This is a genomic window from Methylobacterium sp. Leaf91 (assembly GCF_001422815.1).
Classification (GTDB): domain Bacteria; phylum Pseudomonadota; class Alphaproteobacteria; order Rhizobiales; family Beijerinckiaceae; genus Methylobacterium.
The window spans coordinates 285,859-368,106 of the sequence record NZ_LMMP01000012.1 but is presented as its reverse complement, the minus strand read 5'-3'; the positions used below and the strand labels follow the sequence as shown (position 1 = coordinate 368,106).

The 82,248-nt window shown below is 66.4% G+C and carries 72 protein-coding genes, 3 pseudogenes and 1 riboswitch (1 of these 76 only partly in view); of the genes and pseudogenes, 42 read left to right on the top strand and 33 right to left on the bottom strand.

Features of this window, described 5'->3' with window-relative positions; genetic code table 11:
* Positions 1–34 precede the first annotated feature (34 nt).
* Both ASF32_RS26965 and ASF32_RS26485 read left to right on the top strand, forming a co-directional pair.
* Positions 35–673, top strand: a pseudogene (locus ASF32_RS26965) (AMP-binding protein); the annotation flags it as partial.
* A 1-nt stretch (position 674) separates the two neighbouring features.
* Positions 675–1,910: alpha/beta fold hydrolase (locus ASF32_RS26485; protein ID WP_244483636.1), on the top strand; the 1,236-nt coding region annotated here is incomplete at its 5' end.
* A 20-nt stretch (positions 1,911–1,930) separates the two neighbouring features.
* Here ASF32_RS26485 and ASF32_RS12520 read toward each other — a convergent pair.
* Positions 1,931–2,713 carry a GNAT family N-acetyltransferase gene (locus ASF32_RS12520; protein ID WP_056428581.1) on the bottom strand — a complete coding sequence of 261 codons (783 nt, stop codon included), beginning with the start codon at positions 2,711–2,713 and terminating at the stop codon, positions 1,931–1,933.
* Between the two features lie 535 nt (positions 2,714–3,248).
* Here ASF32_RS12520 and ASF32_RS12515 point away from each other — a divergent pair.
* From ASF32_RS12515 to ASF32_RS12485, 7 genes are all read left to right on the top strand, one after another.
* A complete protein-coding gene (locus ASF32_RS12515) occupies positions 3,249–4,316 on the top strand; it encodes a siderophore-interacting protein (protein WP_056428579.1) in 1,068 nt (355 codons plus the stop codon).
* Between the two features lie 41 nt (positions 4,317–4,357).
* Complete coding sequence (locus ASF32_RS12510; RefSeq protein WP_056428576.1) at positions 4,358–5,647, top strand: MFS transporter; 1,290 nt, start codon at positions 4,358–4,360, stop codon at positions 5,645–5,647.
* 70 nt (positions 5,648–5,717) lie between these two features.
* Positions 5,718–6,533 (top strand): ABC transporter substrate-binding protein, encoded by an 816-nt coding sequence (locus tag ASF32_RS12505; RefSeq protein ID WP_244483635.1) that lies wholly within the window; start codon positions 5,718–5,720, stop codon positions 6,531–6,533.
* A 67-nt stretch (positions 6,534–6,600) separates the two neighbouring features.
* Positions 6,601–8,589, top strand: a complete 1,989-nt coding sequence (gene fhuB / locus ASF32_RS12500; RefSeq protein ID WP_244483634.1) for a Fe(3+)-hydroxamate ABC transporter permease FhuB — start codon at positions 6,601–6,603, stop codon at positions 8,587–8,589.
* Positions 8,590–8,897: 308 nt separating this feature from the next.
* Positions 8,898–11,237 carry a TonB-dependent siderophore receptor gene (locus tag ASF32_RS12495; RefSeq protein ID WP_244483633.1) on the top strand — a complete coding sequence of 780 codons (2,340 nt, stop codon included), beginning with the start codon at positions 8,898–8,900 and terminating at the stop codon, positions 11,235–11,237.
* Positions 11,238–11,334: 97 nt separating this feature from the next.
* Positions 11,335–11,474, top strand: a riboswitch (cobalamin riboswitch).
* A gap of 297 nt (positions 11,475–11,771) precedes the next feature.
* Positions 11,772–13,973: a TonB-dependent siderophore receptor gene (locus ASF32_RS12490; protein ID WP_156467785.1), complete on the top strand. Its 2,202-nt coding sequence runs from the start codon at positions 11,772–11,774 to the stop codon at positions 13,971–13,973.
* Positions 13,967–15,472 carry a PepSY domain-containing protein gene (locus ASF32_RS12485; protein WP_056428559.1) on the top strand — a complete coding sequence of 502 codons (1,506 nt, stop codon included), beginning with the start codon at positions 13,967–13,969 and terminating at the stop codon, positions 15,470–15,472. The genes ASF32_RS12490 and ASF32_RS12485 overlap by 7 nt, the downstream gene beginning before the upstream one ends.
* A gap of 649 nt (positions 15,473–16,121) precedes the next feature.
* On the opposite strand, the gene ASF32_RS12480 is transcribed toward ASF32_RS12485, so the two are convergent.
* From ASF32_RS12480 to ASF32_RS12470, 4 genes and pseudogenes are all read right to left on the bottom strand, one after another.
* Entirely contained in the window at positions 16,122–16,568 is a 447-nt protein-coding gene (locus tag ASF32_RS12480; protein WP_056428555.1) for a cupin domain-containing protein, read from the bottom strand.
* Positions 16,569–16,676: 108 nt separating this feature from the next.
* Positions 16,677–17,729: pseudogene (locus tag ASF32_RS24535) on the bottom strand (HAMP domain-containing methyl-accepting chemotaxis protein); the annotation flags it as partial.
* Positions 17,730–17,872: 143 nt separating this feature from the next.
* Complete coding sequence (locus tag ASF32_RS24530; protein WP_162239904.1) at positions 17,873–18,709, bottom strand: nitrate- and nitrite sensing domain-containing protein; 837 nt, start codon at positions 18,707–18,709, stop codon at positions 17,873–17,875.
* Positions 18,710–18,952: 243 nt separating this feature from the next.
* A complete protein-coding gene (locus ASF32_RS12470) occupies positions 18,953–20,506 on the bottom strand; it encodes a PLP-dependent aminotransferase family protein (RefSeq protein ID WP_156467784.1) in 1,554 nt (517 codons plus the stop codon).
* Between the two features lie 54 nt (positions 20,507–20,560).
* Here ASF32_RS12470 and ASF32_RS12465 point away from each other — a divergent pair, with 54 nt between their 5' ends.
* From ASF32_RS12465 to ASF32_RS12435, 7 genes are all read left to right on the top strand, one after another.
* Entirely contained in the window at positions 20,561–21,199 is a 639-nt protein-coding gene (locus tag ASF32_RS12465) for an FMN-binding negative transcriptional regulator (protein WP_056428549.1), read from the top strand.
* Positions 21,196–21,894 (top strand): GNAT family protein, encoded by a 699-nt coding sequence (locus tag ASF32_RS12460; RefSeq protein ID WP_056428546.1) that lies wholly within the window; start codon positions 21,196–21,198, stop codon positions 21,892–21,894. The genes ASF32_RS12465 and ASF32_RS12460 overlap by 4 nt, the downstream gene beginning before the upstream one ends.
* A 571-nt stretch (positions 21,895–22,465) precedes the next feature.
* A complete protein-coding gene (locus ASF32_RS12455; RefSeq protein WP_056428543.1) occupies positions 22,466–23,638 on the top strand; it encodes a zinc-dependent alcohol dehydrogenase in 1,173 nt (390 codons plus the stop codon).
* A 66-nt stretch (positions 23,639–23,704) separates the two neighbouring features.
* A complete protein-coding gene (locus ASF32_RS12450; RefSeq protein ID WP_056428540.1) occupies positions 23,705–24,298 on the top strand; it encodes a hypothetical protein in 594 nt (197 codons plus the stop codon).
* Between the two features lie 281 nt (positions 24,299–24,579).
* Positions 24,580–24,786 (top strand): hypothetical protein, encoded by a 207-nt coding sequence (locus ASF32_RS12445; RefSeq protein WP_156467783.1) that lies wholly within the window; start codon positions 24,580–24,582, stop codon positions 24,784–24,786.
* 31 nt (positions 24,787–24,817) lie between these two features.
* Positions 24,818–25,210, top strand: a complete 393-nt coding sequence (locus ASF32_RS12440; protein WP_056428534.1) for a hypothetical protein — start codon at positions 24,818–24,820, stop codon at positions 25,208–25,210.
* Positions 25,211–25,291: 81 nt separating this feature from the next.
* Entirely contained in the window at positions 25,292–26,371 is a 1,080-nt protein-coding gene (locus tag ASF32_RS12435; RefSeq protein WP_200919108.1) for a UV damage endonuclease UvsE, read from the top strand.
* Positions 26,372–26,524: 153 nt separating this feature from the next.
* Here ASF32_RS12435 and ASF32_RS12430 read toward each other — a convergent pair whose 3' ends face one another.
* On the bottom strand, positions 26,525–26,815 hold the full coding sequence (locus ASF32_RS12430; protein ID WP_056428532.1) for a hypothetical protein: 291 nt from the start codon (positions 26,813–26,815) through the stop codon (positions 26,525–26,527).
* 392 nt (positions 26,816–27,207) lie between these two features.
* Here ASF32_RS12430 and ASF32_RS12425 point away from each other — a divergent pair, with 392 nt between their 5' ends.
* From ASF32_RS12425 to ASF32_RS12410, 4 genes are all read left to right on the top strand, one after another.
* Positions 27,208–28,230, top strand: coding sequence for a helix-turn-helix domain-containing protein (locus ASF32_RS12425; protein WP_244483632.1), 1,023 nt, complete (start codon positions 27,208–27,210; stop codon positions 28,228–28,230).
* Positions 28,231–28,448: 218 nt separating this feature from the next.
* Positions 28,449–28,913 (top strand): Rrf2 family transcriptional regulator, encoded by a 465-nt coding sequence (locus tag ASF32_RS12420; protein ID WP_056428528.1) that lies wholly within the window; start codon positions 28,449–28,451, stop codon positions 28,911–28,913.
* Positions 28,903–29,808 (top strand): NAD(P)/FAD-dependent oxidoreductase, encoded by a 906-nt coding sequence (locus tag ASF32_RS12415; protein WP_056428525.1) that lies wholly within the window; start codon positions 28,903–28,905, stop codon positions 29,806–29,808. The genes ASF32_RS12420 and ASF32_RS12415 overlap by 11 nt, the downstream gene beginning before the upstream one ends.
* A gap of 508 nt (positions 29,809–30,316) precedes the next feature.
* Positions 30,317–31,855 (top strand): DUF4105 domain-containing protein, encoded by a 1,539-nt coding sequence (locus tag ASF32_RS12410; RefSeq protein WP_244483631.1) that lies wholly within the window; start codon positions 30,317–30,319, stop codon positions 31,853–31,855.
* Between the two features lie 497 nt (positions 31,856–32,352).
* Here the strand turns inward: ASF32_RS12410 and ASF32_RS12405 are convergent, their stop codons facing one another.
* The 4 genes from ASF32_RS12405 to ASF32_RS12390 all read right to left on the bottom strand — a co-directional run bounded on the left by ASF32_RS12405 (position 32,353) and on the right by ASF32_RS12390 (position 38,017).
* Positions 32,353–34,353, bottom strand: a complete 2,001-nt coding sequence (locus tag ASF32_RS12405; RefSeq protein WP_056428522.1) for a glycosyltransferase — start codon at positions 34,351–34,353, stop codon at positions 32,353–32,355.
* The gene (locus ASF32_RS12400; protein WP_056428519.1) at positions 34,335–35,570 is read right to left on the bottom strand and encodes an HlyD family efflux transporter periplasmic adaptor subunit; all 1,236 of its coding nucleotides are present in this window, start codon (positions 35,568–35,570) and stop codon (positions 34,335–34,337) included. The genes ASF32_RS12405 and ASF32_RS12400 overlap by 19 nt, the downstream gene beginning before the upstream one ends.
* Before the next feature lie 865 nt (positions 35,571–36,435).
* Positions 36,436–37,635: a serine hydrolase gene (locus tag ASF32_RS12395; RefSeq protein ID WP_056428517.1), complete on the bottom strand. Its 1,200-nt coding sequence runs from the start codon at positions 37,633–37,635 to the stop codon at positions 36,436–36,438.
* Between the two features lie 52 nt (positions 37,636–37,687).
* Positions 37,688–38,017 carry a multidrug efflux SMR transporter gene (locus ASF32_RS12390; protein WP_056428514.1) on the bottom strand — a complete coding sequence of 110 codons (330 nt, stop codon included), beginning with the start codon at positions 38,015–38,017 and terminating at the stop codon, positions 37,688–37,690.
* Positions 38,018–38,391: 374 nt separating this feature from the next.
* Here ASF32_RS12390 and ASF32_RS12385 point away from each other — a divergent pair, with 374 nt between their 5' ends.
* The 3 genes from ASF32_RS12385 to ASF32_RS12375 all read left to right on the top strand — a co-directional run bounded on the left by ASF32_RS12385 (position 38,392) and on the right by ASF32_RS12375 (position 39,607).
* The gene (locus tag ASF32_RS12385) at positions 38,392–38,715 is read left to right on the top strand and encodes a YbjQ family protein (RefSeq protein WP_056428511.1); all 324 of its coding nucleotides are present in this window, start codon (positions 38,392–38,394) and stop codon (positions 38,713–38,715) included.
* 112 nt (positions 38,716–38,827) lie between these two features.
* Positions 38,828–39,079, top strand: a complete 252-nt coding sequence (locus tag ASF32_RS12380) for a hypothetical protein (protein WP_056428507.1) — start codon at positions 38,828–38,830, stop codon at positions 39,077–39,079.
* A gap of 60 nt (positions 39,080–39,139) precedes the next feature.
* Positions 39,140–39,607 carry a lysozyme inhibitor LprI family protein gene (locus ASF32_RS12375; protein ID WP_244483630.1) on the top strand — a complete coding sequence of 156 codons (468 nt, stop codon included), beginning with the start codon at positions 39,140–39,142 and terminating at the stop codon, positions 39,605–39,607.
* Between the two features lie 19 nt (positions 39,608–39,626).
* Here the strand turns inward: ASF32_RS12375 and ASF32_RS12370 are convergent, their stop codons facing one another.
* Both ASF32_RS12370 and ASF32_RS12365 read right to left on the bottom strand, forming a co-directional pair.
* Positions 39,627–40,985: a sigma-54 dependent transcriptional regulator gene (locus tag ASF32_RS12370; RefSeq protein WP_056428504.1), complete on the bottom strand. Its 1,359-nt coding sequence runs from the start codon at positions 40,983–40,985 to the stop codon at positions 39,627–39,629.
* Positions 40,982–42,775 carry an ATP-binding protein gene (locus ASF32_RS12365; protein WP_244478215.1) on the bottom strand — a complete coding sequence of 598 codons (1,794 nt, stop codon included), beginning with the start codon at positions 42,773–42,775 and terminating at the stop codon, positions 40,982–40,984. The genes ASF32_RS12370 and ASF32_RS12365 overlap by 4 nt, the downstream gene beginning before the upstream one ends.
* Before the next feature lie 398 nt (positions 42,776–43,173).
* Here ASF32_RS12365 and ASF32_RS12360 point away from each other — a divergent pair, with 398 nt between their 5' ends.
* Positions 43,174–44,517, top strand: a complete 1,344-nt coding sequence (locus tag ASF32_RS12360; RefSeq protein WP_056428498.1) for a dicarboxylate/amino acid:cation symporter — start codon at positions 43,174–43,176, stop codon at positions 44,515–44,517.
* A gap of 130 nt (positions 44,518–44,647) precedes the next feature.
* Here ASF32_RS12360 and ASF32_RS12355 read toward each other — a convergent pair whose 3' ends face one another.
* Positions 44,648–45,370, bottom strand: a complete 723-nt coding sequence (locus tag ASF32_RS12355; RefSeq protein WP_056428495.1) for a sulfite exporter TauE/SafE family protein — start codon at positions 45,368–45,370, stop codon at positions 44,648–44,650.
* A gap of 132 nt (positions 45,371–45,502) precedes the next feature.
* Between ASF32_RS12355 and ASF32_RS12350 the strand changes: the two genes are divergently transcribed.
* The 3 genes from ASF32_RS12350 to ASF32_RS12340 all read left to right on the top strand — a co-directional run bounded on the left by ASF32_RS12350 (position 45,503) and on the right by ASF32_RS12340 (position 47,745).
* Positions 45,503–46,417, top strand: a complete 915-nt coding sequence (locus ASF32_RS12350) for a LysR family transcriptional regulator (RefSeq protein WP_056428722.1) — start codon at positions 45,503–45,505, stop codon at positions 46,415–46,417.
* 140 nt (positions 46,418–46,557) lie between these two features.
* Positions 46,558–47,313 (top strand): glucose 1-dehydrogenase, encoded by a 756-nt coding sequence (locus tag ASF32_RS12345; RefSeq protein WP_056428491.1) that lies wholly within the window; start codon positions 46,558–46,560, stop codon positions 47,311–47,313.
* A gap of 33 nt (positions 47,314–47,346) precedes the next feature.
* Entirely contained in the window at positions 47,347–47,745 is a 399-nt protein-coding gene (locus ASF32_RS12340) for a cupin domain-containing protein (protein WP_056428489.1), read from the top strand.
* 60 nt (positions 47,746–47,805) lie between these two features.
* On the opposite strand, the gene ASF32_RS12335 is transcribed toward ASF32_RS12340, so the two are convergent.
* The 4 genes from ASF32_RS12335 to ASF32_RS12320 all read right to left on the bottom strand — a co-directional run bounded on the left by ASF32_RS12335 (position 47,806) and on the right by ASF32_RS12320 (position 51,834).
* Positions 47,806–49,917 carry a peptidase domain-containing ABC transporter gene (locus tag ASF32_RS12335; RefSeq protein WP_056428486.1) on the bottom strand — a complete coding sequence of 704 codons (2,112 nt, stop codon included), beginning with the start codon at positions 49,915–49,917 and terminating at the stop codon, positions 47,806–47,808.
* Positions 49,918–49,921: 4 nt separating this feature from the next.
* The gene (locus ASF32_RS12330) at positions 49,922–51,199 is read right to left on the bottom strand and encodes an HlyD family efflux transporter periplasmic adaptor subunit (protein WP_056428483.1); all 1,278 of its coding nucleotides are present in this window, start codon (positions 51,197–51,199) and stop codon (positions 49,922–49,924) included.
* 137 nt (positions 51,200–51,336) lie between these two features.
* The gene (locus tag ASF32_RS12325; RefSeq protein WP_056428480.1) at positions 51,337–51,540 is read right to left on the bottom strand and encodes a hypothetical protein; all 204 of its coding nucleotides are present in this window, start codon (positions 51,538–51,540) and stop codon (positions 51,337–51,339) included.
* Positions 51,541–51,618: 78 nt separating this feature from the next.
* Entirely contained in the window at positions 51,619–51,834 is a 216-nt protein-coding gene (locus ASF32_RS12320; RefSeq protein WP_056428477.1) for a hypothetical protein, read from the bottom strand.
* Between the two features lie 817 nt (positions 51,835–52,651).
* Between ASF32_RS12320 and ASF32_RS12315 the strand changes: the two genes are divergently transcribed.
* The gene (locus tag ASF32_RS12315; protein ID WP_056428474.1) at positions 52,652–53,548 is read left to right on the top strand and encodes an AraC family transcriptional regulator; all 897 of its coding nucleotides are present in this window, start codon (positions 52,652–52,654) and stop codon (positions 53,546–53,548) included.
* A gap of 163 nt (positions 53,549–53,711) precedes the next feature.
* On the opposite strand, the gene mepA is transcribed toward ASF32_RS12315, so the two are convergent.
* From mepA to ASF32_RS12285, 6 genes are all read right to left on the bottom strand, one after another.
* The gene (mepA, locus tag ASF32_RS12310) at positions 53,712–54,641 is read right to left on the bottom strand and encodes a penicillin-insensitive murein endopeptidase (protein ID WP_156467782.1); all 930 of its coding nucleotides are present in this window, start codon (positions 54,639–54,641) and stop codon (positions 53,712–53,714) included.
* Positions 54,642–54,687: 46 nt separating this feature from the next.
* Positions 54,688–55,221 carry a hypothetical protein gene (locus ASF32_RS12305; RefSeq protein ID WP_056428471.1) on the bottom strand — a complete coding sequence of 178 codons (534 nt, stop codon included), beginning with the start codon at positions 55,219–55,221 and terminating at the stop codon, positions 54,688–54,690.
* Positions 55,222–55,376: 155 nt separating this feature from the next.
* On the bottom strand, positions 55,377–55,691 hold the full coding sequence (locus ASF32_RS12300; RefSeq protein WP_056428468.1) for a DUF2293 domain-containing protein: 315 nt from the start codon (positions 55,689–55,691) through the stop codon (positions 55,377–55,379).
* 22 nt (positions 55,692–55,713) lie between these two features.
* The gene (locus ASF32_RS12295; protein ID WP_056428465.1) at positions 55,714–56,217 is read right to left on the bottom strand and encodes a TIGR00645 family protein; all 504 of its coding nucleotides are present in this window, start codon (positions 56,215–56,217) and stop codon (positions 55,714–55,716) included.
* A gap of 87 nt (positions 56,218–56,304) precedes the next feature.
* On the bottom strand, positions 56,305–56,964 hold the full coding sequence (msrA, locus tag ASF32_RS12290) for a peptide-methionine (S)-S-oxide reductase MsrA (RefSeq protein ID WP_056428462.1): 660 nt from the start codon (positions 56,962–56,964) through the stop codon (positions 56,305–56,307).
* A 99-nt stretch (positions 56,965–57,063) separates the two neighbouring features.
* Positions 57,064–57,384, bottom strand: a complete 321-nt coding sequence (locus ASF32_RS12285) for a hypothetical protein (RefSeq protein ID WP_056428459.1) — start codon at positions 57,382–57,384, stop codon at positions 57,064–57,066.
* 179 nt (positions 57,385–57,563) lie between these two features.
* On the opposite strand from ASF32_RS12285, the gene ASF32_RS12280 reads away from it, so the two are divergent.
* On the top strand, positions 57,564–58,259 hold the full coding sequence (locus tag ASF32_RS12280; protein WP_056428456.1) for an HAD family hydrolase: 696 nt from the start codon (positions 57,564–57,566) through the stop codon (positions 58,257–58,259).
* Between the two features lie 515 nt (positions 58,260–58,774).
* Positions 58,775–59,029: pseudogene (locus ASF32_RS12275) on the top strand (hypothetical protein); the annotation flags it as partial.
* Between the two features lie 60 nt (positions 59,030–59,089).
* On the opposite strand, the gene ASF32_RS12270 reads toward ASF32_RS12275, so the two are convergent.
* Positions 59,090–59,995, bottom strand: coding sequence for a GlxA family transcriptional regulator (locus tag ASF32_RS12270; RefSeq protein ID WP_244483637.1), 906 nt, complete (start codon positions 59,993–59,995; stop codon positions 59,090–59,092).
* Between the two features lie 231 nt (positions 59,996–60,226).
* Here ASF32_RS12270 and ASF32_RS12265 point away from each other — a divergent pair, with 231 nt between their 5' ends.
* Genes ASF32_RS12265 through ASF32_RS12250 form a run of 4 tightly spaced genes read left to right on the top strand, consistent with a single transcriptional unit; the run spans position 60,227 to position 65,440 of the window.
* Entirely contained in the window at positions 60,227–61,477 is a 1,251-nt protein-coding gene (locus ASF32_RS12265) for a sarcosine oxidase subunit beta family protein (protein WP_056428446.1), read from the top strand.
* Positions 61,478–61,507: 30 nt separating this feature from the next.
* Complete coding sequence (locus ASF32_RS12260; RefSeq protein ID WP_056428443.1) at positions 61,508–61,795, top strand: sarcosine oxidase subunit delta; 288 nt, start codon at positions 61,508–61,510, stop codon at positions 61,793–61,795.
* On the top strand, positions 61,792–64,830 hold the full coding sequence (locus tag ASF32_RS12255) for a sarcosine oxidase subunit alpha family protein (protein WP_056428440.1): 3,039 nt from the start codon (positions 61,792–61,794) through the stop codon (positions 64,828–64,830). Before ASF32_RS12260 ends, ASF32_RS12255 begins: the two co-directional genes overlap by 4 nt.
* Positions 64,823–65,440, top strand: coding sequence for a sarcosine oxidase subunit gamma family protein (locus ASF32_RS12250; protein WP_056428436.1), 618 nt, complete (start codon positions 64,823–64,825; stop codon positions 65,438–65,440). Before ASF32_RS12255 ends, ASF32_RS12250 begins: the two co-directional genes overlap by 8 nt.
* A 30-nt stretch (positions 65,441–65,470) precedes the next feature.
* Here the strand turns inward: ASF32_RS12250 and ASF32_RS12245 are convergent, their stop codons facing one another.
* From ASF32_RS12245 to ASF32_RS12220, 7 genes are all read right to left on the bottom strand, one after another.
* Entirely contained in the window at positions 65,471–66,076 is a 606-nt protein-coding gene (locus tag ASF32_RS12245) for an XRE family transcriptional regulator (protein WP_056428433.1), read from the bottom strand.
* A gap of 341 nt (positions 66,077–66,417) precedes the next feature.
* On the bottom strand, positions 66,418–66,729 hold the full coding sequence (locus ASF32_RS12240) for a hypothetical protein (RefSeq protein ID WP_244483629.1): 312 nt from the start codon (positions 66,727–66,729) through the stop codon (positions 66,418–66,420).
* Positions 66,692–67,384, bottom strand: coding sequence for a hypothetical protein (locus ASF32_RS12235; RefSeq protein ID WP_056428424.1), 693 nt, complete (start codon positions 67,382–67,384; stop codon positions 66,692–66,694). The genes ASF32_RS12240 and ASF32_RS12235 overlap by 38 nt, the downstream gene beginning before the upstream one ends.
* Before the next feature lie 7 nt (positions 67,385–67,391).
* A complete protein-coding gene (locus ASF32_RS12230; RefSeq protein WP_056428714.1) occupies positions 67,392–68,795 on the bottom strand; it encodes an amino acid permease in 1,404 nt (467 codons plus the stop codon).
* Between the two features lie 53 nt (positions 68,796–68,848).
* Entirely contained in the window at positions 68,849–69,019 is a 171-nt protein-coding gene (locus tag ASF32_RS25940) for a hypothetical protein (RefSeq protein ID WP_200919106.1), read from the bottom strand.
* A gap of 55 nt (positions 69,020–69,074) precedes the next feature.
* Positions 69,075–69,485, bottom strand: a complete 411-nt coding sequence (locus ASF32_RS12225; RefSeq protein ID WP_056428422.1) for a hypothetical protein — start codon at positions 69,483–69,485, stop codon at positions 69,075–69,077.
* Positions 69,482–69,784: a hypothetical protein gene (locus tag ASF32_RS12220; RefSeq protein ID WP_244478164.1), complete on the bottom strand. Its 303-nt coding sequence runs from the start codon at positions 69,782–69,784 to the stop codon at positions 69,482–69,484. The genes ASF32_RS12225 and ASF32_RS12220 overlap by 4 nt, the downstream gene beginning before the upstream one ends.
* A 639-nt stretch (positions 69,785–70,423) precedes the next feature.
* On the opposite strand from ASF32_RS12220, the gene ASF32_RS12215 reads away from it, so the two are divergent.
* From ASF32_RS12215 to ASF32_RS12195, 5 genes are all read left to right on the top strand, one after another.
* Positions 70,424–71,317 carry a glutamine amidotransferase family protein gene (locus ASF32_RS12215; protein ID WP_056428419.1) on the top strand — a complete coding sequence of 298 codons (894 nt, stop codon included), beginning with the start codon at positions 70,424–70,426 and terminating at the stop codon, positions 71,315–71,317.
* Positions 71,317–72,006 (top strand): protein glxC, encoded by a 690-nt coding sequence (locus tag ASF32_RS12210; RefSeq protein ID WP_056428416.1) that lies wholly within the window; start codon positions 71,317–71,319, stop codon positions 72,004–72,006. Before ASF32_RS12215 ends, ASF32_RS12210 begins: the two co-directional genes overlap by 1 nt.
* A complete protein-coding gene (locus ASF32_RS12205; protein ID WP_056428413.1) occupies positions 72,006–73,367 on the top strand; it encodes an FMN-binding glutamate synthase family protein in 1,362 nt (453 codons plus the stop codon). The genes ASF32_RS12210 and ASF32_RS12205 overlap by 1 nt, the downstream gene beginning before the upstream one ends.
* An 83-nt stretch (positions 73,368–73,450) precedes the next feature.
* Entirely contained in the window at positions 73,451–74,749 is a 1,299-nt protein-coding gene (gene glnT, locus ASF32_RS12200) for a type III glutamate--ammonia ligase (RefSeq protein ID WP_056428409.1), read from the top strand.
* 236 nt (positions 74,750–74,985) lie between these two features.
* Complete coding sequence (locus ASF32_RS12195) at positions 74,986–77,739, top strand: PAS domain-containing protein (RefSeq protein ID WP_056428406.1); 2,754 nt, start codon at positions 74,986–74,988, stop codon at positions 77,737–77,739.
* Between the two features lie 48 nt (positions 77,740–77,787).
* Here ASF32_RS12195 and ASF32_RS12190 read toward each other — a convergent pair whose 3' ends face one another.
* Complete coding sequence (locus ASF32_RS12190) at positions 77,788–78,240, bottom strand: response regulator (RefSeq protein WP_056428404.1); 453 nt, start codon at positions 78,238–78,240, stop codon at positions 77,788–77,790.
* Complete coding sequence (locus ASF32_RS12185; RefSeq protein ID WP_056428401.1) at positions 78,237–79,346, bottom strand: HWE histidine kinase domain-containing protein; 1,110 nt, start codon at positions 79,344–79,346, stop codon at positions 78,237–78,239. The genes ASF32_RS12190 and ASF32_RS12185 overlap by 4 nt, the downstream gene beginning before the upstream one ends.
* A 306-nt stretch (positions 79,347–79,652) precedes the next feature.
* Between ASF32_RS12185 and ASF32_RS12180 the strand changes: the two genes are divergently transcribed.
* The 3 genes from ASF32_RS12180 to ASF32_RS12170 all read left to right on the top strand — a co-directional run.
* Positions 79,653–80,381, top strand: a complete 729-nt coding sequence (locus tag ASF32_RS12180) for a DUF4239 domain-containing protein (protein WP_056428398.1) — start codon at positions 79,653–79,655, stop codon at positions 80,379–80,381.
* Positions 80,382–80,550: 169 nt separating this feature from the next.
* The gene (locus ASF32_RS12175; protein WP_082490411.1) at positions 80,551–82,041 is read left to right on the top strand and encodes an alpha/beta hydrolase; all 1,491 of its coding nucleotides are present in this window, start codon (positions 80,551–80,553) and stop codon (positions 82,039–82,041) included.
* Between the two features lie 11 nt (positions 82,042–82,052).
* Positions 82,053–82,248: the 5' end (the start) of a GMC family oxidoreductase gene (locus tag ASF32_RS12170; RefSeq protein ID WP_056428708.1), read on the top strand. It continues 1,340 nt past the right edge of the window; 196 of the gene's 1,536 nt are visible here — the first part of the coding sequence; it begins with the start codon at positions 82,053–82,055; its stop codon lies off the right edge, out of view.

Below are 82,248 nucleotides of genomic sequence, written 5' to 3'. Positions count from 1 at the left end.
GAGCCGGCGCTCGTACAGCTTCGGCGGCGAGGCGCTGTCGCGGGAGAGCTTCGGACTGATCGGCCGGGCGCTCGACCCGACCCTGCTGATCAACGGCTATGGCCCGACCGAGACGGTGATCTCGCCGCTGGTCTGGCGGGCCCGGGCCGGCGACGCGGTGGAGGGGGCCTACGCGCCGATCGGCCGGGCGGTGGGGGATCGCCGGGCCTACATCCTCGACGCGGCGTTGCAGCCGGTGCCGGTGGGCGTCACCGGGGAACTGCATCTCGGCGGTGACGCTCTGGCGCGGGGCTATCTCGGCCAGGCCGGGCAGACGGCGGACCGGTTCATCCCCGACCCGTTCCCGGAGCTGTCGGGTCGGGAAGGCGGCCGACTCTACCGCACCGGGGATCTGGCGCGCTGGCGGGCGGACGGGACGGTGGAGTATCTCGGCCGGGCCGATGCGCAGGTGAAGCTGCGCGGGTTCCGGATCGAACTCGGCGAGGTCGAGGCGGCTCTGCTGGCGCAGGAGATCGTGGCCGGCGCGGCGGCGGGCCTGCGCCAGGGCCCGGCGGGTCCGATGCTGGTGGCCTACGTTGTCACTGCGGCCGGGGCGGAGTTCGACCCTACGGCACTTCGGGCGGAGCTCGCCCGACGCTTGCCGGACTACATGGTCCCGAGCCGGATCGTGGCGNGTTGTCACTGCGGCCGGGGCGGAGTTCGACCCTACGGCACTTCGGGCGGAGCTCGCCCGACGCTTGCCGGACTACATGGTCCCGAGCCGGATCGTGGCGCTGGATCGGTTACCGCTGACGCCCAACGGCAAGCTCGACCGCGCGGCCCTGCCGGAGCCCGCTCCGCTGGCGGAGGGGCTAAGCGGCCCCTCGCGCCCGCTCACCCCCACCGAGACCGTGGTGGCCGACATCTGGGCCAAGGCGCTCGGCCTCGCCGCCATCCCCCCCGACCGGAATTTCTTCGAGGCGGGGGCGAATTCGCTCACCGCCCTGCGCGTCCTCACCGCCCTCGGCACGGCCTTCCCGGAGCGTAGCCCCACCATCGCCGACATCTTCAACAACCAGAGCGTCGAGACCCTGGCCGCCGCGCTCACCGCCGGTGCGGTCGGCACCGCGCAGGTGGTGCGCCTGCGGGCGACGGGTGACCGGCCGATGCTCTACTGCTTCCCCGGCCTGATGGTGAACACCCGCGAATACGCGCCCCTGGTCCGCCGTCTCGGGCCGGACCAGCCGGTCACCGGCTTCGTCTGCTACTCCCTCACCGACGCGCGCAAGAGCGTGGTCTCGGTGGAGGACATCGCCGCGCGCTACGCGGAGATCATCGAGAAGGAGAGCGCCGGACGCCCCTGCACCATGCTCGGCTGGTCCTGGGGCGGCGTCCTCGCCTACGAGGCGGCGCGGATGCTGGGCTCGCGCATCGATCTCTCCTTCGTCGGCATGCTCGACGTCTGCGACATCGATGTGAGCTTTGCCGTCGGCGCCCTGCCGGTGCTGACGCCGGAGCATCGCCGCCACCTTCAGGAGAACGTCGCGTCCTGGCTGGAGCGCTCGCCGATGCGGGCCGATTGGGAGGACCTGTTCCGGCGCATGGACCCGGAACTCCACGAGCAGTTCCTCGCCTATGTGGCGGCCGCCCCCGACCCACTGCCCCTCGACGGGCCGGGCGTCGGCAGCAAGGAATACGAACTCTGGACCTTCGTCGACAACACGCTGCTGTACCGCCGCTACCGGGCGGACAAATTCGATTGCCCGATCCGGGTCTGGCTCGCCGGCCGCTCGGTGGAGCGCGGCCTCAACCATGTGGATTGGGGGCGCTATTCCAACCGGGTGGAACAGGTGACCGTGATCCCCTACGTCACCCACCGGGAGATCGTGGATTCCACGATGTTCCACGACAGTTTCGCGGCCTCGCTGTGAGGGGCGAGACCGCTATCGCGTCATTCCGCGGACGCGTCGCCATGCGAGAACACCATCAGCGTCGGGCTCGCCGCCGCGGTGAAGCCGAGGCCGGCATAGAGCCGCTCCACATGGCCGCCGGCCACGCATTGCAGCATCACCGTCTCGGCGCCCTCTCGTCTCGCCGTCTCGATCGCCGCCCGCGTGACCAGGGCGCCGAGACCGCGCCCGCGGCGGCTCGCGAGACTGCCGACATTGTAGAGGCCCGCGAGGCCTCCCGAGCGGTAGAGCGAGGCGCAGGCGACCGGGACGCCGTCCTCGCTCACCGTGAGATGATGCGCCTCCACCCCCTCGACCGGCCGGGCCTCCCGCAGCACCGGCAGGAACACCGCCTCGGCGATCGCGTTCACGCCCTCGTCGTCGTAGAGGCCGCGACAGACCGACAGATACGCCTCGCCGGGCGCGGCCTTCGCCTCCGCCGTGAGGGTCAGCCCGCCCGGCATGACCGGCGTCTGCGCCTGCCTGCAGTCGCCGACCATCCAGCGCGTCGGGAAGGCGGCCTGCAGGTCGGGATGGGTTCCGAGCCTGTCGCGGTTCCGGTCCTCGGTGACGAGAAGGGCCGGCAGGCGTTCGCGTTTCGCGGAAGCCGCCCGGACCCAGGACAGATCGGTGGTCTCCACGCCGACATTGAAGCCCGGTTCCGGAATGGCGGCGGACCAGAGGTAGCGTCCGCCATCGGGCGCGGTTTCGACATCCGAGACGTAACAGCCCGACTGCATCAGGCAATGGGCGTCGAGCATCTCGCGAAAGGCGATTCCCGTCATGCATTCTCCAAGAAGAGTCTCATAAAAATAAGGCTTTATGCAGCAAGAGTATCGATCGGTTCAGGCTGCGAACGCCCAAGAATATGGGGTTTCATTTCGGTTTGTCCATATCTTAGTAGAGAACGGATTTATCTTGCAAATGGAATGATGAAAATCCGTACCGGATATAGATGCGACTGGAAAGATTTACCTCGACATGGCAGGTCGACCGGATCTCTACCCGCCCGGTTCGAACGGCGCTCCGTCAGGCTCGCAGCATCCCCTGCCTTGAAGGCACACCGACACCGGAGATGCGGAGAGCCCGATCGCCCCAAGCTCATCCCTGGGTTGTGGGCATGGCGTGAATCAAATACAGGTCCGAGTATCATGCTTATGATCCGGGTCGAGATCGATACTATACATGGTGGTTTGAGCCGATGAAGGTGTCGGAATATTCAAGCGCTGCCTTGCGTTGCTCAGTCCTTTACGGTCATCGATCAAATCGAGGCTCGGCCTCATCTCGCCCCGCTCTCGTGGAGAACATCTCGTGATAGCCATGGCTTCCGAAGCCCAGGTCCGCCTCGCCGATGCCGGGCGCTACATCGCGGATCTGTGCGAGCATTTCCTCGAACACGACATCCCCGTGCTTCACGAGCCGGGACGCGGCCGGGTCGATTTCGACGTCGGGACCGGAACCCTCGTCGCCGCCGAAGGCCTGCTCGCCCTCAAGGCGGAGGCCGCCGACGAGACCTCCCTCGCCGTCGTCAAGTTCATGCTCGCCTCGCATCTGCAGGAGCTTCCCGGCGCGACGGACGCCTCCATCGTCTGGACCGGCGACGGCTGCGCCGACGAGACCATTCCGAGCCTGCGCGAGGTGACGGTCCGGCGCGTCGTCGATCTCACGCCGCATATGCGCAGGGTCACCTTCATCGGCGCGGACCTGGCCCGCTACGACGCGTTCGACATGCATGTGCATGTCATCATCCCGCCCGCCGGCCATCCGCCGCAATGGCCCGTGCCGGGAATCGACGGCATCCCGGTCTGGCCGCAGGGCGACGGCGCGCCCTCCATGCGGACCTATACGATCCGTCGCATCGACGCGGCTGCGGGCGAGATCGACATCGACTTCGTCATGCATCACGACGCCGGTCCCGGCGCGTCCTTCGCGAAACGCGCCAAGGTCGGGGACGTGGTCGGGCTGCTCGGCCCCGGCGGCCGCAGCGTCGGCGCGGCGGAGTGGTATTGTCTCGCCGCCGACGAGACCGGCCTGCCGGCCATCGGTCGCATCCTCGGGCGGTTGCCGGGCCATGTCGGCGGGGTCGCGGTGATCGAGGTCGATGGGCCGGCCGACGAGCAGGCGCTCGACCGGCCCGAGGGGGTGGAGCTGCGCTGGCTCCACCGCAACAGCGCACCGCCCGGCACGACCACGCTCCTGGCGGATGCGGTCCGGGCGATCCCGTTCCCGCAGGATCGCACGGTCTTCGCCTGGGCCGGCTCGGAATTCGATGCGTTCAAGGCCCTGCGGGCGCATTGGCGCAAGACCTGTGGCCTCACCCGTGACCAGCATCTCGCCGTGGCCTATTGGCGGCGCGGCGCCGACGAAGACGCCAAGGACGAGGATTGAAGCGTGATGTCAAAGAGCGTCATCCGAGGCGGCATGATTCCATGATGCTCGACCTGTCTCCCCTGCGGGCGAGCCGCGGGTTCCAGCTGCTCTATGCGGCGCGGGCCGCCTCGTTCCTCGCCTTCGGGGTGCTCGGCGTCGCCGTGAGCCTGCAGATGTACGCGCTGACCGCTTCGTCGCTGCAGGTGGCGTTCCTCAACGCGGCCGTCGCGGGATCGATGGCGCTGGCGCTCATCGTCGGCGGCTGGCTCGCCGACAGTTACGACCGCCGCGCGGTCATGGTCTGGTCGCGCACGGCGCATCTCCTCACCATCCTGATCCTCATGGCCAACGCCGCCCTCGCGGCCCCGATGGTCTGGCCGATCTACGCGGCGGCCGTAGTCGGCGGCTCGACCTTCGGCTTCGGCATGCCGGCGATCATGGCCGCGACCCCGGCCCTCGTCGGGCGCGAGCACCTGTCGGGGGCCGCCGCGCTCACCGCCGTCGCGGCGCAGGCGGGCGCCATTGCCGGGCCGTTCCTGGCCGGGGCGATCACCGCCGGCGCGGGGCTCGTCGCCTGCTACGGCGTTGTCGCGCTCATCTCCGGCATCACGCCGATCGTGCTCGGGTTCCTACCTCCGCTGCCGCCGCTGGCCGGCCCGTCCGCTGGAGCGCCCCTTCCCGTGCTCGCCGCCGACGAGGCCGGCTTCATGGGGGGCCTGCGCTACATCGCCCGCTCGCCCCTGGTGCTGAGCCTGCTCCTCGTCGATCTCGTCGCCCTGGTCTTCGCCGTGCCCTACGTGCTGCTGCCCGAACTCGCGACGCATGGGCTCGGCGGAGGGCCCGACAGTATCGGCCTGCTCTATGCCGCCCCTTCGGTCGGCGCGCTCTTCGGCGCACTGGCCTCGGGCCGGGCCGGCGCGAGCCCGTTCGCCGGGCGTTGGCTCGTAGCCTGCGTCGCTGTCTGGGCCTGCGCCTGCATCGCGCTGGGCTTCAGTGAGGGCATGGCTCCCGCCCTGTTCTGCCTTGCCGCCCTCGGCGCCGCCGCGAGCCTCGCCGGCATCCTGCGCGCGGCCCTGATCCAGCGCGCGACGCCGGACGCGATGCTCGGCCGGGTGTCGAGCCTGTGGGTGCTGGAGGAGACGATCGGCCCGGCTCTGGGGGGGATGCAGGCGGGCACCACAGCCCATCTCGCCTCGGCGCGGATCGCCATGGCGGCAGGCGGCGGCCTGTGCCTCGCCGCCACCGCCGCCATTGCGGCACTCACGCCCGCCCTGCGGGATGCGAGCCTCGCTCCGGAGGCGAAAAGGAAGGCCGGCGATCTCGCCCTGGCTGCCGTCGATGCGCGCTAGAAGGGCCGTTGTCGGCTTGGCGGCCTGCTTCTTCGTGCTGGCCTGTCTGCCCGCGCGCGCGGAGAAAAAGATGCCCGCGCAGCCGCGCGTCGCGGCCCTGGACTGGAGCGCGGTGGAACTCCTCCTCGGCCTCGGCATCGTGCCGATCGCGGTGACGCAGCCCGAGAACTACAACCGCACCGTGGTGGAGCCGGCGCTCCCCGAGGGCGTGGTCGATCTCGGCCTCGTCGTGGAGCCCAACCTCGAAGTGCTGGCGAGCCTCAAGCCGGACCTCATCCTCGCCAACCCGATCCAGGTGGCGACGCAGGGCAGCTTCCTGTCGCGCATCGCCCCGACGGAAGCGGTCTCCATCGCCAATGCCGGGGGCGATCCCTACGAGCGGGCGAAGGCGGAGACCATGCGCATCGCTCTGCGTCTTGGCCGCGTCGATGAAGCCAAGGCCCTAGAGGCACGCACCGAGGCGATCCTCACCGACGCGGCGGCGAGCGCCTGCCCGGCCGAGAGGCACCCGACCTACCTCGTCTGGATCGTCGATCACCGCAACATCGTGGTCTACGGCCGCACCAGCCTGTTCCAGACCGTGCTCGACCGCCTCCGCATCGAGAATGCCTGGACCGGCGCCAGCAACGCATCCGGCTTCACGGCGGTGGGGATCGAGCAGCTCGCCACCGGTCCGGCCGATGCCCGCATGGTCCATGTCGGGCCGATCCGGTCGGATGCGGCCAAGGCGCTGGCCGGAAGCCGGCTCTGGCAGACGCTGCCGGCGGTGCGCGAGCACCATGTCGACGTCGTGCCGCCGGTCTGGTTCTACGGTGGGCTGCCGGCCATCGCGCGCTTCGCGGAACTGATGACCGATCTCTCCAAGCGGGATTGCCCCCGTGGCTGATGCGAAACTGGCCGGATCGGGCTTGGGGGAATCGGGCTCGGCTGAACCAAACTTGGCTGAACTAGGCTTGGCCGCCCCCGCGCCGCGCCGCTCGCGGATCGGCGGAACATGGCTCCTCATCGGCGCGGTGGCCCTCGTGGCCGGGCTCCTCACCCTGCGCACGCTCACGGCCGACATGCCGCTCGGCCTCGCGCTGAAAGCCTTGTGGAGTCCCGACTGGACCGACATCGCGCAGGTCATCCTGCATGAGAGCGTGCTACCGCGGATCGTCACCGCATGGCTCGCCGGCGCCGCCCTCGCTTTGTCGGGGCTGGTGCTGCAGCAGGTGCTGCGCAATCCCCTCGCTTCGCCCTCGACGCTGGGCATCTCGGCCGGGGCGCAGCTCGCCTTGGCCCTGGCCTCGCTGTTCGCGCCCGGCCTCTTCTCGCAGGGCCGGGAGGCCGTGGCGCTCACCGGCTCCGCCCTGGCGGTGCTGGCGGTCTTCGCGTTGGGGCGTGCCAAGGGCTTCGCGCCCCTGGGGCTGCTGCTGGCCGGGCTCGTGGTCGAGCTCTATTGCGGGGCGATCCAGACCCTCCTCGTGATCCTGCACCAGGAGCGGCTGTTCGGCCTGTTCGTCTGGGGGGCGGGCTCGCTCGCTATGAACGATTGGAGCGCGCCGGCCTATCTCGCGCCCCGCCTCGCCGTCGCCGCCCTTCTGGTGGCGCTGATGGCGAGGCCGCTCGCATTGCTCGACCTCGACGAGGCGAACGCGAAGAGCCTCGGGCTCTCCCTCGGCCGGGTCCGGTTCCTCGCCGTGGCCGTCGCGGTGGCGCTCGGCGGCTTCGTGGTGGCGGGGGTGGGCGTCATCGGTTTCGTTGGGTTCGCCGCGCCGATCCTCGTCCGCCTCACCGGCACGCGCACGCTGCGCGCCCGTCTCATCGCCGCGCCCCTGCTCGGGGCCGCCCTGATCTGGCTCACCGATTCCGTGGTCCTGGCGCTCGCCCCCATCGCACAGGTGCCGACGGGGGCGCTGGCCTCCCTCGTCGGCGTGCCGATGCTGCTCTGGCTGCTGCCGCGCCTGCGTGGCGTCGGCGCGCTGCATCGCCCGGCGGGCGGAGCCTCGGCGCGGCTCGCACGACCCTGGCGCCTGATCCTGGTCGGAGCGGTGTCGCTGGCCCTCCTCGTCTTCGTCGCGCTGACCCTCGGCCGCGACACGGCCGGCTGGCACTGGAGCCTCGGGGCCGGCCTCGAAGAACTGCTTCCCTGGCGCCTGCCCCGTATCGCCGCCTCGCTCGCGGCCGGCGCGATGCTGGCCATCGCCGGCACCCTGCTGCAGCGGCTCACCGGCAATCCCCTGGCGAGCCCCGAAGTGCTCGGGATCAGTTCCGGGGCCGCCCTCGGCCTCGTCGCCGTCACGATCGTCCTCGGCACGCCGGACCGGATGGCGCTGCTCGTCGCCGGCAGCCTCGGGGCCCTCGCGACCCTCCTGGCCATCGCGAGCCTCGGCCGCCGTGCCGACACCGTGCCCGAGCAGATGCTGCTGGCCGGCATCGGCCTCACCACCGGGTTCGGCGCCCTCCTCACCATCCTGATGATCAGCGGCGATCCCTCCGTGGTGATGCTGCTCGGGTGGACGGCGGGGTCCACGGCGCGGGTGGCGCCGGAGGATGCCGTCGCTGCCATCGCCATCCTCGTCCTCGGAGGCGCCTGCCTTCCCGCCCTGACCCGCTGGCTCGAGCTGCTTCCCCTCGGCGCTCCGACGGGCCGCTCGCTGGGGCTCGGCCTGCGCCGCAGCCGTCTCGTCATCCTGGCCTTGGCGGCGATCCTCACCACCGCGGCGACCTTGGTGGCGGGGCCGTTGAGCTTCGTCGGCCTCGTCGGGCCGCAGGTGGCGCGCTTGGCGGGCCTGACCCGGGCCGCGCCGCAACTCGCCGGTGCGGCCATCGCAGGGGCGCTGATCATGGTCGCGGCGGATTTCGTCGGACGGATGGCGTTCTTCCCCTACCAGCTTCCCGCCGGATTGGTGGCGACCCTCGTCGGCGGGCCGTTCCTGATGTGGCTGTTGGCCCGCCGTTGATCGTCTTTCGACAAGTTTTTTGCGGCGCTTGAATTGAATTGTTCCAAAGAAGGGTTGTGTTTCTTAGGCAACGCCGCCGCAACTTTTGTCATTAAATCTCAACTTTGACTTGCTGACAAAGACGCCGTGTGGATTCGTCTTGTCGAGACCCGATCTTGTTTTTGAATCGTTCTACGCGATGCATCGACAGGGAAATCTCGTTCTTTACCAATCAGGTCTGCGCCGTATTTCCGACGATCAAGGTCTTCCCTATGTCTGATGGCATGTTGCTCTCTTCTGGCACGTTCTCTCACAAAGCCGTGAGTGGCATGCGCTGCCTCGCCGGCGTCTCGACCGTGGCGCTGCTCGCCATGGTTCCCGCCCTGTGGAGCGGGGAAGCCTTCGCCCAAGCCGCTCCGGGCGGCACGGCGGCGGTGCAGCTCGATACCTTATCGGTGCAGGGCTCCGGAAATGGTTCGGGAGGCGGCAATGGAGGTGGCGTGACGGCCGCCAATTCCTACGTCGTGCCCAGGAGCATGTCGGGAACGAAGACCAACGCGACCCTGCGGGAGATTCCCCAGTCGGTGTCCGTGGTTACGCAGAAGCAGCTCGAGGATCGCGGCGCAGAGAACCTGGCGGATGCGCTCGCCTACAGCGCCGGCATCCTCGCGTCGCCCCAGGGGCAGGATGGCCGCTTCGACCAGCTGATCATCCGTGGCTTCGACCAGACTCAGCGCGGCATCTACAAGGACGGGATGCGTCTGCCACAGACGAGCTTTTCCGGCTTCCCGATCGAGCCCTACGGCGTGGAGCGCATCGACGTGCTGCGCGGCCCGACCTCGGGCCTTTTCGGGCTCAACGATCCGGGGGGCCTCGTCAACTTCATCACCAAGAAGCCGACGGTCGAGCCGCTGCGGGAAATCTTTAGTTCCTATGGCAGCTTCAACCGCAAGCAGTTCGGCTTCGACCTGAGCGGCCCGCTCAACCCTGAGAAGACGATCCTCTACCGGATCACCGGCCTGCTGCGCGAAGGCGGCACGCAAGTGGATTACACGCCGCTGGACCGAATCTACATCGCGCCCGCGGTGACCTTCGCGCCTTCGGCGGATACCAGCCTGACGGTGCTCGGCAATTATCAGAGAGACCGCACCGGCGACACGTTCCGTGCCATCCCTCGCGAATACACCCGGGGCAGTAATCCCAATAAGTCGGAAATGCGCAGCCGCTTCCTCGGGGAGCCGGGCTTCTCGCGCTTCCTCGCCGAGCATTTCGAGGGCGGCTACCAGTTCTCACACCGGTTCGACGACCATTGGACCGTGCGCCAGAACCTGCGCTACGCCCATGCCTCGACCGACTACAACGCGATCTACTCCACGGGCGTCACCAATCCGGCGATGCCCAACACCGTCACCCGCGAGGCTCAGACCTGGCTTGAGGATTACGGCGTCTTCACCGTCGATACCCAGCTCCAGCACGATGCGCAGTTCGGCAACATCAAGAACACCGCGCTGCTCGGGGTCGATTACAGCAAGATCAACAACAAGAGCGACCAGTACGGCGGTACGAGCTTCGGCCTGCTCGGGATCGGCCCGTTCGTCGGCCCGCTCAACATCCTCAATCCGGTCTACGGCCAACCCGTCGCGCAACTTCCGCGCTCCCTCCTGTCACGGTTGCAGCAGGAGCAAGTCGGCGTCTACGCTCAGGATCAGGTCAAGTTCTACGATCGCTGGCTGCTCAGCATGAACGCCCGCTACGATTGGGTGACGACGAAGACCGATGCTCAGAACCCGGTCATCGATACCGTGCGCCAAATGCTCAACGCCGTCCCGTTCCCGAACGGCATTCCCACGAGCTTCGGCGCGAACCAGGACGCGCAATCCTATAGCGGCCGGGTCGGGCTCTCGTATCTTTTCGACAACGGCCTGACGCCTTATGTCTCGGCCGCGCGCTCGTTCAATGTGTTGCCGGTCTTCCTCCAGAACAGCACGATCGCGGTCGTGCCCGGCATCGGTGCGGTGCCGCTCACCTACAACATAACCCCGGCCAAGCCCGAGATCGGCGAGACCATCGAGGCCGGCGTGAAGTTCCAGCCGCCGGGCCAAGCCACATCGGTTCTTTTCTCCGTGTTCAATACGAAGAAGACCAACGCCTTGTTCTTTAACCCCAGCGATCCGTTGCAGCAGGCCTTCTATCAGAACGGCGAAGTCGAGGTGAAAGGCTTCGAGAGCGAGGCCACCGTGGACCTCCTCGACGGCCTGAAGCTCATCTCGTCATTCACGGTCCTGCAGGCCGAAGTGACGAAGGACAATGCGCCGGACGGCAATCCCAGCGCGGTTGGGAAGCGGCCGATCCAGGTGCCGAACTTCACTGCCGCGACCTGGCTGGATTACACGATCCAGACCGGCATGTTCCGCGGACTCGGGATCGGCGGCGGTGTCCGCTACATCGGGGAATCGTTCGGCGATCCCCAGAACAACATCCGCGTGCCGGACTACGTCCTCTTCGACGCATCGCTCCGTTACACATACGAGAACTGGCGCTTCCAGGTGGCGGCCAACAACATCACGGACCGCGTCTATGTCGGCACCTGCTCGCAACAGGTCAATTTCGTCGGCTGCAATTACGGCGAAGGCCGCCGCGTGACGGGCTCCGTCACCTACCGCTGGTAGGCGATACGCATCCAATGAGATCGGCCCCGGATCGAAAGATCCGGGGCTTTTCTTTTGGGCTGTTGCCGTGACGTCGTTGACGCGGTCTCTCGCCCTCGACTAGCCTGACGATGACGGTTCCCCTTCGGGGGATCAAAAGGGAACGCGGTGAGGGTCTTGAGCCCGATGCCGCGGCTGCCCCGATGAGAGGGCGTCGACCCGCGAGCCAGGAGACCTGCCGTCAGTCGTGGTCACACGCGAAACGCATCGGGCGGGGTGTCCTGGTGGGGTGTCGGGGCCCGCGCTCGCGTGGGGATCGGCTTCGTTCGCGGTGACGTGCCACTGCGCTGAGCCGCGCCTGCCGTTCGCCCGCGATGCCCGATCGTCCCTGTTCCTTCCATTGCAGACTCGCTCCACATCTTGCCCTCGGCGAGACCGTTTGGTCCTCCGCGCAGGCATTTTGCCCGGTTCGACGTATTGTAACGTTATAACATACGATCTAGCAGAGGGGGCGCGGCATTCGGCCAGCGGTCACTCCGGTTTGCCAAAACGAACATGCCCACACAGGTCACCCACCGCGCCCCCGGGCGAATCTCCCCGGCCCGCGCCACCGCTTTCCTCGCGTCACTCCTCGGCTCGACCCTGCTCGCGGGCGAGGTCCGCGCCCAGGATTCCATCGGCCAGAATGCCGTCACCCTCGACCAGCTCACCGTGGAGGGGAGCGGGGTCGGCCTGACTCGCGCCAACCCGGTCGGGCTCAACCTCTCGACCCCCTCTCGCAGCGCCAGTCGCCTCGGCCTGACGCCGCTGGAGACCCCCGCCAGTATCGATGTCATCAGCGGCGAGACCGCCCGAATCCGGGGCCAGAACACGGTGGTCGAGGCGGTGACGCAGAACGCCACCGGCATCACCACCATCGCGTCGCCGGGCAACGGCAACGGCGCCTTCTCCAGCCGGGGCTTCGCCGGCCCGAACTCGATCCAGCAGCTCTATGACGGCACGCGGCTGTTCGTGGGCGCCGGCACGGTGACCTTCCCGTTCGACACCTGGAACGTGGAGCGGATCGAGGTGCTGCGCGGCCCGGCCTCCGTCCTCTATGGCGACGGCGCCATCGGCGGCGTGGTCAACGTGGTCTCGAAGAAACCGAGCTTCACGCCGATCCATGCCGCCCGCGCCGCCACCGGGTCGGACGGGCTCGCGCGCCTCGCCGTCGATCTCGGCGGTCCCATCGGCGATGCGGTGGCCTACCGCCTCAATGTCAGCGGCAACCGCGACGGCGGCTGGACCAGCCCGAACGGGGATTTCCGCAACCTCGCGGTCTCGGGCGCGCTGCTGTTCCAGCTCAACCCCGATCTCGCCGTCACGCTCAGCCACGATCTCGGCTACCAGGAGCCCGCGCGCTACTGGGGCACGCCGCTGGTCAATGGCCGGATCGTCCAGTCCCTGCGCAACAACAACTACAATGTCGACGGCGCGAAGATCGTCTGGGCCGATAACTGGACTCAGCTCAAGACCGAGTGGACGCCGAGCGCCGACATCACCATCCGGAACACCGCCTACCGGCTGCAGAGCCGTCGCCACTGGCTCGATGTGGAGCAGTACCGGTTCAATAGCGGTACGGGACGGATCGACAGGTCCGACTACCTTGAAATCTACCACAACCAAGAGCAGGTCGGGAACCGCTTCGACGCGGCGTTCAAGGGCAACCTGTTCGGCTTCCGCAACGAGTTCGCCATCGGGTTCGACGTCAACCACGTGGATTTCCGCCACACCAACAACTTCTCCAGCGCAGGCGGCGGCCTCGTCACCAGCGTCGATCCGTTCACCTACGATCCGGGCCTGTTCCCGGCCAATGGCCGCGCCAGCCCGGCCTATGCCACCAGCACCAACCAGGCCTCTGTCTTCGCCGAGAACCGGCTGATCCTCAGCGACCAACTCTCCTTCCTCACCGGAATGCGTTTCGATGCGCCGACCCTGCACCGCCGCAACCTGCAGACCGGCGACACCTTCGCGCGCTCGTTCGAGGCCCTGAGCTACCGGTTCGGCCTCGTCTACAACCCGACGCCGGATTCGGCCCTCTACGTGCAATACGCCACCGCCACCGATCCGGTGGGGAGCCTCATCAGCCTGTCGCAAACGAACGCCAATTTCGACCTCTCCACCGGCGAACAGATCGAGGTCGGGGCCAAGGGCCTCGCGCTGAACGGCGCCCTCGAATGGACGGTGGCTGGCTACCGCATCGTCAAGGACAACCTGATCTCGGCGGTGCCGGGCCAGCCCAATGTCTCGACCCAGGTCGGCCGGCAATCCTCGCACGGGGTGGAGGGGGCGCTCGCCCTGCGCCTGCCCGATGGCTGGCGCATCGACGCCAACCTCGCCTTGCTCCACGCGCAATACGACGAGTTCCGGGAGGGGGCGGTGTCCTATGCGGGCAACCAGCCCATCGACGTGCCCGAGCGCGTCGCCAATGTCTGGCTCAATTGGGCCTTCGCCCGTGACTGGGAGGCCCGCATCGGGCTGCAGAATGTCGGCCGGGTCTTCAGCGACTTCTCCAACACCGCGCCGCGGCCCGACTACACCCTGGCCCATCTCGGCCTCGACCATCAGGTCACCCCGGCCTCGCGCCTGAGCCTTCGCGTCTACAATCTGTTCGATACAACCTACGCGATCAGCGGCAACGCCGTGGACGGGATCGGCACCAACTGGATCCTCGGGCGCCCGCGCTCGTTCGAGGTCGCCTACAGCGTCGCGTGGTGAGCCTGTTCAAGCAGGGCAAGCGGTGGCTGGTCCTCGGCCATCGCTGGCTGGGCATCGGAACCGGGCTGCTCTTCGCCCTCTGGATCGGCTCCGGGCTGGTGATGCTCTATGTGCCGTTTCCGAGCTTGACGGAGACGGAGCGCCTCGCGCGTCTTCGCCCGATGGCGTGGGAGGCGGTCGCGGTCTCGCCGGACGAGGCGCTGGCCCAGTTGGGCGAGACCCGGATGCCCCGCAGCCTCGACCTGGAAATGCGCGGCGACGAGCCGGTCTACCGGATGTCGTCCTGCGATGGCCGCCGCATCACCCTCTCGGCGCGGACCGGCGCGCCGGCCGGGCCGGTCGATGCCGAGGCGGCCCGGCGCCTCACCGGGGCCGGTCCCGGCGCGTCCGTGGAGGAGGTCGCGCGTGACCAATGGACGGTGACGGCGCGCTACGATCCCCTGCGGTCCTTCCACAAGGTCGCGTTGAACGACGCGGCCGGCACCGAACTCTACGTCTCGCAACGGACGGGGGAGATCGTCCTCGACACGACGCGGTTCGAGCGCGGCTGGAACTGGGTCGGCGCCGTCACCCACTGGGTCTATCTCACGCCGCTGCGCGCTCGCGCCGATCTCTGGCGCGATGTTGTGCTCTGGATCTCCGGCATCGCCGCCTTCACGGCGCTCACCGGCCTCGTCCTGGGGATCTGGCGCCTGCGCCTGAGGCGGCGCTACGCGCGAGGGCGCGTCACGCCCTATCGCGGGATGGCGCGCTGGCACCATTTCGCCGGGCTTATCGGCGGGATCGGCCTCACCACCTTCATCCTCAGCGGCTGGCTCTCGATGAACCCGAACCGCTGGTTCACCTCCCTCGCGCCGACCGCCGACCTGCGCGAGGCCTATGCCGGGGCGGACAACCCTGTCGGCCTCACGACCGGGAGCCTACGCGCGTTGGCCGCCGATGCGCCCCTCGGCCTGCATCTCGCGCGGATCGGCGGACACTGGGTCGCGATGGGGATCGACCGCACCGGCAAACGGGCGATCGGAGACGCGCCCTCGACCGCCCGGATCGCGGCGGCGGCCGGTCTCGCGATGGCGGGCGCGAGGCTGGAGGGCGTCGAGCGCCTCGACACCCACGACCTCTACTGGTCGCCCCTCACGAGCGGGACGCTCCCCATCCTGCGCCTGCGCTTTGCCGATCCCGCCGCGACTTGGCTGCATGTCGACCCGCGGAGCGGCGAGATCCTCAACCGGCTCGACCGCTCCGGCCGCGTCAACCGCTGGCTGTTCACAGCGCTCCACCGCCTCGACCTGCCGGTCCTCGTCGGCCACCCGCCGGCGAGGGACGCGGCACAATGGCTGCTGAACCTGCTCGCCGGAGCCTTGGTGATCACAGGGCTCGTCATCGGCTGGCGGCGGATCGGCCCGAAGGCCAGCGCGCATTCCCCTCTCCCCGCGCGCGGGGAGAGGGCCGCGTCTCCCCCTCGTTGGGGAGCGCGGCGAGGCGGTAGCCGAGGGTGAGGGGGCTTGGCCGAACGGGTTACATCCGGAGATACCCCCTCACCCTCGCCCTGACGGGCTCACGTCGCCTCCCGACGAGGGGAGGACGACGTCCTCTCCCCGCCCGCGGGGAGAGGGGGAACCCCGCCTCTTTTGAATAGGGACGTGCCCTCAGACTGTTGGACTCGAAGGCCGGCGCGCATTCCCCTCTCCCCGCCTGCGGGGAGAGGGCCGCGTCTCCCCCTCGTTGGGGAGCGCGGCGAGGCGGCAGCCGACGGTGAGGGGGCGCGTCCGAAGGAGCCGCATCCGAAAACACCCCCTCACCCTCGCCCTGCCGGGCTCACGCCGCCTCCCGGCAAGGGGAGGACGACGTCCTCTCCCCGCCTGGCGGGGAGAGGGGGACCAGCCATTTCCGAATAGGGACGTGCCCTCAGACTGTTGGGCTCGAAGGCCGGCGCGCATTCCCCTCTCCCCGCGCGCGGGGAGAGGGCCGCGTCTCCCCCTCGTTGGGGAGCGCGGCGAGGCGGCAGCCGAGGGTGAGGGGGCGCGGCCGGTGGAGCCATACCCGGAGATACCCCCTCACCCTCGCCCTGCCGGGCTCACGTCGCCTCCCGACGAGGGGAGGACGACGTTCTCTCCCCGCCCGGCGGGGAGAGGGGGGGCGCGTTCCCTATTGCTGCTGGGCCTGCTGCGATTGGCGCATGAAGCTGTCGGGCGTGCCGGTGCCGTCCGAGACGAAGCGGATGTCGCGTGGTTCGCGGCGGGGCGTGTCGACGGAGAGGAACACCATCGGCTCCTCCAGGATCTCCGGCACCGAATGCACCACGCCGCGCTGGAACATCACCAGCTTGCCCGGCCCGACCTCGACGGCCGGCTCGTCGGCGAACTTCATCATGCAGCGGCCGGAGAGCACGTAGAGATACTCGTCGCAGGAGGCGTGGCTGTGCGGCGGCGTCGGCGAATAGACCCGGAACACCCGCGCGCTCGCCGCCGGAACGTCGACGAAGCGATGGTCGGCCACCATGGTGGAACAGGCCTCCGGCAGGGTCGCCACAGCGGCGGCGACGTCGAACACCGCATGGGCGGCCGTGCTGGAATGTGTCGGGTCCTTGTCCATCGCGCGTCCTGGGGCTGTCCATCTGATTGCCGGCACAGGATACCCGCTTTTCGCGCCCGCCCCAACGACGATGCCGCGATGCGCCCCCGGGAAGACGGGCCCGCCCCCTCAGGCAGCCCGCACGGTCGCGAGGAAGCGGGCGACGTCGCTGCCGAGGCGGTCCGCCTGGCAGGACAGTTCGGCGGCGGCCGAAAGCACCTGGCTCGCCGCCGCGCCGGTCTCCTCGGAGGCCTGGGCGACGCCGCCGATATTCGCGGTCACTTCGCTCGTTCCGCTCGAGGCTTCCGCGACGTTGCGGACGATTTCCTGGGTCGCCGCGCCCTGCTGCTCCACCGCCGCGGCTATGCTGGTCGCCACGACGTCGATTTCGCGGATGCGGGCGGTGATGTCGCCGATGGCGCTGACCGCCTCGCCGGTCGCCCCCTGGATCAGGCCGATCTGCCGGCCGATCTCGTCGGTGGCCCGCGCGGTCTGGTTGGCGAGTTCCTTGACCTCCGCGGCGACCACCGCGAAGCCGCGACCGGCCTCGCCGGCCCGCGCCGCCTCGATCGTGGCGTTGAGCGCCAGAAGATTGGTCTGGCCGGCGATCTGCGAGATCAGGACGACCACGTCGCCGATGCGGGAGACCGAGCCGTCGAGCGCCTGGACGAGGTCGGCCGTCCGGTTCGCTTCGCTGACCGCCCGGCGGGCTAGCTCGGCCGAGCCGTCGACCTGCCGGCTGATCTCGCTCACCGAGGCGCCGAGTTCCTCGGCCGCCGCCGCCACGGTGCCGACATTGGCCGCCGCCTCCTCGGCCGCCGCGGCGACGCTGGTGGATTGGGCCGCCGTCTGCGTCGCCGTGGCGCTCATGCTGCGGGCGGTGGCCTGAAGCTCGGTCGCCGAGGACGAGACCGTGACGACGATGCCGCCCACCGCCGCTTCGAGTTCGTCGGCGAGGCTGAGTACGGCCTGCCGCTGCCGAGCCGCCACCGAGGCCGCCAGGCGCTCCTGCTCGGCGCGATGCAGCCGGCGCTCGACGACGCTGTCGCGGAAGGCTTCCGCCGCCTTCGACAGGGCCCTGACCTCGCGCGGGCCGCCCTGGGGCACGGCGACATCCTCCTCCCCCCGGCCGATCGCATCGAGCACCGAGGCCATCCGGGTCAGCGGCCGGGCGATGGCTCCGCCCAGCCCGAAGGCGAGGCTTACGGAGAGCAGAAAGGTGGCGAGGCCGGCGACCAGCCAGGCCAGCAGCGCGCTCTCCGCCCCCGTCCGGTTCGCGGCGGCGGCGGCGACCAGATCGGCGCTCAGGCGGTCCTCGACCCCCTTCAGGCCGTCGATCCGCTTCGACGCGAGCTGGAACCAGAGCGGCGCGTCGCGGAAGGACACCTTTCGCCCAAAGCCGTGTCCAGCGCGAGGTTGCGCAGGCGCGCCGTCTCACGGGCGGCCTCGGAGGCTTCCACCGCGTCGAGCAGAGCCGCCTGGTCAGCCTCCGCTCCGGCGCGGAACCGCGCCTCGGCGGAGCTCTGTCCGCCGCCCAGGCCGGCGAGCCGGACGAGGGCCGGCTGGTCGAGGCGACCCGCCGAGAAGGCGGCGGCCCCCGCCGCGCGCTCCTGGCCCGCCTGCTCCTTCAGGGTGAGGAAGGCCGAATAGGCCGAGGCCCGCCCCGCGATGGCGGCATTGCCGACGAGACCCGCCATCTCGCGGACGATGGCGAGGCCTTCCGAGACCAGTCCGGTATAGAAGGCGGCGGCTTGCGGCCCGGCCAGTTCCAGCGCGTCGATGCGACGGCGCTGGTCCGCCAGCCGAGCCAGATCCTGTTCGAGCGCCTGCCGGCGGCGTCCGAAGGCCGGGTCGTCCAAGGCCGCTCTCACGTCGCGGATGCCGGCATCGGTCCGGCCGCGCTGGGCCGCGAGTTCGGGCGCGAACTGGCTCCCCTTCGAGCCGATGAACAGGCTCGACGCGCCGCGCTCGCGCTGGACCTCGTGCAGGAAGGCGCTGATCCGCGTGGCGAGGCCGGCCAGCGCCTCGACGCGGATCATCTCGTTGCGCTGCGTCGCCCGATCAGAGACCGCGATCGCCGTCACGGCTCCGAAGGCGAGACACGGTGCCAGGGCGACCGCAACGATGCGGGCGCGGAGCGTATTGAACCACTTGGAAGACATGCCGGCACCCTGATCGGCCAAGATGCTTCGATCTTTTCGGCGAAAACGCATAATGAATGCTTAAAAATGTTATGAATGCGATGAATGAGTTCTGTCGATGATTTCGAGAGCAGCGCGTGTATGACTTGAGTTGCATGAATTGTCCGCTGTCCATTCTGCTAGTTGCTTGCTTGAACGGAATGTTTGGCGGACGGCATCCGCGTCGGCTGTCGACCGTCTCGGGACAAGGCCGGCACACCGCCGTCAGGCCTTGCCTCCTCTCGGCTTCAGCGCCTCGGCCATCCGTTTCACGGCCAGGGGGACGGCACGCTCCGGCACGCAGGCATAGCCGAGAAGCAGCCCCTGCTCGGCGCGCACCGGATCGGCGAAATGCGGCGAGAGCGCCGTCGTGGCGATGCCGGCACGCGCGCAGGCTTCCACCGCCGCGAGATCGTCGAAGGCCGCCCCGGCCGGGGGCCGGGCCACCAGATGCATGCCGCCGTCGCGGGGCGGCACCTCCAGCAGCCCGCCGAGGAGATCGCGGGCTGCCGCGACGAGGGCGGCCTGTCGCTGCCCGTAGAGACGCCGCGTCCGGCGCAGATGCGCGCCGAAATGGCCCTCGTCGATGAAGTGGGCCAGCGCGCCCTGTCCGAGGATCGAGGCGAAGCCTCCGCTGCCCGTGAGGGCGCGGCGGACGGGCTCCACCAGGGTTTCCGGCAGGACGAGGTAGCTCATCTGCAGGGCCGGCATGAGCACCTTCGAGACGCTGCCGACGTAAAGAACGCGTCCGGCCCGGTCGAGGGCGTGGAGCGGTGCCAGCGGCCGCCCGGCATAGCGGTACTCGCCGTCGTAATCGTCCTCGACGATCCAGCCACCCTGCGCCTCCGCCCAGGCGAGGAGGGCGAGGCGGTTCTCCAGGCTCATCGTGGCACCAAGGGGATGGCCCTGGGCCGGTGTGACCACCGCCAGCCGCGCTCCGGGATCGATGGACCGCGCCCGCGCGATCGAGAATCCCGCCGCGTCGCAGGGCACCGGGACCGTGCGCAGGCCCGCCGACCGCAGGGCATGGGCGAGGCCGGGAAAGCCTGGCTCCTCCAGATACGCCGCCTCGCCGGGCTCGAGCAGAAGCTCGGCCAGGAGGCGGAGGCTCTGGCGGATGCTGCTCGTGACGATCACCGCCTCCTCGTGACAGGCGACCCCGCGCCCGGCCGACAGATAGGCGGCCAGGGCCCGGCGCAGACGCGGCTCGCCCAGGGGATGGAGCAGGCTGGGAGGGCCGGCCCGCCATTCGGCCTGGAGCAGGCGCGCCCAGGTTTCACGTGGAAACGCATCGAGGGCGGGACGGCCGAGGGCGAAGGCGTCGGGGATCGGAGGGGCGTCGCCCCGTGCCGAGGCCATGGCGGCCCCGCGGCGCGAGAGCACCGCCGTCGCGGGCGAGGGGCGGGCGGGGGAGCCCGGATTGCGTGGGACGAGGAGGTCGTCGGGCAGGGTCTCGGCGACGCGGGTGCCGGAGCCCGCACGCGTGGTGAGGTAGCCCTCGGCCACGAGCTGCTCGATGGCGAGGAGGATCGTGCCGCGTGCGCAGCCGAGATCCTCCGCGAGACTGCGGGAGGAGGGCAGGCGCTCTCCCGGCGGCAGACGGCCCGACAGGATCGCGTTGCGTACGGCTTCCCGCACGCGCCCGTGCAGGCTCGTCTCCGCTCGATGGGGTCCGCCGGCCGGCGGCGGGTCGAGGGCGAGTTGGAGAGGAAGGGGAGGGCGGCGCCGGGTCGTCGTCGAACTGGTCCAGTTAGGATGCGGAAATTGGATCTTCCGCATGATCCGCTTCGCGTCAACAGAGGCGGCGAACACCACGCCCCGCCGAGGATCATCATGTACGAGCCGCCCCATTTCCGGTGCGACGATCTCGAAGCCCAGGCCGCCCTCATCCGCGCCTGTCCGCTCGGCCTGCTGGTGAGCGCGGGCGCCGGCGGGCTGATGGCCAACCCGGTTCCGTTCCTGCTCGACCGCGAGGCGGGGGAGGCGGGCACGCTCCGGGCCCATCTCGCCCGCGCCAACCCGCACTGGCGCGACCTCGACGGGCTCGCCGAATGCCTCGTCGTGTTCCAGGGCCCCGACCGCTACGTCACGCCCTCCTGGTACGCGACGAAGCGCGAGACCGGTAAGGTCGTGCCGACCTGGAACTACGCCACTGTGCAGGCACGGGGCCGCCCGCGCGTCATCGAGGACGAGGCCTGGCTGCGCCGGCAGATCGACGACCTGACGCGGATGCGGGAGGCGGGGCGGGACGCGCCCTGGTCGGTGGCGGACGCGCCGCCGGCCTTCACGGCGGCGCAGATCAGGGGGATCGTCGGCATCGAGATTCCGATTGCGCGGCTCACCGGCAAATGGAAGGTCAGCCAGAACCGTCCGGAGGCGGACCGCGCCGGCGTCGCGGCGGGCTTGCGCCGCGATGCGGGCGGCGACGACGCGATGGCGGATCTCGTCGACAGAATGGGACAGCGGGCATGAGCGAGCGCGTGAACCGTTACGGCCAGCCGATCGGCCCCGCCCTGCCGGAATGGAGCCCGCCGCCGCCCCCGCCGCGCGAGGCGTTGCAGGGCCGGTTCTGCCGGATCGAGCCCCTCGACGCCGAGCGTCATGCGGGCGACCTCTTCACCGCCCTGGCCCACGACCCGGCGCGCTGGACCTACCTGCCCGGAGAGCCCCCGGCGGACGAGGCGGAGTATCGCGCGCGACTGGTCGAGATCGCCCGGAGCCGTGACCCGATGCATCATGCCATCCTGGACGCCGCCACCGGCCGCGCCCTCGGTCTGGCGGCCTATCTCAGGATCGAGCCGGCCCATGGCTGTATCGAGGTCGGCCATCTCCAGTTCGGCCCTGGCCTCGCCCGGAGCCCGGCCGCCACCGAGGCGATGGCCCTGATGATGGCCCGCGCCTTCGACCTCGGATATCGCCGCTACGAGTGGAAATGCGACAGCCTCAACGCGCCCTCCCGCGCGGCGGCCCTGCGCTACGGCTTCACCTTCGAGGGCATCTTCCGCAACGCCATCGTCACCAAGGGCCGCTCCCGCGACACGGCCTGGTTCGCGGTGACCGATGCGGACTGGCCCCGCCTGCGGGAGGCCTTCGCCGCCTGGCTCGCGCCGGAGAATTTCGACGACGCGGGCCGCCAGCGCCGGAGCCTCGCGGCCCTGCGGGGGTGAAGCCCCCGAAGGCCCCTGATCGCGATCGAGACGTCGGCAACCGTGTGGATGACGTGTCCAACAATGCGTCGTCGTCCGCTCCTCCATCCGCCTCGCCGCTCGCTGTATCGGCGAAGATGATCAGATCGGTTCCGGCTTCACCGAGGATGAGGTTCACGCCGGACGTGTCCGACATCGTGTCGGCCCCCGAGCCTCCCGCAACCTGATCGTCGCCGGCGCCGCCATGGATCGTATCGCGCTATCCACCGGGAGCACATGCGAGGAACGAAACCCAATAAGGGCCGCCGGACAGTCGATGTGCCGTCCGTGTCCTCGAGACAATCCGGATCATTTCATCTTCGCTGGACGTAACCCGCCGCATTCCAAGGCCAATCCAGTCATCGAGAGGCTATTCATTGTCCAGCCTGCGTGATTAACATCGGTGAAAACCAACATAATATACGAAATGGAATGTCATTCTGGCTGCATCATATGTTGTTGCGCCACAAATCAATTTTGGATGGGATATCTATTAGTTAGGCACATCGTTCCACGGGCTTGAAATCCTTCCTGCGCTTTAGGGAGACGTTCCATGAAAGCACTGGTTTGGCACGGGACTCAGGATATCCGCTGCGATACGGTTCCGGATCCCAAGATCGAAGATGATCGAGATGCGATCATCAAGGTAACCGCTTGCGCGATCTGCGGTTCGGACCTGCACCTCTACGACCATTTCATGCCCGGCATGGAGAAGGGCGACGTCATGGGCCACGAGTTCATGGGCGAGGTCGTCGAGACAGGCAAAGGCGTCAACGGTGCGCTCAGAAAAGGTGAGCGCATCGTCGTGCCCTTCACGATCATCTGCGGCGAGTGCGACCAGTGCAAGCGTGGGTATTTCTCCGTCTGCGAGCGCACGAATCGCAACAAGGACATCGCCGACAAGGTTTTCGGGCACACCACCGCGGGCTTGTTCGGGTACACCCATCTCACCGGTGGTTACCAGGGCGGCCAAGCCGAATACGTCCGCGTGCCGTTCGCCGATAAGACGCACATCAAGGTGCCCGAGAATCTCAGCGACGAGCAGGTGCTATTCCTCGGTGATATCTTCCCCACCGGCTGGCAAGCGGCGGTGCAGGCCGATATCCAGCCGACCGATACGGTTGCAATCTGGGGTGCCGGCCCCGTCGGTCAGATGGCGCTGCGCTCCGCCCTTCTGCTCGGGGCCAGACAGGTAGTCTGTATCGACAGCGTACCCGAGCGCCTCGAGATGGCGCGCGCCGGCGGTGCGATCACCATCGACAATAGCCAGGACAGCGCGGTCGAACGATTGAACGAGCTGACGAGCGGCAAGGGCCCGGAGAAGTGCATCGATGCCGTCGGCATGGAAGCGCATTCCCCCCGCGCCCTCGAACACGCCTACGACCGGCTGAAGCAGGCGGTGATGCTGGAGAGCGACCGCGCCGCAGTGCTGCGCGAGATGATCTACGTCTGTCGGCCCGCCGGAATCCTCTCGATTCCGGGCGTCTATGGCGGGCTCGTCGACAAGATGCCGATGGGAGCCCTGATGAACAAGGGTCTGACCATCCGCACCGGCCAGACCCACGTGAACCGGTGGACGGACGACCTCGTCAAGCGCATCGACGACGGGCAGATCGATCCCTCCTTCGTCATCACGCACCGGGCCAAGCTCGAACAAGGGCCGGAGATGTACAAGACCTTCCGTGACAAGAAGGACAACTGCATCAAGGTGGTGCTCAGACCCTGATTGTGTCCCCGGCCCGTCTTGTTGACCGGGCTGGCTTGGCCCCACTGCGGCAGGGAGGACGTCCGCATGTCTCACCGCGACCAGAACCGCGCTTCCGGGCGCTCGACTCTGCCGAGTTATCTCGTCTCGGAGCCGCGTCGAAGACCCGATCCCGGGACCAGGGAACTCACCCGTGGGTTGGGTTGGTTCTCTGTCGGCCTTGGGCTGACCGAAGTGGTGTGTGCCGACGCCCTGGCTCGCTGGCTTGGGATGCCGCGCGTCGCTCCGGTCATCCGAGCCTACGGTGTGCGTGAACTCGTGCAGGGTGCCGGGATCCTGGGCTCGCATGATCCGACCCCTTGGGTGTCGGCCCGCGTCGCAGGAGACGCCCTCGATATCGCTACGGTTCTGCCTGGGCTCGATCCGCAGAATTCGCGCAAGGACAACGTGTTGATCGCCCTTGTGGCACTCGTCGGCGTCACAGCCGTCGATGTGATCTGTGCGCGGAGCCTTTCGGAAGCACCCCTTGCCCCGTCCGACAAGGTCCGGCGAGATTACCGCCGCCGGAGCGGCTTCCCACGGCGTCCCGAGGCGATGCGGGGCGCGGCCCGTGATTTCAAGCCGCCACCCGACATCATCGGCCCCGAGGCGATGCGTCCCTGGACGCTCACGAACGCCTGAACCCGTCCTACGGTCTACGGAATGCTGCCGCTCCGGGCCGAACGCAGCCCCGAGGGGCGGAGAACACGCACACGGTCACGCCCACCCACAGGTTCCTCCGTCATCCTGCTGACGGGCAAACAGCTCCCCCCAACCTCCACCCTGAAACGAGTTGATCTCGGCTGCAATGTAAGGAAGAAGAGAGCCTATCTTTTCCGAGTGCAGGCTCCGGGTGTTCTCATGAAATACTTATTAGTATCCAATGAGAGCTTTGGCCTTACCATCATCCGGCGGGTTTGATCGTGGGCGAACATCACAAGCACGCGTCGGTCGGGGTCGCGCAGGCAATCTTCGATGGGATGCCGTCCGCCGACCGGGCGAAGGTCGAGGCGGAGGCCGCGACCAAGGGCGTGAGCGCCCTAGAGATCGTGCGCCAATCCATCGACATTCTGATCGCCGATGCCAAACCGGCGACCGCTGGCGGCGGCGGAGCGGGCTCTGCGCGGTGAGGGCCGTCGCGTCATGGTTCGCTCGAGGCCGATGACCGGCCGCCCCGGTCTCGTCGCGGGGGCGCTCCTGCTGCTGGCGGCCCTGTCCGGCCCCGCGCGGGCGCAGCGGGTCGAGGACGGGTCCGACGCCGTCATCGGCAAGGCCGTGGCGGCGACGATTCTCGGCATGGTGGGAGAGCGTTTCGGCGCGCTCGACCCGAAGGTGACGGCGTTGCGCAAGGCGGAGGGCGGCTGGATCTGCGGCTCGGTCAACGTGAAGAACCGGGACGGGCTCTATATCGGCGAGCGCGGCTTCGTGGCCGATCCGTCGAGCGCGTTCTTCGGCCGCGTCCCGGAGGGGCCGGAACTCCTCAACCCGCGCGCCGAGGGCTTCCAGGCTCTCGAGCGGACCAGGCAGCTGTACTTTACCCATTGCCTGGATTGACCCTCGCCGCGAGGGACCACGGGGCGTCCCGAATCCGCCGGGACCGGCGACACCAAAGCCGGGCCTCGCCGTTATCCCCCCATGATGATGGACACGCCCCGCCTCGGTTTCTGCTGCAATTTCGTGCTCGACGACGATCCCGCCAGTTTCAAGACGCTGAAGGCCGCCCGCGAGGCGACGCTTCACATGAACCTGTCTCACACCACCATGAGTCATCTCGACAAGCTCGCGCCGTCGGCGCGGCGGGCCAAGCTCGAGAGCCTCGCCCGGCACAACCTCGCGGCGCTGGAACGGCAGATCGCCTGGGTGGCGGCGCGGCCGCCCCTGGAGCGCCTGCTGCGCATGGCGAGCAACGTCCTGCCCGGCTACACCCACGAGGTGGCGCGGGCGATCTATGCCGAGCCCGAGATGGTCGCCCTCGTGGAGGCCGGTCTCGCGCGGGTCGGCGAGCGCGCGCGCGAGGGCGGCGTGCGCCTCAGCTTCCATCCCGGGCCGTTCTGCGTCATCGCCTCGCGCAACCCCAATGCCGAGCGCAACGGCATCTCCGAACTCGAATACCATGCCGAGCTGATGGCGATGATGGGGTATGGCGCCGGCTGGCACCCGCATGGCGCCCATATCAACATCCATGTGGGCGCCCGCGACCCCGGCATCGACGGGTTTCGCGCCAGCCTGCCCAAGCTCTCGCAGACCGCGCGCGACCTGCTGACGGTGGAGAACGACGAGAACGCTTTCGGCCTCGACACGGTGCTGGACCTGGGCGACCGCGTTCCGGTGGTGCTCGACCTGCACCACCACTGGGTCCAGAGCGGCGGCGTCTATATCGAGCCCGATGACGAGCGGATCGCCCGCATCCGCGACTCCTGGCGCGGCGTGCGCCCGATCGCCCATATCAGCCTCTCGCGCGAGGCTTTGCTGGAGGGGCACGACCCGGACACGCTGCCCGATTACGCCGCCCTGGTGGGAGCCGGGCACAATTGGCGCGACATCGCGGCCCATTCGCACCTGATGGGCAACCGGGCGCTCAACGCCCTCGTGGCCCGGCACCTCGCCTGGGCCGATTTCGAGATCGAGGCGAAGGGCAAGAACCTGGCGTCCACCGGCATCGCCGCCGAGATCTTGCAGGTGGAGGGCTTCGCGGGCGCGAGCGCTGCGGCTTGAGGTGAGGCCTCGCCGCGCGGGGATTTGGCTCGTCCCATACCAGACCTCGATGAGCTTGACTCATCGAGGTCTGCCCGCGCGACGGCGCGGCGGCGGTCGTCTGCCGGATCTCACTGATCCTGACCTATAGGTCAGGATCAGTGAGGCTTGGTCTCAGCGGCGCGTCGGCTTCTGCATCTTGACGACGGTGCTCTTGGGGCGGCCGATCGGCTTCAGGGGAGCCTTGGCCTCCAGGGCGGCGCGGGCGAGGTCCTGGGGGCGCGGCGCGCCGTTCGCGATCCGCATCAGGGCTTCGGCCATCTCCTCGATGGTCTGGGCCGCCTCGCCCTCCAGCGTCTCCTCCGCCCGGATGCCGGGAAGTTCGGGCGCGATCTCCTCGGCGGCTTCGCGCAATTGTTCGATCAGCTCGGCCGGCGAGTAACGGGAGGGAGGTGCATATGCCATTCCGCGACCATGGCAGCAGCCGGCGGCCTCGACAACCGGCCCGCCGGACCGAGGGTCGATCTCGCGGGAAGGGCGGGTTTGCCGTGGACGGTCCCGGGCCGGGATCGCAGACTCATGGTTTCCATCGGTCGAATTCTGATGTCGAGGGCCTGATCACAGATTCGCTTCGGGCGGCAAAAGGATGTCGGCGGCGCGGCGGCAAGCGGATCGTCCGACTCCCATCCGATCTCGCCGGAGAAGCCGACCTGCGGTGTCGCCCGAAGCGGTTCTCCGGCCGGGTTGCGACGCTTTTACGCTCCACGGACCACCGACGTGCATTTCGGTTGCCTCATCAAGGACTTCATGCCTAACGTCGTTGCTTCGACGGGTCGGGTGACGAAGGATTTGACTCGTTGGGTGCAGATGACGCGACGGCTGAACCGGGCCTGCCGTACTTCTGCCTGACGACGTCGGGCTTGCCACCCGGAGAGGCCTTCGAGCGATGGCGCACGCTCCTGGCGCCGATGTACGAGGTCAGTCCGACGACGCGCTCCGCCGTCCTGCCTTTCGGCACCAACATCGCGTACCCGATCGACGACCTCGTCGCTCATCGCACCCTGCTCTCGACCCAGCGGCTCCAGCGCGATCGCCGACGTGTCGATGCCGGGTCCGACCAGTACACCGTCCAACTCTACCGGTCCGGCCGATTTCAGGGCACCGTCGCGGGAAAAGCGATCGCGGCCTCGGCCGGCACCGTGACCTTCATCGGCCGCCGTCACCTGCTCGATGGCATGCTCGACCGCGCCGATACGACCGGCATCGTCGTCCCCTGCGCCCGCCTCCATGGGTTGCCGCTGGAAGATCATGAGATGCTCTTCGATGCGGCCCGCAACCGGTTGCTCTCCGCCCGCATTCTGGACCTCTACCGCCGCTTGCCGACCACGCGCCTCGACGACGCCCCGGCTCTCGCCGTCGAGTTCGTCGGCTTCCTGCGCCGCCTGCTCGATCCCTCGCGGGCCAAGGACGTGCTCGAAGGCCGCGACCTCGACGGCGGCCTGATGGCGCTGGCCAGGATGATCGTGCAGGAAAACCTGTCCCGGTCCGATCTCTCGCCCGCCTTCATCGCCGGACAGATGCGGGTCTCGCGGGCCACGCTCTACCGGCTGTTCGAGCCGGAAGGGGGCGTGATGCACTTCGTGCAAGGCGAGCGCCTGAAGGCCATGCGCGACGTGCTGGCCGATCCGATGGAGACGCGCACCCTTGCCCGTCTGGCCGAGGTCTTCGGCTTCAGCAGTGCCTCGCAGCTCAGCCGCAGCTTCCGCAACCGCTTCGGCGCGCCACCCCAGGCCTGGCGGGGCGAGCGCCGGGTGGTCCAGCAGACCAGCGGTCAGGGGACGGTGCAGCACGTCTGGAAGTGGCTGCGCGAAACGCGTTGAGCTATACATACGGGTGTGCCGACGGGATCGACGCCGTAAGACGGCGGCCGCATCCCCCTCGCACCGGTCCGGCCTTCGGTTAGGCCCCGGCGGATACCCTGGACGATGCCTGCCGAGGGCGTTTCGTGCCCGGAAGCAGGTTGGCAGAAATCCATTCCTCACGGACAGGAGCCCCGTCCGGGTTGACGTGTGCCCTCTTATGTAACATCGTTTGCTACATGAGACGCGATAGCCGCCTGTCCGGCATTCTCCACGTATTGCTCCACATGGCCGAGGAGCCGGGCCCGGTGACCTCCGAGGTGCTGGCCGCCGCCATGCAGACCAATCCGGTCGTCGTGCGCCGCATCATGGCCGGACTGCGCGAGGCGGGCTTCGTCCGGTCCGAGCGCGGGCACGGTGGTGGCTGGACGATCGCGCGCGAACTGCACGAGATCACCCTTCGCGACATCTACGTCGCGCTCGGTTCGCCCGCACTCCTCGCCATCGGCAACCGCACGGAATCGCCGGGCTGCCTCGTCGAGCAGGCCGTGAACGCAGCCCTCGATACGGGCTTCCGCGAGGCCGAAGCGCTGCTGCTGGAGCAGTTCGGCCGCGTCACCCTCGCGGCCCTCAGTGCCGATTTCCATGCCCGTCTCGCCGCACGCGGCGGCACCCTTACCCTGGAGCAGGCCCATGGCATTTGACGTGATCATCGTGGGGGGCAGCTTCGCCGGCTTGTCGGCGGCGACTTATATCGCCCGCGGGCGACGCTCGGTCTGCGTGATCGATACGGGCAACCCGCGGAACCGCTTCGCGGCGGCCTCCCACGGCTTCTTCGGTCAGGACGGAAGCGACCCCCGGGCGATGATCGCGCAGGCGCGCGCGCAGCTCGCAGGGTACCCGCAGGTGACGTTCGTGGCGGGGGAGGTCGTGGACGCCCGCGCGGGCCAGGACTTCACCGTCGTCCTCGCGGGTGGAGAGACCCTGCACGCCGCCCGCCTCGTCCTGGCTCACGGTATCTCGGACGTTCTGCCGGACCTGCCCGGCCTTGCCGAGCGCTGGGGCAAGAGCGTCCTCCACTGCCCCTATTGTCATGGCTATGAATTCGCGGAGCGGAATCTGGGCGTGCTCGCGGTATCGCCGATGTCCGCCCACCAGGCTTTGCTGATCGCCGAATGGGGACCGACGACGCTCTACCTGAACGGCGGGGATAGGCCCGATGAGGCAACGCATGTCCGGCTCGTCCAACGGGGCATCGAGATCGAGCCGGCTCCGCTGGTCGCTCTCACGGGCGACGGCGATACGTTGTCGGGTGTGCGGCTCGTGGACGGCCGAACGGTCGGGGTCGATGCACTCTATGTCGCACCGCGTTCACGCTTGAACAGCCCGCTCGCGGAACGTCTGGGTTGCGCGCTGGACGAGGGACCGTTCGGTCCGGTCATCCGCACGGATTCCAGCAAACTGACGACGGTGGCGGGTGTCTACGCTGCGGGCGACATCGCCCGCGCCCCCCATAGCGTGAGTTGGGCCGTGGCGGACGGTGTGACGGCGGGCGTTTCCGTGCACCAGTCCCTCGTCTTCGCAAGCCTGGCTGCCTGACCCCGTGCGGATGCTGTCGCACCTGCTTTTCACCTAACCCCGCCGTAGAGCGGACGGACGGGTTCCGGCCCATGCCAGCCATGGAGACCGCCGTTCCAAACTGGAAAAGAACAACACGGTCACTCCATTGCGTGGATAGCCAGAGACCCTCTCGGCGAGGAGCTTTCAGCGCAAAGGGTGGGTCCTGGTTCGCCGCATGTGGGCTTTTCGCTCTCTGGGCATCGATCCGGCCCTTCATGCCAGCCCATCGTCATGGCCCCCGAGAAACCGAGCTCCCGGGAAACCGAGGGGAGCCAAAGGTCCTGAGCGGGACCGGTCGGGGCGGCGCGTGTCGTCCGCTCGCTCGGTCGCTCTGCTGCGTGGTGGCCGCGCCAAGGGCTTGCTTCACGGCGGAGGACACGCGGTCAATTTGAGAAAAGACCGCGACGATCCGGCGGTCTTAAGCGAACCTTTGCCTTGTTCTGGCCTCTGGGGGTAGGAGACGTCGCGTTCCGAGGGGCGATCACCCGTGACCATACGGCCTCAACCATACCACGACGGCTCCGCGACGGAGGCGTCCCGCCTCGACGGCGCCACCGGCCCGGAACGGCTGAGCCCGAAGGAGCAGGGGGTACTGAGCCTTGCCCTGCGCAAGGGAAGCGGCAACCCCGTCGACGATCTCCTCGCCGCCTCCGAGGCTCCCTCGCGCCAGATGGCGCTCCCGCTCTGGCTGCTGCTGGTCGGGCGCGACGCGGTTCACAAGCGGTGGGGCATCGTGACGGGGGCGGGGCTCGTCTGGACGGCGTTCGGCCTCGCGCTCGTGATCGACGCCTTCGACGGGGCCCTCCACATTCCCGACCGCTGGTTCGGTCTCCTCCTCGTGTTCGAGGCGGTGGGCTCGTTCGTCCGCGGCCTCGTCGCCAGCGGCGCCGCGCGTCGGCTGCGCCTCCTCAAGGCGGTGCTCCTCCTCGTGGTGGCGGTGCTGACGATGCTGGCCTCGCCCGCGAGCACGTTCCTGCTCGCCATGCTGTTCGGGGCCGCCTTCCTGTTCGATGGCCTGTCGCGCTTCGCACTCTCGAATGTGCTGCGCTTTCCGGGCTGGCGCCTGTCGGCGGCGCACGGGCTGTTGGGAGTCGCCCTCGGCATCGTCACGCTGCAACCCTGGCCCACTTGGTACGCCGGCACGGTCGGGTTCTGCATCGGCGCCTTCCTGATCCTGAGTGGGATCAAGGTGGCGATCCTCGGGCTGCGGTTGCGGCGCCCTCCCGTGGCGCCTGGACAAAACTTGGCTCCCGAGCCGCACTTAGTTCCTGAGCCGCCTTTGGCCGGGACCGGCCCGGAAGCGCTGACCGTCCATGTCTGGACGCCGACCGGAACGGCGTCGATCCCGGTCCGGCAGCGCCTGGTGCACCGCTACGTCATCTCGGTGAACGGGCACGGCCACATCTCCACCGGCCATGCCGCCCTGGAGCTCGGCGAGCCGGGCGAGGAGGGGGCGCTCTATGTGAGCCACTACCCCGCCGTGGAGATCGACCGCTCGCCCGACCATCTCCGCGCGACCCTGCGCGCCGGCCCGGAAAACGACGTGCCGGGCCGCTTCCTGCCGAGTTACCGCGAGGAGGCGGACGATTGGTGCGAGGCCACCGTGACGGTCACCCTCCACGGAATCGACGGCGCGCGCCTGAGGCGCTTCTGGGCCGCCTATCGTCGCGACACGACCTACAACCTCGTCGCGCGGAACTGCTCGACGACGGTGGCCTGTGCCCTCGACGCCGCCGTCGAGGGCGCGTTCAACCGGAACGGCAAGCCGTGGCGCACCCTCGCCCAGGCGGCGATGAGCCCGGAATTCTGGGCAGCCGCGCTCCTGCGCAACGGTGCGGGCGCGATGACATGGACGCCGGGTCTCGTGCTCGATTATTCGCGGGCGCTCAGCGCCCTGATCGATCCCGTCTCGCCGGTCCAGGCGATCGGCTGGAACGGCGTGAAGCGGCGGCTCCTGCGCAACTGGCGCGCCGAGGCGGTGGCGCGGATGCGGAGCCTCGCCCGACGGCGGTCCCCGGCCGCGTAGGCGGCAGGACGGGGGTGGGTCGGTCTGACATCCGATGGGGACGACTAGACCTCGGAAGGTTCGGGCGACCCTGGCGCGATGGGGATATGCAGATCCCCATGGTACCCAGCCACAGCGTCGTCGTTTCAGCGTACCGGAGCGACAAGAACCGCTTCCGCCGGTCGGTGACGACGGCCGGGTTCCATTCCTGCCGCTCGACGACCTCCACGTCGTCCGCCGCCATGGCACCGGCCGCCGGCCTTTCTCACGCACACGTCCTGGCGAACCGTATCGTATCAGGACGCGGATCAACGATGGCGGGTGGATAGAGCCGGCGCTTCCGCGTTTTTCCGGGATGTCGTTGATGGAGTGGTCGAAGTCTGACGGATGGTACCCGTCCTGAGTGTCCGAGATGGGTGGAGAGTGGACTCTGGCCTCTCGCCCCGAAGCGGACGTTCCGCCTCTAATACTGGGCGTGGAGGCTCAGCGAACGAGGAGCTGTGATGACAATTCGTACCTTAAGCCGTCTGGGCCGATTTTCCGAACATACGTGACCAGACGCCACCCACTATAGCGGATTTGTCAAGATCATGAATGTCCTGACTGTAGCGGCCGGTATAAAGCTCCACAATCATTCTATCTCTATCTCTACCGGAAACCTTAAATATAAATTTCACTGTATATGGGCGATTCGCCAAAATCTCAGAAACTTTCTCGATTGTGCAGTGAAGAAGTGGGAATCCTTCGGTCTTAACGGTTATAGTCTGGCCTAGGCTAAACTTAGGATCGAACTCGAACTCGGCAATTCCACTTTCCAAAGATAGGCTGACGATCCGTGCGGCGTGGTAGCGAGCACCAGGACCAACGATATGTGCAGCCTCGTCCGTGGCGAAGCTCTCAGACAATGGGCGGGGCTTCTCGAAGCAGATGAGCGCAGCAACCATCAGGACAACGATGTTGATGACAGCCCAATATGCGGAGACGACTGAGAACTCCCCCTCGCCGATGCGAGACCATTCTGGCACGATGTTCACTATGAGGCCGAGCGCGGTAACTGCGATCAAGATCGCAATAGAGAAAAAGGTGTAGGCGTCGAATTCTGAATCCTCGTTGCCCGAGCCTTTGGGTGTGACCTTGAATGGTACCCCAAATGGCTTGACAAGGCTTGAGATCACCACTGGCAGCATGCGGAATGTGGCGAATGCTCCTACAGCACTGGAAACCAGGGGCAGATAGCGGGTTGGCGTGAGCCATCCCATCAGTAGAAAGTAGGCCGCTAGCACAGGAACTTGATAGTAGATAATATCCTCAGTGCCCGTAAAGAAAAGCGGTGCCGTGCCGGTCCATAGGTAAACTGCGGGAACGAGAAGTATTACAAGACGGACCGTGTATTGCACGAGCCATGAGAGCGGAATGAACATAATACGCTGAAAAAGATTTAGTCCCGGCCCCCGAAGTGGCCCGTTATGCAGGTAGATCGTCTGGATTCCACCCCGGCACCAGCGGCCTCGCTGCACGAAGTAGCCCTTCAGATTTTCCGCGGCGAGGCCCATTGACAATCGTTCGTTGAGATAGCGGGTCTTATAGCCCTTATTGAGCATCGATAGGGTAGTCAGAAGGTCTTCCGTGATTGAGTCATGCGGGAACCCGCCGATAACCTCCACAGCTGCTCTACGAGCAATAGAGCATGACCCGCAGCAGAAGCTTACATTCCATGCATCGCGGCTTGCTGCCATCTCGTCGAAGAACAGTCGCTGCTCATCGGGCCAAACCTTCTCCAAGCTCAGATTTGATTGTACTGGATCCTTGTTGAAGAAGTGCTGCGGCGTCTGAACAATGCCAATGGTTGGATCCTGAAAGAACGGTACAGTGCGTCGCAGGAAGTTCCGGTATGGCACAAAATCTGCATCAAAGATGGCGATGTAATCCCCGCGCGAGACTTTCAGCCCGTTGTTCATGTTGCCCGCTTTCGCGTGCGAATTATCCGGCCGAGTGACGTGAATGACGCCCTTCTCCTGGCAGTACTCGCGCAACCAGCCCCTTCGTTTGTCATCTAAGACATAGATGGTGAGCTTGTCCTTTGGGTAATCGAGGGCTAAAGCGCCGATGATTGTCCGTTCGAGCACATCGAGCGGCTCATTGTAGGTCGGGATGAAAACGTCAACGGTGGGGAGGCTCGCCGGGTCCTGAGCAAAATAATCTCGTTCCATGCGGTCCGCTTCCGTACTGCGGTCCACATATCGCCCCATCGTCACCAAGAAGATGAGAATGTCGGCGAACGCCCCCAACTCAACACAGAATACGAACCACGTCCAGAAAAAACTAAAACTGTAATCCAGAGGGTGCGGCAAGACAGTCGCAGTGAAGCGCCACCAAAGGTAGCGCACCGCTATGGCTAGAACAAACGTGCAGGTGACTGCTCTAGTCCACGTTTTATTTCGCGGCCAGTTCAGTGTAAAGATGAAGAAAAAGGCAGCAACGAGTAGCGTCGGTGCGAGGACTAAGTAATACTGAACCACAGGCTCTTCACCCAATGCAGCATTGGAATATTATTGCTAGCGCGCGCGATGCGTACCTGTACGGTTCGGCCTACCTGACAGAAATTGGCATAATCCGTTTGCATCTCACTCTTTGCCAAGGCAACGCGAATGCGCGCACTCTTGCCGCGGCTGACTGGTGGAACAGCTGCAAGTGTGACCTCCTCGACCGCCGCACTTGCGCCTCGCACTGAGACAACCTTTCCTGGGATCACTTCCGATGTTCCAAGCAGGCGGACCTCTGCGTCCTCGCCGGGCTTGATTTCATCGTAATCCACCTCATTGACCAGGATATCTACGAAGAGATCGCGGCAATCGAGCAGGCGCATCAGCTCGTTGCCCGCAATGACGTTCGATCCAGCTACAACATTGTTGCGCCAAATTACTCCCTGGAAGGGCATTTGCACGGGGGAGTACGTAAACCGATCATTGCGAGTTCGTTCAATGACCAATTGTTTGCTCAGCTGCTGGATTCGAGCGCGCTCTGTTATCGCTTGCGCCTCTACGTTAGCCATCTGAATCATAATTTCATCGGTACGCTGCTGGCTGTACGGTACATCGTTCCGTCCTTCGCCCACGAAGGTGCCCCGCTTTAGTGCTTCCAGCTGGTACCCAAGGCGATCAAGTTCGGCCTTTGCGATAGTACCCTCGTTACTTGCTGAAATTGACGCAGCACGCGCTTGTTCGACGGAACTGTTCGCCACTACACCCGTTACACCTAAAGTCTGCTTACGACTTAAATCGGCGTCCGCCGACACTTTATTTGCTTGAGCTGTGCTAATCCGCTGCTGGCGAATAACAATCTCTTGCTGAATGCTTTGGATACTCGCCTTTTGATACTCTGCAAGTCGCGCTACAAGCTCCTTCTTCATCTCGGCTAGATGGCTCAACTGTGACTCTAGCGCCTTTAATTTTTCGCGCGACGCACCAAGATCAGCGTCTAGTTGAGCTTCGGCCGTCCGAGCAATGCGCATGTTGTGGATTTGAAAGACTTCAGTACCCTCCGGTAGCGACGTTCCCACTTTTGGAGGAGTATCGGAGATAACGCCTTCAATAGGCGCAGAGACGAGTGTGAAGCGAGCGTTCACCGTTCCATCAAGGCTGGTGTGCCCGGTTAATCTCGGGAGCACGGCAAGAATAGCGGCACCGAGTAAAAGGATTCCAACGAAAATGCGTACTGTTCGGCTGTTCCAGTTCATTTGCGATTCCTAAGGAAACCAATGATTACGTAGAACCGACTTCCCATTCGTTTAGGTGAATACTCAAATTTAAGCCAAACTCGATTTCTTGTCCTGTAGGTTCGGAGGCAGTCATCTGGCGTGGGATGGCGAGCAGTTCTTAGCGCCTGGAGAGCGCTGCCTGCCCGTTTCGCCCGTTCAGTTTTGATCGAGCAGCGGGTATGCCGCTTCGATATTATCGAGCAAGCTGCGGGATGCCTAGGGGCTGAGCACGGGTAGGACCGGAAGACGATGACGACTGCAAGCTTAATAGCCAACGTGTAGTTGCGCGTCGGCTTGTCGTCGCGCTGGGCGATGTGACGGAAGACCTAAAAACGCCTGCCTCGGAAAAAGTTCCTCAGTCATGTGGGCTTTGCCGCTGATAATTTTGAAGAACGGGCAGTCACTAATCCACCCAACCCGGCCGTACCTTCTGTTTCACCAAGCTGCCTGGAGGCGGACCTTCTCAACGTCTGCAAAGGGTCGAAAGCGGACCCTGCGGCAAGTACCAAACGTCAGATGTTCCCCACTAGATCGATGTAGCCCGGTTCAAGTTGTTGTTCCAAAGCTTTACCTCGTCCTGAGGCGCCCGCGTCAGCGGGCCTCGAAGGAGCCCTCCAGACACCGAAGCGGTCCCTGGATGCCTCCTTCGAAGCCGCTACGCGGCACCTCAGGATGAGTAAGATCTTGGACAAGCAAATGAAAATAGGCCCTCGGCATAGGCATCGAGGCTGAAGATGCGTCTGTGCAAGTCCATGCCGAACAACTGAGATTGCGCATCATCGGCCTATACCCTTGGCTCGGATGACAGGGAGAGCTGTGTGGTCCCGCCGCCCGGCCGTTCGCCTCAGTGCGCCGGGCGGGTCGCGGCCAGCGCGCGGGAGATCGCCAGCATCACCGCCAGTGTGTCTTCTTCGTCCTGCTCGGCGCCGTGATCGCTGAGCTTGACGATCACCGTGCCGGTCTGGCGGTTGATGTAGATGTACTGGCCATAGACGCCGATGGCGGAGATGTCGTCGTCGCCCTCCGGCACGTGCCACCATTGCGCAGAGTAGGGCCAGCCGTCGACATCCCTGCGGGCCGGGGTCTCGATCCGCTCGATCCAGCGCGGGGGAACGATGTTCGTGCCGCCGACGCGGCCATGGTCGGCCACCATCAGCCCCAGGCGGGCGAAGTCCCGCGCCACGGCGTTGATGCAGCAGAAGGCCTTCTCCGTTCCCCCCGGCCGGTCGAGATTCCAGGTCGCGTTCGCCTCTGCGCCCATGGGCTTCCAGATCGCGTCCGAGAGGAGGTCGGCCAGGGGCTTCTTCTGAACCTCCGCGAGGATCAGGCCGAGGATCTCGGTGTCGATGCTGCGGTATTGGCCCGTGCTGCCGGGCTTCGACGACAGGGTGGCGTGGTCGCGCACGAAATCGCGGATGTCGCGGGTGAGGTACATGCCGGCGGTCCCCACCAGGGGGTTCCACGGGTCGTAATTCTCCGGCACCGCGAGTCCGCTCGTCATGTCGAGGAGGTCGCGGACGGTGATGCGGCCGAAGGCCGGCTCGCCCCGCAGATACGGCAGCAGGGTCGCCACGTGGTCCGTCTCGGCGAGCTTGCCCTCGGCGATCGTCTGCCCGACCAGCAGCGAGACCACCGATTTCGCCACCGACCAGGACGGGAACAGCGTCGCCGGCCCCGAACCGTGGCGGTACCATTCATGGACGAGGACGCCGTCCTGGGTCACCAGCAGGGCGTTGGTGTGGGTCGCCTCCAGCATCTGCGCCAGGGGAACATTGTGTCCCTTCCAGGGGACATGGCCGAGAATCGCGCGGGGCCGGGCGGGCAGGGCGCGGGACGAGGGCCCGGCCGCCACCGGACGGCTCGCGAACCAGGTGCCGACGGAGGAGGGCTCGACGATGGCGAGGGCCGCCAGGGTGACCGGGTTCGGCACGCCGAGCAGCGGCCCGATGGCGGCAGCTATCCCACCCAGCGCCCCGGCGCAGATCAGCGCCCCGGCGAGCCAAGGCCGACGGAAGCGGGGCCGGAGGCGGTGCAATCTCGACATGACGCTCGGTACACCTCTTGGCCGGCCCCGGCCGCCGGCGGAGCCCCGTCCTTCAGTGAGGCGCGGTCTGGCCCGAAGCGAGGATCGTCACCCCGACGGCGATCACCGCGATCCCGATCATCATCGGCAGGGTGATCGGCTCCTGGAACAGGAGCGCGCCGCCGACCGCCGCGCCGACCATGCCGACCCCGGCCCAGATCGCGTAGACGATCCCGATCGGCAGCATGTTCATGCTGTTCGACATCAGCCAGAACGCCGTGCCGTAGCCCAGCACCACGACGATGGTCGGCAGCGGTTTGGTCAGGCCGTCGGCGGCCTTGAGGGCGAGGGTCGCCGTCACCTCGGCGCTGATGGCGAAGGCAAGGAGGAGGTAGGGGTTCATCTGCGAGGCGTCCGTGCGGGGGCAGGCTGAAAGCGGAATCCGTGGCCATCCGCATGGCGATGTCCGCGTCATGTCCGAGGCCGGTAGCGGAATCGCGCGGTACGGCCACGGATTTCAAAAGCACGGGGGCCGTTAATTTCGCGTGTCGGATGGCGCACGAAGGCCCGTCCGATGGCGGTCGAAACCGGGTGCGCGTGGCGGTGACGGTCTGCCGTTTTGGCACAACTGGTCCGGGCGGCCCGCGCCGAATTGGAAAGTCTGCCCGTCGATCGAGTCTTGCTCCGCTCGGGGTCTCACGGCACAGATTGGTCACAGACTGCGCGAGATTCTCCCTGGCCTTCCGGGACGGGAGAATCCGTGAGGAGCGTTCCGGCATGATCATCGTCACCACCGAAACCATTCCGGGTTGCACGGTCCGCGAAGTGCGAGGCCCCTGTTTCGGCGCCGTGGTCCGCAGCCGGGGCGCGGTCGGAAATTTCAGTGCCGGCCTGCGCTCCCTCGTCGGGGGCGAAGTCGGCGAATACAGCCGTTTGATCGAGGAAGCGCGCGGCCAGGCCATCGACCGCATGGCGCAGAACGCGGCTCAGCTCGGCGCGAACGCCGTCCTGACGATGCGGTTCGACTCCTCCGAAACCGACCAGAACATGATGGAGGTCGTCGCCTACGGCACCGCCGCCATCGTCGAGCGCAACGCCTGACCGCCGCATCCCGCCAGGTCGGGACGTTCATCCCTATCGCCTTGACAAACCTCGGGTTTCTGGCGGTGAGGCCCCATCACGTTCCTCTTCTCCCACGACGGAATCCGACACGATGCGCACGACCCTGACCGCATGTCTCTTCATCGCCCTCACGGGTGCCGCCCTTGCCCAGCAGGTGAACGAGCCGCCGATCCAGAGCCCGCAGGACGCCGCCTGCCGCGAGCAGGCCAGGGCGCAGGTGTTCAGCGCCGCCAACCCGAGCAATCTCAGCCTCTACGACCTCGGTTCGCAGATCTATCACGCCTGCATGGCCAGCTATCACACCACCGGCCCGAACCCGGACCGCAAGGAGCGCCGTTTCTGACACCGCACGCTTCCCGCGATTCCGGCCGCCTCCCGTTCCCTTCCGAAGGATCTCCGCAGCATGACGATGCCTGACCAAGAGATCCATGGCGGGCGGGAGACGAGCCGTCGCTCCGGCTTTCTCGTCCTCGCCGTGCTGCTGGCGCTCGCAGGTTCGGCGACGGCCGTGTCCGCCGCTCAGCCCTCGGCGAAGCTCTGCACGACCGAGAACTCCACTCCCGAGACGGCGGAATGCATGGAGAAAGCCCTGGAGGGCGCCGACAAGGCACTGAACGAAGCCTACCGGAAGGCGCTCTCGGTGATCGACGCGGACGATAGCGGCAAGGATGCCAAGGCCAAGACGGAGTGGAAGGCGCAACTCGCCGCGGCGCAGCGTGCCTGGATCGCGTTCCGCGACGCCGATTGCGGGGCTCTGATCGTCAGCGAGTGGAACAGCGGCAGCGGGACCACAACGGCGACCTACGCGTGCCTCTACGATAAGACCGTCCAGCGGACTGGCGACATCCTGAGCCGCTACCCGCTTCACTGAATCCGGGCCGACCTTTCGCTCAGCGATAATCGGTGGGCGTGAGGCCGTGCCGGGCCATCTTGTCGTAGAGGGTCTTGCGCGGCGTGCCGAGGGATTCGGCGGCGATGCGGACGTCGCCGCCGGCCATGATCAGCTCCTCGCGGATCAGGCCCCGCTCGAACCGGTCGACCTGCTCGGCCAGGGTTCCGGTGCTGGCGGCCTCCGGTGAGGGCGCGTCGTGCTGGCCGAGGCCGAGGGCGTGACGCTCGGCGAAATGGCCGAGCTCGCGCACGTTGCCGGGCCAGTCGTGCCGGCGCAGGTGCTCCCGCACGGCCGGCGTGATTGCCCGCGGCTCCCGCCCGAAGCGCGTCGCCGCGCGGGTCAGGAACTCCTGGAACAGCAGCATCACGTCCTCGCGCCGCTCGCGCAGGGGCGGAATCGCAATCGTGATGACGTTGAGGCGGTGGTAGAGGTCGTCTCGGAAGGTGCCCTGCGCCGCCGCCTGGCCGAGGTCGACCTTGGTCGCGGCCACCACGCGCATGTCGATGGCGCGGATCTCGTTGCTGCCCAACGGCTCCACCGCCCGCTCCTGCAGGACGCGCAGGAGTTTCACCTGCAGGCCCAATGGCATGCTCTCGATCTCGTCGAGGAACAGCGTGCCGCCCTGAGCGTACTCGATCCGGCCGACGCGGCGCTTGAGGGCGCCGGTGAAGGCACCGGCCTCATGGCCGAAGAGTTCGCTCTCGACGACGCTGTCGGGTAGCGCGCCGCAATTCATCGCCACGAAGTTCCGGCTCGCGCGCCGGCTCCAGCGGTGCAGGGCGCTCGCCACCACCTCCTTGCCCGAGCCGGTCTCGCCGAAGACGAGAACGTCCACATCGGCATCGGCGACATCCCGCACGAGACGGCGCAGGCGCACCATCTCCGGGGAAATGCCGAGGAAGGCCGGGTCCTCCTCCACCGCCGCGTCCAGCCGGGCGCGCAGGGTGCGGTTCTCGAGAACGAGCCGGCGCCGTTCCAGAGCGCGGCGCGCCGAGGCGACGAGGGATTCGGCCGGATAGGGTTTGGACAGGAAATCGTAGGCCCCGTCGCGCATGGCACTCACCGCCATGCGGATGTCGCCATGCCCGGTGATCAGGATGACCGGCAGTTCCGCATCGATGGCCTTGATCCGCCCGAACAGAGCGATGCCGTCGAGATCGGGCAGGCGCACGTCGGTAACCACAAGGCCGGGCGGATCGGCGAGGATGGCGGCCAGCGCCGGTCCGGCGGCCCCGAAGGTCTCCACCGTGAACCCATCGAGCTCAAGGCTCTGGCGGTTGGCGCGGCAGACATCCGCCTCGTCGTCGATGAAGACGACCCGTTCGGCCAACCCGCCCGCACCCTCTTCAACGCTCACGGTGTCGTCTCCACGGGGGCTTTGGCCAGTTCCATCCGAAACACCGCCCCGCCGGCCGGATCGTCCAAGGCGTTCAGGCTGCCGCCGCAATCCTCGACGATTCCGCGGGCGATGGCGAGCCCGAGCCCGAGCCCATCGGACTTGGTGGTGAAGAAGGCGTCGAAGAGCTGGGCCCGAATGGCCTCAGGCAAGCCCGGCCCGGTATCGCGCACCTCGACCGCCACACGCTCCCCGGGCAGGTTCCGCACCAGGATGGAGACACGCGGCTCGGTGTGTCCCGCCGCCGCGTCGAGGGCATTCTGTAGCAGGTTGACCACGACCTGCTCGAGGCGCGGCCCGTCACCGAGAACGCAGAGGCCAGGGGCCGGCGTCTCCGCCGTGAGCGCGATCCCGGCCGCCTTCGCCCGTGCCTCCACCAGTTCCAGGCTGTTGGCGAGGATATCGGCGAGGGGCACGGGCTCGCGTCGGGGCGATGCACGCCGGGCGAAACCCTTGAGCTGCCGCGTCAGGCCGCCGATCCGGTCGGTGAGGCGGCCGATGGCGAAAGCGTTCTCCGCCGCTTCCTCGCCCCGGCCCCGTCGGACCAGGATCGCCGCGTTGTCGGCGTAGGAGCGGATGGCGGCCAGCGGCTGATTGATCTCGTGCGCCATGCTGGCGGCGAACTGGCCCAAGGCCGCGAGCCGCCCGGCCTGAGCGAGTTCTCGGCCGAGGCGTTCGCGCTCGGCTTCCGCCTGCCGTCGCTCCTCCTCCGCCCTCCGTCGCTCTTCGATTTCCAGCCGCAGCATCCTGTTGGCGTCGGTGAGTTCCATCGTCCGCTCACGAACGCTCCTCTCTAACTCTTCCCGGCGCGTCGCGGCTTGAGCGAGGCGCTGGCGTGTCCGTCGCCGGCGGCCCGCCACGGTCGCGATCCCGATACAGGCCAGCCCGGTGCCGAGGGCGGCGATGATCCAGGCCTGCACCCGCTCGCGGTCCACGGCAGAACCCACCGGCGTCAGGGTATGGAGTCGCCAGTCGGTACCTGGAATGGGGGCGTCGAGGGCCAGGGCGGTTCGCGCCGGCCGCGACCCCTGCCCGACGCGGACGAGATCTTGCATCCCCCCGACGGGGTGGAGCGGAAGCGCCGTGAGCGGGGCGTCGCCGAATTCCAGCGCCGCGCGGATGCGCTTTCGCTCGTCCTCGCCGACCTCGCGGAGGGTCGCGAAGTTCCACGTGGGATCACTCGCCACGAGGACGATGCCCCTTGCATCCGCCACGAACACCCCATCCCCCGATTGCCGCCACGCGGCCTCGACGTCGTGGAATTCGATCTTCACCACCACCACGCCGCCGGATTCGTCGATCCGCCGCGAGAGGTAGAGGCCCGCCCGGCCGCTCACCGTACCCAGGGCGAATTGCGATCCGGCGCCGCCGGTCATAGCCTGCCGAAAGTAGGGCCTGAAAGCATAGTCCCGGCCGAGAAAGCTGCGCTCCGACCCTGCATTGCTCGCAGCCACCGTGATCCCGTCGGAGCGGATGACGTAGATCACCGCCGCGCCCGTGGCCGCCGCGATCTGAGCGAGCCGTCTGTTGACCCTGGTGACCAAGGGTTGCCCCGGCTCACGACCCGCGACTGCTGCGATCTCAGGATCCGCGGCCAGGGCCAGCGGAAGCGAGGCCTGCTTCTGCATTTCGGCCCTCAACGCGCCGACCTGCAGCGCCAGGGCGGCCTGGGCCGTACGGCGAAGGTCCGTCAGCGCCCAGCGCTCGGCCGCGCGCCCAGCGAGCCATGCCCCAACGAGAACCAGGATCAGGCAGGCGACCGGAACGAGGGTGCGATGCCACCGCGCGCGCCATCGCGGTTCGGTTCCGCCGCGGAGAGAAGAATTCTGATTCACGTGCTTCGCATCAGTGCGATTTCCCGGACGGAATTTGGCGACTGAGTGCGGGATTTCGCACCGGGGCCGCGAATGGGAACCTCGCCGACAAGAGAAATATGTCTGGAATCAATATCTTAAAGAAATATTTCAGGAGTTCCCAAGCTGGCACGCGGGTTGCCATTCCTAGACCGAAACGCAGGCCTGCGCTGTTCGCAGGGCTGCAAGCCGAAGGGGCGAGTGTCCCGACGCCAAGACCAAGAGACGACGATGCCCGGACAGAACCGGCGCACCGATCCGACCCAATTTTATCTATCTCCAGGGAGAAGCCCGCCATGGCCACCATACCGTCTCCGCTGACCGCGCCGCATGCGCCGGCAAAGCCGAAGCCCCTCTATCGCACGCTGTATTTCCAGGTGCTGGTCGCCGTGGCGATCGGCATCACCCTCGGCCACTTCTATCCGCAGGTCGGCGCGGACATGAAGCCGCTCGGTGACGCCTTCATCAAGCTCGTCAAGATGATCATCGCGCCGGTGATCTTCCTCACGGTCGTCTCCGGCATCGCCGGCATGACCAACCTGGAGAAGGTCGGCCGCGTCGGTGGCAAGGCGCTCATCTACTTCATCACCTTCTCGACCCTGGCCCTCATCGTCGGCCTGATCGTGGCGAACCTCGTCCAGCCGGGCGCAGGCATGCATATCGATCCGAAGACCCTCGATCCGAAGTCGATCGCGATGTACGCCGACAAGGCGAAGACGCAGTCGATCACCGACTTCCTCATGAACATCATCCCGACCACGGCGGTGGGTGCGTTCTCGGGCGGTGAAATCCTTCAGGTCCTGTTCTTCTCGGTGCTGTTCGGCTTCGGCCTCGCCTTCCTGGGTGATCGCGGCAAGCCGGTCCTCGACATCATCAAGGTGCTGTCGGAAGCCATCTTCGGCGTCGTCAACATCATCATGAAGGTCGCCCCCATCGGTGCCTTCGGCGCCATGGCCTTCACCATCGGCAAATACGGCATCGCCTCGCTCGCCAACCTCGCCTACCTCGTCGGCGCCTTCTACCTGACCTCGGCGATCTTCGTGCTCGGCGTGCTCGGCCTCGTCGCCCGCTATAACGGCTTCTCGATCATCAAGCTCATCCGCTACATCAAGGAGGAACTGATGCTGGTGCTCGGCACCTCGTCCTCCGAGTCGGCCCTGCCTTCGCTGCTCGAGAAGATGGAGCGCGCCGGCTGCTCGAAGCCCGTCGTCGGCCTCGTGGTCCCCACCGGCTACTCGTTCAACCTCGACGGCACCAACATCTACATGACCATGGCGGCCCTCTTCATCGCGCAGGCCACGGACACGCCGCTCACCTATGGCGAGCAGGGCCTCCTGCTCCTCGTAGCCATGCTCTCCTCCAAGGGTGCGGCCGGCGTCACTGGTTCGGGCTTCATCACCCTGGCGGCGACCCTCGCGGTGGTGCCCTCGGTGCCCGTCGTCGGCATGGCGCTGATCCTCGGCGTCGACCGATTCATGTCCGAGTGCCGCGCGCTCACCAACTTCATCGGCAATGCCGTGGCCTGCATCGTGGTCGCCCGCTGGGAAGGTGAAGTGGACGAGGTCAGACTCGCGGCGGCACTGGGCGGCAACCCGATGCCTCTGGCAGCGGAGATGCCGGTTCTCCAGGCTGCGGAGTAACGCCCGTACCGACTTCGAGCCGGGTGGCGATCCAGGCGGCTCGAAGTCGATCCGAAAGGGGCTGCCGGACCGCAATGGCCCGGCAGCCCCTTTCGCGTCGAGTATGGCCTTGGCTCCTCGATGCGATGGGTCACCCGAGGCCATTCCAGACGAGACACGTGCCCGAGATCGCCAGAAGCCCGTCCATCATGAACCGGAACGTCTCCGGGGCGAGGCGAAGCACGAAGGGCTTTGCCACGAACGCCCCCACCATGAGAGCCGCGCCCACGGCGAGGCCTCTGACGAAATCCGCGACCGGCAATGCGCCGGTTCCCTGGAAGGTCAGGATCTTGGTCAGGTAGATTGCCAGCGACGCAGCGGCCTCCGTGCCGATGAACGCACCCTTGGTCAGGCCGTAGCCGATGAAGACCGGAACCGAGGCCGGGCCGGTCGAGGCGACGATGCCGGTCAGGAAGCCGATAACTGCTCCTGCAACCGCCAGGTGGGGGAGCCGCACCCTGACGAGGCGGTCGGCCAGCCAGCGGCGTCCGGGGATCATAGCCAGAAGGAACGCGCCGATCGCCAGATCGACGGCCCGCGGCGGCAGGACCAGCATCGTGCGGGCGCCGAGCATTGCCGCGGGAATTCCAGTCGCCGCATAGGCGGCGACAGCCCGCCAGTCGACCTCTCGCCACCATGCCAGGATGCGGGAGAGGTTCGCCATCACGGCTGCGACCGCCATGATCGGGATGGCCTCCTTGGGCCCGTAGACATAAGCGAGGACCGGCACCAGCATGATCGAGGAGCCGGTGCCGATGATGCCGCTGACGACACCCGCCACGAGGCCGATGGAGAGGATGAGAAGCAGACCCATCGGCCGATTGTGCCCGGTCGAACCGGAAGTCCCTAGGGGCAATGCCTGACGTTGGATAACCTCGGCCTGCGAGCCTTTGCCGACGGAGGCCGGCTCGGATCACTTTCCCGCCAGCGAATGTTCCCCTGCCTCATGCTGACCAGTCGGACCGATCTTGCCGATCTCGGCACCTTCCTCGCCATCGCTCGTCATCTGAGCTTCCGGCGCGCGGGGCTGGAACTCGGTGTCAGTGCCTCCGCGCTCAGCCATGCCCTCAAGGCGATGGAGGCTCGCCTCGGCGTGCGGCTGATCAACCGCACCAGCCGGAGCGTCACCCTGACCGCAACGGGCGAAGAGCTTCTGGCGTCGCTCGATGCACCCTTCGCGGCGATCGGTTCGGCGCTCGATGGACTCAACCGCCACCGGGAGCCAGGGAACGCCGCGGGGCGCATTCGTCTCAATGTGCTCGAACATGCGAGCACGCTGCTGCTCGCGCCCGTGCTGCCCGTCTTCAGCGAGCGCCATCCGCAGATCGAGATCGACGTCCGCGTCTCCAACGATCTGCTCGACATCGTGGAGGCCGGGGCCGATGCGGGCATCCGATATGGCGGTACCGTCGCTCAGGATATGATTGCCCAGCGCCTGTCGGCCGACCTGCGCTGGGTGGTGGTCGGCGCACCCTGCTATCTCGATCGGCATGGAACGCCGGCGCATCCACATGATCTGTTGGCGCATCGGTGTCTGCGCATCCGCCTCGGTGACGAACGGCTCTACGGTTGGGAGTTCGAACGGGCCGGTGAGCCGCTTGCGCTCGACGTGCCCGGCGCCGTGACCATCGACAACACGCACTTCGCGCTGTCCCTCGCGACGGCAGGCGGGGGACTGGCCTACCTCCCCGAACCATGCGTCAGGTCGCCGGTCAGTCGCGGTGAACTGCGCGTCGTTCTGACGGATTGGGCCCCCGCGGGAGCCGGCTTCCACATTTACTATCCGGGACGTCGCCAGGTGCCGACCGGCCTGCGGCTCCTCATCGATCTGGTTCGCGAGCTTAGGCCGCTCGGTCTGTAGGCGCGATGTCGCCCAGCGATGAGCCATGCTCATCGGTCCGTTGAAGCAATGGCGGGTCATCGGAGTGACGCCGTTAGCCTACTTCTCGCTGATCGGTGAGCGGTAAGGCTCGCCATCACGGCCAGCCGGAGGCTTCCGACATGCTCACCACGCACCGTTTCACCGAAAAGGTCGTTTTCGTCACCGGTGCCGCCAGCGGCATCGGACGTGCCGCCGCCCTCGCTTTCGCGGCGGAGGGCGCTCGTGTGGCGATTGCCGACCGGAGTAAGGCGACCCTGGAAGACTTGCGGGCCGAGATTGAAGCGGCCGGCGGAGAAGTACTGGCGATCCGTTGCGACGTGTCTCTACCGGAAGAGGTGGAAGCGGCGATTGCCCGAACCGTCGAACGCTTCGGACGCCTCGACTGCGCCTTCAACAATGCCGGAGTCGAGAACAGGGCCACGCCGGTTCACGAGATCGAACTCGACGAATGGGATCGCATCCTCGGCATCAACCTGAGGGGAACCTTCCTCTGCATGAAGTACGAGCTGGCGCAGATGGTACGCCAGGGCGGCGGCGTGGTGGTCAACACCTCTTCCGGTGCCGGCATCCGCGGTGTCGCGGGCGGCGCGGCCTATGCCGCTTCCAAACACGCCATCATCGGTCTGACCCGCTCGGCGGCACTGGACTATGCCAGGAACAACATACGGGTGAACGCTATCCTGCCCGGCAACATCGAAACGCCGATGATGGACCGTTTCACGGGAGGCGACGTTCAGAAAGCGATCGACCTCGAACCAGTAGGGCGCCTCGGCAAGCCGGAGGAGATCGCGGAAGCGGTGCTCTGGATGTGCTCGGACCTCGGTGGGTTCGTGACCGGAGCCGCCACGGTGATCGACGGTGGCTGGTCGCTTTGACGGTCGATCCGGTGGAAACGGAGGAGCAGGCGAATGGACATTACACGCAGCGGGTCGCGACCGTCCGGCAGGGGACCGTCCGAATGGTTTACCGGGACCGTGCGGATCGACCCTCTTTTCTCCGCACTTGAGCCGGCGCGGGTCGCCGGAGCGAGCGTGACGTTCGAGCCGGGCGCCCGCACGGCCTGGCATACGCATCCGCTCGGCCAGACGCTCATCGTCACCTTCGGGGCAGGCTGGGTTCAGCGGGAGGGCGGCCCGATGGAGGCTGTCGCGCCGGGCGATGTCGTCTGGTTCGAGCCGGGTGAAAAACACTGGCACGGGGCAACGGCAACGACGGCCCTGACGCATATCGCGATCCAAGAGCAGCGCGACGGCCGGGCGGTGACGTGGTTGGAACAGGTCACCGACGAACACTATCGCGGGGTTTGACGCTCGCGCCAGGGCCGCCCCTCGACGGGCGGGTGTGGAGGCTCTCGTCCCGACGGGGCCTCATGTGGAGGGCGTCAGGGTAAAGACGTGGTCCGCTCCGGCAATGGTGGCCGGGCGGTGGGCGACGATGATCCGGGTCATGCGCAGGTCGCGCAAAGCCTCGGCAATGACGGCTTCCGTCGCTTCGTCGAGATGGCTCGTCGCCTCGTCGAGGAACAGGATCTCCGGTTTGCGATAGAGGGCGCGGGCCAGGATGACCCGCTGCTTCTGGCCGCCCGAGAGCGTAGAGCCCATATCGCCCACCAGGGTCTCGAACCCCATCGGGGTGCGCTTGATGTCGGCGAGGATGGCCGCGCGCGCGGCGCATTCCTCGATCCAGTCGGCATCGGGCCGCTCGTCGAAACTGGCGATGTTCTCGGCGATGGAGCCGGCGAAGAGACCGTCATTCTGCATCACGCCCGCGATCCGGCGGCGATAGCTGGCCGCCCCGAGGGTGCGGATCTCCTGCCCGTCGATGAGGACGCGCCCCTCGCTCGCGGGCAGCAGGCCCATCATGATCTTCATCAACGAGGTCTTGCCTGAGCCCGAAGGGCCGGTGATGGCGAAGCTCGTCCCTGCCATCACGTCGAGGCTGAGATCGCGGAAGATCCAGGGCTCATCCGCGCCGTAGCGCAGGGCGAGCCCCTTCACGGCGACACTCCCCGTCCCCTCCGCCGCCCGGATCACCGCCGGGGCGGCCGGTTCCAGGGTGGAGCCGGAACCCTCCTCGGGCTCGCTCATGACGATGTCCGACAACCGGTCGGTCTGGACATTGAGCATGCGCAACTGGAAGCCCGACTGGATCAGGTTGCCGATCCGCTGCGAGAACTGGTCGCGATAGGCAAGGAAGGCCACCAACATGCCGAGCGTCATCGACTGGTCGATGACCGCCCGCGCGCCGAGCACGAGCAGGAGCAGCCGGTCGAGACCGAACAGCAGCTCATTGGCCCGCCCGAAGATCAGATCGAGGCGCTGGAGCCGCAGCCGCGCATTCAGCGAGGTCACGAAGTGGTTCATCCAGGTGCCGCGCCGGCGCTCGCGCAGGTCGAGGAGCTTCACGCTCGCCATGCCGCGCACGGTCTCGATGAAGTGGCTCTGCTGGCGCGCTTCGGCAACGATCGCTTCCTCGGTGCCCTCGCGGTAGGAAGCGTAGGCGGCGATCCGCAGCGCTGCGGCGAGCGCCGTCGAGGCGACGACCACGAGGGAGAGCCAGCCGCCATAGACCACCAGCATGGCGAGCATGCCGATGGACATGATGCCGTCGAGCACGGCCTGGACGAGATCGGTGGTGAGCCCCTTCTGGATCGTCGCCAGGGAGCCGAAGCGCGAGATCACGTCGCCGACGTGCCGCTTCTCGAAATAGTCCAGTGGCAGGCGCGAGAGGTGGTCAAACAGGCTGCCCGACCATTGGTAGTTCAGTTTGGTACCGGTGAGCATGATCGCCCAGGTCCGCGCCACCGAGAGGACGAGCTGGACGACGAGCAGCAGGGCGAGCCCCACCGCCACCACCAGCAAAAGGTCGAGATCGGCGTTGACGATGACCTCGTCGATGACGATCTGCGATGCGATCGGCATCAGGATCGCGACGAGCTCGATGCCGAGGGACAGGGCCAGGATCTGGGCGAGGGCCGGGCGGATGCCGCCCATCGTGCGGAAGAGGTCGCCCAGCGCCAGCCCGCGCCGGCGCTTCTCGCGCACGAAGCTGGTGGTCGGGCTCGCCTCCAGGGCGACGCCCGTGAACTCGCGCGACGCCTCCGCGAAGGTGAGCTTGCGCCGCCCCCGGGCGGGATCGTGGATGACGATCCCCCTGCCGTTCACGGCGGTGAGCACGACGAAGTGGTTGAGCCCCCAATGCAGGATGCACGGCGTCTTGAGCTTGGGCAGATCCTTCAGCTCGGCCCGCAAGGCCCGCGTGGCGAGGCCCATCGAGCCCGCCAGATCGATGAGGTTGCGCAGGGTCATGCCCTTGAGCGATAGGGCATGCCGGAGGCGCAGGGCGCCGAGATCCACATGTCGGCCGTGATAGCCGAGCACCATGCCGAGGCAGGCCATGCCGCATTCGGCAGCCTCCGCCTGGAGCAGGACGGGCACGCGCCGGCCGAAGCCGAACTGGAGGGTGCTGAGCAGGCTCACGCTTTCATCCGCCCCGGGTCACGAGATCGACGCTGCGCTTCACCCGGTAGAGCGGGTCGAGGAGCCAGCGATAGAGAGGGCGTTTCTCCAGGGCGATATCGGCCTCGACCCGCATCCCGGCCTCCAGCCGCCGGCTCTCGCCATAGGCGATCACGCTGTTCTCGTCCGGCCGCACGATGATGCGGTAGATGCCGTCGCCGTTCTTCGCCCTGGTACCGGCGGCTTCCGGCAGGTCGGCGGCCTCCAGGGGCGCGCGGGTCACCTCCGTGACGGTGCCGCGATAGAGGCCGAAGCGCTGGAAGGGAAAGGCCGCGTAGCGCAGCATCACGGCCTCCCCCGTATCGATGAAGCCGATGGCTGAGGATTCCACGAACAGGTTCGCTTGGAGCCGGCCCTCGCTCGGTAGCAGGGTGAGGAGGGTGGCGCCCGCTGCCACGCCTTGGCCGGCCTGGACCCGGATCGAGGTGAGAATGCCCTTCTCGGGCGCCCGCACCTCGATGGCCCGGCGTGCCTCGCTCTCGGCCCGCTGCTGCTCCAATTGGGCGGCGGTGCGGTCCATCTCGGCGAGGTCGCGGGCGAGCTTGTCGTCGAAGGTAGCGAGCGTCGCCTGCAACTCGCCGACCTTGCCCATGAGCTGCAGACGCGAGTTGCGGAACTGGGCAAGCTGGGAACTCGCCTGCAGGTAGAGGTAATTCTGGTTCTGGAGGTCGGCTGAGCGGGCAAAGCCGTCGCTCACCGCCTTGGCGAGGACATCGACCCGCTCTTTCAGCGGTGGCACCAGCTTTTCCTGCAGCTGAACCTGCTCCTCCAATTGCCGCGACTGGGATTGCAGATTGTCGATCTGCTCGGCGAGGGAGCGCTTCTCGGTGGCCGCCATGGCCGACCGCAACCGAGATTGCGCCTCGATCGTCTCCTTCTGCCGGGCCAGCTGATCGATGATGCGCTGCTGGGTCGGACCGTTGGCCGACACGGCGTCGAGGTCCAGGGTGTAGAGCAGCTGGCCCTGAACGACCCTGTCGCCCTCCTTCACCCCCGAGACGCTGACGCGTCCTGCCACCGGGCTTGCCACGGTGATGAGACCGACATCCGGCGTGAGCATGCCGAAGGCGTGGATGCGCCGCGTATAAGTGCCGAAAACGACGTAGAGGAGCGCGGCGATCGTGATCAGGATCGTGATCGCAGTCATCAGCCGGATCGAGAGCGGCTGAACGATCTGGGCCTCGCCCAGCCAGGAATCCCGCCGCGCCTGGGCGACCTCTGCGCGGAAAAGCGGCGACGTCATCTGGTCCGGTGGTTTTCCTGGTCGAGAGACGGCGTGCTTCGGCTCTGCGGCTTCATATGCACGAAGGACGCGGCGGGCCTACAGGCCCGCCGCGCTCATTTACCGATCGGAAGGATGCGGAGAGTTCGTGGCGTGGTTCAATGGCCGCCGAGAAGACCGCCGACCGCGCCAAGAAGGCCACCGACGAGACCGCTGACCAATCCGCCTACCTGACCGACCACGCCGGAGACGGCGCCGAGTTCGCTGGAGAGGTCCAGTTCCAGGCCGAGGGAGAGGCCGCCGCCGACGGCGTCGAGTTCCTTGGCGTCGAGTTCGCGGATGGTGTCGAGGTTCTGGGTCATGTCATAGCTCCGGTATGAGGCCGCGCGTTCGTTTCGCGCCGGGCCTAGAGAAATCAGGACGCTGGTTCGAAGGCAGCGTTACTTGCCGCCGAGCAGTCCGCCGACAACGCCGCCTACGGCACCGAGAAGGCCGCCTACGAGACCGCTTACCAGCCCGCCGACCTGATCGACCGTGCCGGATACGGCACCGAGTTCGCTGGAGAGGTCGAGGTCAAGTCCCAGGGAGAGGCCGCCGCCGACAGCATCGAGCTCGGATGCTTCGAGGGGGCGAATAGTGTCATTGGCAGTCGACATATTTTCTCTCCAAGATGTGTTCGGCAGATCGATTGTTTTCTCGTCGTTCTATGTTTGAAAGCGTTCGGGATTGCTTTCTGTCATCCAGACTACACCTCTTGCCCGATCCATCAAGTCACTATCTCGACCCTTCGATCTTAGGGAGGAACGGATAGACCTATATTGGCGATTGATGATCTATATCTATATGCCTTCGGCGGCGGTGCATAATATCCTGTATCATATCGCCTGCGACAGGCGTTTTTGGCGATTGTTGATCGAAATCGGAGTCAAGGCTGGAATTTTGTATTGCAGTCCATAAGTGTTGGTAACAAAAGAGCTTTTTTCAGAGAATTGACATTTTGTCGCATGTGAATCGAAGAGACGGGCTCGGCTTGACTGTGGGGAAAATGCTTCTCCCAATGTTGGGGGCGATAGACGCAATGATCTCACGATCCTTCAAAATCAGGTGTACCGGATGAAGAATTCAATCGAGGCCTGAGCAAACGCTCCGCCTGTTCCATAATGCGTGCATGCCGCCATGAGTCGTTTCGATGGACGAAGCAAAAGGACAAGATGCGTCCAATTAGTGGAGTTCTAAACAAGCGGCTCTGTTTGCATCGGTTCGTTGCGTGTCATATCTCTGCATCGGAGGCTGCGACGTGTTGGACAGTGACAGATCGATTTTCTTCGAAATGACACACCACATTGCCGAAGTCTCCTTTGCCTGTTGCCGGAATATCCTGCGGCAGAGCTGGGAAGTTCTGACGCTTCGGTAAGGCACAATCCATTGAGCTGGCTGCAGCACGAGGGTTTCACATGCACCATGAAATCGTGAATGCGGGTTGAGCGGAGTGAGTTCGGTTGCACGCTCGAACTCGATGGCGAGATCGAGGCAGTGCTCCAGACCAGTACGGGGCTCGGCTGGGCCGGTATCGGGTTCTGCGACCTGATGCTCGGTAGCCATGGGACGGCGTCCATAGTCCAGCAGGGCATCCATTTCGCGCTCTCGTTGGCCCCGCAAAGCCAGCACTTCCTGTGGTCCGGGCAGAGCTATCATTTCTCCGAGGACAACATCGTGGTCCTCGAGCCGGGGGCGACCGTGATCGAGAACTGGACCGGTGCGTTTCGCACCATGGTCCTCAAGCTGGCTCCAGAGGCCGTCGAGCGCATTACCGATCTGTCCCTGGCCAAGACGCGCATCCGGACGCAGTTCTTCCCGTCGCGCTCTCAAGTCGCCGCGGGCCATCTCCTGCAGGCAGTCTCGGCCGACCTCGAGACCGGCTGCGCCAACGGTCCTCTGCTGGTAGAAAGCGTATCGGCGACGCTGCTGCAGCTGTTCTCAGGCACCGATGCGCCTCCACACCGCAATGGTCCGACCCTGACTTCGACGCAGGCCGCCATCCTTCGAGAGCTGATTCTCACCCACCTCACCGAACCGCTGAGCCTGCAGTACCTCGCGGATGCGGTCGGTATCAGCGTCGGTCATCTGGTCCGCGCTTTCCGTACGTCATTCGGGGTGACGCCCTACCAGTTCATCCTGCGCGAGCGGGTGAACCGTGCGCAGGACCTTATCGCCACCGGAACGATGAGTCTGAGCGAGATTGTCCCCCTGGCGGGGTTCAGCGATGCGAGCCAGATGTCGAAGACGTTCCGCCGTCTCACGGGACAACCGCCGCGCGCTTTCGTGCGCCGTGCGCGCGACAGCCGGTCCGCCGATGCGGTTGCCGATTAGGTCGGGCGTAGAACCCGCCTCTCCCGGTTGCGTGCCACTGTTCCGGGATGTGGCATCCGTGATGCCGAATCGCATGGGCTATCCGGCCTGAGGCTGCGCATCCCCGCCCATCGGCGTGGATCCCGAAACACGAATTCTCGATGTGCTCGCGGGAAAGCTGAGCTTACCGGGCCTTCAGCACCATCCGGCAGGCTGCGGGAAGGGCCGCCATGGTCATCGGCGGTCTGGGTTTCCCCGGCTTCGTGGATTTCGGCGGGTTCAGCACGGCGTCGCTGAACCAGTATGCGAGCTCCTCTCCGCAGCCGTCGCCGGATGGCGGCGGCGCTTGGTCTCCGCATTGGTCGTCCCCAGCCGGGCAGGAGAGGCGGATATGGTAGTGGTAATTGTGCCCGTACATCGGGCGCACCTTGTTGAGCCAGGAGCGGTCGCCCCCCGCCTCCCGGCACAAAGCCTTCTTGATCGCCGGGTTGACGAAGAGGCGCGCGACTTCGGGCTGTTGGGCCGTGAGGCGGATCAGCTTGAGGTGCTCCTGCGTCCAGACCTGCGGGTCGATGTCGAGGCGGTCCGCGCGGACCACGTTGGTGGCAGAGGTCTCCTCACGCTCCGCGCGGGTCATGCGGTGGTCGGGCATGGGCGTGAGCCAGACATCGGCGTCGAGGCCGAGCTGATGCGAGGCGTGGCCCGTGAGCATCGGGCCGCCACGAGGCTGGGACATGTCGCCCACGAGAAGCCCGTTCCATCCGACGCGAGGAGCCTTGGCGGCTAGGCGCTCAATGAAATCCACGAGATGCGGTGTGCCCCACATCCGATTCCGGGAGAGGCGCATGACTTGCCAGGTCGGTCCGTCATTGGGCAGGGCCTCGCCGCCGGAAAAGCATCCCTTCGCATAAGAGCCATAGGGCCGGGCGGGGCCGGGTGCCGGTGTCGTCGCCCGCCCGAACAGGGCTTTGGCCGGCGTCGACGGCGCATCGGGATCGGCCAGGGGTGGAAGGGGCTTGGGGTTTACGCTGCCCCTATCCTGGGCCTGTGCGGCCCCTCCACACAAGAGGAAGGCGAGGGCCGCGAGGCGGAATGGACGAGAGGTCAGGTGCATGGCGCCAACCTAGTCTATCGGCCGTCGGGCCGTCGAGAGCTCTCGACTATTCCGCCGGTGCGACCGCGATCTTGATCGAATCCGATTTCGCACCACTGACGACGACGAGAATAGGAGTGGTACCGAACTGGAACCGGACGCTCTTCGAGACGCCCGGACATCCGGGCCGCATCGTGCTCGCCACGGGCTTGCGCGTCGTCGCGCCGTCCTGGCTCACGTCGATCCAGGCATTGTCCGACAACGTCACCTGATACAGGCCGGGCGTGACGACGGGTGGGATCCGCAAGCTGCCGCCGAACGTGCCGGGCTTCGGTTCCCGCGAAGGCGTCAAGGGAAGATCGGCTCCCGCGACCGGCTTGAGCGCCAGAACGGCGCCCGGCATTTCCGCGGAGAGGGTCGCGCCGGAATCGAGCCGGGGGAGGGAGGGCGCCTCGAACCAGGCCTGCTCCCGCAGGATCGGCCAGTCGAACGTGGTACAGGCGGCAGGATCGGCATCCTGCTGCGCCCATGCCCGGTCGGCCGCGAGGCCCGCACCGGATGCGAGCACCAATCCGGCGATGATGGGGAGCATTCTGCGCATGGCCACTGTCCTGTGAACGGTCGAGGCCCCCTCGATCGTGGAAACGGTTGCGCCGCCGGAAAGGTTTCCCGCAGAGATGTACTTCGGCAGGGCGCCTATCCGAAGGGTCAAGCCAGGCGCCACGCCCCCCTTGCGGGGCGGGGCCGACGCGGGGGTCACTCCTCGTCCGGTTGTTCTACGTCCTCGGACACGGTTCGGCGCACGCCCCAGCCGCGCAACGTCTCGTTGAGCTCGTCGAGGACGAAATGGCGGGCGCTGTCCCGGTCGTAGCCCTCTTCGAGATAGGATTCGTATTCGGTGAAGACGTGGCGGGCGAAGGCGACGAGGGCGAGCCATGCCGCGGTCTCGGGGCTCGCATTCCGTAGGCCAGGACTGGCCAGCGCCCGGGCAAGGACGGAATCCGTCTCGAAGGCGGGAAGGCGCGGAGCAAGGATCCGAAGCGCTTTACCGACGGCTTCCGCACGGGTCATCGAGCCGACTCCCAGAACGTTCCTACTTGTCGTGATGCCCGGCGGCGATCCGATCCGTCAGGGCCATCAGGATGCCGGAGACGACGAAGACCATGTGGAGACCGACGAGCCAGTACAGCTCTCGGTCCGGTGTCGCCTTGATGTCCATGAAGGCTTTCAGCAGCGAGATCGCCGAGATAGCGACGATCGAAGACATCAGCTTCAGCTTCAGTCCGGTGAAGTCGATCGTCCCCATCCATTCGGGCCAGTCCTTATGGTCCGTATGATCGATCTTCGAGACGAAGTTCTCGTATCCCGAAAACATCACGATGATGAGCAAGGATGCGGTGAAGGACAGATCGACCAGAGTCAGCACGCCGAGAATGATCTGCGACTCAGTGGCGCTCCACATGTGCAAGACGAAGTAGGCGAGTTCCTGCAGCAGCTTGACCAGCAGCACGACGATGCCGATGCCCAGTGCGGCATAGAAGGGCGCCAGCAGCCAGCGACACGCGAAAAGTACGCGTTCGAAAACCTGTTCGACCATCTGTCCCAAAACCCCCGTCCGACCGGGCGGGGGTTTGCCATGTACCGCCAAGCTCGACAAGGTTTGGGCTTGGATAAGCCGGGCGCCTCAGGCGGCGATCCCGGTTCCGACCGGACAGGTCACTCCGGTGCCGCCTACACCGCAATAGCCAGCCGGGTTCTTGGCAAGGTATTGCTGATGGTAGCCCTCGGCGAAGTAGAACGTATCGAGCGGGACGATCTCCGTCGTGATCTCGCCGAACCCGCGTGCCTTCAAGGCCTCTCCGTAGACCTCCCGAACGCGTCGGGCGGTCTCGGCCTGCGCCTTGTTCGCCGTGTAGATTCCCGAACGGTACTGCGTGCCGACATCGTTGCCCTGGCGCATGCCCTGGGTTGGGTCATGGCTCTCGAAGAACGTCTTGAGCACTGCCTCCAGAGGGCGCACGGCCGGATCGTAGACGACGAGGACAACCTCGTTATGGCCGGTCATGCCCGAGCAGACCTCCTCGTAAGTCGGGTTGGGCGTGAAGCCGCCAGCGTACCCCACCGCCGTCACGACGATTCCGTCCGGCAATTGCCAAAACTTGCGCTCGGTGCCCCAGAAGCAGCCGAGTCCCAGGACGATCTGCTCGGTTCCCTCCGGATAAGGGCCTTTCAGCGGATTGCCGTTGACGAAATGGGTCTCGGTGGTGGGAATCGGCGTCGACCGGCCGGGCAACGCATCGGTGGCGCTCGGCATCTCGGGACGCTTGCGGAAGAACTGGAGCATCGGGGGCCTCCATGAGAGGGCGGGATGTCCCCTATATGGGGTGCCGGCCCCGTTCCTGAATGCCCCGTGTCGAAACGGCCATGCCGCCGGACGTCGATGTCAGGGCCGGCTGAGGAAGCCGATCGGCTCGCGGGGCGGCTGGCCGAGCCAGAGCAGGAAAGCCCCCAGGCCGAGGCCGAGGAGGCAGGCGGGGGCCAGGGTCAGCGGCAGGACGAGGGCTTGCCAAAGCCATGGCGCCACGCTCTCCACCGCGCCCTGAAGCGCGCTTCCGCGCTCCTTGAACAGTGTCATCAGCAGGTCGCTCAGGCTGGTGACGCGCACGCCGTTATTGGCGATCGAACGCGCGCCATCATAGACGAGGCCGACAAAGCCCGCCGCGAGGACGACGTATCCGAGGAGGCGGCTGAGAAAGCGGAGCATCGCGGCTTGCACACAAGCCGGCTCCCATGCCGGCCTTGCGGGATTACGGGCCGCCGTCGCGAGGCGCAAGGTGTCCGAGGCGCACGCCGTCCCGGCAATGAGTGCGCGAGGACTGCCATTGCGCCCCGAGACGCCTCCGTGGCACAGCCCGGCCCAGACATTTCCAGCGGACCAGCGCTTTGCCGACCGAGCCCGAAACTCCCACCGAACTGGTGATCTTCGATTGCGACGGCGTGCTGGTCGATAGCGAGCCCCTGAGTCTCGGGACGCTGACTGCCGGGCTCAATCGGATCGGAGTGGTCATCGATGTGGATACGGTGAGGGAGCGCTTCGCCGGCACATCCATGACGTCGATCATGGGGCATATCGAGCGCGATTACGGGATCGCCGCGCCCGACGGCTTCGTCGAGGCGGTGAAAGCCGAAACCCTTCGCGCCTTCGACCGCGACCTGCGCGCCATGGAGGGGATCGCGCTGGCGGTGCGGTCACTGGAGCTTCCGAGCTGCGTCGCGTCCAGCAGCGATCCGGCGCGGCTCGCCCATTCGCTCGGCCTCACCGGCCTGTTGCCCCTGTTCGAGGGCCGTATCTTCTCGGCGACCATGGTCTCCCGCGGCAAGCCGGCTCCCGACCTGTTCCTCCTTGCCGCTGCCGAGATGGGCTTCGCTCCTGGCCGATGCCTCGTGGTGGAGGATAGCGTGCCTGGCGTCACGGCGGCGCGCGCCGCGGGGATGCGCGTCCTGGGCTTCACCGGCGGAGGGCATTGGCTGCACGATTCCACGGGAGCGGACCTGATCGCGGCCGGTGCTGAACGGGTCTACGGGCATCATCGCGACCTTGCCGGCCTGATCGGGCGCGTGGCCGCCGCGTCCGCTTGACCGCGGCGCACTCCAAAAAACCACCCTCCGAAGAAATCGCCTGCGCTTCGTGGGTCCAGGCGTCATTCCTGCCACAAGACTGCATGCATTCGGAAGATGCATCCGTTGACGAAGCGACGTGTTGCTCTCATTTTAGAGGTGCGGCTCCAGACCGGATGGCTTGGTCCGTCGCGGTGATTTGAAGTGTGTAGCTTGCGCCGCGTCATCAAACGCTAAAGCACTGCGGAGCGCTCGCGCCTCGTGGTCCTTCATCGAAAGGATGACTTGCCGTGACTGATCGACCCTCGTTCCAAAGTCTCTTTTGTGCCTGCTCCCGCTGTCGATGCTGACCCACCCGTCAGATCCGATTGCTTTCAGCAGATGGCCGTTAGGCCGCGCCAGGAGACTTCGACACCATGCCCCACTTTCACCAGGACGACGCCCACAGGGCGTTGAACCGATTGCACACGCCTGATGCCCGGGCGGATCATCTCGAGGCCCGTGCCCGTAACCGCCTTCATACCGCCCCGCCGCCACGGGTGATCGAAATCGGCGACGTGACGGCCGGAATCGCCGTGCCCGAACGGGGCGGCGTCCGGTTCTTCTCGTCCGGCCGTGATTTCGACCCCCTCGACGGGCTCGTCTTCGCCAGCGTCGAGAAGGCCGCCAAGGCGGCTCGGGACCGTTTCGCGGCTCGTCGCGCGCCGCGCAGGAACGCCGCCTCGCCCCGCCTCGATCCTGTCCGGGCCGACGCGGCCTTCGACATCCACCGGACCGCGTACGGGCGCTGAGCCTTCGTTCCCCTCGAAGGCGGCCGTTCCGGCGCGGACGCCCGTCCCGGAACGGCCCTCTCACCCCTCGCCGGTTTTGCTAGGCGGGGTTGTGGCCTTGAGGCGCCTCCGGCGTTCGGCTCGGGCGAGTTCGGCCGCATTGGCAAATCCCGTCGCCATGGCGATATCCGCCGAGCTCAGCGCGCTCTCGCGGCGGAGCTGATGGGCCCGGTCGAGCCGCAGGGCGAGATAATGCTGGTGAAGACTGATGCCGATCCGGTTTCTGAAGAGTAGCTCGAGCTGACGGATCGACACGCGGGCGAGATCGGCCAGTCCCTGCCGCGAGAGCGGCGTTTCCAGATTGGCTTCCATCGCGGCGAGGACCCGGAGCAGCCGCGGGTCGCGCACCCCGATCCGCAGGCGGAGGTCCATCCTCTGCGGACTCAGGCCCTCGCGAATCTGGTTGTGCAAAAACCAGTCGCTGACGCCGTTGGCGAGGCCCGGACCGTGGTCGCGCTCGATCAGGTTGAGCATCAGGTCGAGGGCGGCGATGCCGCCCGAGCAGGTGATCCGATCGTCCTGGATCTCGAAGAGGGAGCGCACGACCTCGATATCCGGGTAGCGTTCCTCGAAGGCGGGAACATGCTCCCAGTGGAGCGTGCAACGGCGCCCCGTCAGCAGACCCGCACGGGCGAGCAGGTAAGGCCCTCCGGAAATGCCGCCGAGCGTGATCCCCCGCCGGGCGAGATGGCGAAGCCAAGCGGTCAGGGCTGGGTCGTCGAAGGCGGCGGGATTTCCCCCCGCACAGACGAAGACACGGTCGGCGTCGAGCTTGGTGTCGCCGACATCGACATCAGGCAGGATCGCAATTCCGTTGGAAGCCTGGACGGCGCCTCCGCCCGGTGCCGCATGCCACCAGCGGTAGACTTCGCTTTCCAGAAGGGTGTTGGCCGCCCGCATGGGCTCGACCGCGGCCGCGTAGGACATGAGCGGAAAGCCCGGCAGCAAGATGAAGCCGACGGTCAGCGGCGCCGGCTTTTCCGATGCCGTGGCGTCAAGGGCGAGATCGGGCAAGATTCGGGGACTTTGGCGCTAGAGGACGGCCGTTCATTTCTGCGCAAATTGTCCGAATGACGTCGCAAAATGCAAGGGGCGTTAGCCGGCGATACGCTACTCAAGGTGACACACGCCGCAACCAGCCCCGGAGCATGTCCCGCCATGCGCTATTCCCTCCTCAGCGTCCTGGGTCAGGCCCTGCGTGGCCAGCGTGATTGGAAGCCCCAATGGCGCGATGCCGCGCCCAAGGCCGAGTATGATGTCGTCATCGTCGGTGGCGGCGGCCACGGTCTCGCGACCGCCTATTATCTCGCCAAGGAGCACGGCATCACCAACGTCGCCGTGCTGGAGAAGAGCCATGTCGGCTCCGGCAATGTCGGGCGCAACACCACCATCGTCCGCTCTAATTATGGGCTCGCCGGCAACATCCCGTTCTACGAACGGTCGATGAAGCTCTGGGAGGGGCTGGAGCAGGACATCAACTACAACGCCATGGTGAGCCAGCGCGGCGTGCTGAATCTCTACCATTCGGATGCGCAGCGTGATGCCTATGCCCGGCGCGGCAACGCCATGCGGATGGCGGGTATCGATGCCGAACTCCTCGACCGCGAGGGGGTTCGGGGAATGGTGCCGTTCATCGATTTCGACAATGCGCGCTTTCCCGTGAAGGGCGGTCTCCTCCAGCGTCGGGGCGGCACCGTGCGCCACGACGCCGTGGCCTGGGGCTATGCCCGCGCGGCCAGTGACCGGGGCGTCGACATAGTCCAGAACTGCGCCGTCACCGGCATCCGCCGCGAGAATGGGCGGGTGGTCGGGGTCGAGACGAGCCGTGGCTTCATCCGGGCGAAGAAGGTTGCGCTCTCGGTGGCGGGCTCGACATCGCTGCTGGCCTCCATGGCCGATCTGCGCCTGCCGATCGAGAGCCACGTGCTCCAGGCCTTCGTCAGCGAGGGCGTGAAGCCTCTCATCGACACGGTGATGACCTTCGGGGCCGGACATTTCTACGTCAGCCAGTCGGACAAGGGCGGCCTCGTCTTCGGCGGCGACATCGACGGCTACAATTCCTACGCCCAGCGCGGCAACCTCGCGACGATCGAGGACGTGATGGAGGGCGGCATGGCCTTGTGGCCAGGCCTCGGGCGCCTGCGGCTGCTGCGGCACTGGGGCGGGATCATGGACATGTCCATGGATGGCAGCCCGATCATCGACCGTACTCCCGTCGACGGTCTCTATCTCAATGCGGGCTGGTGTTACGGCGGCTTCAAGGCGACCCCGGCGGCGGGGTTCTGTTTTGCCCATCTCATCGCCCGCGACACGTCGCATGGGGACGCCGCCGCCTACCGGCTCGACCGTTTCGCCACCGGCCATCTCATCGACGAGAAGGGCATGGGCGCCCAACCGAACCTGCATTGAGCGCGGATCTGGATTGAGGGAACGACGATCATGCGTATCCGATGCCCCCATTGCGGGCCCCGCGACAACGGCGAGTTCAGCTATCTCGGCGACGCCGCGCCGATCCGGCCCGACGGCATGGAAGCGCCTCCCGCCGCCATGCACGACTACGTCTACCTGCGTGACAACCCGGCCGGCCCCCATCGCGAGCTCTGGTATCACGGCGCCGGCTGCCGCTCCTGGCTCGTGGTCGATCGAGACACGCGCACCCACGAGATCACCGGGGTGTCCTCCGCCCGCGAGGTCGCGCTGAGCCGTCGGACAGGAGAGGTCGCATGACCACGCTCACCCTTCGGGATACCGCCTCCCCCAGCGGCGCCTCCCCGGCAACGGCCGTTGGGCAGGGCTTTCGTACCGCGACCGGCGGCATGATCGACCGGCGCCGCCCCCTGGACTTCACCTTCGACGGCCAGCGCTACAGCGGTTTTCAGGGCGATACCCTGGCCTCGGCGCTGTTGGCCAACGGCGTGCGCCTCGTCGCCCGGTCGTTCAAGTACCACCGCCCGCGCGGCATCCTCACCGCCGGTTCGGAAGAGCCTAACGCCCTCGTCGAACTGCGTTCGGGCGCACGCCGGGAGCCGAACACCCGCGCCACCGTGGCCGAACTCTACGAGGGGCTTGAGGCGTCGAGCCAGAATCGCTGGCCGTCGCTGAAATACGACGCCCTCTCGGTCAACGCCCTGGCGGCGCCGGTCTTCGCGGCGGGGTTCTACTACAAGACCTTCATGTGGCCGGCCGCTCTCTGGGAGAAGCTCTACGAGCCGATGATCCGCCGCGCCGCCGGCCTCGGCCGGGCCGCCCATGCGCCGGATCCCGATACTTACGACAAGGCCTTCGCGTTCTGCGACGTGCTGGTCATCGGGGCCGGACCGGCTGGGCTCGCCGCAGCCCTGGCCGCCGGACGGTCGGGCGCGCGTGTCATCCTCGTCGACGAGGATCACCGGACGGGCGGGCGCCTGCTTGCCGACCGGCGCGAGATCGCCGGCCGATCCGGTGCGGACTGGGCCACGGACACCCTCGCCGAACTGGCGAGCATGCCGGAGGTGCGCATTCTGAGCCGGACCACCCTGTTCGGGGTCTACGATCACGGAGCCTACGGGGCGGTCGAGCGCGTCGGCGATCATCTCGCCGTGCCCCCCGTCCATGCGCCGCGCCAGCGCCTGTGGCGGATCACGGCAAAGCAAGCCATTCTCGCTGCCGGAGCCATCGAGCGCCCTCACGTCTTCGGCGGCAACGACCGGCCCGGCGTGATGCTGGCCGGCGCGGTGCGGACCTACCTCAACCGATACGGCGTGCTCCCGGGCCGGGCCGTCGCAATCTTCACCTCGGGCGATGACGGCTGGCGCACCGTGGCCGATGTCGCCGCGGCGGGCGGACAGGTGGTGGCCGTGATCGATTCCCGCGCATCGGTGCCGGCCGAGCTGCGCCGGGCGGCCGAGGCCGTCGGCGCGCAGGTGATCTGTGATGGCTACGTCACCGGTACGAAGGGGCATCTCGGCCTGGAGGCGATCGAGGTGGTGGACACCTATGGCAGCCGCCAGACCATCGCCTGCGACTGCCTCGCCATGGCCAATGGCTGGAATCCGATCGTGCATCTAGATTCGCATCTGTCGCGGCGACCGGTCTGGGACGAGGCGATCCACGCCTTCGTGCCGGGTGCGCTTCCCTCGGGCATGGTGGCCGTCGGGGCGTCGAGCGGGGCCTTCACCCTTATCTCCTGCCTGGAGACCGGCGGCCGGGCCGGTGCGGAGGCCGCCTCAGCCTGCGGATTCGCCGGCGCCGCGCCCGAGACCCCGAAGACCGATCCCGAGAGCATCGCCCATACGCCGCTGTGGCGCGTGCCGGTATCGAGGGGCAAGGCCTTCGTCGATTTCCAGAACGACGTGGCCGCCTCCGATGTGGAGCTCGCCCATCGCGAGGGCTTTCGCGCGGTGGAGCTCCTGAAGCGCTACACCACCCTCGGCATGGCCACCGACCAGGGCAAGACCTCGAACCTCGCCGGGCTCGGCATCATGGCGGAGCTCACCGGCCAGCCGGTCGCGAGCGTCGGCACCACGATGTTCCGGCCGCCCTTCACCCCCGTCGCCATCGGCGCTTTCGCCGGGCATCACCGGGGCAAGGATTTCCGCGCGACCCGGCATGTCCCATCGCATGCCTGGTGCGAGGAGCAGGGCGCGGTCTTCGTGGAGACCGGCCTGTGGCTTCGTCCGGCCTATTTCCCCAAGGCCGGCGAGAGCGACTGGCTGGAAACGGTCAATCGCGAGGTGAATACCGTGCGCGCCCATGTCGGCATCTGCGACGTGACGACGTTGGGCAAGATCGACATCCAGGGCCGGGACGCCCTCGCTCTCATCGAGCGGGTCTGCGCCAATCCGTTCGGCACGCTACCCGTGGGCAAGGCGCGCTACGCCGTACTTCTACGTGAGGACGGCTTCGTCCTGGACGATGGCACCATCGCGCGGCTGGGCGAGAGCCATTTTGTGATGACGGCCTCCACGGCCAACGCTGCCAAGGTCATGCAGCACTTGGAATTCTGCCACCAATGGCTGTGGCCTGAGCTCGACGTGCAGATGGTCTCTGTGAGCGAGCAATGGGCGCAATATGCGGTAGCCGGACCGCGCGCTCGCGACACGTTGCGGGGCATCGTCGATCCCGGATTCGACCTGTCGAACGAGGCCTTCCCCTTCCTGGCCTGTGCCGACATCACGGTCGGAGGGGGCATCCCCGCGCGGCTGTTCCGCATCTCGTTCTCGGGCGAACTCGCCTACGAACTGGCTGTGCCGGCCGCCTATGGCGACGCCGCGTGGCGTGCGGTCATGACGGCCGGCTCGGCCCACGGCATCACGGCCTACGGCTCGGAGGCGCTCTCGGTGATGCGCATCGAGAAGGGCCACGCGGCCGGTGCCGAGATCAACGGCCAGACGACGGCGCGCGACATCGGCCTCGGCGGCATGCTCGCCAAAAAGAAGGACTATATCGGCCGCGTGATGAAGGAGCGCCCGGCCCTCGTCGATCCCGAGCGGCCGATCCTCGTGGGGTTCCGCCCGGTCGACCGCAGCCAGCGCCTGCGCGCGGGGGCACGGTTCCTCGCCGTCGGCGCCGCCCCGAGCCTCGCGGCCGATGAGGGTGTCATGACCTCCGTCGCCTATTCGCCGAGCCTCGGGCACTGGATCGGGCTCGGGTTGATCCGGCGCGGCGCCGAGCGCCATGGGACGCGCGTGCGCGCCTACGATCCGGTGCGCGACGGGGATGTCGAAGTCGAGATCTGCTCACCGGTCTTCGTCGACCCGAAAGAGGAGAAGCTGCGTGTCTGATGTTATCGAGACGACATGGCGGCCGAGGAGCGCCTGGGCGGGGATCGCGCCGGTCGGTCGGCACGGCCGCCCGGGCGGCGAGCCCGGTCTCACCCTGACCCTGCGCGACGAATTCGGGCTTGCCACCGTGATCGCGGTGAAGGGCCGGACCGACGCCCTGCAGCAGGTTCTGGGCGAGCGCTTCGGCTGGTCGCTGCCCGATACGGGGACTGCCAGCCTCACGGGAGAGCGGGGATTGGTCTGGTCCGGACCGGATCAATGGCTCGCTCTCTTCGAGACGCGCCAGGAGATGGCGGGCCTCGGCGAGGCGTTGCAGGGTATTGCCGCGGTCACCGACCAGAGCGACGCCCGGGCGATCGTCCGCGTGTCCGGGCCGGACGCCCGGGCGTTCCTCGCCAAGGGCCTCGCCATCGACCTTCATCCCCGTGCCTTCCAGCCGGGGCAGGTCGCCGTCACCGCCCTTGCGCATATGGGCGCGCAGATCTGGCAGCGGGACGCAGCCCCCATCTACGACCTCGCCGTGGCGCGCAGCTTCGCCGGCAGCGTCTGGTCGTGGCTGAGCCATGCCGCGGCTGAGTTCGGCTACGACGTTCGCAACGCGGCGCCGTGAGCGGAGCCGGCTGTTCCCCGGCCGGATGCTTCAGCTGCGCGGGTAGATGATGACCGACAGGTAGGTCATCGGGGTCTTAATCAGTTTGGCCGGCCCATGCGAGGCCGCCGAATCGAACAGGAGCGAGTCCCCTGGCTGCAGCATGTAATCGTGCTTGTCATGGCGATAGATGACTTCGCCGGTCAGCATGTAGATGAACTCGGTGCCGCCATGCCGAAACTCCGTATAGGACTCGGCATCGTTCTCCAGGGTGATGAGATAGGGCTCGACGACGATCTCGCCGCGCAGGCCCGCCCCGAGCAGTTCGTAGAGATGCCCGGCCTTCGTGCCGCGCCGTTCGATGACGACGCCCTGTCCGCGCTTGACGAAGGAGCAGTCGCGGCTCTCCTCGAAGGCCGAGAACAACACGGTGATGGGCACGTTCAACGCCTTCGCCACAGCGTTGATCGACGACAGCGACGGCGAAATCTGCCCGTTCTCCATTTTGGAGATCATGCCGGGTGATATCCCGGCCGCCGTGCCGAGATCGGCTACAGAGAGGTCGCGCTCGCGCCGGAACAGGCGGATCTGGTGGCCAAGTGCCCGCTCGAGTGTGCGCTTGTCGTCCACCGGTGCGTTAGAGGCGGTGTTCAGCATCCGGTTTCTGATCTCGCCCTCATCGCAACACGCATCGAGCACGACGCGGGGCTCAAGAGCCATCATGTCGGCACAAGATTCACGTCTAACACCGGAATACCGCATCGAACAGATTGCGCGATTGCCGGTGAGGCGATCCGACTCATGATTGTCGATGGCGGAATCTGTGCGGTTGGTTCCTTTGCCCGACACATCAGCCGATCAGGCGCGCCGAACCGCGAAACCCGTCCGTGTAAAAAAGATGGTGTGCGAGCAGACGCGTTGCTTCGGGGAAGACGTCCAGCCTGCCTCGAGTGAAGGCGGGCGCCCGTTTCCGGACGATCGCCCGCACAGGCCGTGGGTCAGGATGCCGAAGTGGTCGGGCGTGACGTGGAACCATAGGATGTCACCGCACCCAGGCGCGCGATCCGGTAAGCGTCGGGGATCGAGAGTGCCCAGACGAACACGCCGGCGGCGTGACGACCGATGACATCCACATCCGGCGACGCGAATTTCGTGGTCAGCCACGCCCCCACCAGAGTAAAGAACGCGAATCCCAAGCCGCGTTGTGCCTTTCCGAGCAGCACATGGCCCATGCCCGGCAGCAGGATGGCGGCCGCGAGGACCAGATAGGGGTTAGGCTGCGGCGCGCGCATGGGCTTCTTCGGATCCATGGACTGCATCTTCTCCGGTAAGGCTCCGGACGAGGCCGGTTGCTTGGGCGAGCAGAGGCCGCAACTGCTCCGGACCGATCTGCGTCATGGGGAAACGGTTCTCGCGCAGGAGCAGGTAGGCACCGCGTTCGCCCTGGCAGAGCTGGCTGACGATCCGGATCCCCCGAGGCGTGAGCAGCACTTCCTTCACGCGTGGCTCGGCGAGAATGGTCGCGATTGTGCCGGAGGCACGGGCAAGGAGGGGGGCGGCACCGAGCGATCCCCGCACCAGCGTCTCGCCCGGCCAGCCTTCCGGCACATTGTAGCGCGCCGGGAGATTGTCCGCCGGGGCATAGAATTCGGCACCCACCACGCGCCTGAGGATGTCGATCGTGCCGCGAACGCCTGTCGCATGATGCACCGAGACGCTGAGCCAGAGCTGCGGAAGGCGCCGGAAGGCAAGGGCTTCCGGGATGACCCTGATCTCGACCGGCATGTCCAGGAACCGGCCCGCGAGAGTTCCGAAGCCCGTCGGGTCGCGGCCATGGACCGGCTTCGCCAGAAGGTCTTCGCAGGGTCGGAGCATTCCGGCCCGTTCCGCCGAGGCCGTCCGGCCGCGCCGGTAGAGCGCGTAGCCGGCGGCACCCAGCATCGGGAGGACGAGGAGGTCGATCATTCCGGCCTCAATAGCCGCGCGGCTTTGGCCAGTGCATCGTGAACTGGTCGCCGCGCCTGACATACTTGTAGCGGTGCAGCACGAACCAGGCGGAGGCGATGATGTAGAAGGTCATCATCGCAACGAGCTGCGTCCCGTAGCCGAGAAACACCGCGACGTAGGTGACGCTGCACAGAAGCAGAAGCAGCAGACACGGCAGCGGATGGAGCGGATGGACGTAGCCTCTCTGAATGGTGCCCAGAGGCCATTTCCGCCTGAACAGCACGATGGAGAGCGCCATCAGCGTGTAGCCGAGCAGCCCGGATAGGATCGAGAAGGTGATGGTCTGGTCGAGCGGCGTCGAGACCGCGAACATGATCGCCACCGGCACGAAGAAGACGATCGACCGGTAAGGGGTGTGGTAGGCGGGGTGCACCGCACCGAACCAGGCCGGCATGTAACGGTCGCGCCCCATGGCGAACCAGGCCCGCGAGGCGTCGTTGATGCAGCCATTGGCCGAGGCGACGGTGGCGAACAGGGTGCCGAAGAACAGAAACACTTCGAGCCAGCGATTCCCCGTGAGACGCCCGGCATCGTAGAGCGGCGTCACGGCCTGGCCGAGATATTCCCAGGGCATCAGCCCAGAGCAGACGTACCAGGTGGCCGTCGCGGCGATCAGGAGGGTCATCATCCCCGTCATGGTGCCCAGCGGCAGGGCACGGGCGGGCGAGCGCACCTCCTCCGCGGCCTGCGTCGTTCCCTCAATGCCGAGGTAGAACCACAGGCCGAAATGCATGGCGGCGAGGATGCCGAGATTCCCGTAGGGCAGGCCGACCAAGAGGGCATCGTGCTGCAGCACTGCGCCCGGCGCCCAGGGTTGGGTCGCCACGAAGAGCACCACGATGGCGAGGAAGGCAGCGGCCGTGATCAGCAGGTTCATCGTCAACGATGCGAGCACGCCGCGATAGTTCAGGAAGGCGAGGGCCACGATGGTGAGCACCATGAACGCGCGCTTGTCGACGGTGCCCGCGACGCCGAGATTGGCCATGAACGCTTCGATCAGATCCCCGGTCACGATGGCGTTCGAGACCTCGAGCATCGTGTAGGCCATCACAAGGTAGAGGCCGACATTGAAGGCCGCGAGCGGCCCGATGATGTGCTTGGCCTGCGCGTACTGGCCGCCCGCGGCGGCCACCGTGGAGGTAATCTCGGAATCGATCATGGCCACGCAGGTGTAGAGTATCCCGGCGAGCCAGCAGGCGGTCAGCGCCGCGACCGGCCCCCCCTTCCCGACGGCGAAGTTCCAACCCATGAACTCGCCCACCAGCACGATCCCGACGCCGAGCGCCCAAACATGGCCGGGCCCGAGCACGCGCAAGAGCGCGATCTTCCTGGCGGGCACAGCGGCCGATACTGACGACACGTCTGGCAGCGAGACTTTCGGGGGCTGGAATCCAGGCGGAGTGGCGATCTGAACATCCTGCATCACGACCTCGCTGCCTGTTCGCCGACATCGGCATCAACGATCTCGCCCTCCTCGGACGAGAGGAGGTAGTCCTCTCCGAAGGCTCGGTTGGTGCGCACCAGATCGACGGCCATCCAGAGCGCAAGGGCTCCGGCGATCGCCCAGGCACTCCAGTTCATGATCTCGACCATGACGGATATCCTCGTAGGAAATGAACGGGCTGACTGTGACCGCGGCCAATGAGGCTCAGCGAGGCTCTACTGTCTTACTCGGGTCATCGTCGCTGAAGCGCTCGGCGATGACTTCGCGGTACTCATGGTCAGAGTAGCGGAACATGAAGACGAAGTAGGCCACGATGATCAGCGCCGTGAATGCCAGGGCCGTCCAGTTGAAGTTATAGTCGAATCGGGTCCCGATGATCGTCGCGGCCTTCTCTGGCGCGATGCCCAGCTTCTCCCACTGAGCCGCCATAACCGCGTTCTGTCCCAGTGATTCCCAGGATGGATTCGGATATTCCGTCGTGGTCGTGCCGCCGCCGGCCAGTTTGAGCCAAAGCGGCAGGTAGAGTGTGATGAACACAAGGATGAGCATCAGGATCGCATCGAAAATCTGCCCGATGATCGGCTGACTCGGCGGCTCGTAGGGAACCTTTTTCATTCGGTTGCTCCTTTGTGCTGCCGCGCTTTGCGGATCTGGTCAAGATAATAGATGTCGGTGCCGTAGATTGCGGACTTGTCTTCACTGTAGTGACGGATCATCGCGAAGGTGGATGCTGTGTTAAGGAAGAGCACGATGGCGCCAAGGATCGCCATCGGAATGAGCAGGTTGGTGCTCTCGAAAGCTTTCCACATGCTCCAGAACGTGAAGGCATAGATCAGCCAGACCGCGACCACGGCGAACGCGGCGGCTGCGCTGTCGCGTCTGAACATGGACGAGATGCGGGGATCCTGATTCACGGCATGTCCTCCTTCATAAATTTTCTTTTTGAGAACCCAGGGTTCCTTTCTGGAAAGATCCTGCCGAGAATAGGCCCTTGTCAATGCCTAAATTGGTGGCGCAGTGCACGCGTATTGAACTTTCTTGCCTGTCCCTTGAGAGAGTCAACTGTTTCTCAGCCGTCGCTTGATGGTGGAGAGGGGTGGGCGGTGACCTCGTCACTCGCTCGTGAGCCATCACTTTCTCTTATGATGAAGGGACACATTCTCCGTTCGTCAGGACTTGACGGCCTCACGCTTTTCGCGAAACCCTATTTCTTGAAGGGAATTTTTCGTCGTTCCGGCGAGCGGGTGTTCTCGTCGCTACAGGTTGCGTCGAACCTATTTGACGAGGATAGGCGTATCGTAACGACGCCTTGTTCTCAGCGATACAGTTCTTCAGAGCGGTAAACTTGCAGGGCGCTGTGCTGGCCAGGCGAATCTCGCTGCGAGCATTTGTCCTTTTCACAACGTGCCTCACAGAAAGGCGCCTCTGTTCGGGCGGCAGATGATCGGTCACCCCAATATTTCCCCGGAAGAATTTTTTGTGACCGATAGTTGACGGGTCGGTTGGAATGTGAGAGCAACGATCAACATGCTCGGTGGAAGCGGGAAAGTGCGATGTGCGGTATAGTCGGGTTGTACTTGAAGAACTCAAAGCTTGAGCCGCAGCTTGGCTCGCTTCTGTCCAAGATGCTCGCGACCATGACGGATCGCGGTCCCGATAGTGCTGGCTTCGCCGTTTACGGATCGGACAGTGACGGCGTGAAGCTCACCCTTCGTGGTGCGGATCAGGCAGCGCTGCGGAAGGCGATCTCCGGTCTGGAAGAGGCTTTCACGTTCACCTTCGACAAGATTGAACGCGACACTCATACCGTCATTTCCGTGCCCGCCGAGCGCGAGGGGCGGATCCGCGCGTGGCTCAAGAAGGAGGCGCCCGGCATCGACGTGGTCAGCGCCGGCCGGCGCATGGAGATCTACAAGGAGGTCGGGCTACCGGCCTCCGTGGCCGAGCGGTTCGATCTCGCCGGCATGACCGGCACCCACGGGATTGGTCATACGCGCATGGCCACGGAGAGCGCGGTCACCACCAATGGCGCGCACCCGTTCTCTACCGGCATCGACGAATGCCTGGTCCATAACGGCTCGCTGTCTAACCACAACGACATGCGCCGCCGCCTCGAGCGCGAGGGGCTCACCTTCGCTACCAAGAACGACACCGAGGTCGCCGCCGGCTACCTGAGTTGGCGCATGCGCGAGGGGGCGTCCCTCCAGCAGGCCCTGGAATCGAGCCTGTCGGATCTCGACGGTTTCTTCACTTTCGTGGTCGGGACCGAGACGGGCTTCGCCGTCGTGCGCGATCCGATCGCCTGCAAGCCTGCGGTGATGGCCGAGACCGACGATTACGTGGCGTTCGGCTCCGAATACCGGGCCCTCGTGGGGCTGCCCGGCATCGCCTCCGCCCGCGTCTTCGAGCCCGAACCCGCCAAGGTCTACGCCTGGGAGCGTCACTGATGTCGTCCTACGATCTCAACCAGGCGCCCCTGCGCGACCTCAACCGGGCATTACACGCCCTGCGCCCCGACACCAACGAGACCCATTGGACCATCACCGGTCCGGATGGTCGCCACGCCATAGCGGTGGGCCTCGATGCGCCGATCTCCGTCGAGATCGAGGGGAATGTCGGCTATTACTGCGCCGGCATGAATAAGCTCGCCAGCGTCGTGATCAACGGCAATGCGGGCGTGGGTGTCGCCGAGAACATGATGTCGGGCTTCGTCCATGTGCGCGGCGATGCCAGCCAGTCGGCCGGCGCCACGGCTCATGGCGGCCTGCTGGTGATCGACGGCAATGCAGGGGCTCGCTGCGGCATCTCGATGAAGGGCGTCGATATCGTCGTGAAGGGCTCGATCGGCCACATGTCGGCCTTCATGGCCCAGGCCGGAACCCTGACCGTTCTGGGCGATGCCGGCGAGGCTTTGGGCGATTCCCTCTACGAAGCGCGGCTCTACGTGCGCGGCTCGGTCAAGAGTCTGGGTGCCGATTGCATCGAGAAGGAGATGCGCGACGAGCACCGCGAACAGCTTTACGCCAAGCTCAAGGCCGCCGGACTGGCGGGCGAGGTGAGCCCGTCGGAATTCCGGCGCTACGGCTCCGCGCGCCGCCTCTATCATTTCAACGTCGACAACGCCGGAGCCTACTGATGGCCGAGACTCCCAAGGACCCGACCCTCAAGGATGCGCGCCCCTTGCCGCGCACCAAGCCCCGCTTTTCGGCGACCTACACGCCTGACGTGATGTCCGAGATCCGCCGCGCCGCCGCCACCGGCATCTATGACATCCGGGGGGCCGGGGCGAAGCGCAAGCTGCCGCATTTCGACGACCTCCTGTTCCTCGGCGCCTCCATCAGTCGCTACCCATTGGAGGGGTACCGCGAACGCTGTGGCACCGAGGTGGTGCTGGGCGCGCGTTTCGCTTCGAAGCCGATCCACCTCAAGACACCGATTACCATCGCTGGAATGAGCTTCGGCTCGCTCTCCGCCCAGGCCAAGGAAGCCCTCGGGCGCGGAGCCACGCTCGCCGGCACCTCGACCACCACCGGCGACGGCGGCATGACGCAGGAGGAGCGCGGGCATTCTCAGACGTTGGTCTATCAGTACCTGCCCTCGCGCTACGGCATGAACCCGGACGACTTGCGGAAGGCGGACGCGATCGAGATCGTCATCGGCCAGGGCGCCAAGCCCGGCGGCGGCGGCATGCTGCTCGGCCAGAAGATCACCGAGCGTGTCGCGGGCATGCGCTGCCTGCCCCCGGGCGTCGACCAGCGCTCGGCCTGCCGCCACCCGGATTGGACCGGGCCGGACGATCTCGAGATCAAGATCGAGGAACTGCGCGAGATCACCGATGGTGAGAAGCCGATCTACGTGAAGGTCGGCGCCTCGCGGCCCTATTACGACACAGCGCTCGCCGCCAAGTCCGGCGCCGACGTGGTTGTCCTCGACGGCATGCAGGGCGGGACAGCCGCGACGCAGGACGTGTTCATCGAGCATGTGGGCATTCCGATCCTGGCGGCGATCCGCCCCGCGGTGCAGGCGCTGCAGGATCTCGGTCTGCACCGGAAGGTGCAACTCGTCGTCTCGGGCGGTGTCCGCTCTGGAGCCGATGTGGCCAAGGCTCTGGCCCTGGGCGCGGATGCCGTCGCCATCGGCACGGCGGCGCTCATCGCGCTCGGCGACAACGATCCACGCTGGGAGGCCGATTACCAGGCCCTCGGCACCACCGCCGGCGCTTATGACGACTGGCACGAGGGCAAGGATCCCGCCGGCATCACGACGCAGGATCCCGAACTGGCCAAGCGCCTCGATCCGGTTCTGGCTGGCCGGCGTCTCGCCAATTACCTCGCGGTGATGACGCTGGAAGCGCAGACCATCGCGCGTGCCTGCGGCAAGAGCCACCTGCACAACCTCGAACCCGAAGACCTCGTGGCGCTCACCATCGAGGCTGCCGCCATGGCGCAGGTTCCGATGGCCGGCACCAGCTGGATTCCCGGAAAGACCGGCTTCTGACCACGCAAGGCCGCCCCTGAAGGGCGGCCTTTTCTCCACCGCATGGCCGCGATCGGCCGCACGACGCAACGCAGGGTGACGCCATGACCCCGGATCTCGAAGCCGTCGCAAAAGAGCGTGGCATCAAGTATTTCCTCGTATCCTACACGGACCTGTTCGGAACCCAGCGCGCCAAGCTCGTCCCGGCCGCCGCCATCGCCAGCACCTGTCGGAACGGCGCGGGGTTCGCAGGCTTCGCCACATGGCTCGACATGAGCCCGGCCGATGCCGACCTCCTGGCCGTCCCCGATGCGGCGGGCCTGATCCAGTTACCCTGGAAGCCTGAGGTCGGCTGGTTGCCCGCCGATCTCGTCATGGGCGGCAAGCCCGTGGAGCAGGGGCCGCGCAACATCCTCAAGCGTCTCATCAAGGACGCGGCGCGGGACGGCCTTCAGATGAAGACCGGCGTCGAGTGCGAGTTCTTCCTGATCACGCCCGACGGTTCCGAACCCGCCGATATGGCCGACCGGCAGATGAAGCCCTGTTACGACCAGTCGGCCCTCATGCGCCGCTACGACGTGATCACCGAGATCTGCGATGCGATGCTGACCCTCGGGTGGAAGCCGTACCAGAACGACCATGAGGACGCGAACGGCCAGTTCGAGATGAATTGGGACTACGACGACGCCCTCGTCACGGCCGACCGGCACGCTTTCTTCAAGTACATGACCCGCTCGATCGCCGAGAAGCACGGACTTCGGGCGACCTTCATGCCCAAGCCCTTCATGGACCTGACCGGCTCCGGCTGCCACGCCCACGTCTCACTGTGGAACGGGGAGCGCAACGTCTTCTCCGATCCGTCGGACGAGATCGGGATGTCGCGGGAGGGCTACCACTTCATCGGCGGCCTGATTCACTCGGCCGATGCGCTCGCTGCCATCACCAACCCTTGCGTCAATTCCTACAAGCGCATCAACGCCCCGCGCACCACATCCGGCGCGACCTGGGCCCCCAATACGGTGACCTATACGGGTAACAACCGCACCCACATGATCCGCATCCCCGATGGCGGGCGCTTCGAGTTCCGTCTCGCCGACGGCGCCGCGAACCCTTACCTGCTCCAGGCAGGTCTCCTCGCTGCCGGCCTCGATGGCCTGCGCAACCGGCGCGATCCGGGCAAGCGGCTCGACATCAACATGTACACGGACGGTCACATGGTCGAGGGCGTCAAGCGCCTGCCGCTCAACATGCTCGACGCCATGCGGGCGCTCGAACAGTCGGACGTCCTCGCTCAATCCCTCGGCAGCTTCGTGCCCAGCTACCTCAAGCTCAAGACCGAGGAATGGAACGCCTATTCGCGCCATCTGACGCAGTGGGAGCGCGACACCACGCTCGACTGCTGACGGAAGGCTCCCGGCCGGTTTCCGGGAGCCCATGAGTGCGAGGTGTCGTTTCGCTCCTCGACCCAACCGTCGTCCGAGAGCGGCCGTCCTGCGCCGCTTTCGACCTGGATCGCTCTTGATGATAAGCATGGTGAGGGACATATCGCAGCCGGTTGCCCGTCTTGGAATTTCGGCGCATGAACCGGCGGATCTCGGCTTTTCGGTCCGAATAAGACGAATGCGGGCAGGAAAGCTCTGTGGACCACGACGACAACAGTGCGGGCATCGAGGCCCACCGTCGTGCGGCCCTCGCACGCTATGGCATCCTCGATACCGAGGCCGAGGCTGATTTCGACGATATCGTGAAAGCGGCGTCGGCGGCCTGCAATGTGCCGATCTCGTTGATTTCCCTGCTCGATGGCGAACGGCAATGGTTCAAGGCCGAGACCGGTTTCGGCCAGAGGGAGACTCCGATCTCTTCCTCGATCTGCCGCTATGCCGTCCGTGAACAGGACGCGGTGTTCGAGATTTCCGACACGACCCGCGACGAGCGGACCGCCACGAACCCGCTTGTTACCGGCGATTCGCACGTTCGCTTCTATGCTGGCGTACCGCTGCAGACGGCGGACGGCGTGACCCTCGGAACGCTGTGCGTCCTCGACACCAAGCCGAACAGCCTCACCCCAGCGCAGATGCTCATCCTGCGCACGCTGGCCAAGCAGGTGATGGCCCTCCTCGATCTACGGCGGGCCCTACAGGACCGGCGCGAGAGCGACCGGCTCAACAAGGCGATCCTGGAGAGCGCTGTCGATTACGGCATCATCTCGATGGACCTGTCCGGCCAGGTCACGAGCTGGAACACCGGGGCGGAGCGCGTCCTCGGCTGGACCGAGGCGGAGATGTGCGGCGAGTACGCCCATGTCTTCTTCACAGTGGAGGACGTCGAGAACGGCTTGCCCGAGCAGGAGATGGGAGCGGCGCTGATGCATGGCCGGGCCAGCGACGAGCGCTGGCACAAGCGGAAGGATGGGTCCCTGTTCTGGGGGCTCGGCGAGATGATGCCGCTGAGGAACGAAGACGGGAATCCCGAGGGCTTCATCAAGATCCTGCGGGATCGCACGGAACAGCGTCTCGCGAGCCAGAAGCAGCACAACGACGCCGAGTTCATGCGCAGCGTCCTGGCCTCCTCGGCCGATTGCATCAAGGTCCTGGACCTCGACACGAGGCTCACCTTCATGAGCGAAGGCGGGATGCGCGTGATGGAAGTCAGCGACTTCAACGCGATCAAGAACTGTCCCTGGCCCGATTTCTGGCAAGATCAAGGTCACATCCAGGCTCGGGAGGCTGTCGCTGCCGCCAAGGCCGGGCGCACGGGCCATTTCCAGGGCCTCGCCAACACCATGGCGGGAAATCTCCGGTGGTGGGATGTGCAGGTTACGCCGATCCTCGACGCCGAAGGGCAGCCGGAGCGTTTGCTGTCGGTCTCGCGCGACATCACCGTCCAAAAGAATGCCGAGCAGCTGATCAGCGCCAGCGAGGCACGCTGGCGCGGCCTGTTTACCAGCATGCAGGAAGGCTTCTTTCTTGCCGAGCTTATCCGCGACGCGGCGGGACGGCCGCTGGATTACCGATTCCTGGAGATCAACCAGGCTTTTGCTCGGCAATCGGGCCTTCCCGATGACAGTGTCGGCCGGACCATCCGCGAACTCGTGCCCGATATCGAGCAATGGGTGATCGACCGCTATGCGACCGTCGTCGATACGGGCGAGCCAACCCTGTTCGAGATCACGGTCGCCGCTCTCGACCGCAGCTTCGAGGTTCGAGCTGGCCATGAGAGCGACCAGCGCTTCAGTTGTCTCTTTCTCGATGTCACCGAACGCGCACAGAACGAGACCCGCCGCCTCGCCATCGCGGAACTCGGTGACCGCCTTCGCCATTTGAGCGATCCTGTCACGATCTCCTTCACCGCGGCCGAGATCGTTGGCCGTACCCTCGGACTGTCCCATGCCGGCTACGGCGCGGTGGACCAGGATCGCGAGACCATCCTCATCGGCCGGGGCTGGTCCGCCCAGAATATTCCCCGTATCGACGGACTTCATCACTTCCGGGAATACGGCTCGTACATCGATGAGCTGAAGACCGGCGGGACAGTCCTGATTGAGGATGTCACCTCAGATCCGCGAACGGTGGCGGATGCAGCCTCGCTCATCCCCATTAGCATCCGATCGCTCTTGAACTTGCCCGTCATGGAGCACGGACGTTTCATGGCCTTGCTGTACGCGGCCAAGGACGTGCCCCATTCCTGGACGACCGAGGAAATCGGTTTCGTCCGCAACGTCGCCGACCGGACCCGCGCTGCGATCGCGCGGATCGAGGCGGAAGCGCAGCAGCGCGTGCTCAACCTCGAACTCAGCCATCGCATGAAGAACATGCTGGCGATGGTGCAATCCATCGCCACGCAGACCATGCGCAACGCCACCGACATCGCCACCGCGAAGGACGTGCTGGCGGGTCGTCTGATCGCTCTCGGCAAATCCCACGACCTGCTCCTCGGCGGCTCGCTCGGCGATACGCCCCTCAAGACGCTGATCGAGAGCACGCTGGAGCCTCACAAGGACAAGCCGGACCGGTTCGCCGTTCGTGGACCCGCGCTGAATGTCGGCGCCAAGGCCGCGATGTCGCTCGCTCTCATCCTCCACGAACTCGCGACGAACGCAGCCAAATACGGCGCGCTCTCCGCCGAGAAGGGCAGCATCACCATCGTCTGGGAGATCCGCCCGCATGAGAGCGACGGCAGCGACCGGGTGCTGCTGCGCTGGGTCGAAGCCGGCGGGCCTCCAGTGCAGCCGCCGACGCGGACGGGGTTCGGCACGCGGCTGATATCGCGCGGCTTGGCCGGCAATTTCGGCGGTGAGGTTTCCCTCGATTACCGCATGTCCGGCGTGGTCTGCACGCTCGAAGCTTCATTGAAGGGTTTGCAAGCCGTCGATACCCCGCCCGATTTCCACTAGGCGGCCGGCATCGCGCACCGACGCGCGCTAGGAGGTTGGAACCGGGGGTCAGTCTGCCCGGATCTGATTCCGGCCAGACCCATTGAAGTGGGGCGTGCAACTGCAACCGAACGATCCGGCTTCGGTCTTCCGCTGCGACGTCTCGCAGGTCAGAAGATGCTGCAACAGCGTCTCCAGGTCGTCCTTCTGGTAGGGCTTCTGCATCACCGGGACGGTGCGATAGGCGGGCTCGACTCCGGCCGCCCCGTAGCCTGTGGCGAAGAGGAACGGGATGCAGCGCTCGAACAGCTTGTCGGCTACGGGATAACTGCGCGCGTCGCCGAGATTCACGTCCAGGACAGCGAGATCGAATGTCTCCGCTTGCAGGTTCCTCAACGCCTGTTCGAGGCGCATGGCGATCACGACCTCGCAGCCGAGATCGAGCAGCATGTCCTCGGCGAGCATCGCCACCAGGCTTTCGTCTTCCACCAGCAGGACGCGGCGCCCCTCGAGCATGCTCATGAGCCGGGTCGCCCCGTCACGATCTCCTGCCCATGCCAGCCCAAGGGCGTCAGCGGGATATCGAGGCGACAGACAACTCCGGTTGGTGCGAAATCGATCGCGGCGTTGCCGTCGAACTCCAAGGGCAATTGTCGCTCGACAAGACGGGAACCGAAACCCCTGCGCGTCGGGGGAGCCACTTCCGGGCCACCCGTCTCCGTCCAGGTGAGGGAAAGGCGCTCGCGCGCCCCATCGGGTTTCAGCGTCCAAACGACGGTGACCCTGCCCTCGGGCACGGAAAGAGCACCGAACTTGGCGGCGTTCGTCATCAGCTCGTGCAACGCCATGGCCAGCGTCACGGCTACCTTGGGATGAAGACGGGTATCCGGGCCGGTGATCTGGAACCGGTTCGCGTCGGCCTCCGCCACCGCGTGGGGCGCGATCGCCCGCTCGACGACGCCGATGAGGCTGGCGCTCTCCCAGTTGGATTCGGTCAGGACGTTGTGAGCGTTCGACAAGGCCGTGACACGAGCGTCGAATACGGCGCGGGCCGGCTGGTCGGAAATGGCGCGGAAGGTCTGCGCCGCGATGGACTGGACGGTGGCCAGCGTGTTCTTCACCCGGTGGTTCAGTTCGTTGGTCAGCAGCCGCTGCCGCTCGGCTGCCGCCTTCTCCTCGGTGATGTCGCGGACCTCGATGATCGTGCCGATAATTTTGGCGGCGTCGTCACGGATCGGGCTCGCGGTGAACCCGACAGGGTAGAAATGCCCGTCCTTGTGGACGAACACCTCTTCGCCGCGCTCCTGGTTGTTCTCCGGGAAGGCACGGTCGATGGCGCATTCCTCCAGCGGGAACGGGCGGCCGTCGGGATAGGTGTGGTGGACGATGTCGTGAAGCGGGCAATCGCGCGCGAGCACTTCCCCGACGGTGAAGCCGGTGAGCAGTTCGGCGGCGCGGTTCATGTAGACGCAGTGCTGCCTGTCATCCATCAGGAAGATGGCCACCGACGCATTGTTCAGCACAGCGTTCAGACGGCGCTCGGTCTCGTGCAGCTGCGAGCCGCGGCGCAACGTCGGCAGGGATGTCGATGCTTCGGCGGAGGACAGGAAGGGCGGCCGGGTCGGCACGGAGCGGGCTCTCTGCGAAGATGGGCAACACCCGATGGTGCGCCGCAAGATCTTAACGGGTTCGCCATGGTCCGGCGAGGGGTATCCGGCTATCCTCGAAATCCTTGAAATCCTTGAAAACCTCAAGGGACGACAGGCGAAAGTGCGAGGAGCGCGGGTTTGTTCCGCCCAACCGCATTCGGTTGCACAGTCGATGTGCGCATGGGCAGGTGAGCCCCCGTTTGAGCCACTGCCGAATCCGGAACTTGCCGGAATGTCACTTTGCCAGGGCGACGTCGTGCCGATGCGAGACCGCTGGCTCGGAACATGATGGATCTCGTCAATTTCCTCTATGGCGCGCCGATCTGGCAGATGGCCTGCATCATCAGTTCCATCTCCGTGGGTGGCACGGTGTCGGCCCTCCTGATGGTCGACAGGGTTTGGAAGAAGGATCGTCGGCGGTCCCACAACGATATCGCCGGCTTCTTCATCGCCGTCGTCGGTGTCATCTACGCGATCTTGATCTCTTCCCTGGCGATCACCGTCATGACGCGGAAGGACCGTGCCGAAACCCTCGTTTTCGAGGAGGCGGATAAAGTCGCGAGACTGGCGCGGGAGGTGACGACCCTTCCCGAACCGAACCGTGCTGCCATCCGTGCTCATCTGGCGACTGACGTTCAGGTGGTGATCGAGGAGGAGTGGCCCCAGATGAGACGGGAGGCCCGGCCCGTCGCAGCAACTCGGGTGCTCCACTGCCTATGGCTCGATGCTGCAGCGCTGCCGCTGAAGGATCTGGCGGACGTTCTCACGGTGAAGGACTTTCGCAAGCACATCGACGATCTCTACGATCTCCATCGCGGACGAAGCGATCTGGCCATCAATGGCGTCGACCGGATCGTCTGGGCCGTCGTGCTTCTCGGCTCGATCTCGATGATCGCTTTCGCCGTCCTGTTCGGCGTCGAAAATTTCACGGCTCATCTCTTGATGAGCTGCCTCCTGTCCTTCTCCATCGCTCTGGCCATGACGATGATCGTCGCCATCGACTGGCCGTATTAGGGCTACGATTCCATCTCGGAGGCCCCTTTCCTCGAACTGAGATCGGGATTGAGAGAGGGGTCGGCCCCCTGACGCTCACGATGCGGATCGGAGTGGACGGACGCCATGCCGCAAGCCCGGTGGGGGATTAAGCCCTTGATCGGGAGGGCACGCGCCCGAGTTCGGGCTGATGCCAAATCGTCCCGCTTCCAATACCACCGCCGCTGCCCCGGTCATCCCGGGCCTGGGTACTGGCGGCCCATCCACTTTGGTCTGCCTGCATTTCCTCGGCGGAAGCGCGCGGGAATGGGGGCCGGTCGCAGCCTGTCTCGATGGCGTCGTTCGTCTGGTCGCGCTCGACCTACCGGGGTTCGGAGATGCGGCTGACGTCCCGGGCTACACGGTGGATGCGATGGCGGATTATGTGGCCGCCCGCATTACGGCCGCCGATCCCGGAGAACGATGGTATCTCGCCGGACATAGCATGGGCGCCAAGGTGGCCCTGGCCCTCGCCCGGCGCGCCGAGGACGGGGCGCCGGATCTGGCGGGGCTCGCCGGGCTGGTTCTTCTCGGCGGTTCGCCACCGAGTCCCGAGCCGATGTCCGACGACAAGCGGCAGGAGATGTTGGACTGGATTTCCGCGGATGCGGAGACCCGCCGTCGCAAGGCAGGAGAGTTCATCGACCAGAATACCGGTGCGCGCCTCGACGAACCGCGTCGAACCCGGGCGATCGAGGATGTGCTGCGTGCTGCTCCCGCCGCCTGGACGGCATGGCTTCGCGACGGCTCCCGAGAGGATTGGAGCCGCCGGATCGGCATCCTGCGCATACCGGCCGTGGTCGTGGGCGGAACCGAGGATGCCGATCTCGGCGCTACAGCGCAGGAGGCACTGACGCTTCCTCACCTGGCATCCGGCCGGCTCGTTGCCCTCGACGGTGCAGGACATCTCCTGCCCCTGGAGCGACCGGAGGCGGTGGCCGAGCTGATTACAGATCTCGTTGCGGAGGGGGCGGCGCGACGGTCTACCTCACCGGAGGTGCCGCAGCCCTACCGCGCGCTGATCGATTCCGAGCGGGTGAATAGCCGTCTGAGGGCGGCGCTCCTCGCTCGCGCCGAGCCCGATGCTTCGGAGTACCGGTCCACATGGTTCGATCCGATGGAACTCGCCCTCCTTCGCGCCGTCCTCGACCGGGTGCTCCCGCAGGGCGATGCCGGCCGGATCGACATCGCTGCGCGGATCGAGGCCCGGCTCGCTGCTGGAACCGGGGATGGTTGGCGCTTCGCCAAGCTGCCGGAGGACGGCGAGGCCTATCGTATCGCGCTGAGCATGCTCGATGCCGCCGCGAGATCCGTCCATGAAACGGGTTTTCTGTCCCTCGGCGGGGCCGATCAGGACGCCCTCCTGCACGCGGCCTCAGCCGGCGAGCGGCTCTCGCCCGAAGAACCGAGGCAGGGGTTCGACGCCGAAAGAATGAGCCTGTGGTTCGAGGATCTGCGCAGTGACGCGGTACGGATCTATCTGGCCCATCCCGCCAGCCTCGCGCGGATCGGCTTCGGCGGGATCGGTGCGGGTGGCGACGACACCGATCGTATGCCCGGCTTCGTACGGGTGGGGATCGGTGACCCTGAACCATGGGAATCTGCCGCCCTGGGTAAGACCGGCGGGGAGATCGGTCTGTGAAGCTCGATGCGATGCGTCGCTACGCAACCGATGACATCGTCGATGTGGTCGTGATCGGCACGGGGGCGGGCGGTGCGCCCGTGCTCGCCCGTCTCGCAGCGGCAGGGCTCACCGTCGTCGCCCTGGAGGCGGGGCCGAATTTCGATCCTACGCAGTTCGCGTTCGACGAAACGCTCGCGGATGAGATCTACTGGACCGAGGAGCGCC

Excerpts from the sequence above, each read along its gene's own strand:
- ASF32_RS12315 (WP_056428474.1), top strand. The coding sequence starts at position 52,652 with ATGCGGGTTGAGCGGAGTGAGTTCGGTTGCACGCTCGAACTCGATGGC.
- ASF32_RS12505 (WP_244483635.1), top strand. The coding sequence starts at position 5,718 with ATGCCCGCGCAGCCGCGCGTCGCGGCCCTGGACTGGAGCGCGGTGGAA.
- ASF32_RS12225 (WP_056428422.1), bottom strand. The coding sequence starts at position 69,485 with ATGAAAAAGGTTCCCTACGAGCCGCCGAGTCAGCCGATCATCGGGCAG.
- ASF32_RS12265 (WP_056428446.1), top strand. The coding sequence starts at position 60,227 with ATGCGCTATTCCCTCCTCAGCGTCCTGGGTCAGGCCCTGCGTGGCCAG.
- ASF32_RS12235 (WP_056428424.1), bottom strand. The coding sequence starts at position 67,384 with ATGATCGACCTCCTCGTCCTCCCGATGCTGGGTGCCGCCGGCTACGCG.
- ASF32_RS12495 (WP_244483633.1), top strand. The coding sequence starts at position 8,898 with ATGCGCTGCCTCGCCGGCGTCTCGACCGTGGCGCTGCTCGCCATGGTT.
- ASF32_RS12450 (WP_056428540.1), top strand. The coding sequence starts at position 23,705 with ATGTCTCACCGCGACCAGAACCGCGCTTCCGGGCGCTCGACTCTGCCG.
- ASF32_RS12375 (WP_244483630.1), top strand. The coding sequence starts at position 39,140 with ATGACGATGCCTGACCAAGAGATCCATGGCGGGCGGGAGACGAGCCGT.
- ASF32_RS12215 (WP_056428419.1), top strand. The coding sequence starts at position 70,424 with ATGTGCGGTATAGTCGGGTTGTACTTGAAGAACTCAAAGCTTGAGCCG.
- ASF32_RS12205 (WP_056428413.1), top strand. The coding sequence starts at position 72,006 with ATGGCCGAGACTCCCAAGGACCCGACCCTCAAGGATGCGCGCCCCTTG.
- ASF32_RS12420 (WP_056428528.1), top strand. The coding sequence starts at position 28,449 with ATGAGACGCGATAGCCGCCTGTCCGGCATTCTCCACGTATTGCTCCAC.
- ASF32_RS12520 (WP_056428581.1), bottom strand. The coding sequence starts at position 2,713 with ATGACGGGAATCGCCTTTCGCGAGATGCTCGACGCCCATTGCCTGATG.
- mepA (WP_156467782.1), bottom strand. The coding sequence starts at position 54,641 with ATGCACCTGACCTCTCGTCCATTCCGCCTCGCGGCCCTCGCCTTCCTC.
- ASF32_RS12320 (WP_056428477.1), bottom strand. The coding sequence starts at position 51,834 with ATGTCGACTGCCAATGACACTATTCGCCCCCTCGAAGCATCCGAGCTC.
- ASF32_RS12400 (WP_056428519.1), bottom strand. The coding sequence starts at position 35,570 with ATGAACTGGAACAGCCGAACAGTACGCATTTTCGTTGGAATCCTTTTA.
- ASF32_RS12470 (WP_156467784.1), bottom strand. The coding sequence starts at position 20,506 with ATGCGGAAGATCCAATTTCCGCATCCTAACTGGACCAGTTCGACGACG.
- glnT (WP_056428409.1), top strand. The coding sequence starts at position 73,451 with ATGACCCCGGATCTCGAAGCCGTCGCAAAAGAGCGTGGCATCAAGTAT.
- ASF32_RS12480 (WP_056428555.1), bottom strand. The coding sequence starts at position 16,568 with ATGGACAAGGACCCGACACATTCCAGCACGGCCGCCCATGCGGTGTTC.
- ASF32_RS12385 (WP_056428511.1), top strand. The coding sequence starts at position 38,392 with ATGATCATCGTCACCACCGAAACCATTCCGGGTTGCACGGTCCGCGAA.
- ASF32_RS12435 (WP_200919108.1), top strand. The coding sequence starts at position 25,292 with ATGATGATGGACACGCCCCGCCTCGGTTTCTGCTGCAATTTCGTGCTC.
- ASF32_RS12395 (WP_056428517.1), bottom strand. The coding sequence starts at position 37,635 with ATGTCGAGATTGCACCGCCTCCGGCCCCGCTTCCGTCGGCCTTGGCTC.
- ASF32_RS12340 (WP_056428489.1), top strand. The coding sequence starts at position 47,347 with ATGGACATTACACGCAGCGGGTCGCGACCGTCCGGCAGGGGACCGTCC.
- ASF32_RS12255 (WP_056428440.1), top strand. The coding sequence starts at position 61,792 with ATGACCACGCTCACCCTTCGGGATACCGCCTCCCCCAGCGGCGCCTCC.
- ASF32_RS24530 (WP_162239904.1), bottom strand. The coding sequence starts at position 18,709 with ATGTCTTCCAAGTGGTTCAATACGCTCCGCGCCCGCATCGTTGCGGTC.
- ASF32_RS12415 (WP_056428525.1), top strand. The coding sequence starts at position 28,903 with ATGGCATTTGACGTGATCATCGTGGGGGGCAGCTTCGCCGGCTTGTCG.
- ASF32_RS12430 (WP_056428532.1), bottom strand. The coding sequence starts at position 26,815 with ATGGCATATGCACCTCCCTCCCGTTACTCGCCGGCCGAGCTGATCGAA.
- ASF32_RS12295 (WP_056428465.1), bottom strand. The coding sequence starts at position 56,217 with ATGGTCGAACAGGTTTTCGAACGCGTACTTTTCGCGTGTCGCTGGCTG.
- ASF32_RS12245 (WP_056428433.1), bottom strand. The coding sequence starts at position 66,076 with ATGCTGAACACCGCCTCTAACGCACCGGTGGACGACAAGCGCACACTC.
- ASF32_RS12210 (WP_056428416.1), top strand. The coding sequence starts at position 71,317 with ATGTCGTCCTACGATCTCAACCAGGCGCCCCTGCGCGACCTCAACCGG.
- ASF32_RS12175 (WP_082490411.1), top strand. The coding sequence starts at position 80,551 with ATGCCAAATCGTCCCGCTTCCAATACCACCGCCGCTGCCCCGGTCATC.
- ASF32_RS12360 (WP_056428498.1), top strand. The coding sequence starts at position 43,174 with ATGGCCACCATACCGTCTCCGCTGACCGCGCCGCATGCGCCGGCAAAG.
- ASF32_RS12510 (WP_056428576.1), top strand. The coding sequence starts at position 4,358 with ATGATGCTCGACCTGTCTCCCCTGCGGGCGAGCCGCGGGTTCCAGCTG.
- ASF32_RS12355 (WP_056428495.1), bottom strand. The coding sequence starts at position 45,370 with ATGGGTCTGCTTCTCATCCTCTCCATCGGCCTCGTGGCGGGTGTCGTC.
- ASF32_RS12180 (WP_056428398.1), top strand. The coding sequence starts at position 79,653 with ATGATGGATCTCGTCAATTTCCTCTATGGCGCGCCGATCTGGCAGATG.
- ASF32_RS12515 (WP_056428579.1), top strand. The coding sequence starts at position 3,249 with ATGGCTTCCGAAGCCCAGGTCCGCCTCGCCGATGCCGGGCGCTACATC.
- ASF32_RS12240 (WP_244483629.1), bottom strand. The coding sequence starts at position 66,729 with ATGGATCCGAAGAAGCCCATGCGCGCGCCGCAGCCTAACCCCTATCTG.
- ASF32_RS12260 (WP_056428443.1), top strand. The coding sequence starts at position 61,508 with ATGCGTATCCGATGCCCCCATTGCGGGCCCCGCGACAACGGCGAGTTC.
- ASF32_RS12380 (WP_056428507.1), top strand. The coding sequence starts at position 38,828 with ATGCGCACGACCCTGACCGCATGTCTCTTCATCGCCCTCACGGGTGCC.
- msrA (WP_056428462.1), bottom strand. The coding sequence starts at position 56,964 with ATGCTCCAGTTCTTCCGCAAGCGTCCCGAGATGCCGAGCGCCACCGAT.
- ASF32_RS12455 (WP_056428543.1), top strand. The coding sequence starts at position 22,466 with ATGAAAGCACTGGTTTGGCACGGGACTCAGGATATCCGCTGCGATACG.
- ASF32_RS12300 (WP_056428468.1), bottom strand. The coding sequence starts at position 55,691 with ATGACCCGTGCGGAAGCCGTCGGTAAAGCGCTTCGGATCCTTGCTCCG.
- ASF32_RS12465 (WP_056428549.1), top strand. The coding sequence starts at position 20,561 with ATGTACGAGCCGCCCCATTTCCGGTGCGACGATCTCGAAGCCCAGGCC.
- ASF32_RS12330 (WP_056428483.1), bottom strand. The coding sequence starts at position 51,199 with ATGACGTCGCCGCTTTTCCGCGCAGAGGTCGCCCAGGCGCGGCGGGAT.
- ASF32_RS12345 (WP_056428491.1), top strand. The coding sequence starts at position 46,558 with ATGCTCACCACGCACCGTTTCACCGAAAAGGTCGTTTTCGTCACCGGT.
- ASF32_RS12305 (WP_056428471.1), bottom strand. The coding sequence starts at position 55,221 with ATGCGCAGAATGCTCCCCATCATCGCCGGATTGGTGCTCGCATCCGGT.
- ASF32_RS12440 (WP_056428534.1), top strand. The coding sequence starts at position 24,818 with ATGACCGGCCGCCCCGGTCTCGTCGCGGGGGCGCTCCTGCTGCTGGCG.
- ASF32_RS12190 (WP_056428404.1), bottom strand. The coding sequence starts at position 78,240 with ATGAGCATGCTCGAGGGGCGCCGCGTCCTGCTGGTGGAAGACGAAAGC.
- ASF32_RS12270 (WP_244483637.1), bottom strand. The coding sequence starts at position 59,995 with ATGTCCTACGCGGCCGCGGTCGAGCCCATGCGGGCGGCCAACACCCTT.
- ASF32_RS12325 (WP_056428480.1), bottom strand. The coding sequence starts at position 51,540 with ATGACCCAGAACCTCGACACCATCCGCGAACTCGACGCCAAGGAACTC.
- ASF32_RS12490 (WP_156467785.1), top strand. The coding sequence starts at position 11,772 with ATGCCCACACAGGTCACCCACCGCGCCCCCGGGCGAATCTCCCCGGCC.
- ASF32_RS12285 (WP_056428459.1), bottom strand. The coding sequence starts at position 57,384 with ATGCTCCGCTTTCTCAGCCGCCTCCTCGGATACGTCGTCCTCGCGGCG.
- ASF32_RS25940 (WP_200919106.1), bottom strand. The coding sequence starts at position 69,019 with ATGGTCGAGATCATGAACTGGAGTGCCTGGGCGATCGCCGGAGCCCTT.
- ASF32_RS12350 (WP_056428722.1), top strand. The coding sequence starts at position 45,503 with ATGCTGACCAGTCGGACCGATCTTGCCGATCTCGGCACCTTCCTCGCC.
- ASF32_RS12390 (WP_056428514.1), bottom strand. The coding sequence starts at position 38,017 with ATGAACCCCTACCTCCTCCTTGCCTTCGCCATCAGCGCCGAGGTGACG.
- ASF32_RS12460 (WP_056428546.1), top strand. The coding sequence starts at position 21,196 with ATGAGCGAGCGCGTGAACCGTTACGGCCAGCCGATCGGCCCCGCCCTG.